The organism is Flavobacterium zhoui (assembly GCF_042787235.1).
GTDB classification, from domain to species: Bacteria; Bacteroidota; Bacteroidia; order Flavobacteriales; family Flavobacteriaceae; genus Flavobacterium; species Flavobacterium zhoui.
The window spans coordinates 57,672-173,014 of record NZ_JBHZPY010000002.1 but is presented as its reverse complement, the minus strand read 5'-3'; the positions used below and the strand labels follow the sequence as shown (position 1 = coordinate 173,014).

General features: G+C 34.5%; 95 protein-coding genes, 3 tRNA genes and 1 pseudogene (2 of these 99 cut by a window edge). 42 read left to right on the top strand and 57 right to left on the bottom strand.

What is annotated here, in order from left to right:
• Positions 1-3,094, top strand: the 3' portion of a protein-coding gene (locus ACFX5F_RS03760; protein WP_379850040.1) for a T9SS type B sorting domain-containing protein. The gene continues 2,003 nt to the left of window position 1, outside the view; the window shows 3,094 of its 5,097 coding nt (coding positions 2,004-5,097); its start codon lies off the left edge, out of view; its stop codon occupies positions 3,092-3,094.
• Positions 3,095-3,176: 82 nt separating this feature from the next.
• Positions 3,177-5,963 carry a T9SS type B sorting domain-containing protein gene (locus tag ACFX5F_RS03755; protein WP_379850038.1) on the top strand — a complete coding sequence of 929 codons (2,787 nt, stop codon included), beginning with the start codon at positions 3,177-3,179 and terminating at the stop codon, positions 5,961-5,963.
• Positions 5,964-6,110: 147 nt separating this feature from the next.
• Here ACFX5F_RS03755 and typA read toward each other — a convergent pair whose 3' ends face one another.
• Positions 6,111-7,907 (bottom strand): translational GTPase TypA, encoded by a 1,797-nt coding sequence (typA, locus tag ACFX5F_RS03750; RefSeq protein ID WP_103999815.1) that lies wholly within the window; start codon positions 7,905-7,907, stop codon positions 6,111-6,113.
• A 168-nt stretch (positions 7,908-8,075) separates the two neighbouring features.
• Between typA and ACFX5F_RS03745 the strand changes: the two genes are divergently transcribed.
• Positions 8,076-9,791: a PAS domain-containing sensor histidine kinase gene (locus ACFX5F_RS03745; RefSeq protein WP_379850036.1), complete on the top strand. Its 1,716-nt coding sequence runs from the start codon at positions 8,076-8,078 to the stop codon at positions 9,789-9,791.
• Positions 9,791-10,198, top strand: coding sequence for a response regulator (locus tag ACFX5F_RS03740; protein ID WP_379850034.1), 408 nt, complete (start codon positions 9,791-9,793; stop codon positions 10,196-10,198). The genes ACFX5F_RS03745 and ACFX5F_RS03740 overlap by 1 nt, the downstream gene beginning before the upstream one ends.
• A 136-nt stretch (positions 10,199-10,334) precedes the next feature.
• On the opposite strand, the gene rpsT is transcribed toward ACFX5F_RS03740, so the two are convergent.
• The 5 genes from rpsT to proS form a co-directional block, all read right to left on the bottom strand.
• Positions 10,335-10,586 (bottom strand): 30S ribosomal protein S20, encoded by a 252-nt coding sequence (rpsT, locus tag ACFX5F_RS03735; protein WP_073207384.1) that lies wholly within the window; start codon positions 10,584-10,586, stop codon positions 10,335-10,337.
• A 33-nt stretch (positions 10,587-10,619) separates the two neighbouring features.
• Positions 10,620-10,691, bottom strand: a tRNA-Glu gene (locus ACFX5F_RS03730).
• A 41-nt stretch (positions 10,692-10,732) separates the two neighbouring features.
• Positions 10,733-10,804: transfer RNA gene (locus tag ACFX5F_RS03725), tRNA-Glu, on the bottom strand.
• A gap of 47 nt (positions 10,805-10,851) precedes the next feature.
• Positions 10,852-10,923: transfer RNA gene (locus ACFX5F_RS03720), tRNA-Glu, on the bottom strand.
• Positions 10,924-11,001: 78 nt separating this feature from the next.
• Positions 11,002-12,480, bottom strand: coding sequence for a proline--tRNA ligase (gene proS / locus ACFX5F_RS03715; protein ID WP_379850032.1), 1,479 nt, complete (start codon positions 12,478-12,480; stop codon positions 11,002-11,004).
• Positions 12,481-12,581: 101 nt separating this feature from the next.
• Between proS and ACFX5F_RS03710 the strand changes: the two genes are divergently transcribed.
• The 5 genes from ACFX5F_RS03710 to ACFX5F_RS03690 all read left to right on the top strand — a co-directional run bounded on the left by ACFX5F_RS03710 (position 12,582) and on the right by ACFX5F_RS03690 (position 18,104).
• Positions 12,582-13,562, top strand: coding sequence for a hypothetical protein (locus ACFX5F_RS03710; protein ID WP_379850030.1), 981 nt, complete (start codon positions 12,582-12,584; stop codon positions 13,560-13,562).
• A 48-nt stretch (positions 13,563-13,610) separates the two neighbouring features.
• Positions 13,611-15,116, top strand: coding sequence for an OmpP1/FadL family transporter (locus tag ACFX5F_RS03705; protein WP_379850028.1), 1,506 nt, complete (start codon positions 13,611-13,613; stop codon positions 15,114-15,116).
• A gap of 218 nt (positions 15,117-15,334) precedes the next feature.
• Entirely contained in the window at positions 15,335-16,648 is a 1,314-nt protein-coding gene (rimO, locus tag ACFX5F_RS03700; protein WP_379850026.1) for a 30S ribosomal protein S12 methylthiotransferase RimO, read from the top strand.
• Positions 16,649-16,690: 42 nt separating this feature from the next.
• Complete coding sequence (locus ACFX5F_RS03695; protein ID WP_379850024.1) at positions 16,691-17,158, top strand: hypothetical protein; 468 nt, start codon at positions 16,691-16,693, stop codon at positions 17,156-17,158.
• Positions 17,159-17,201: 43 nt separating this feature from the next.
• Complete coding sequence (locus ACFX5F_RS03690; RefSeq protein ID WP_379850022.1) at positions 17,202-18,104, top strand: N-acetylmuramoyl-L-alanine amidase; 903 nt, start codon at positions 17,202-17,204, stop codon at positions 18,102-18,104.
• 233 nt (positions 18,105-18,337) lie between these two features.
• Here the strand turns inward: ACFX5F_RS03690 and ACFX5F_RS03685 are convergent, their stop codons facing one another.
• Positions 18,338-19,387: an outer membrane beta-barrel protein gene (locus tag ACFX5F_RS03685; protein WP_379850020.1), complete on the bottom strand. Its 1,050-nt coding sequence runs from the start codon at positions 19,385-19,387 to the stop codon at positions 18,338-18,340.
• A gap of 553 nt (positions 19,388-19,940) precedes the next feature.
• Between ACFX5F_RS03685 and ACFX5F_RS03680 the strand changes: the two genes are divergently transcribed.
• Both ACFX5F_RS03680 and ACFX5F_RS03675 read left to right on the top strand, forming a co-directional pair.
• Positions 19,941-20,300, top strand: a complete 360-nt coding sequence (locus ACFX5F_RS03680) for a hypothetical protein (protein ID WP_379850018.1) — start codon at positions 19,941-19,943, stop codon at positions 20,298-20,300.
• 35 nt (positions 20,301-20,335) lie between these two features.
• Positions 20,336-20,815: a hypothetical protein gene (locus ACFX5F_RS03675; RefSeq protein ID WP_379850016.1), complete on the top strand. Its 480-nt coding sequence runs from the start codon at positions 20,336-20,338 to the stop codon at positions 20,813-20,815.
• 90 nt (positions 20,816-20,905) lie between these two features.
• Here ACFX5F_RS03675 and ACFX5F_RS03670 read toward each other — a convergent pair whose 3' ends face one another.
• From ACFX5F_RS03670 to ACFX5F_RS03625, 10 genes are all read right to left on the bottom strand, one after another.
• Positions 20,906-21,742 carry a hypothetical protein gene (locus tag ACFX5F_RS03670; RefSeq protein ID WP_379850014.1) on the bottom strand — a complete coding sequence of 279 codons (837 nt, stop codon included), beginning with the start codon at positions 21,740-21,742 and terminating at the stop codon, positions 20,906-20,908.
• A 39-nt stretch (positions 21,743-21,781) separates the two neighbouring features.
• The gene (locus tag ACFX5F_RS03665) at positions 21,782-23,134 is read right to left on the bottom strand and encodes an NAD-dependent succinate-semialdehyde dehydrogenase (RefSeq protein WP_379850012.1); all 1,353 of its coding nucleotides are present in this window, start codon (positions 23,132-23,134) and stop codon (positions 21,782-21,784) included.
• Positions 23,135-23,201: 67 nt separating this feature from the next.
• Positions 23,202-23,852 carry a GNAT family N-acetyltransferase gene (locus ACFX5F_RS03660; protein ID WP_379850010.1) on the bottom strand — a complete coding sequence of 217 codons (651 nt, stop codon included), beginning with the start codon at positions 23,850-23,852 and terminating at the stop codon, positions 23,202-23,204.
• Positions 23,853-23,928: 76 nt separating this feature from the next.
• Positions 23,929-25,350 (bottom strand): aldehyde dehydrogenase family protein, encoded by a 1,422-nt coding sequence (locus ACFX5F_RS03655; RefSeq protein WP_379850008.1) that lies wholly within the window; start codon positions 25,348-25,350, stop codon positions 23,929-23,931.
• The gene (locus ACFX5F_RS03650) at positions 25,347-26,648 is read right to left on the bottom strand and encodes an aspartate aminotransferase family protein (protein ID WP_379850006.1); all 1,302 of its coding nucleotides are present in this window, start codon (positions 26,646-26,648) and stop codon (positions 25,347-25,349) included. Before ACFX5F_RS03650 ends, ACFX5F_RS03655 begins: the two co-directional genes overlap by 4 nt.
• Entirely contained in the window at positions 26,641-27,126 is a 486-nt protein-coding gene (locus ACFX5F_RS03645) for an Lrp/AsnC family transcriptional regulator (protein ID WP_379850004.1), read from the bottom strand. The genes ACFX5F_RS03650 and ACFX5F_RS03645 overlap by 8 nt, the downstream gene beginning before the upstream one ends.
• A gap of 57 nt (positions 27,127-27,183) precedes the next feature.
• Complete coding sequence (locus ACFX5F_RS03640; protein WP_379850002.1) at positions 27,184-28,779, bottom strand: amidohydrolase; 1,596 nt, start codon at positions 28,777-28,779, stop codon at positions 27,184-27,186.
• A 57-nt stretch (positions 28,780-28,836) separates the two neighbouring features.
• Complete coding sequence (locus ACFX5F_RS03635; RefSeq protein ID WP_379850000.1) at positions 28,837-30,183, bottom strand: aspartate aminotransferase family protein; 1,347 nt, start codon at positions 30,181-30,183, stop codon at positions 28,837-28,839.
• Positions 30,184-30,204: 21 nt separating this feature from the next.
• The gene (locus ACFX5F_RS03630; RefSeq protein WP_379849998.1) at positions 30,205-30,876 is read right to left on the bottom strand and encodes a GNAT family N-acetyltransferase; all 672 of its coding nucleotides are present in this window, start codon (positions 30,874-30,876) and stop codon (positions 30,205-30,207) included.
• Between the two features lie 10 nt (positions 30,877-30,886).
• The gene (locus ACFX5F_RS03625) at positions 30,887-32,413 is read right to left on the bottom strand and encodes a Na+/H+ antiporter NhaC family protein (protein ID WP_379849996.1); all 1,527 of its coding nucleotides are present in this window, start codon (positions 32,411-32,413) and stop codon (positions 30,887-30,889) included.
• 209 nt (positions 32,414-32,622) lie between these two features.
• On the opposite strand from ACFX5F_RS03625, the gene ACFX5F_RS03620 reads away from it, so the two are divergent.
• The gene (locus tag ACFX5F_RS03620; RefSeq protein ID WP_379849994.1) at positions 32,623-34,080 is read left to right on the top strand and encodes a CoA-acylating methylmalonate-semialdehyde dehydrogenase; all 1,458 of its coding nucleotides are present in this window, start codon (positions 32,623-32,625) and stop codon (positions 34,078-34,080) included.
• Positions 34,081-34,152: 72 nt separating this feature from the next.
• A complete protein-coding gene (locus tag ACFX5F_RS03615; protein ID WP_379849992.1) occupies positions 34,153-35,484 on the top strand; it encodes an aminotransferase family protein in 1,332 nt (443 codons plus the stop codon).
• A gap of 127 nt (positions 35,485-35,611) precedes the next feature.
• Here ACFX5F_RS03615 and ACFX5F_RS03610 read toward each other — a convergent pair whose 3' ends face one another.
• From ACFX5F_RS03610 to ACFX5F_RS03585, 6 genes are all read right to left on the bottom strand, one after another.
• Positions 35,612-36,583 (bottom strand): glycoside hydrolase family 5 protein, encoded by a 972-nt coding sequence (locus ACFX5F_RS03610; protein WP_379849990.1) that lies wholly within the window; start codon positions 36,581-36,583, stop codon positions 35,612-35,614.
• A gap of 2 nt (positions 36,584-36,585) precedes the next feature.
• The gene (locus ACFX5F_RS03605; protein ID WP_379849988.1) at positions 36,586-37,827 is read right to left on the bottom strand and encodes a glycoside hydrolase family 27 protein; all 1,242 of its coding nucleotides are present in this window, start codon (positions 37,825-37,827) and stop codon (positions 36,586-36,588) included.
• A 101-nt stretch (positions 37,828-37,928) separates the two neighbouring features.
• A complete protein-coding gene (locus ACFX5F_RS03600; protein WP_379849986.1) occupies positions 37,929-38,978 on the bottom strand; it encodes an IPT/TIG domain-containing protein in 1,050 nt (349 codons plus the stop codon).
• A 19-nt stretch (positions 38,979-38,997) separates the two neighbouring features.
• Positions 38,998-40,584, bottom strand: coding sequence for a RagB/SusD family nutrient uptake outer membrane protein (locus ACFX5F_RS03595; RefSeq protein ID WP_379849984.1), 1,587 nt, complete (start codon positions 40,582-40,584; stop codon positions 38,998-39,000).
• A 12-nt stretch (positions 40,585-40,596) separates the two neighbouring features.
• Complete coding sequence (locus ACFX5F_RS03590; RefSeq protein ID WP_379849983.1) at positions 40,597-43,791, bottom strand: SusC/RagA family TonB-linked outer membrane protein; 3,195 nt, start codon at positions 43,789-43,791, stop codon at positions 40,597-40,599.
• A gap of 326 nt (positions 43,792-44,117) precedes the next feature.
• The gene (locus ACFX5F_RS03585) at positions 44,118-44,996 is read right to left on the bottom strand and encodes an AraC family transcriptional regulator (protein WP_379849982.1); all 879 of its coding nucleotides are present in this window, start codon (positions 44,994-44,996) and stop codon (positions 44,118-44,120) included.
• 277 nt (positions 44,997-45,273) lie between these two features.
• On the opposite strand from ACFX5F_RS03585, the gene ACFX5F_RS03580 reads away from it, so the two are divergent.
• From ACFX5F_RS03580 to ACFX5F_RS03555, 6 genes are all read left to right on the top strand, one after another.
• Complete coding sequence (locus tag ACFX5F_RS03580) at positions 45,274-46,419, top strand: glycoside hydrolase family 26 protein (RefSeq protein WP_379849980.1); 1,146 nt, start codon at positions 45,274-45,276, stop codon at positions 46,417-46,419.
• A gap of 32 nt (positions 46,420-46,451) precedes the next feature.
• Positions 46,452-47,843, top strand: a complete 1,392-nt coding sequence (locus ACFX5F_RS03575) for an MFS transporter (RefSeq protein ID WP_379849978.1) — start codon at positions 46,452-46,454, stop codon at positions 47,841-47,843.
• 24 nt (positions 47,844-47,867) lie between these two features.
• Positions 47,868-49,061 carry a glycoside hydrolase family 130 protein gene (locus ACFX5F_RS03570; RefSeq protein ID WP_379849976.1) on the top strand — a complete coding sequence of 398 codons (1,194 nt, stop codon included), beginning with the start codon at positions 47,868-47,870 and terminating at the stop codon, positions 49,059-49,061.
• A gap of 83 nt (positions 49,062-49,144) precedes the next feature.
• Positions 49,145-50,266, top strand: a complete 1,122-nt coding sequence (locus tag ACFX5F_RS03565; RefSeq protein WP_379849975.1) for an AGE family epimerase/isomerase — start codon at positions 49,145-49,147, stop codon at positions 50,264-50,266.
• Positions 50,259-51,500: a glycoside hydrolase family 26 protein gene (locus tag ACFX5F_RS03560; protein ID WP_379849973.1), complete on the top strand. Its 1,242-nt coding sequence runs from the start codon at positions 50,259-50,261 to the stop codon at positions 51,498-51,500. Before ACFX5F_RS03565 ends, ACFX5F_RS03560 begins: the two co-directional genes overlap by 8 nt.
• Positions 51,501-51,636: 136 nt before the next feature.
• Positions 51,637-52,926: a glycoside hydrolase 5 family protein gene (locus ACFX5F_RS03555; RefSeq protein WP_379849971.1), complete on the top strand. Its 1,290-nt coding sequence runs from the start codon at positions 51,637-51,639 to the stop codon at positions 52,924-52,926.
• Positions 52,927-52,981: 55 nt separating this feature from the next.
• Here ACFX5F_RS03555 and ACFX5F_RS03550 read toward each other — a convergent pair whose 3' ends face one another.
• The 12 genes from ACFX5F_RS03550 to ACFX5F_RS03495 all read right to left on the bottom strand — a co-directional run bounded on the left by ACFX5F_RS03550 (position 52,982) and on the right by ACFX5F_RS03495 (position 69,095).
• Positions 52,982-53,938 carry an aldo/keto reductase gene (locus ACFX5F_RS03550; RefSeq protein ID WP_379849969.1) on the bottom strand — a complete coding sequence of 319 codons (957 nt, stop codon included), beginning with the start codon at positions 53,936-53,938 and terminating at the stop codon, positions 52,982-52,984.
• A gap of 160 nt (positions 53,939-54,098) precedes the next feature.
• A complete protein-coding gene (gene bglX, locus ACFX5F_RS03545; protein WP_379849967.1) occupies positions 54,099-56,393 on the bottom strand; it encodes a beta-glucosidase BglX in 2,295 nt (764 codons plus the stop codon).
• Between the two features lie 251 nt (positions 56,394-56,644).
• A complete protein-coding gene (locus ACFX5F_RS03540; protein ID WP_379849965.1) occupies positions 56,645-58,024 on the bottom strand; it encodes a sialate O-acetylesterase in 1,380 nt (459 codons plus the stop codon).
• Positions 58,014-58,622 carry an SGNH/GDSL hydrolase family protein gene (locus ACFX5F_RS03535; protein WP_379850401.1) on the bottom strand — a complete coding sequence of 203 codons (609 nt, stop codon included), beginning with the start codon at positions 58,620-58,622 and terminating at the stop codon, positions 58,014-58,016. The genes ACFX5F_RS03540 and ACFX5F_RS03535 overlap by 11 nt, the downstream gene beginning before the upstream one ends.
• A 50-nt stretch (positions 58,623-58,672) precedes the next feature.
• Positions 58,673-59,104 carry a hypothetical protein gene (locus ACFX5F_RS03530; RefSeq protein WP_379849963.1) on the bottom strand — a complete coding sequence of 144 codons (432 nt, stop codon included), beginning with the start codon at positions 59,102-59,104 and terminating at the stop codon, positions 58,673-58,675.
• Positions 59,105-59,319: 215 nt separating this feature from the next.
• On the bottom strand, positions 59,320-61,440 hold the full coding sequence (locus ACFX5F_RS03525) for an ATP-binding protein (RefSeq protein ID WP_379849961.1): 2,121 nt from the start codon (positions 61,438-61,440) through the stop codon (positions 59,320-59,322).
• A gap of 293 nt (positions 61,441-61,733) precedes the next feature.
• Entirely contained in the window at positions 61,734-63,275 is a 1,542-nt protein-coding gene (locus ACFX5F_RS03520; protein WP_379849959.1) for an acyl-CoA carboxylase subunit beta, read from the bottom strand.
• A 328-nt stretch (positions 63,276-63,603) separates the two neighbouring features.
• The gene (gene accC / locus ACFX5F_RS03515; protein ID WP_379849957.1) at positions 63,604-65,043 is read right to left on the bottom strand and encodes an acetyl-CoA carboxylase biotin carboxylase subunit; all 1,440 of its coding nucleotides are present in this window, start codon (positions 65,041-65,043) and stop codon (positions 63,604-63,606) included.
• Between the two features lie 4 nt (positions 65,044-65,047).
• Positions 65,048-65,533, bottom strand: a complete 486-nt coding sequence (locus ACFX5F_RS03510) for an acyl-CoA carboxylase biotin carboxyl carrier protein subunit (RefSeq protein WP_379849955.1) — start codon at positions 65,531-65,533, stop codon at positions 65,048-65,050.
• Between the two features lie 102 nt (positions 65,534-65,635).
• On the bottom strand, positions 65,636-67,837 hold the full coding sequence (locus ACFX5F_RS03505) for a B12-binding domain-containing radical SAM protein (RefSeq protein ID WP_379849953.1): 2,202 nt from the start codon (positions 67,835-67,837) through the stop codon (positions 65,636-65,638).
• A gap of 105 nt (positions 67,838-67,942) precedes the next feature.
• Positions 67,943-68,500: an MFS transporter gene (locus ACFX5F_RS03500; protein WP_379849951.1), complete on the bottom strand. Its 558-nt coding sequence runs from the start codon at positions 68,498-68,500 to the stop codon at positions 67,943-67,945.
• A gap of 7 nt (positions 68,501-68,507) precedes the next feature.
• Entirely contained in the window at positions 68,508-69,095 is a 588-nt protein-coding gene (locus ACFX5F_RS03495) for an MFS transporter (protein ID WP_379849949.1), read from the bottom strand.
• Between the two features lie 236 nt (positions 69,096-69,331).
• Here ACFX5F_RS03495 and bshC point away from each other — a divergent pair, with 236 nt between their 5' ends.
• The 3 genes from bshC to ACFX5F_RS03480 all read left to right on the top strand — a co-directional run bounded on the left by bshC (position 69,332) and on the right by ACFX5F_RS03480 (position 72,764).
• Complete coding sequence (gene bshC, locus ACFX5F_RS03490; RefSeq protein ID WP_379849947.1) at positions 69,332-70,924, top strand: bacillithiol biosynthesis cysteine-adding enzyme BshC; 1,593 nt, start codon at positions 69,332-69,334, stop codon at positions 70,922-70,924.
• Between the two features lie 36 nt (positions 70,925-70,960).
• Positions 70,961-72,232, top strand: a complete 1,272-nt coding sequence (locus ACFX5F_RS03485) for an acyltransferase family protein (RefSeq protein WP_379849945.1) — start codon at positions 70,961-70,963, stop codon at positions 72,230-72,232.
• A gap of 112 nt (positions 72,233-72,344) precedes the next feature.
• Positions 72,345-72,764, top strand: a complete 420-nt coding sequence (locus ACFX5F_RS03480) for a nucleoside-diphosphate kinase (protein ID WP_196850927.1) — start codon at positions 72,345-72,347, stop codon at positions 72,762-72,764.
• A 108-nt stretch (positions 72,765-72,872) separates the two neighbouring features.
• Here the strand turns inward: ACFX5F_RS03480 and ACFX5F_RS03475 are convergent, their stop codons facing one another.
• The 11 genes from ACFX5F_RS03475 to ACFX5F_RS03425 form a co-directional block, all read right to left on the bottom strand.
• Positions 72,873-73,169, bottom strand: coding sequence for a DciA family protein (locus ACFX5F_RS03475; RefSeq protein WP_379849943.1), 297 nt, complete (start codon positions 73,167-73,169; stop codon positions 72,873-72,875).
• On the bottom strand, positions 73,150-73,593 hold the full coding sequence (locus ACFX5F_RS03470; protein WP_379849941.1) for a hypothetical protein: 444 nt from the start codon (positions 73,591-73,593) through the stop codon (positions 73,150-73,152). The genes ACFX5F_RS03475 and ACFX5F_RS03470 overlap by 20 nt, the downstream gene beginning before the upstream one ends.
• Positions 73,594-73,943: 350 nt before the next feature.
• Entirely contained in the window at positions 73,944-74,924 is a 981-nt protein-coding gene (ftsY, locus tag ACFX5F_RS03465; protein ID WP_379849939.1) for a signal recognition particle-docking protein FtsY, read from the bottom strand.
• A 127-nt stretch (positions 74,925-75,051) separates the two neighbouring features.
• Positions 75,052-75,204 carry a DUF4295 domain-containing protein gene (locus tag ACFX5F_RS03460; protein ID WP_073207479.1) on the bottom strand — a complete coding sequence of 51 codons (153 nt, stop codon included), beginning with the start codon at positions 75,202-75,204 and terminating at the stop codon, positions 75,052-75,054.
• Positions 75,205-75,278: 74 nt separating this feature from the next.
• Complete coding sequence (rpmG, locus tag ACFX5F_RS03455) at positions 75,279-75,461, bottom strand: 50S ribosomal protein L33 (protein WP_017495179.1); 183 nt, start codon at positions 75,459-75,461, stop codon at positions 75,279-75,281.
• A gap of 27 nt (positions 75,462-75,488) precedes the next feature.
• On the bottom strand, positions 75,489-75,725 hold the full coding sequence (gene rpmB, locus ACFX5F_RS03450; RefSeq protein ID WP_024980263.1) for a 50S ribosomal protein L28: 237 nt from the start codon (positions 75,723-75,725) through the stop codon (positions 75,489-75,491).
• A 71-nt stretch (positions 75,726-75,796) separates the two neighbouring features.
• Positions 75,797-77,050, bottom strand: coding sequence for a CinA family nicotinamide mononucleotide deamidase-related protein (locus ACFX5F_RS03445; RefSeq protein ID WP_379849936.1), 1,254 nt, complete (start codon positions 77,048-77,050; stop codon positions 75,797-75,799).
• A gap of 46 nt (positions 77,051-77,096) precedes the next feature.
• Positions 77,097-77,795, bottom strand: a complete 699-nt coding sequence (locus tag ACFX5F_RS03440) for a hypothetical protein (protein ID WP_379849934.1) — start codon at positions 77,793-77,795, stop codon at positions 77,097-77,099.
• A 179-nt stretch (positions 77,796-77,974) separates the two neighbouring features.
• A complete protein-coding gene (locus ACFX5F_RS03435) occupies positions 77,975-78,319 on the bottom strand; it encodes an Hpt domain-containing protein (RefSeq protein ID WP_379849932.1) in 345 nt (114 codons plus the stop codon).
• Positions 78,319-78,930 (bottom strand): fumarylacetoacetate hydrolase family protein, encoded by a 612-nt coding sequence (locus ACFX5F_RS03430; protein WP_379849930.1) that lies wholly within the window; start codon positions 78,928-78,930, stop codon positions 78,319-78,321. The genes ACFX5F_RS03435 and ACFX5F_RS03430 overlap by 1 nt, the downstream gene beginning before the upstream one ends.
• A gap of 37 nt (positions 78,931-78,967) precedes the next feature.
• Positions 78,968-79,744 carry an exonuclease domain-containing protein gene (locus ACFX5F_RS03425; protein ID WP_379849928.1) on the bottom strand — a complete coding sequence of 259 codons (777 nt, stop codon included), beginning with the start codon at positions 79,742-79,744 and terminating at the stop codon, positions 78,968-78,970.
• Between the two features lie 316 nt (positions 79,745-80,060).
• Between ACFX5F_RS03425 and ACFX5F_RS03420 the strand changes: the two genes are divergently transcribed.
• The gene (locus tag ACFX5F_RS03420) at positions 80,061-81,299 is read left to right on the top strand and encodes a porin (RefSeq protein ID WP_379849926.1); all 1,239 of its coding nucleotides are present in this window, start codon (positions 80,061-80,063) and stop codon (positions 81,297-81,299) included.
• Between the two features lie 83 nt (positions 81,300-81,382).
• On the opposite strand, the gene ACFX5F_RS03415 is transcribed toward ACFX5F_RS03420, so the two are convergent.
• Both ACFX5F_RS03415 and ACFX5F_RS03410 read right to left on the bottom strand, forming a co-directional pair.
• Positions 81,383-82,687 (bottom strand): dihydrolipoamide acetyltransferase family protein, encoded by a 1,305-nt coding sequence (locus ACFX5F_RS03415; protein ID WP_379849924.1) that lies wholly within the window; start codon positions 82,685-82,687, stop codon positions 81,383-81,385.
• A gap of 84 nt (positions 82,688-82,771) precedes the next feature.
• Entirely contained in the window at positions 82,772-83,935 is a 1,164-nt protein-coding gene (locus ACFX5F_RS03410) for a glycosyltransferase family 2 protein (protein WP_379849922.1), read from the bottom strand.
• Positions 83,936-84,247: 312 nt separating this feature from the next.
• Between ACFX5F_RS03410 and ACFX5F_RS03405 the strand changes: the two genes are divergently transcribed.
• The 4 genes from ACFX5F_RS03405 (at position 84,248) to ACFX5F_RS03390 (ending at position 87,400) form a co-directional block, all read left to right on the top strand.
• Positions 84,248-86,110 (top strand): ABC-F family ATP-binding cassette domain-containing protein, encoded by a 1,863-nt coding sequence (locus ACFX5F_RS03405; RefSeq protein WP_379849920.1) that lies wholly within the window; start codon positions 84,248-84,250, stop codon positions 86,108-86,110.
• Positions 86,111-86,435: 325 nt separating this feature from the next.
• Positions 86,436-86,621, top strand: a complete 186-nt coding sequence (locus tag ACFX5F_RS03400; RefSeq protein WP_379849918.1) for a hypothetical protein — start codon at positions 86,436-86,438, stop codon at positions 86,619-86,621.
• 145 nt (positions 86,622-86,766) lie between these two features.
• Complete coding sequence (locus ACFX5F_RS03395; protein ID WP_379849916.1) at positions 86,767-87,069, top strand: nucleotidyltransferase family protein; 303 nt, start codon at positions 86,767-86,769, stop codon at positions 87,067-87,069.
• Complete coding sequence (locus ACFX5F_RS03390; protein ID WP_379849914.1) at positions 87,059-87,400, top strand: HepT-like ribonuclease domain-containing protein; 342 nt, start codon at positions 87,059-87,061, stop codon at positions 87,398-87,400. Before ACFX5F_RS03395 ends, ACFX5F_RS03390 begins: the two co-directional genes overlap by 11 nt.
• 83 nt (positions 87,401-87,483) lie before the next feature.
• Here ACFX5F_RS03390 and ACFX5F_RS03385 read toward each other — a convergent pair whose 3' ends face one another.
• Positions 87,484-87,789, bottom strand: a complete 306-nt coding sequence (locus tag ACFX5F_RS03385; RefSeq protein ID WP_379849912.1) for a hypothetical protein — start codon at positions 87,787-87,789, stop codon at positions 87,484-87,486.
• 286 nt (positions 87,790-88,075) lie between these two features.
• Here ACFX5F_RS03385 and ACFX5F_RS03380 point away from each other — a divergent pair, with 286 nt between their 5' ends.
• Complete coding sequence (locus ACFX5F_RS03380) at positions 88,076-88,879, top strand: O-methyltransferase (protein ID WP_379849910.1); 804 nt, start codon at positions 88,076-88,078, stop codon at positions 88,877-88,879.
• 52 nt (positions 88,880-88,931) lie between these two features.
• Here ACFX5F_RS03380 and ACFX5F_RS03375 read toward each other — a convergent pair whose 3' ends face one another.
• Complete coding sequence (locus ACFX5F_RS03375; RefSeq protein WP_379849908.1) at positions 88,932-89,615, bottom strand: DUF6565 domain-containing protein; 684 nt, start codon at positions 89,613-89,615, stop codon at positions 88,932-88,934.
• Between the two features lie 352 nt (positions 89,616-89,967).
• On the opposite strand from ACFX5F_RS03375, the gene ACFX5F_RS03370 reads away from it, so the two are divergent.
• From ACFX5F_RS03370 to ACFX5F_RS03340, 7 genes are all read left to right on the top strand, one after another.
• Entirely contained in the window at positions 89,968-90,654 is a 687-nt protein-coding gene (locus ACFX5F_RS03370) for an ABC transporter ATP-binding protein (protein ID WP_073207524.1), read from the top strand.
• Positions 90,655-90,807: 153 nt separating this feature from the next.
• On the top strand, positions 90,808-91,665 hold the full coding sequence (locus ACFX5F_RS03365; RefSeq protein WP_379849906.1) for an ATP-grasp domain-containing protein: 858 nt from the start codon (positions 90,808-90,810) through the stop codon (positions 91,663-91,665).
• A 53-nt stretch (positions 91,666-91,718) separates the two neighbouring features.
• Positions 91,719-92,288 (top strand): cob(I)yrinic acid a,c-diamide adenosyltransferase, encoded by a 570-nt coding sequence (locus tag ACFX5F_RS03360; protein WP_379849904.1) that lies wholly within the window; start codon positions 91,719-91,721, stop codon positions 92,286-92,288.
• Between the two features lie 162 nt (positions 92,289-92,450).
• Positions 92,451-92,672, top strand: a complete 222-nt coding sequence (locus ACFX5F_RS03355; protein WP_007138072.1) for a DUF2795 domain-containing protein — start codon at positions 92,451-92,453, stop codon at positions 92,670-92,672.
• An 84-nt stretch (positions 92,673-92,756) separates the two neighbouring features.
• Complete coding sequence (gene secA, locus ACFX5F_RS03350) at positions 92,757-96,131, top strand: preprotein translocase subunit SecA (RefSeq protein WP_379849902.1); 3,375 nt, start codon at positions 92,757-92,759, stop codon at positions 96,129-96,131.
• 488 nt (positions 96,132-96,619) lie between these two features.
• Positions 96,620-98,338 carry a serine hydrolase gene (locus ACFX5F_RS03345; protein WP_379849900.1) on the top strand — a complete coding sequence of 573 codons (1,719 nt, stop codon included), beginning with the start codon at positions 96,620-96,622 and terminating at the stop codon, positions 98,336-98,338.
• A 295-nt stretch (positions 98,339-98,633) separates the two neighbouring features.
• Positions 98,634-98,969: a hypothetical protein gene (locus ACFX5F_RS03340; RefSeq protein ID WP_379849898.1), complete on the top strand. Its 336-nt coding sequence runs from the start codon at positions 98,634-98,636 to the stop codon at positions 98,967-98,969.
• 493 nt (positions 98,970-99,462) lie between these two features.
• Here the strand turns inward: ACFX5F_RS03340 and ACFX5F_RS03335 are convergent, their stop codons facing one another.
• Positions 99,463-100,278 (bottom strand): haloacid dehalogenase type II, encoded by an 816-nt coding sequence (locus ACFX5F_RS03335; RefSeq protein ID WP_379849896.1) that lies wholly within the window; start codon positions 100,276-100,278, stop codon positions 99,463-99,465.
• Positions 100,279-100,403: 125 nt separating this feature from the next.
• The gene (locus ACFX5F_RS03330) at positions 100,404-101,066 is read right to left on the bottom strand and encodes a TrmH family RNA methyltransferase (protein WP_379850399.1); all 663 of its coding nucleotides are present in this window, start codon (positions 101,064-101,066) and stop codon (positions 100,404-100,406) included.
• Between the two features lie 217 nt (positions 101,067-101,283).
• On the opposite strand from ACFX5F_RS03330, the pseudogene ACFX5F_RS03325 reads away from it, so the two are divergent.
• From ACFX5F_RS03325 to ACFX5F_RS03310, 4 genes and pseudogenes are all read left to right on the top strand, one after another.
• A pseudogene (locus ACFX5F_RS03325) lies at positions 101,284-101,977 on the top strand (SIR2 family NAD-dependent protein deacylase).
• A gap of 67 nt (positions 101,978-102,044) precedes the next feature.
• Complete coding sequence (purB, locus tag ACFX5F_RS03320; RefSeq protein WP_379849894.1) at positions 102,045-103,391, top strand: adenylosuccinate lyase; 1,347 nt, start codon at positions 102,045-102,047, stop codon at positions 103,389-103,391.
• A gap of 30 nt (positions 103,392-103,421) precedes the next feature.
• Positions 103,422-104,195 carry a polysaccharide deacetylase family protein gene (locus ACFX5F_RS03315; protein WP_379849892.1) on the top strand — a complete coding sequence of 258 codons (774 nt, stop codon included), beginning with the start codon at positions 103,422-103,424 and terminating at the stop codon, positions 104,193-104,195.
• 230 nt (positions 104,196-104,425) lie between these two features.
• Positions 104,426-106,666 carry a cation:proton antiporter domain-containing protein gene (locus tag ACFX5F_RS03310; RefSeq protein WP_379849890.1) on the top strand — a complete coding sequence of 747 codons (2,241 nt, stop codon included), beginning with the start codon at positions 104,426-104,428 and terminating at the stop codon, positions 106,664-106,666.
• A gap of 61 nt (positions 106,667-106,727) precedes the next feature.
• Here ACFX5F_RS03310 and guaB read toward each other — a convergent pair whose 3' ends face one another.
• Entirely contained in the window at positions 106,728-108,200 is a 1,473-nt protein-coding gene (guaB, locus tag ACFX5F_RS03305) for an IMP dehydrogenase (protein ID WP_379849888.1), read from the bottom strand.
• Between the two features lie 157 nt (positions 108,201-108,357).
• On the opposite strand from guaB, the gene ACFX5F_RS03300 reads away from it, so the two are divergent.
• Entirely contained in the window at positions 108,358-110,874 is a 2,517-nt protein-coding gene (locus ACFX5F_RS03300) for a cation-translocating P-type ATPase (RefSeq protein ID WP_379849886.1), read from the top strand.
• A gap of 6 nt (positions 110,875-110,880) precedes the next feature.
• Here the strand turns inward: ACFX5F_RS03300 and ACFX5F_RS03295 are convergent, their stop codons facing one another.
• The 3 genes from ACFX5F_RS03295 to ACFX5F_RS03285 all read right to left on the bottom strand — a co-directional run bounded on the left by ACFX5F_RS03295 (position 110,881) and on the right by ACFX5F_RS03285 (position 113,809).
• On the bottom strand, positions 110,881-112,287 hold the full coding sequence (locus ACFX5F_RS03295) for a DUF5723 family protein (protein ID WP_379849884.1): 1,407 nt from the start codon (positions 112,285-112,287) through the stop codon (positions 110,881-110,883).
• The gene (locus ACFX5F_RS03290) at positions 112,284-112,835 is read right to left on the bottom strand and encodes a hypothetical protein (protein WP_379849882.1); all 552 of its coding nucleotides are present in this window, start codon (positions 112,833-112,835) and stop codon (positions 112,284-112,286) included. Before ACFX5F_RS03290 ends, ACFX5F_RS03295 begins: the two co-directional genes overlap by 4 nt.
• A 110-nt stretch (positions 112,836-112,945) precedes the next feature.
• Complete coding sequence (locus ACFX5F_RS03285; protein WP_379850397.1) at positions 112,946-113,809, bottom strand: hydroxymethylglutaryl-CoA lyase; 864 nt, start codon at positions 113,807-113,809, stop codon at positions 112,946-112,948.
• Positions 113,810-113,997: 188 nt separating this feature from the next.
• Between ACFX5F_RS03285 and ACFX5F_RS03280 the strand changes: the two genes are divergently transcribed.
• Both ACFX5F_RS03280 and ACFX5F_RS03275 read left to right on the top strand, forming a co-directional pair.
• Positions 113,998-114,609, top strand: coding sequence for a hypothetical protein (locus ACFX5F_RS03280; RefSeq protein ID WP_379849880.1), 612 nt, complete (start codon positions 113,998-114,000; stop codon positions 114,607-114,609).
• Positions 114,606-115,295, top strand: a complete 690-nt coding sequence (locus ACFX5F_RS03275) for a DUF3307 domain-containing protein (RefSeq protein WP_379849878.1) — start codon at positions 114,606-114,608, stop codon at positions 115,293-115,295. Before ACFX5F_RS03280 ends, ACFX5F_RS03275 begins: the two co-directional genes overlap by 4 nt.
• On the opposite strand, the gene ACFX5F_RS03270 is transcribed toward ACFX5F_RS03275, so the two are convergent.
• Positions 115,284-115,343 carry the end of a quinone-dependent dihydroorotate dehydrogenase gene (locus ACFX5F_RS03270; protein WP_379849876.1) on the bottom strand. Its footprint extends 975 nt past the window's final position, so the window shows 60 of its 1,035 coding nt (coding positions 976-1,035); its start codon lies beyond the right edge, outside the window — the gene reads right to left on this strand; its stop codon occupies positions 115,284-115,286. The two genes, ACFX5F_RS03275 and ACFX5F_RS03270, sit on opposite strands and share 12 nt — an antisense overlap.

Sequence of the window (115,343 nt, the reverse complement as noted above, 5' to 3'; positions counted from 1 at the left end):
TGATGGAATTTATGAAAGTGGTGTAAAGGAATTTTCATCTTTCGAAATCCGTTTCAGACTCAATAGCACAACTCCATTGGTTCCAGGCACTGGTTCATTCAAATTTCAAACTTTTTTAACAAATTCACTTACTTTTTCTCATAGCAATCTATCTGACGCAAATAACAACAAAGCAACATTTGCGATTGAACATATCCAAACATTTGATTCAGATTCTGATGGCATTCCAGATTTATTAGACATTGACAGCGATAATGATGGAATTCCTGACACTATTGAAGCACAAGGAAAAAGCTTCAAAGTTTTTTCAGGAATAGATTCCAATAAAAATGGACTAGACAATGTTTTTGAACCAGGTATAACAAAAATTAATACAGATAATGATATTTATAATACTTATTCTGTACATGATGTACTCGACCTAGACAGTGATAATGATGGTATTTATGACTTGGTCGAATCAGGAAGTAATGCAATTGATGCCAATAAAGATGGAGTTATAGATGGGTTAGCCGCTTCTTTTGGTACCAATGGCTTGTTTGACGCACTTGAAACGAGTCCAGATAGCGGTAAATTAAATTACATCGTTACTGATACTGACTCCGATGGAAATTTTAACTACATAGATTTGGACAGCGACAATGATCTTTGCAATGACGTCACAGAAGCTGGATTTACAGACCCTAATTTTGATGGATTATTGGGAAACAATCCAATTACAATCAATACAAATGGTATCGTAAAAAGCGGAACAGGTTATACAATTCCAAATGTAAATTATATAACTGCTGCACCAATAAGCATTACAACTCAACCAAATGTTGCTCCTACTTGTGAATTACAAAATGCCACAATTACACTAACGGATAATAACGGGAACTCTTATCAATGGCAAATTTTTAAAGGCGGAAGTTGGACTGATATTGTTGATGACGCAACTTATGCTGGAGCAACAACGAATACCTTGTCGATAACAAGTGTAGAAAGTGGCATGAATAGAACTAAATATAGGGTTCAATTAAACAAGACGGGAAACACTTGCGGCTTACTTTCGTCCGAAACTATTTTAACTGTATATGTCTTACCAATAGTTAACAATGTCACAATAATACAATGTGATGATGATTTAAATGCCAAAACATATTTCAATCTAACGGTGAAAAACGAGTTGATTTCAAGCAATTTTGCCAATGAAAATTTTACTTATTATACTTCTTTGGCGGGAGCCAATGCTACAAATCTTGTAAATAATGTAGAATTAATAACAACACCACTTGCTTTTGAAAACATAAATCCTCAGTTACCAGCTCCCCAAGGATTAATGTCTATTTGGGCAAGAGTTACCAATAAAATTACAGGTTGCTATAGCGTTGCCAAATTAACATTAAAAGTTGTTGCTACTAACATACCTGTTAGTTATAATATAGCGCTACCACCTGTTTGCGATGATTTCTTGGATATTGATGGGAATAACAATGCCAACAACAATAAAAGAGACGGAATTGCTACTTTTGATTTAAGCACAACTAAAGCAACAATAGAAGCAAAATTACCTCCATTACCCTCTACTGATTTTTATACCATCAAGTATTATAGAAACCAAGCTGATGCTTTGGCTGAAACCAAAGTCATTACTGATATAGCAAACTATAGAAATATTGGTTATCCAAATATTCAAAATATTTGGGTTCGTGTAGATAGCAATATCGATAATGCTTGTTATGGTTTAGGTCCGTTTGTAACATTGACAGTTGAAGCATTGCCATTTGCAAATCCTGTGATTATCCCGCGACAATGTGACGACAATCAGGATGGCAAATTCCTTTTTGACACATCAACTTTAGAAACTAAATTACTCCAAGGTCAGACAGCAACAGCTGTGTCAGTGAAATATTTTGACTCTTCAGATAACCCCTTAAAAGATTCAAATGGAGTTTTGATTACAGGTTCTTTTCCAGCAAGTTTCACAACCTCTTCCCAAACTATAAAAGCCGTTGTAACCAATAACACAGCGCAGAAATGTTTTGATGAAACACTTATTACATTCATTGTTGATTATAAACCGGAAGCATTTGCAATTCCGGCAATCGATTTAACAGAATGTGATGATGAAAAAGATCCGACAGATCAGAATGGTTTGATTGATTTTAATACCTCAACACTAGAATCAGCTATTTTGAGAGGACAAATAGGAATGGTGGTGACTTATACTTTACAAAACGGAACTGTACTTTCAACTTTAGCACCAACTTTTACAACAGGTACTCAAAATGTCTTGGTAACTGTAACGAATCCATTAAATCCATCTTGTCCTGCAACGACTATTTTAAAATTTGTTGTCAATTCGTTACCTAATATTAATAGTAATGCAAATGGTGATGATGATGAATTAGTTTGCTCCAACCTACCCACTTTCTATGTACAACTCCATGCGGGAGTACGAAACGGAACTCCTCCTAGCAATTATACGTATCAGTGGAAAAAAGATGGAATTAATATCGCTGGACAAACACAGCAAATTTTAAATGTTAATACTGAAGGTAATTATACTGTAGAGGTAAGCACCGTTTCGGGATGTAGCAGAGACCGCAACATAAAAGTTACCGCTTCGGATATTGCTCATTTAGACACCATAAAAATCATAGATTTAGTTGATATAAATTCAATTACTGTAAATGTTACCGGACAAGGACAATACGAATATAGTTTAGACGAACCAGACGGGCCTTTCCAATTATCTAATTTATTTAATAATGTTCCTGCTGGAATTCATGAGGTTTTCATTAATGACAAAAATGGTTGTGGAATAGTCAGTCAAACTATTGCTGTACTTGGACTTCCCAAGTATTTTACTCCCAATGGTGATGGCTATAATGACTATTGGAGTGTAAAAGGTGTGAACTCCAATTTCAATACCAATTCAATTATATTTATATATGACCGTTATGGCAAATTAATAACTAAAATAAACACCAATAGTGAAGGCTGGGACGGAAATTTTAATGGAAGTCCTTTACCTTCAGATGATTATTGGTATACTGTAAAATTAGAGGAAGGAAGAGAAGCTAAAGGCCATTTTAGCTTGAAGAGATAACAAGATTAAAAAGTAATCATCGTTTCTGTAAAAATTTTTTTTTCAGATACATATTAATTACCTTTATTTGTTTAATGTTAATATGAAAAATTGTACATTATTTATCTTTATTCTTTTATTATCTACAGCACCTACTTTTTCCCAAAAGGAAGCTGCAAATTGGTATTTTGGAGTAAGGGCCGGTTTATATTTTAATTCCGGAAGTCCCATTACTTTAACGGACGGTCAACTAAATACTGCCGAAGGATGTACAACAATTTCTGATAAAAATGGCAATCTACTTTTTTATACGGACGGTTCTATTGTGTATGACAAATCACATCAAATTATGCCGAATGGGTATGGCTTATTAGGGCATAACTCAAGTACGCAATCAGCGATTATTGTCCCAAAACCGAATAATCCCAATTTGTATTATATTTTTACTGTAGATCAACCACTTCCCGCAAATGTAGATGATGACCCCTTAAATAATGAAGACCCGCCTAATAATGGATTAAACTATTCCCTAGTTGATTTAAGACTAAATAATGGTTTAGGAGACGTTTCTACAAGGGAAAAAAACATACCTCTTATAACCTACGATGCAAATAATGCTGAAGATGTAAAATTCAAATGTTCAGAAAAAATTACGGCAGTACAGCATGGCGACGGCGTTTCTTTTTGGGTAATCACCCATTTTAAAAGCACCTTTTTTTCCTTCAAAATAAGTAATCAGGGTGTTGATAAAAAACCTATCCAATCAAATACACCACTAAATGTACCTACAGGCGGTTACCTTTCAAACGCAATTGGATATTTAAAAACATCGCCTAATGGAAAAAAAATTGCTATCGCAAATAGCGCTTTAAAGCCCAATGATGATTTAGGCCCAAAAAATAATGTAATTAGAAATACAGGCAATTTATGGCTATTCGATTTTGATGCTTTAACTGGAAAAGTAAGTAATGGGTTTTCAATTCTTAATGGGTCAAATCCTTATGGATTAGAATTTTCAGCAAGATCTAAAAAGTTATACGTGACTACAAATCTATTTAGCAATGATGATGTCTCTCTAGGAAGTTTGTTAATTCAGTATGATCTAAAAAGCTCTAATATTATTGGATCAAAAACCACAATAAACTCTTCGACAAATGTTGCTGGTGCCTTACAATTAGCTCTCGATGAAAAGATATATCGCTCCGGATATCCTTTTGGAGCTGATAGCAGCAATAAATTATCCGTAATAAACAATCCTGAATTAGATGGATCCAGTTGTAATTTTCTACAGAACCATGTAGATTTAGGTACAGGAAAAACTAAATTAGGCTTGCCTCCCTTTATCACCTCTTTGTTTTTATATGCGTTTAATTATGAATTCAATTGTTTAGGACAGGCTACACATTTTCACATCAATTCTGTCGAAAAAATAGATGCTGTTCTTTGGGATTTTGGCGACGGTTCATCTTCCAAAGACCGAGATGCATATCACACATATGCAAAAACTGGCGATTATAAAGTAAGTTTAATAAAAACTGTAAATGGGGAGGATAGAGAACCCCTGGAAAAAATAATTACCATATATGATGTTCCCAAAATACTTGCAACGACTTATAAATTAATTCAATGCGATACACAAGATAGCTTATCTACAGATGGCCTAGCAATGTTTAATTTAGCTCTCGCCAATGAACCTATTAGCTTAGGCCAAAAAGAGTACGAGGTCTATTATTACCATAGTAAAAGTGATGCAGGTAATGACATTACAAATTCCTCATCAATACCCCTAAAGTACCGAAACAGTATTCCCAACGAGATTTTATTTGCAAAAGTAACTCAACCCAACTCATCTTGCTACAGTATTGGATCAGTAGTGTTAAATGCCAATAAAAGTGTTCTTTTATTACCTGAAGCAATGCATGAATGTGATCTTGGTAATGGAAAAGGTTTGTTTAATTTAAAACAAAAAAAAAATCTAATAAAAACCGACTTGAATTTACCTCCCGATGTACGTTTGTTTTTTTATGCCAAAGAAGCCGATGCATCATTGGGCATTAATGAACTCGCAGAACAATATTCTTCAATTTCAAAAACAATATACATTAGAGCTGAAAATGATGAAGGCTGTTATGGAATGGGACATTTTGAAATTATTGCAGAACCAACACCAAAAGTAAATAATTTAGAAAATAGAATTCTATGTGAGGGAGCTACAAATCCTTTTTTACAATTAGATGCCGGACTTCTAGCACCATCAACCGAAAGTGACTTTACTTATCTGTGGTCAACTGGCCAAACTAGCCCCACGATATTGGTCAATAAAGAAGGAGAATATAGCGTAGTATTAAAAAACAAATCCGGTTGCATCACAACGCGAAAATGCATAGTAACACTATCATATTTAGCAAAAATAAATAATATTATAATCAAAGACCTACAGCCTGTCAACCAAGTGATAATTGAAGTAGCTAATTCAGAAGATTACAGATATAAGATACATTTTCAAAACGGAACCGAAACTTCTTTTCAAAGTTCACCAATTTTTGAAAACGTACCAGGTGGTTTTCATGAATTAGTTGTAGAAAACAAAAATGGATGTGGTCAAAGATCGAAAAGTTTTTCAGTATTGGATGCCCCTAAATTTTTCACGCCAAACGGTGACGGTTACAACGATTATTGGAACTTAAAAGGAATAAGTTCAATTATTTATAAGAATGCGGTTATATCTATTTTTGACCGATACGGAAAATTACTGAGACAATTATCCCCTTCAAGTCAAGGTTGGGACGGAATCTATAATAAAGCAACTATGCCTTCCGATGATTATTGGTTCACCATAAAATTAGAAGACGGCCGAGAAGCGAAAGGACATTTTAGTTTAAAAAGATAATCAGATTCAAAGTAAAAAACACCTATACCTTCTATACTTTCACTCTTTTTTTAGCATAAAAATAAAAATTTACAAAAACAAAATAGTAAAAAATAAAGCCATAAAAAAAGCCATTCTTTCGAATGGCTTTTCTTTTATAAAATAAAATTAGATTTTAAATCTTTTTCTATCAGTTTCAGTCAAATAGATTTTTCTCAAACGAATAGATTTTGGTGTAACCTCTACATATTCATCTTTTTGAATGTACTCTAAAGCTTCTTCTAATGAGAAAATAATCGGCGGGATAATTCTCGCTTTTTCATCATTTCCAGAAGAACGAACGTTAGATTGTTTTTTCTCTTTAGTTACGTTTACACACATATCATCTGCACGAGAGTTTTCTCCAATTACCTGACCTTCGTAAATTTCGGCATTTGGTTCAACAAAAAATTTACCACGATCTTGCAATTTATCGATAGAATAAGGAATAGCTTTTCCTTTCTCCATAGAAATCAATGAACCTTTGTTACGTCCCGCAATTTCTCCTTTGTAAGGCTCATATCCAATAAAACGGTGTGCCATAATAGCCTCACCAGCTGTTGCAGTAAGTAATTGATTACGCAATCCAATAATTCCACGAGATGGAATATTAAATTTTACAATCATACGTTCCCCTTTAGTTTCCATAGAAAGCATTTCTCCTTTACGCATTGTAACGAATTCAACTGCTCTACCTGAAAGATTTTCTGGCAAATCGATTGTCAATTCCTCAATTGGCTCACATTTTTTACCATCAATTTCTTTAATAATAACTTGTGGTTGACCAATTTGTAACTCATACCCTTCTCTTCTCATTGTTTCAATAAGAACAGATAAGTGAAGTACTCCACGTCCAAAAACCATGAACTTATCAGCTGAATCAGTTTCACCCAATTTCATTGCTAAGTTTTTCTCTAATTCTTTTGTCAAACGATCTCTAATATGACGAGAAGTTACAAATTTACCCTCTTTACCAAAGAAAGGAGAGTCATTAATTGTAAACAACATACTCATAGTAGGCTCATCAATGTCAATTGTTTTCAATGCCTCTGGGTTTTCAAAATCAGCGATAGTATCTCCAATTTCAAATCCTTCAACACCAATAATTGCACAAATATCTCCAGCAATTACTTCTTGTACTTTTTTACGACCAAGTCCTTCAAAAGTGTGCAATTCCTTGATACGTGACTTAAAAATAGTACCGTCTCTTTTTACTAATGAGATTGGCATACCTTCTTTCAATACACCTCTTTCAAGACGACCAATAGCAATACGGCCTGTAAAAGCTGAAAAGTCTAATGAGGTAATCAACATTTGTGGTGTTCCTTCAGAAACTTTTGGAGCTGGTACATTAGCAATAACCATATCTAACAATGCTTCAACATTATCAGTTACGTTTTCCCAGTGGTCAGACATCCAGTTATTTTTAGCTGAACCGTAAACAGTTGGAAAATCTAATTGCCATTCTTCTGCTCCTAATTCGAACATTAAGTCAAAAACTTTCTCATGAACTTCTTCAGGAGTACAGTTTTCTTTATCTACTTTATTAATAACGACGCAAGGTTTCAAACCTAAGTCTAATGCTTTTTGTAATACAAAACGAGTTTGAGGCATTGGGCCTTCAAATGCATCCACAAGTAAACAAACTCCATCAGCCATATTCAATACACGCTCTACTTCACCACCAAAATCGGCGTGACCAGGAGTATCGATAATGTTAATTTTTGTTCCTTTGTATACTACAGAAACATTTTTTGAAGTAATAGTTATACCTCTTTCACGCTCTAAGTCGTTGTTATCAAGGATTAAGTCACCTGTGTTTTCGTTGTCACGAAATAACTGACAGTGATACATAATTTTATCAACCAAAGTTGTTTTACCGTGATCGACGTGGGCAATAATTGCAATGTTTCTAATAGATTCCATCTGTGATTTTTAATGGGTGCAAAGGTACACTTTATTTTGATATAAAAAATATTTATGCAATAGTTTACATATTGTTAACGTATTACATTAAAAACAAAGGGGCAAAAAGAGACAAAATAAGTTGAAATGTTGTTTAGTATTTTAACATTATTTATTTATATTTGAGTAATGAAAAACAAAACCAATCAAATAACCATAACCTATATCCTGATCTCTTTATTTGTGGCCATCATTTGCCATAAATTCTTCCAAAATTCAACCTACAACACTAACTATCAAAACTATAATTTCGTAAAAGATTTACTATTCATAACTTTTACAGGAATAGCCTACAAATTAATTTTATCAAAAAACGACAATCGGAACTCCGAAATTTTTGAAAAACTTAAAAATACAAACGATGAAATTAAAGAGTCAAATGAAAAATATGACATTGTAGCAAAAGCAACAAGTGACACTATATGGGACTGGAAAATACAAGAAGACAGTTTGACTTGGAACAAAGGAATTGAAGTGATTTTTGGATATTCCCAAGAGGAAGTTGGCACCAGCTCCACATGGTGGTTTGAAAAAATCCATCCAGAAGATAGCATTAAAATGTCTATTAAACTATATTCATTTATAGAACAAAAAACGGAGAATTGGCAAGATCAATATCGTTTTAAATGCGCTGATGGTACTTATAAATACGTTTTAGACAGGGGTTTCCTTTTAAAAGATGAAGAAGGAAAAGCAATAAGAATGATTGGTGCAATCCAAGATATCACAAAACAAAAAGAAGAAGAACAAAGACTTAAACTATTAGAAACCGTCATTACACAGTCCAAAGACTCCATAATTATTACGGAACCAGATTTTAAAAACGCTGAAATTCCCAAAATAATATATGTTAATCCGGCCTTTTCCATCATGTCTGGATATCATACGGATGAAATTATTGGAAAAACACCAAATATTTTCAAAGGTCCAAATTCTGACAAACAAGAATATAAAAAATTAATTGATGCCCTAAAAAAGAAACAAGAATGCCTAATTGAAACAATCAGTTATAAAAAAGATAAAGAAGAATATTGGGTACGCTTCTCTATGATTCCAATCTACAATACAGAAAACGAACTTTCACATTGGATATCAATACAGCGAGATGTTTCGGAGGAAAAGAAACAGGAAAAAGAAAAAGAACAGCTTATCAGAGAATTAACTCAAAATAATAAAGACTTAAAACAGTTTTCTTATATTACATCACACAATCTCAGAGCACCGTTATCTAATCTAACTGGGCTTTTAAACTTAATCGAGGACATACCAATAGAAAATCAAGAATTAAAGGAAATTATAAATGGTTTTAGTAAATCAACTCATTTATTAAACGACACCGTTAACGACTTAGTAAAAGTAATTATCATCAAAGACAGTCCTTCTATTCAAAAAGAAGATGTACTGCTAAAAGAAATTTTTGAAAATGTTTTCAACCAATTAAGTTTTCAAATAGAATTATACAAACCGATAATCAAACTTAATTTCGAAAAAGTTTCTGTTTTAAACATAAACAAAGCGTATATAGAAAGCATTATGCTGAACCTATTGACAAATGCCATAAAATACAAATCCGAAAACAGAAGGTTAAAAATAACAATTAATGCTAGTGAAGTTGATGATATCGTTTACCTAACATTCCAAGATAATGGAATTGGAATTGATTTAGAAAGAAATCGAGACAAAGTTTTTGGACTCTATCAAAGATTTCACAATTATCCTGACAGTAAAGGATTAGGATTATATTTAGTTAAATCTCAAGTTGAAACCATGGGAGGAACTATTAGCATTGAGAGCGAAGTAAACAAAGGAACTACATTCACATTAACATTTAAAAATAAACAATAATGTTAGACCAAATTTTATGCGTTGATGACGACCCTATAACACTTATGTTATGCAAAAAAGTAATCATTAAAGCTTCTTTTTCAAATGAAATTATCACTGCACAAAATGGAGAAGAAGCCCTCCATTACTTTAATACTTTAAAATATACTAATACAGAAGATCAATTAAAAAAACATCCACAATTAATTTTTTTGGATTTAAATATGCCAGTTATGGGAGGCTGGGAATTTCTGGATCATTTTAGTAAAGAAGCATTTTCTGAATTCAAGAATATAAAGATTATCGTCCTTTCCTCAACAATAGACCCTGAGGACTTAGAGAAGTCAAAAACCTACCCTATGGTTATTGATTTCTTGTCAAAACCTATTACCTTAACCATGCTTGAATACTTAAAAAATAAAATCTAAAGCGTACACTTATTGATTCTTTTTATCCTAAAATACCAGCTACACATAGCTAATTAAAGAATTAGAAAAAATGCCATATAAAAAAAGCTCCAAATAAAATTGGGAGCTTTTTTTATATGTAGATAAATTATATTAATTACAATTTAGCAACGTGTTTCGTTAATTTAGATTTTAAATTAGAAGCTTTGTTATCATGAATGATATTTTTCTTAGCTAATTTATCAATCATAGATATTACATTTGACAATTTAGAAGTAGCATCTACTTTATCAGTAGCTATTCTTAATGCTTTAATCGCATTACGAGTAGTTTTGTGTTGGTATCTGTTTAATACTCTTCTCTTTTCGTTACTTCTAATTCTTTTTAGAGCTGATTTATGATTTGCCATTTTATTGCTTTTTTATCTTTTACTATTTTTTTGTAGTCCGTAAGGGAATCGAACCCCTGTTACCAAGACGAAATCTTGGCGTCCTAACCCCTAGACGAACGGACCTTATCCTCCTAAGTTATTTTCAATCTACTACAATTGAATTGTAGCCCGTAGCGGAATCGAACCGCTCTTACATGGATGAAAACCATGCGTCCTAACCGATAGACGAACGGGCCATTTTTCCTTCTAAGTTCAGGAAAACTTTAACATGCAAAAAAAATAGTAGCCCGTAGCGGAATCGAACCGCTCTTACATGGATGAAAACCATGCGTCCTAACCGATAGACGAACGGGCCCTGCTTCTCTAATGCGGATGCAAAAATACAACTATTTTTGAAACGTACAATAGTAGATGCAAAAAAAATTATTTTTTTTTAATATGCCTTCGCAAACAAGACTCTACCTATAGACTCACCCCCAGTAAAAACGCAGCTTCCCGCCTCTTCTACTCTGTCTAAAGGAATACATCTGATGGTCGCTTTAGTCAAGTCTTTAATCTTGTCTTCAGTAGCTGCGGTTCCATCCCAATGAGCTGATACAAAGCCTCCTTTAGTGTCTAAAACTTGCTTAAATTCATCAAAACTATTTACTTCAGTAATGTGCGTATTTCGATAATTTAATGCTTTTTCAAACAAGTCTTTTTGAATTTGCTCTAATAAATCGCTGATATAAGTCACAATTCCATCTTTAGAAATAACTTCTTTTGACAACGTATCTCTCCTTGCAACTTCAAAAGTTCCATTTTCCAAATCTTTAGGACCAACAGCGATCCTAACTGGAACTCCCTTTAATTCCCATTCAGCAAACTTAAATCCTGGTTTTTGAGTTGTTCTATTGTCGTATTTAACAGAAATATTCAATTTCTTAAATGCTTTCACCAAAACATCTACTTCGGCCGTTATGGCTTCTAGTTGTTCGTCTGTTTTATATATAGGAACCACTACCACTTGAATCGGCGCCAAATTAGGAGGTAAAACCAACCCTTGATCATCAGAATGCGTCATTACCAGAGCGCCCATCAAACGAGTTGAAACGCCCCAAGAAGTTCCCCAAACATGTTCTTGCTTTCCTTCGGCATTAGCAAATTTAACATCAAATGCTTTTGCAAAGTTCTGGCCTAAAAAATGAGATGTTCCAGCTTGCAATGCTTTTCCGTCCTGCATTAAGGCTTCGATACAATAGGTCTCTTCAGCTCCTGCAAAACGTTCTGTTTCCGTTTTTATTCCTTTTATAACTGGAATTGCCATGAAATTCTCGGCAAAATCAGCATAAACATTCATCATTTTTTCAGATTCTTCAACAGCCTCTGCTTTTGTAGCATGAGCTGTGTGCCCTTCTTGCCACAAAAATTCAGCGGTACGTAAAAATAATCTGGTTCTCATTTCCCATCGAACAACATTTGCCCATTGGTTAATTAACAACGGTAAATCTCTATAAGACTGAACCCATCCTTTGTATGTTGACCAAATAATAGCTTCACTCGTTGGACGAACGATTAATTCTTCTTCCAGCTTCGCATTAGGATCAACCATAAGCTTACCAGGCCTATCAGGGTCGTTCTTTAATCTATAGTGAGTAACAATCGCACATTCTTTTGCAAATCCTTCAGCATTTTTCTCTTCTGCTTCAAACATGCTTTTTGGAACAAATAAAGGAAAATAGGCGTTTTGATGACCTGTTTCTTTAAACATTCGATCCAACTCCGCTTGCATTTTCTCCCAAATTGCATAACCGTAAGGCTTGATTACCATGCAACCTCTTACACCTGAATTTTCGGCTAGATCAGCCTTCACAACCAGCTCGTTATACCATTTTGAATAATCTTCTGATCTTGTAGTTAAGTTCTTACTCATATTGAATAGTTTGGCACAAATTTTGTTTTAATTATTTTAACTAAATAGTTCCGCAAAACTAACTATTTTTGTAGTGTCCAACAATAAAAAACCCCATAGATATGAAAACTAGTACTTTTTTCTTCAGAAATGCATCAATTTATTATATTATTGGGTTTTTGATCATTTTCTTATCCTCTTGTGGCTCCTATCAAAACAGTTCTTATTACAATAGAGACGGTATATATGGAACTACTGAGACTGAAAATATTCAAAGAGAGCCTCAAGTTGGCGCAAACAATCGGTACAAGGATTATTTTAGTTCTTTGCAAAACGACAATCAGTCTACTCAAATTTTCACTGATATTGATAGTTACAATGATTCAAATCAAAGCAATCAACAAACTGGTTCCGGCTACAGCGATTGGGGAAGTAATTATCAAAAAGCTGATATAAATATCTATCCAAATCAATGGGGTGTTTCGTTAGGATATGGATATGGCTCGCCTTATGGATATGGATATTCAAATTTCGGTTATGGCTATCCTTATGGATATGGCTATTCAAATTTCGGTTATGGTTATCCTTATGGATATGGTTATTCTAGTTTCGGCTGGGGATTTCCTTATTATGGGTTTGGATTTGGATACTCAAATTATGGATATCCTTATTATGGCGGAGGATATTCATCTGGATATTACAACAATAACAATTATTCTTACAACCCGAGTAGAAGAGGCTCTAATTATTCGAACAATATAAATAGCACTCGAAACTATAACAACCGAAGTTCTACAGATTATTCTCAAAACCAAGTAAATGGCACTAGAGGAGGAAACTATAAAAATTCTACTTACAACGACACTAGAACAAGTCCTACGTTTTCTAGAAACCAATTTCAAAATCAAAACAATTCTAGCTATACGCCCAGCAGAAGATCAAGTACAACAAACTCTCGCAGTGATAGCAACTCCAATACCAGAACCTACACACCAAGCCCTAGAAACGACTCTAATTCATCCTCAAGATCATATAGCCCTTCAAACTCTGGCAGCAGCAATGATGGTGGAAGATCATCTGGAGGCGGAGGAAGAAGAAGATAATTTTTACTTTAGATTGAACAAAACAAAACAAATTTAAGCTGATATAAAATGAAAAAAATTTTATTCCTATTACTAACTGGCTTCACTTTTACTGTAGCTCAAGCACAAGAAATAACAGATGCCATGCGATATGCACAAGATAACTTGAATGGTACCGCCCGCTTTAGAGCTTTGGGAGGCGCTTTCGGAGCTCTAGGCGGTGATTTATCCTCTTTGAATATAAATCCTGCCGGTTCTGCCGTTTTTTCAAATAATCAGATTGCGGTAACTTTAAGTAGTTATAACACAAAAAATAATTCAAATTATTTTGGCACAACAACTACTGAGAAGGATAACTCCTTTGATTTAAATCAAGCGGGCGGTGTTTTTGTTTTTAGAAATGGAAACTCAAACAGCGATTGGAAAAAGTTTTCATTGGCTGTGAATTATGACAATGTGAAAAATTACACTAATTCATTATTTTCAGCCGGAACCAATCCAACCAACTCAATTGATGGCTATTTTTTGAGTTATGCCGATGGAATACCTTTAAGCAAACTAAGAGACTCTAGTTATAGAAGTTTAGATAACGGAGCGCAGCAAGGGTTTTTAGGATATCAAGGGTATATCATAAATCCAGTTGATCCTAATAATAACAACAATACCCAATACACAACAAATGTTCCTGCTGGAGGAAATTACTATCATGAAAATACAGTAACAACAAACGGTTACAATGGAAAACTATCTTTTAATGCCGCTACATCGTACAAAGACAAACTATATATAGGACTGAACCTAAACTCTCATTTTACAGATTACAGACAATCTACTAGTTTTTATGAAGACAATAGTGCTCCATTGACTGCTGATTACACAATAACGAAATTACGTTTTGATAATGAATTGTACACTTACGGAACTGGATTTTCATTTCAAGTGGGCGCTATTGCAAAAGTTACTACCGAAGTTCGCTTGGGACTGGCTTATGAATCATCAACTTGGTATCATTTGAGTGATGAATTTTCTCAAAAACTTGTTGCCGTAAGCAGTGCAGCAAATCAAGCAGATACCAATGATCTTGTAGATCCTCAAGTCACAAATGTTTATGCACCATACAAACTACAAACACCAAGCAAATTGACTGGAAGTTTTGCTTATGTTTTTGGAAAATCTGGATTAATTAGTATTGATTATGCCATGAAAAATTACAGCAACACGAAATTTCAACCTGAAAATGATTCGTATTTTAATAGTGTCAACAATTATATGAGTTCTGTTTTGGATAAAACCAACGAGGTGAGATTGGGTGCTGAATACAAAATTGAGAAGTTGAGTTTAAGAGCGGGTTATAGATACGAACAAAGTCCTTATAAAAACAAAACAACTGTAGGTGATTTGACTGGTTATTCAGGTGGTTTAGGGTATAATTTTGGTTCAACCAAAGTCGATTTGGCTTATTCAACTGCAAAAAGAAGTTCACATCAAGGCTTTTTCAATCAGGGTTTCACAGATGGTGCAAATATTAAAACTATCAATAACAATGTCTCTTTGACTTTATTATTTGAATTGTAATATATAAAAAGAGCTATAGAAAATCTGTTTCGTTATCAGGAAACGGATTTTTTTTAGCCCTGATAAAAGTGGAAATCCTCCCGATTTTTTTTTTCGGGAGATTGCAACGAATAGCAGGAATAGCTCCATAAAACACTTGAAAAGAAACGGAAACAAGTTCAGTTTGAATAAAAAATCGTAATTTTGCAAACTTCCTAAATTATCGGGAATATAATACTATGAGAACGAAGTCCTTAAAAAAGAATAAAATCAATGTGATCACTCTCGGGTGTTCAAAAAATGTATATGATAGTGAAGTGCTTATGGGTCAACTGCGTGCCAGCGGCAAAGATGTTGAACATGAAGCGCCAGCCGAAAGTGAAGGAAACATTATTGTAATAAATACTTGTGGATTTATCGATAATGCTAAGGCAGAATCAGTAAATATGATTCTCGAATATGCAGACAAAAAAGAAAGAGGTTTAGTAGATAAGGTTTTCGTTACTGGATGTCTTTCAGAACGCTACAGACCTGATTTAGAAAAAGAAATTCCAAATGTGGATCAGTTTTTTGGTACGACAGAGTTACCGCAATTATTGAAAGCATTAGGAGCCGATTATAAACATGAATTATTAGGAGAGCGCTTAACAACAACGCCAAAAAATTACGCCTATTTAAAAATTTCTGAAGGTTGTGACAGACCATGCAGTTTTTGTGCAATCCCATTAATGCGAGGAAAAAATGTTTCTCAAACTATTGAAAAATTAGTAAAAGAAGCAGAAGGTTTAGCTAAAAACGGAGTTAAAGAACTAATTTTGATTGCTCAGGATTTGACTTACTACGGTCTTGATTTATACAAAAAACGTAATCTTGGAGAATTACTGGAAGCATTAGTAAAAGTAGAAGGAATCGAATGGATTCGTTTGCACTACGCCTTCCCTACTGGTTTTCCTATGGACGTTTTGGAAATCATGAAACGCGAACCTAAAATTTGTAACTACATTGACATTCCTTTGCAACATATTTCAGATTCTATCTTGAAGTCAATGAGAAGAGGAACAACTCAGGCAAAAACAACAAAATTATTGAAAGATTTCCGTGAAGCAGTTCCCGGGATGGCAATTCGTACAACTTTGATTGTGGGATATCCTGGAGAAACGCAAGAAGATTTTAATATTTTAAAAGATTTCGTTCAAGAAATGAAATTTGACAGAATGGGTTGTTTTGCCTATTCTCACGAAGAAAACACACATGCATACCTACTGGAAGATGATGTCCCTGATACTGTAAAACAAGAGCGTGCCAACGAAATAATGGAATTGCAATCTCAAATTTCCTGGGATTTAAACCAAGAAAAAGTAGGTCAAGTTTTCAAATGTATTATTGACAGAAAAGAAGGCGGACATTTTGTAGGCCGAACCGAATTTGACAGTCCTGATGTTGATAACGAAGTACTTATTGACGCATCCAAGCATTATGTAAAAACTGGAGAGTTTGTTATGATAAAAATTATCGAAGCTACTGAATTTGATTTGTACGGAGAACCTGTTTAGATTTTTAATTCACATCCCCCCAACCTTTATAAAATATTCAATATGAAAATAGTTAAACCGTCAGTAATAAGTATTGTTGTGTTATTATCAATACAAACGGTTTCTGCGCAATACGGAAACAATGGATATGGAGGCGGAGGTTACGGAGGTAATGGTTATGGTAATAGTGGCCGAATGAATAGCGGAATGAGTCAGGACAGAAGTCATGATAAACCAAGAGAAATTCCTGCTGAAGAAACGATAGGCAAAATAATGCTTAAACTAAAACCGGCGGTAAGTCTAGATGAGCTTCAGGAAATTGCCATCTCAAATATCTTGTTAGAAAGCATCAAACGACAAGGTGTTATTTTGAAACAAGAAACGAATCAAAGCGATCAGATGAAAGACCTTCAAATACTTTCAGAAAATATGGAAAGAAAAGTTATTGAATTATTAAATGAAGATCAAAAAGAAAAGTATAAAATATTTTCAGAGGAAAGTAAAAATCCAAAAAAATCCAAGAAAAAATAATTAACCCCTTTTTTGGAACAAAGAAATGTAATTATAAAAAAACATGAAGAATTCTTTTTACTTTCTGATTTTAATTATCGTTATCACGTCTTGTGCAACAAATCCTTACAAGGCCAGTGAGAAAATATACAATACAAAACTTAATGCATTAAAAGAAACGATTTCAAGCAAGCAATCTATTTCTTTACCATTGGTTAATAATTATAAAATCACAATCGATACTTTATTTACCAATCAACTGCATAATGTCAAAGATTCGATTTCAAGAACTAGGCTTACTATTTTGAAAAATGGTGTAAATACAGAGTGGATTAGCACCGTGAATTTTAACTTAAGAAAACCTAACTTTATTATCATTCATCATACAGCACAAGATTCTTTACAACAAACTATAAAAACATTCACTTTAGCAAGTACGCAAGTCAGTGCCCATTATGTAATTGGTGATGATGGCAGAGTGATACAAATGTTGAACGACTATTTAAGAGCATGGCACGGAGGAACTGGATCCTGGGGTAAAAATACCGATATCAATTCTGCATCAATCGGAATTGAGCTAGACAACAATGGAACCGAAGTTTTTTCTGACGCACAAATTAATAGTTTGATAGCCCTTTTGACTAAATTAAAAAAAGATTACAACATTCCAACTCAAAATATTATTGGACATTCTGACATTGCACCTACCAGAAAAAAAGATCCTAGCGCATATTTTCCATGGAAAATTTTAGCCGAAAAAGGATTTGGTATCTGGACTGATGAAATAGTAGAAATGGCACCTTTAGACTTTAATATTGAACAAGGATTGCGAATTATTGGTTACGATACAAAAAACCTTTCTGCGGCTGTTACAGCTTTTAAGTTGCATTATATTCAGTCTGATGTAAATGATGCAGTCGATGAAAATACTAAGAATATTATTTACTCGATATACAAGAAACAATAATTTATTAGTTTAAAAGAATATTTAAAACCTTCCAAATCTAAGTAATACGATTACAAAACAACAAAATCCTAACTAATGGAAACTTCTAGTTTGGGAAAAGGCTCCATGTGACCTTATACGTAACATCAGCACTTAAAAAAAATCTTGATTAAGTCCTCCCAATAAAAAAAAGCTGCCAAAATACTGAAGAAGCATCTTGACAGCAAAAAAAATATTGCCTTTGTATAATTTAATTAAAAACGGTACGTTGTTCCTAACAAAACATAAGCGTTAGAACTTGATGGACTTGAATTGCGATCTATAAATACATCTTCCGATGACAAATCAACTCGAACCTCAGGAATGATTGTTAAATTTCCAACTTTGTAGTTCAATGAAAGTGTGTTTCCTATAATTCTAGACCCACCTAAAGCAGATAGTGTTACAGCAGCATTCGTTGCATCAAAATATTCCAATCTGTACGCTAAACTAAGATTATTTTTTGGAGCGTAGGCTGCATATCCAATTACAGCAAACCATTTTTCATCATTTGCACTTCTCATATCATCATTTATTAAAGCATAAGTCCCATTAAATCCTAAAGAGAATTTATCAGAAATCTTTTTTGACGCTACTACATCAAATTGTGTTTTGTTTACGGTAGTTGCAGGATTTGAGCTGCCAGAAGTTGCATTAAAATAGATACTTCCTGTATCCCCAATATATGCTATTTGTCCGATTAAAGTTTTTTGAGTTGACCCCGCTTCAATCGCTGTTTTAAAATCTGTTGGATTTGTTACCCCGGCCATAAAACTAACTTTTCCTGAAGTATATTGCGCTTTTACACCAGTATTAAAAAATGGTCCGTTTGTAAAGGCATAAGACATACTGTAGTTTTTATTATCCACAGCATCCAATAGTTCATATCCTATGTGAGTGCCAAAGCTACCTGCTGTAATTTTAAATTTATCTGAAATTTCATAAGTGAAATTTAATTGTTTAATCATAAATGAACTGCTAGTATCATTATATGCAAATTCTTTAGCTCTATTTCCAAATCCCAGATCCACAAATACAGAAGCTTTCCCCATTTTATGAGATGCAGCAATAGAAACCATTCCAAGCTCAAATGAGTTATGTGAATTAGTAAAACTTGTTTTTCCGTTTCCTACTAAGTTCGCAAAATCATATTTATAATACATATCAGCCGATCCTCTAAAAGTAGTCGCTGGTACTGGTGTGTCTTGTGCAAAAGCAAATCCAGATGCACATAAAACCGCTAAAATGGTTGTTAATTTCTTCATGAATAATTTAGTTTTTAGTTAATAATATGGTTGGTTTTTAGTTTTCATTTTGAATAAAACAAATAAGTTAAATTGCTGTTTTAAACAAATTTCATCAATTTTAAATAGATTAATTCTTACTAAAAATAGACCGATTCGCTATTGTTCTGAAGCGAAATTATTAACTTTTTTTTCTCATCAATTCTTTTTTTTAAAATTTGGATAAGAATTACCAATATCAAAAAATAGCTTCCTAATAATAATTATTTCTTATTTTAAATGAATAATTTAAAATAATCAATAATAATACTTTTTTAAAAATACCCCTTAAAAAATATAGTATAAAAAATAAAAATAACTAAAAAATACTTTTTATTAAAGTAAATAACATTTAAAATAAAATACACCATATATAAAATAGGGTGCAAACAAAAATATAAATTTTATAAAAAATAAATTTCACTTAAAAATGCAACAAAAACATCCTATATACATTAACCGAAACTATAAAAACGATTAATCCACACCTTCCCTAGATTTGCTAATTAGATTTACTTTTTTTAAATTTGACAATATGAGTTATAGAATAATTAAATTCAGTTTTATACAATTGTTGACGATCTTTTCATTTATCTTGATCAGTCAGAAACTGGCATTTCTTATCGAAAATGAGAAACAGACTTTTTCTGAATTAAACAAAAACATTGACGATGAAACTAACCTAGAAGATGATTATACATACCTATCCGCTACCGAAACTTTCAACGAATCAAATTTTATAGCATTCCCTCATCTTTTCAAACAAAAAAATAATTTTACTTATCTATTAAAATTCGAAGATTACCAATCTAACATTCCAACTCCACCTCCTGAATTATCACCATTTCCGTTTGCAATGCTACACAAAGACCCTTTTCTAAGAGACAACTCCTAAAAGGCATTATTTCAGAAACAAAAAATCATCCAAAAATGAAAATATCACTTTCCCTGGTACTGCTGTTCTTTGCAGCGTATTTACAGGCACAAACACATCAAATCATAAAGCATAACGACGAGAAAGTAAATGTAAATTTTATTAAAATTGAAAATAATTTGATTTATTATACCTTTCCTGAAAGTTCTGAAGAAAAAAAAATAAGCAAATATGCTGTTGCACAATTAAATGACAAATCAAACAAATCACATTTTATCGCATCCCAAAAAATTGATATAACAAAAAGAGGCGACTACAAAAAAGTAATTATTTTGAGAGAAACAGAAACTATTGGTCTAAAAAAATTAGAGACCATCCGTGTCTTTACACCTAAAATCAAAGGAGAATCTAATCTATCTACACAAGAACGAGGCGAACGACGATTAAAAGAAAAAGCAGCTTTTAAAGGAAATCCCTTTTTTGTAATTGTATCAAGTAAAAACGAGTATTTAACAGCGATAAGCTACACCTATTAGATCTTTTAACAAAGAGGATAAATAAACCAAAAAAAAGAGGCTATCTTTATAACAAGACAACCTCTTTTTTTATGTAAATATTTTTCTTTATTAATATGAAAAAGTAACTCCTGCCACCAAAAACTGCTTCCCAAATGGTTCTAAATTAGCCTTATTTGAAGCGGCATTATAGGTATAATTCAACCAAATGGGCATAGTAATACTTTTGTTTAATTTAATTTCTTTTGATACTTTACATCCTAGATTTACAAAAGATGGCTTATCATAATCCGCATAAGAATAATACCCCGCCTTATTATTAAGAACCGCACCCACAACTGGAGAAACACTTAATCCCAAAGGAGCTTCTATCTTATATCCCAACTCTACATAAGTCGTGAAATTTTGCTTCCCTTTCACATCATTGTCATCTTTATATCTAAAATCATTCCCGGCAACCAAAGTACTTAGAGTAAACCAAATAGGCACTCCTTTTTCAGAAAAATCAAATAAAAACTGTAAATCAATAGATTGTGACCCATCGTTTCCAAAATTAAAAAAATCATTAGAAACCCCTTCTTGTTTGTCTGTGGAAGGCCAATAATAATCTTGCACCGAAACTGTCAAAAAATCAGACACAGCATAATTTAAAATCAAATCCAATTCTTGGTATCCTTTTGATGCTCCATTGGCATCATAATATGCTTTTTTAAAATTATGTGTGGTCCAAAATCCAACGGAAAACTTATCATTTACATTATAATTACCATACAATTGTGCTACTGGATAATTACCTCCCCAAGATTGTCCTCTCCAAATGTATCGGCTGGCGATATCGAGATTTATATCCCACTTTTTCTCCACTTTTAAAGTGTCTGAAACAATTTCCTGAGCAAATGTAACTGTACTGGTTAGCATAAAAGCTAAAATGATTACTACTTTTTTCATATTTGGTTGGTTTTTTGGTTGGTTAATTCAATTTTAAAATTATTCGATAATCACTGATTTCATATTCATAAATTCTTTAATTCCAATTTCAGACAACTCTCTTCCGTACCCTGATTTTTTTGTTCCTCCAAAAGGAATTCTGGAATCAGAACGTACCAATGAGTTTATAAAAACATTTCCAGCCTCAATTTTTCGTGCCAATCTATATGCATTTTCACGATCTTCCGACCAAATTGCAGATGCCAAACCATATCTGTGGTTATTGGCAATAGCAATCGCATCGTTTTCATCTTTGGCTCTAATTATTGTTGCTAATGGTCCAAAAGTTTCCTCTTGAAAAGCAATATTGTTAGCATCTACAAAATCAATTAATGTTGGTTGAAAATTGCAATTTTCACGTTCTCCTCCTACTACTAATTTCGCTCCTTGTTGCAATGCTTTTTCTAATTGATGGCTTAGTTTTTCGGCCAAATCCAATCGGGCTAATGGTCCCATATTAATTCCATCTTGTAAAGGATTTCCTTGACTTAAAACACGTACTTTTTGGGCAAAAAGAGCCGCAAATTCATCCGCTACTTTTTCGGTAACGATAAAACGTTTGGCACAAATACAAGCCTGACCTGCATTTAGCATTCTGGATTGGGTAGCAACAGTCGCCGCTTTTTCAATATCGGCATCATTCAAAACTATAAATGCATCTGAACCTCCCAACTCCATAACTGATTTTTTTATGTGCTTTCCAGCCAAAGAAGCCACAGAAGAACCTGCCATTTCACTACCTGTCAACGAAATCCCATGCACAATATCCGAAGCGATTACACTTTCGACTTGAATAATATCAATGGTTATTTGTTGGAAAACACCTTGTGGAAAACCGGCTTCCAGAAATGCATTTTCAATAGCTTTGGCGCAGCCAATAACGTTTGGAGCATGTTTTAAAAGTGTCACATTACCAGCCATAATTGCCGGCGCCGCATAACGCAATACTTGCCAAAAAGGATAATTCCAAGGCATAATGGCAAAAATAGCACCCATCGGGTCATAGACAGACATACTTGTAAAAGGCGTGTCGTACTTTTCATCTTTTAGCATTTTCTCTGCATTCTCGGCATAGAAGTCACAATTTCCTGCTGATTTTTCGACTTCACTAATTCCTTCGGATACAATTTTACCCATTTCATTAGTAATCAATAAACCTAATTCTTCCTTTTTTTCTCGAAGAATATTGGCTAGATTTTTCATTTTATCAGCTCTTTCCTGAAAAGACGTATTCCGCCAATTTTTAAAAGCACTTTCTGACAATTCCAATTTTTGATTCAATTGTGCATTTGTCAACACTTCGTGTTCCGCAATAATTTCTGTTGAAAATGGATTTATTGATTTGAATATCATTTTGTTTTTTGTTTAAAGTTTAAGGTTCCTTGGCAGAACTCCATTACGATTGAACACTGATTACTCTTTAATGGCTATCGCTTAATTTCGTATTTGGATCCAAAGGCCAATACATCAAAACCGAACAATTTCCGCTTCGGGGATCATCTAAATAATCAAATAATGGCTCTACCAAAATGAATCCACATTTAGTTTGCGCCGTGACCGTTGGGTCGATAATTTCGGCTTTAATTAATTTATCACAATATTCAGCAATAGTCATTTGATCTTTCACATTATCAAACCCAATAGGCATTCCTGCGGTCATTTGTCCTTTGGTTCCCAATGCTCTAGCTACCTCCTGACGTGCATTGTAAATTTCTCTACCAATACCTTTGCCTTGATAATCCGGATGAACTGAAACGTCTAATCCGTAAAGCCATTCCGCTTTTGGATCGTGTGTTCCCAACCATAAATTATCCGAAATTTCCAAGAAAGTATGATTTCCTTTGTGGTAATTTTGCAGCAAAGTTGTTGTTGCTGCAATAACTCTATCGCCATCTAAAACAACCATTTGTCCTTCAGGAAAAATCTCCATGTGACGTATGTATTGCGCTTCAGTCATCAACTCTTCTTCAGACAAAGTTGGAAAAACAATTTTTTGAAGTTCAGCTTCTTGTTTGGCATATTCAGGAGTAGCTGTTCGCAAAATGTATTTACCTAAAATTTCTTTTTTCATGTATTTATAATTGAAAGATTTAAAATTTGAAAGACTAATAATATTTTTGACTTTATGGCTTTCGACTTTAAAACATCTATGACATATTACCGTAACTAATTAGTTTCAGTTCCATGTATTCTTTTAACCCTTCGGAACCGGACTCGTGTCCCACTCCGCTACTTTTTATTCCAACAAAGGGCAATTCAGTCCCGTGAGCAGCCCATTCATTGACTCCTACCATTCCAAATTCTAGATTTTCAGCATAGAAATTAGCTGTTTTAATATCATTTGTAAATACATAAGAAGCCAAACCATATTCGGTGTCATTCGCCCATTCCAGAACTTCTTCTTTCGTTTCGAAAGCGATGACGATCATCAAGGGTCCAAAAGCTTCTGTCTTAATAAAAGCCTGATTTTGTCTGGCTTCAATCAATGCCGGATGAACAAAAAATCCTTTCTCAGCAGCTTCTCCTCCAATGTGAACAATTGCTCCTTCGCTTTTTGCTTTTTCAAGCATTTTCAAAGAATGTTCCTGTTGTTTTTTATTAATTAATGGTCCAATAAAATCAATATCACCTCCATTAATTCCTGTTTTTAATTGCGAAATATCTTCTTTTACAATCGAAAGAAATTGGTTAAAAATAGAGGAATGCACATAAAAACGTTGCGGAGCAACACAAACCTGACCGCAATTTCGCAATTTAGCAACCAAAGCCTGATGCGCAATTGCTTCAACATCTACGTCTTTTTCTATAATCACCGGAGCATTTCCACCTAATTCAAGTGATAATTTAGTTGCTGTTTTTGAAGCACCGTCCATCAGAATTTTTCCAACTCTTGTGCTTCCCGTAAAACTTATTTTTTTCAATAAAGCATTTTCAATCATTTCAGTTCCGGTAGTAACTGGCTCAGTATTAATCAAATTGAAAACACCTTTTGGTATTCCGGCTTCGTGCAATGCTTTTGCCATATTGAAACTAGATAAAGGCGTAAATTCAGAACCTCTCATGACCACGCTACATCCAGCAGCCAAAGCAGCCGCAACGGCACGAGCCGGATTATAAGCTGGAAAATTCCAAGCTGTAATTACACCAACAACTCCTAATGGCTGATAAATAACCATCGAACGTTTATCGATTCTGCTAGACGGAATAACTCGTCCGTAACTGCGTTTTCCTTCCTCGGCAAACCATTCGAAAAGATTAGCAGATACTTGCCACTCACCACGAGATTCCAGCATTGGTTTACCCGTTTCCAGCGAAGTTTCCTTGGCGAAAGCCTCCACATTTATCCGCATATAATTGGCTGCCTTTTTTAGAAATTCAGCTCTAAAATAAGGTGTTGTATTTTTCCATTCTTTGAAAGAAGCTTCAGCGGCTGCAATCGCCAAAGCACAATCAGCAGTGTTCCCAAAAGGAACTTTATCAATTATTTCTTCGGTAGCCGGACTTTGCAAATCCCAAGTTGCGCCATTAATTGCGTCGCACCATTCTCCATTAATATATTGCTTTCTCATGATAGTATTTCTTGTATTGTTTCTTCTAAAATTGACAAGCCTTTTTCTAAAATTTTATCTTCTATAAATAATGGACTTAAAATTCGGATGCAATTTCCGTATGTTCCAGAAGTGATTACTATTAGTCCTTTCTCTAAACATTTATTGACAATGGCTTTTGTGGCATCACCATCAGGCATTTTAGTTTCTGGATTAAAAAATTCGATTGCCAACATAGCTCCCAATCCACGAACATCAGTGATGTTTTTCGAATATTTTGCCTGCAATTGATTGAATCTGTCTCGAACTATCTTGCCTACTTTATCTCCAGCCGCATTGATGTTATGTTTTTGCATGTAATTGATACTTGCCAATGAAGCCACACAACTCAACGGATTTCCTAAATACGTTCCTCCGATAAGTCCGGGTTTAACGGCATCCATAATTTCTTGTTTACCTATAACAGCACCAATAGGCATTCCGCCACCCATAGATTTAGCCCAAGTTGACAAATCTGGAATTACTCCATAATGCTCATAAGCGGCCCATTTTCCAGTACGACCAAAACCGGATTGCACCTCATCAAAAATCAAGACAATGTTATTTTCTGTACAGAATTTTCGTAGATACTGCACATATTTTTTAGAAGCAACCGTAAAGCCACCTTCACCTTGTACTAATTCCAAAATGATTGCAGCGGTTTGACTCATTGAAACGGTTGATGAAAAAGTTTTATGCAACTTCATAATCATCAAATCATCGAATTCATCTGCGGTCATACGGGCATTCATACTCGGTTTGTAATATGGATATTCCAAACGGTATACTTCAGGCGCATAGGGTCCGGCACCTTCTTTGTATTTCACATTAGATGTCAAAGTCATTGCCATCATTGTACGTCCGTGAAAGGAACCGTCATAACAGATAATTCCTGCTTTTCCGGTTACAGCACGAGCAATTTTTATGGCATTTTCAACGGATTCAGCACCAGATAACGTCAGCATTGCTTTAGTAGATTCACCATGCGGCAAAATCTCACACAATTTTTCCGTTAAGTCTAAATATTGTTCGTAAACGGAAACATTGAAGGAGGCATGAATGAATTTATCTGCTTGACTTTTAATCGCTTCAATAATTTCTGGCACACCGTGTCCTGCATTATTTACCCCAATTCCTCCCGCAAAATCAATCAATTCTCTGCCATCAGCATCAATAATGATAGCTCCTTTGGCAGATTGAATGCTGGACGGATTGAAAATTCCTAAAGCGTTTGGAACACTTTTCTTTCTTCTTTCGTATAATTTGTCTGTATTATTCATGTTGCTTGCTTGATAATTTTGCCAATTCTAAATCGGGTTGCGCGAATTTGTAAATTTTCATATACATATTTGTTTTCGTATCAAAAACACCTTCCATCGCATGAATTTTATCGCCTAATAATTCATTTAAATGTTCCATATCCCGACACATAATATTAGCTTCAATATCATAATCCCCTGAAACAGAAGCCAAAAAACTAATTTCGGGTAACTTTGCTAATTCCTCAAAAATGGTTTTCATGTATGATTTTGGTTTAACCGAAATCAAAACACTTGCATAAGCATTAAAACCAATTTTATTAGGATCGACCCTTCCAATTATTTGTAAAGTGCCATCTTCAATTAAATTAATATAACGATGTCTTATGGTACTCACTGCCACATTAATTTCTTTAGAAATTTCAGTAAACGACATTCTGCCATCCTTCTGAAGCAGCTTCAATATTTGGTAATCTAGTTCATCATCTAATGCGCTCATCTTTTTACTATTTTAATAACCCTATCATATTTTAAAACTCTGATAAAGTAAAATTCTCTACTCTTTTCGATATTTTAATTCTCCATCTACCCAAGTTTCATTGACTTCTACAGCAGAAACATCGTCTAATTTAAATGGATTTTTATTCAAGACAATAAAATCGGCATATTTCCCTGTAGAAAGATTTCCTTTTATATTTTCTAAATTATCCGCAATCGCACTTCCTACTGTATAGGCTTGTAAAGCTTGCTCGAAAGTTATTTTCTGGCTTTCGCCAATGACAAACCCATCCATTGCTTTTCGGGTAACCGCCGTTTCCATATTAACCCAGGGATTTATTTCTTTCACCACAGGTCCATCGGTAGATAAGGCTAAATTTATTCCGTAATCCAAAACCGTTTTACACGGGTAAACCACATCTAATAAGTCGTCTGGCAACGTGTTTTTGAAATTATTTGCCAATTCATAAATGAATATCGGTTGCATCGCCGCAGTCATATTCATGTGTTTAAAATCTTTTATATTTGCATTCGATAAAAACCCAACGTGTTCAATTCTGTGTTTTAATGTATTATCAATTTTGAACAAATCACGATACACTTTCAAAGTCAAATCGACTGCCTGATGACCAATGGCATGTGTGGCAACCGAAAATCCTTTTTCAACGGCTTCTTTTGCTGTTTGATAAAACTTATCGTAATCCAATCTCAAAACGCCTTTGTAACCGTCCGTATTTTTATACGGAACATTCAAAGCTGCTGTAGCCGAACTCAAACCACCATCAGAAAAAAACTTCACGGTTTTTATTTGCAAAAATTCCGATTCATATAATTTCGGTAAAACCTGAATTTCATCACTACCATCTGGAATTCGAAGCGGAAAAACATTCATTCGCACTTTCAACAATCCTTCTTGGTCCAATTTAATGTAAGCCGCCAATAATTCCTCATTCGCAGCCGGATCAGTAGCGCTTGTAATTCCCAAAGTCAACAAATACTTATGCGCTTCCAGAATCATGTTTTTATATTCTTCGAAAGTAAATGGAGGAATGTTATTCATGATTAATCCTAAAGCTCTTTCGGTAAAAATACCTTGCAGGCTTCCATCTTGATTTTTGCGAATTTCTCCTCCAAAAGGAACTTCAGTAGCTTCATCAACTTCTGAAATTGCTATGGCTTTTGAATTGGCAATTCCAATGTGCGCACAAGTTCTTATTACAAAAACAGGTCTGTCAGAAATAATTTCGTCTAAATCTTCTTTGGTTGGCAACCGTTTTTCTTCCAATACCATTTCATTAATTCCACGAGCCATAATCCATTCGGAATTCGGATTTTTATCGGCAAACTCTTTTAATAATCTTTTGAATTCCACAATCGATTTCACACCCCGAACATCCAACATATAGGTACGAAGATGTCCAATTTTCCAAACATGAATATGCGCATCATTTAACCCCGGAACAACAGTTTGTCCATTAAAATCAAATTCATTGGAAAAAGAACCAAATTGATTTCGCAATTCAGTTTCCGTTCCTATGGCTTCAATTTTTCCCAAATGGTTAATTACCATGGAATCCGCTTTTGCAAAAGCAGGATTCATAGTAATAATATTGGCATTATATATCAGTTTAAAAGTCATAAAGTCTAATATCATAAAGTCTAAATATCGAACTAGTCGTTATGACTTTCGACTTTTAGACTTTCGTCTAAATTATTTTCTTTCGTTCAATACTTCTTGGATTGCATTTTCAATTACATCCAATCCTTCATGCAATTGTTCGTCAGTAATAACAATTGGAGGTAAAAAACGAATACAATTGGTGTACAATCCTGCTCTGATTAAAATCAATCCATTTGCGACTGATTTTTTGATTACTGCCATCGCAAAATCCATATCAGGCTCTTTGGTTTTTTTATCTTTTACAAATTCAACTACCAGCATCGCTCCTATTCCACGAACATCACCAATACAAGAAAACTTATCTGCCATTGTATTTAATCGTGTTCTGATAGCATCTCCCACATGAACCGATTTGGCTAAAAATTCCGGTGTATTAATTTGTTTAATGGTTTCAAGTGCTGCCACCACTGCAATTGGACTTCCAGAATACGTTCCTCCAACACCTCCTAAATGGGGTGCGTCCATCATTTCTGCTTTACCTGTTACGGCGCTAATTGGCAATCCTGAACCTATCGATTTTGCCATCGTTACCATATCCGGAATCACTCCACTATGCTCGATAGAAAGGAATTTTCCTGTTCTTCCTGCTCCTGCCTGAACCTCATCGGCAATGAAAACGATACCATGTTCATCACAAACTTTTCTGATTTTTTCCAAGAAACGTTTTGGCACAGGAATAAAGCCACCTTCCCCTTGAACAGGTTCGATAATAATTGCTGCAACCGAAGAAGGATCGACGTGTGAAATTAAATTCTGGTCAAAACGCTCGATACAAAAATCTATATATTCCTCTTCCGTAAAATTATCGGGTTTGCGATATACATTTGGAGAATGAAAACGATAAATATCCTGGGCATAGCTGCCAAAGCCTCTTTTAAATAAAGCGTATTTACTAGTTAAACTCAAAGTAAGTAATGTTCTACCGTGATAAGCTCCTTCAAAACAAATTACTGCAGGTCGCTTTGTATAATATCGTGCAATTTGCACTGCATTTTCTACCGCTTCAGATCCGGAACAAGCCAACAATGTTTTCTTAGGAAAATCACCTGGTGTAATTTTGTTAAGCAGTTCTGCAAATTCTAAATACGGTTCAAAAGTAGTCACCAATGCTCCCGTATGCAGGTATTTATCCATTTGGTCTTTTATGGCATCAACTACTGCTTTTGGTCTGTGACCCAAATTTACCATCCCGATTCCTCCCGCAAAATCAATTAATTGATTTCCATCTACATCCCATACTAAAGCCCCTTCAGCCTTTTCGACAACCACTTCGGTAGATTTTCCTAAACCGGCAGGTAAAGCGGCGGCCCTTCTTGCTAACATTTCTTTGCTCTTTGGTCCAGGAATTTCTGATACTTTTTTAATTTGAGTTCCCATTTTTTTTATTTTAATTTTATTCTATTTTTTATTTTGCAACTGTTTTTTCAAACTATAATCTTCATCGACCGGTAAATACATTAGGATACTGGCAAACCCAGATTCAGGATCATTTATATAATTATACAAAGGTTTGATCCATCTAAATCCTGATTTTCGCTGTGGCGTAATCGTAGGATCTGTATATTTATTCATTTCTAATCCGTAACAATATTCTTCAATTGTCATTTTGTCTTTTACTTTTCCATAACCAATTGTCATTCCGGCTATAATCTGACCTATCAAACCCAAATTTCGACAAACTTCTAGGCGAGCTTTATACATTTCTTTCGAAAGACCTAAACCACGATATTCCGGCAATACTCCCATATCGATGCCATACATCCAATTTCCATCTGGTATATGCACATTGGATAACCATAAATTATCTGTCTCTTCCAGAAAAGTACTGTCATGTTCTGGAAAATGACATCTAAAAGTACTTGCCGACGCAATAATCTTTCCATCCTCCTCAATCACTAACTGCCCTGCAGGAAATATTTTTATGTGATTAGCAAAATGATTTCTATTCAATATTTCTGATTCGTGCAAAGTTGGATAACATCGTGATTGTACATACTCCATCTGAATGACATCATCTAATGTAGCATTACGAATTATAAATTGATTTTCAAAAATACTCTTGCTCATCATATCTTTACTTTTAAATTACATATCCAGCTATTAAATATAAGATTGATGAAACTCCAAATATTACTAACTGATAGGGAAATTGTGAAATACCATGTTTCATCATATCTATTTTACAAGACTGCGCTGTAAGCACTCTGTTATCAGAGAAGAAACATGCTGCAGCTCCCCAAACAGTTCCTGAAGCCAAAGCTCCTTGCGTTAGCCAAAAATCTGCTCCAAGGGAACGAGACAATATGGCTGTTGTTGGTACTAAAATTGCATATATTCCCCAGTTTGAACCTGTAGCCCAACAAATCCATGCCACTAATGCAAAAACAACAAAAGGCAGCGTTGCACTATTCAACCAGCTAATTCCTTGTAATTTCTCGGCTACAAATTCATTAAATCCCAATCCGTTTTGAACATCTTTTAATAAATAGGTCATTCCTAGAACTACTAACACGAAAGTGATTGATTCCATCCCTTTAACGAAGTTGTTTGATATTTTATTAAATTTTATTACTCCTAATACTAAATAAAACAAATACGTAAATACACAAGCTGTTGCTATTCCGCGAAGGGCATCAATACTACTGAAAATTGATTCTGAAGAAAAAGTTAAACTATCCCAATATTCCGCATCATACGGATAAGGAAAAATGGTACACCAAATTAGAATAACTAAAGGCAGAATAAAATAGACCAACTTCCCTTCTCTTGCTGGTTTTTTCTTCACTTTTACAACTTCAGGATCTATTAGTTTCACGCTTGCTTCCGCCTCCTTGATTGCTTTTGAATCCGGAATTAACTGAAACACTACTAATGCTCCCAGAATTAATGAAATCCACGCTGAAAAATTATAAGGAATTGTCCCTAAAAATGCTTCAATAGGACTTGTTATAACTTTTCCTGCACTATTTAAAACGCCTCCTTGAATAGCCGCAATTTGAGTTCCATAAAAAATAGTCCAAGTCGAAATAGGAAATATTATTGTCAGTGGTACACAAACAAAACTCAAAACCAATGCTAATTTCTCTCTTGAAACCCCAAATTTATCTGTAATAGGTCTCATCGTATTACCAATAGACAGTGCACTTAAATAGTCATCCAGAAAAAAGAAGAAACTTAAAAAATAAGTCATAATTAATGACTGCTTTTTATTTTTAACGTGATTCTCAGAGTATCTTCCGACAGCATTTATTCCTCCAGAAGCAACTAATAATTGTACAAATGCACCATATAATATACATACTAAAATCACCCATATTAGACCTTGATCATGAGCGTCTCTGGAAATCGATGAAAACATTCCGTCAAACATATTAAGAGGAAAAATCATTCCTTGTCCTTCTGGAAAAAATTCTTTCGATCCACCTTGCATAGCCAATAATACAAAACCAACGGCGCATCCTATTATTAAGGGTTCCAATGCTTTTCTTGTCATTATTGCAATTCCTAATACCGTAAATGCGGGAACTAAAGCGTGCCAATTGATAAAATAACAAAGTCCAGCCAAAAATAGTAAGGCGACTCCAATAATAGTTGAGATTGATTTCATTGATTTTTAGTTTTTGGTTTTTGGTTAATAGAATAATTTAAACTGGTCAGTTTTAAATTTTACTTAAAAATTAATAATATTAATTTTGTAAATAAATTAATAATTATGTGATTATTTTGTAAATCTAACAATAATTTCAACACTCACAAAAAATATTATTATTTTTTTAATAAAAAGTGTATATTTGAAAAACTAAAAAAAGTATAGTTATGGTATTTGATGAAGTAAGAAACTTTATAAATGGGGAGTTTAAATCAGGTAGCTCCAGCAAAATTCATACAGTTATATCGCCATTAGACGGTAAGGAATTAACTACTTTCAATGAATCTACGATGGAAGATTTGAATGAAATAATTGATTTTGCACAGAAAGCACAAAAAGCCTGGCAAAAAGTTACCTTAAAAGAAAGAGTTCAGGTATTTTATAAATACAAACAGTTACTGGAACAAAATAGTGCTGAACTAACCGAAATTATTTACCGTGAAAACGGAAAAATTCACGCGGAAGCTAAAGCCGAAATTGACAAAGCAATTGAACTTACTGAATTTGCCTGCTCGCTCCCTCAATTTGTAAATGGAGAGAATATGGAAGTCAGTAAGGGAGTTCACTGTTCTTCCACTAAATCACCCTTAGGAATTGTCGCTTCGATTGTTCCATTTAATTTTCCAACTATGGTTCCGCATTGGACCATTGTAAATGCAATTGCTTTAGGAAATGCTTTTATTTTGAAACCATCCGAAGCGGTGCCAATCAGTAGTCAATATACAGCAAAACTATTGAAAGAAGCCGGTTTACCTGATGGCTTATTCAATATTATAAATGGTACACAATCTACTGTTGAGAATCTTTGCGACCATCCGGATATTAAAGCCATAACCTTTGTAGGATCTACGAAAGTGGCAAAAATAGTGTATCAAAGAGCAAGTCAAAATTTGAAACAAGTTTTAGCACTTGGCGGAGCAAAAAATCATATCATTCTTCTTCCGGATGCGCATCCTGACATGGCATCATCAAATATTGTAGCTTCCATGAGTGGTTGTGCGGGACAACGATGCATGGCAGCGGCTACTTTAATAGCGGTAGGAAATTGCGATGCGATACTGGACAAATTAATCGATGATGCGAATAAAATTCAATGCGGTACAACATTGGGTGCAGTAATTTCGAAAACAGCCAAAGAAAGAATTGAGTCTTATATCACCGAAGCCGAACAACAGGGCGCCAAAATCATATTAGATGGTAGAAATACTACTGTTCCCGGAAAAGAAAATGGTTTTTATGTGGGGCCAACAATTATAGATTATGCGACTGCTGATATGAAAATTGCCAAAGAAGAAATATTTGGACCTGTCTTGACTATTGTTCGTGTTAATACAATTGATGAAGCTTTAGCAATTGAAAATGCCAATCCTTATGGAAATGCCTGTTCCGTTTTTACACAAAGCGGCGGTTTAGCCAATTATGTAACCGAAAATGCTTCTGCAGGAATGTGCGGAGTAAATATTGGTGTTCCTGTTCCGAGAGAACCTTTTGGTTTTGGCGGTTGGAATGAATCGAGATTTGGTTCTGGAGATATTACTGGAAAAAGCGCTATTGTGTTTTTTACTAAAGAAAAGAAAACGACCACCAAATGGAATCCTGAAGCAGGAACCAACTGGATGAGTTAAAAGATTTTCAAATGATGAGTAACAATTTTTGATTTCAGATTTTTGAGAATTGAAAAAATTAAAAAAATTAAAATGACTAAAGAACAAATAATAAGTGACAGTAAACAATACAGCTTGTTTACTTGGGTGGCCCAGAAAAATGTAAATCCAATTCCAATCGAAAGAGCCGAAGGCGTATATTTATATGAAGTTGGCGGTAAAAAAATCATCGATTTTTCCAGCGGATTAATGTCCGTAAATATTGGTCATGGAGATCAGCGTGTTACTGATGCAGTAGTTGAACAAATGCAAAAAGTGAGTTATGTTACGCCTTCTTGTACGACCGAAATTAGGGCTCAGTTAGCTAAAAAACTAGCGGCCATTTGTCCAGGAGACTTAAACAAAGCTTTTTTTACTCTGTGTGGTGCTTCATCCATAGAAAATGCCATAAAACTAGCCCGTTTGTATACTGGAAAACATAAAATATTTGGAAGATACAGAGGCTTTCACGGAAATTCATCCGCGAGTATGACTGTGGGTGGCGATCCTCGAAAACAATATACGGATGCACAACAATCAACTAATATTTTTCATTTGGACGATCCTTATGATTTTTATGGTTTAAGTGATCAAGATGAAGAAACAAGATTAAAATGGAGTTTGGATTCCGTAGAAAGAATCATTCGTTACGAAGGCGGTCATACGATTGCAGCCTTTATTTTCGAAGGAGAAAGTGGCTCATCCGGTTGTCTTCATTATCCAGAAGGCTATTTAAAAGGGATCAAAGCGTTATGCGAAAAATATGAAATTCTATTTATTGCTGACGAAGTAATGAGTGGTTTCGGTCGAACCGGAAAATGGTTTGGTTTTGAACACAATGATATCATTCCAGATATGATTTGTATGGCTAAAGGTTTGACTTCTTCTTACCTACCTCTAGGTTGCTTAATGGTTTCAGATAAAATTGCTGCAAAATATGAGGATTCCCCTTTATGGTTGGGATTGACTTACAATTCGCATCCTGTTTCTTTAGCGGCTTCATTGGCTGTTATTAACATTTACGAAACTGACAATTTGATAGAAAACACCAATAAAATGGGTGCTTATATGGAGAAACGTATCAACGAAATGCGCGTAAAACATCCTTCAATTGGTGATTTCAGAAACAAAGGATTACTGGGTTGTTTAGATGTTGTGAAAAGCAAAGAACCCTATCAATTGATGGCTCCTTTCAATGCTAATGCTGCCGAAATGGAAGTTATGAATAAAGTGGGTGCCAAGTTAAGAGAGCTAGGATTATATACCTTTGTTCGCTGGGGTTATATTTTTATAGCACCACCATTAATGATTAACGAAGCTCAAATTGATGAAGGATTAGCAATTATTTCTGAAGCTTTAAGTATTGCTGATGAATATGTTGTATAACTTATAGGTAAATCAAAAAAAGCAGTTGCGAGTATAAACTTGCAACCGCTTTTTTTTTAGATTATGAATAATTCAATTGATGTTTCCATGTAGATATGAGCTTTAATATTGGGATTACTCTACTGCCTTATAGTTGGTTTTCAGTGTTGTACTTGCGCAAAAGTTCCCGGACCTTTATTCCTGATTCTTTCAGGTCTCCCTCTTTCCAGTTACCTTCTGAATTGGCTGATTTTTTTAGAATAGAACAACTTTCCTCTTTATCGGAGACAGACCAAGTAATCCAACTCAATTTCCTGGCTTCCATCCAATCAATATATTCTTGCCAAGACACGTAATTCAAAGGCCCGTCGCCAGTAGCTTCCATTCCCGCAGATTCTGAAATAAAGACCGGTAATCCGCTTTTTATAGCTTTATCAGTTCTGTCCCGCAACCATTTTCCATGCGTGCCTGCATAAAAATGCATCGTGTACATTAGATTATCATAGCCCTTTATAGGATTTGCAGCAGGAAGATGAATATCCTGATCCCAATGAGGACAACCCACAAGAATAATATTATCTGGGTCATTCTCCCTAATTACTTTAATCACTTCTTCAGAATAGCTTTTTACTTCCTCCCAAGTTTCATAATCCGGTTCATTGTAGACTTCATAAATCACATTTGGATATTTACCGTATTTCTTTGACATTTCTGCAAAGAACTCCTTCGATTCCTTTAGATTAATATTATGACTATGCCAATCTATAATCACATAAATTCCAGATTTGATAGCGGCATTTACAACAGCTTCTATTTTTTCTTTCGAAAAAACCGGTTTTTTTATATAAGGCCTATCTCCTATTTCAATGCCCATTGCAGCTCGGACTATATTGCATTTGAAATCTTTTTTCAACCAATTTACAGCTCCTTCATTATAGAATCTTGGCCAGAAACTATGCCAGCCACAACTCAGACCGCGAAGCACAACAGCCTCTCCTTTTTTGTCTACCAATTGTGTTCCGACAACTTGCAGCTGCCCATGATGCTTTACAAATTGAGCATTAGAAAAATAGCAACAAAACAAAAACAATAGAATTATAATTTTAGATTTTACAGTCATCTTTATATTTTAATTAATTTCAAAGTAATTACATCGTGTGACGCTAAATTACCAACAAAAGCTTTTTTAGTATTTCCCGCTTCTTTGTTTTCCCAAAGGTTTTTAATTTTATAAGAAGTGGTATTAAAATTTGCTTCTAAATTAAAATAGGTATCTTTTATAAGTTGTTTTTTCCAATCGAAATTTACTTTTTTAGTAACATTGCTTCTGTTTACAAAAGTGATTGCCCAATTATCATCGGATAGCGGTTTTACCCAAACTTCCAGTCCATCTTCTGATGAATATTTGAACCCCTGAATCCCTAATTTATCTTGGTTCACTGCAATTAATTCCTTGTTGGTTAAAATAGCCAATGTTTCTTTTGACATTTTTCTGAAATCATTTCCGGCAATAAGCGGTGAAGCGATCATCGACCACATCGTAAAATGAGTTTTGTCCTCGGTATTTGTCATTCCATCACCCACTTCCAGCATATCGAAATCATTCCAATGATCCGGTCCGGAAAACTTACGAATATCTTTGCGCATTTCGAGAATTTTCATAAATCCCCATGACGACCAGTTACCTTCTTCGTGGTGGTACTCGCAATCAAAACAAGGATAAATATCTCCTGAAATTCGCCAGAGATTCCCAATTGGCTTCGCCCAATCCCATGGCTTGTTATCTCCCCATTCGCAAAGACTAAAAACAATAGGTTTACCAGCAGTTTTAAGCGCGTTACTCATAGTGGCATAAGCTTCCGGAGCATTTATTCCTGCTGTATTACACCAATCGTATTTTAAATAATCGATATTCAAATTTGCGTAAAACCTAGCATCTTGGTATTCATAACCTCGTGTTCCTGGATACCCCGCACAAGTACTGGTTCCTGCACAATTGTACAATCCAAATTTCAATCCTTTGGAATGAACATAATCAATCAAATTTTCCATTCCGCTTGGGAATTTGATAGGATCCGGCACTAGATTTCCATTTGCATCTCGTTCTTTGGCCATCCAGCCGTCGTCAAGAACAATATAATTATATCCGGAAGCCGCCATCCCCGAAGCCACCATAATATCTGCAGTTTCCTTAACCAGTTTTTCGTCAATATTAGTTTCGAAAGTGTTCCAGGAATTCCATCCCATAGGGGGAGTCATTGCAAGACCATCGTATTTGTTCGTTTTTTGTATTATGCTATTTCCTTGGCCAAATGTGGAAAAAGAAAGTGCCATCAGTAAAACTGAACCTATTATTTTTTTCATGTTTATATGTTGTATTTACAATTAAATAAAAAAAAGAATTCCCTAATTGCTCAATTAGGGAATATCTTAAAACAAACTCACTCAAACAAAATATTATATTTTTATAACTGAAAACCTAAATTATCAATATAGAACGTTGTATTAGTTCCATCACTTCCAAAGACCAATTGACCTACAGAAGCAGGAGCAGTAGCAAGACCTAAATCAGACCATTTAACAACATAATTGTCATAATCTGCTTTGACATCAAACCATACTTGATGTCCCCAATCTCCTCCTACAATAATTCTAACTCTTGCGTCAGCTTTAAGTTTCATTTTGAATTTAATTCCTGTTGCGCCAGAAGGAACAGGATGGCCACCATTTGCCCACATATCAATTTGAAAACCAGACCAAGAAGTAATATCTACTTTAATTGCTTTTGTCCCTTGGGCAACTTCCGCTGGAGCAGTATTATCAATAAGAAGATTAGAAATTCCCCATCCTCCAGTACCATCTATACCGTAAAATACATCGTCATAAATAGCAGTTCCAATTGCGTCAGTAGATGTTACTGCCCCTGATATAGTACTAACTTTAATATACTTTTTGTCAGAACCTGCTGGAAGTTTCACTTTAATTTCAGTTAAAGTAGATGAAATAACAGCAACAGGAGTTGTTCCAATTGTTACAACTGGATTTAAAAAGAAAGAGCCATAAATGGTAACGACATCTCCAGTAACGGCATTTATCGGATTATAACTTTTAAATTGTGGCGCCGGTGGTGCAACGGTAAATGGATAAACTACTGTTCCATTTTTAGTGACAATTTTCAACTCATTGGATGCATTCGCATAAGGAGTATTTAAATCAATCGTTACAAAGATGGCTTTGTCCGTAACCATCGTTGGATTAAAATAGGTATCGGTATTATTGAAGAAAATTTTCTCCACAGTAGTAAAACCAATTCCTTGGATGATATACATGTTATTAGCAAAACCCACTGTTGTAGGTGTCAAATCTCCGCCTACTGCTTTACTGACACTTTCTACCGCAAGTACACCTGAAGATCCGCTACCGCTGCCGTCATTAGAGCATGATGACAGTATATTAACAAAGATTGAAGCCATCATAAGAAAGCTCAATAGATACTTTATTTTAAAATTTTTCATAAATAGTATATTTTAATAATTATTTAAAAGTATAAGGAACTGGTGCTTCCAATAATTTTGGATTTTTGGCTACATCATTATCAGGATAATCCATCAAGAAATCATTTGCAGCATGATCTGTAGAATACACCGGAGTATAGTAGCGCGCTCCATTTCTATCGCCTCTGTTTTGAGCAGACATAATTGCAATTGCTTTAGATTTATCAATTCTTCCTAAATCAAACCAGTAATCGCCTTCAAAACACAATTCCAATCTTCTTTCCTTAAAAATATCATCAAAAGTGATTGCTGTTTTACTTGCTAATCCAGCTCTGTTTCTTACTGCATTGAAAGAACGTAGTGCCCCTGCATCAGCTGTACTTGCGCCACCTGCTAAAACGGCTTCGGCATGTATTAATAATAATTCGGCATAACGCATAACGTAACTATTATTGTCCATCATTGCCCAAGCATCTGTTGGTCCTGTATTATCTGATTTTACTCCGATACAGTATTTTTTAATTCCGCCACCTGAATTTTGTGCATTATCCTCCGCAGGAACAGTAAATCCATTTCCTTTAGTTGTTTTCATTTCAGGATAGGCAACTCCTGGAATCATTACCGTTTCACGTCTTCTTAAATCTCCAGAAGAATAAAGCGTCATCACCTCTTGAGAAGGTCCAAAAACGCCTCCATAAGAAGCATTTGATGTAGACACTGTAGATGAACTTATTCCAAATTGAGTATTACAATTATTTCCGGAACCATAATTCCCATCCCCTTTCCATTGTAATGCAAAAATAGATTCTTCATTGTTATTATTCTTGTAAGTAAATAAATCACCAAAAGATTTAGTGGGTAATTGATCGCCACCTAATAGTTTAAATTCCCCACTGTTAATAACTGTTTCGGCCATTGCTTTCGCTTTTGGATAATCTTTTTGGTACAAATAAACCTTCGCTAAGAATGCTTGTGCTGAACCTTTGCTAACATGACCGTTATTACCATAATTTGCACCTCTATTTTTCTCTGCCAGCTTATCTATTGCCGTTAAATAGTCCTTAATAATTAATTTATAAATATCGGCCTCAGGATTCGTATTGATATTAGGATTAGCAGAATAATCTAAATTATTTTCGATAATAGGCACTGGACCCCATATTCTTACTAAATCAAAGTAAGCAGTAGCTCTCATAAAGTAAGCTTCCCCTATCGTGTTTTGCACCACAGTTTTATCAACACCAGCACCAACTCTTGATTCTAAGAAATTGATTATCGCATTTGATTGAGCCACATTTGCCCACAATGATGACCAGCCATTCTCTAATTCAGGATCACTCCCATTTAATGAAAATGTTCTCAAACCGCTAACATCTGGAGAACCGGAATACATATTTCCTGACCCTACTTCCAGCGCCCAGAAAAACTTATTATACATTTGAAACCATGTTCTACTGTACATTCCATTTGTAGCCGATACCACTTGTTCATTAGAACTGTAATAAGCATCCAGACTTATTGCGTCTTCTGGAGGTCTGTTAGTAAAATCTTCTGAGCATGACCCAAAAACTAAAACAATTGCTACACTTAGCAATTTATATGCATTAAAAAAGGTTTTATATTTCATCTTTTATTTTTTTTAAAATTCTACGTTAACACCAACTGTAAATGTTCTTGGCGATGGATATCTTCCATTATCGATTCCTGACAAAAGTGGATTTTGGTTGAAAGAACCAATTTCAGGATCATAACCAGAATAATTTGTATGTGTGTAAAGATTTTGGGCTGAACCATAAATTCTTAGTCTTGACATCTTAAGTTTAGCTATTACATCTTGTGGTATAGAATATCCAAATGTCAAGTTTTGAATTCTGATATAAGAACCATCTTCAAGATAACGGCTGGATATTAACAAATTTGAATTTGCTGAATTTCCAATAGGTCGTGGAATATCTGTGTTTGTATTTGTTGGAGTCCAATAATTAGCTGCTTCCACAAGTTGATTTTCATATAAAGAAGAATTCGTTGTACCTGCTCTTCTTGTTAAATTCAAAATGTCATTACCGTAAGAACCTTGTAAAAAAACTGATATATCAAAGTTTTTGTATTTAAAGTTATTGGTGAAACCAAAAGTAAAATCTGGATGTGGAGTTCCTATTAATGTCTTATCTTTTGGATCAATAACTCCGTCTCCATTGACATCTTTATATTTAATGTCTCCTAAATATGTTTGGCCATCACCAGTTCCTACAGTTTGACCAAATTGAGCCGGTGCAGCATTTAATACTGCCAAATCATTAAAAATACCTTCAGACACATAACCGTAGAACATCCCTATTGGTTGACCTAAAACGGTATTTGTAGCCACAACCGGCTGGTATCCATTAGTATTTACTTGTTGTGTTAATACAATTCCATTTTGAATTTCCACTAACTTATTTGCATAATGAGAAAAATTAAAAGAAGAATTCCAGTTGAAATCACCGTTCCCTTTTGTATTGTACCCCAAAGTAATGTCATAACCTTTGTTGCTCATTGTTCCCAAATTAGAGTACGGCGCAGAAATTCCACCATATTGTCCTCCACCACCAGTTAAGTAAATAGGCAAAGGCACTTGAAACAAAAAGCCTTTAGATACTTTGTCATATAAATCTATACTGGCAGAAAATCTTGAATCAAATAATGTAAAATCTATTCCTGCATTTTTTTGATTTAACGATTCCCAAGTTAAATCAGGATTTGGAGAATTCGACACCAAGAAACCACTTCCTAAACCAGAATTTTGTTGGCCTAATAATGCTGTATATCTATTATTTTCAATTTGTTGATTCCCGGTTTCGCCGTAACCTAATCTAAATTTGATGTTGTCGATATATTGACGGGTACCTTCCATGAAAGACTCATTAGATAATTTCCATGAACCAGAAATCGCTCTAAAAACTCCCCATTGCTTTTTTGGATCTGTTGGATCAAACTTTGAAGATTTATCAGCTCTTATCGAAGCGGTCAAACTAAATCTATTATCAAAATCATAAATTACACGACCAAAAAGAGAATATAAAGCAGCACTTCCTTTGTAGTCTGTAACTGTTCTGTTTGCTACAGTTGAGAGATTTAAGGTATGATTTTCATTCGTTTGAAAGCCTTCCCCTGATGCTACTAAACCTTCCCAGTGACTGTCATTCGCCTCTTGTCCCGCTAAAACCGTAAATTTATGTTTGCTAATAGTTTTATCATAAGTCAATAAGTTCTTAACGTTGGTTGAGTACCAATTTTGTCTTCTCACATTTAAATCTGCTGTAAGATTTACCTGCGAACCCCATTTATAAGATGGTCTGAAATCATTATTTTCTGAAAACTCTGTGTTAGCAGCAATTTCAGCACGGTATTTTAAGCCTTTAAAAAGATTAAGTTCAGCGTAAACATTACCTAAAAAGTTTTTCCTTGCTAAAGTATTTTCTCTTGTCAATGCCTCAGCTACCGGGTTGTAATACGTCACACTCTGATCTGAACTTGGAGGACCTGCAAATGTTCCATCAGTATTTCTCACTGGTATATCAGGTGCCTGTAATAGGGTATTGCTTATAAGTCCTTGAAAACTCTGATTTACTGTTATTTTTTCATTTGTAATACCAGATGTTAAATTAGAGCCTACTTTCAGCCAATCTTTAACTTTAGAATCAACATTTAATCGAATAGTATATCTTTTATAACCCGAACCTATTATAGTTCCTTCCTGATCTAAATATCCGCCAGACAAATAATAATTTGTACCCTCTTTGGCTCCTGAAAATGATAATTGATGACTTTTAGCAAGTGCTGTTCTATATACCTCATCTTGCCAATTTGTCCCTAATCCTAATAATTCAGGATGAGAAAATTCAGGACGTGCAACGTTACCGTATAGATTTGCTAATTCTGTTTTGTTTTTAGCAAACTCTTGTAAGTTCATAACATCAAGTGTTTTAGAGTTGGCTACAAAAGAAGAATATACATCATAAGTGATTTTTCCTGTGCCCTTTTTACCAGATTTTGTTGTAATTATGATTACACCATTTGCACCTCTTGAACCATAAATAGCAGTTGCAGATGCGTCTTTCAAAATATCAATTGACTCAATATCATTTGGATTGATCATCGACAATGGGCTAACCGCACTATTACCACCACCACCAGTAGAAGAAAAACCATCTTTACCTGCTAATGCTTGACCACTTGTAGATTTACCAGTTGCATCACCGGAAATAGGAATACCATCAATTATATATAAAGGTTCATTAGTACCTGAAATAGAAGTTGTTCCACGAATCCTCACAGATGCGGCTCCACCTGGTGAACCAGAATTATTAGTTACTGAAACACCTGCTGCTTTTCCTTGTAACATCTGATCGACGTTGACTTGTTTTAAGTTTTCTAAATCCTTTGCTTTAACTGAAGATATTGAACTATTTACATCGCCACGTTTTTGAGTTCCGTAACCAATTACGACCACTTCATTCAAATTTTCAGAGTTGTTTTTTAAAGTAACATTAATTTTAGTTTTCCCATTTACCGCAACTTTTTGAGTAACAAAGCCGATAAAAGAAAATGATAACGAACCATTTGAAGCAACTTCAATTTGATATTTCCCATCAAAATCAGTTGAAACAGTCTTTCCAGAACCTACAATAGAAACATTTGTTCCCGGAATGGTTAGTCCGTCTGCATCTGTCACTACTCCCGACACTTTAGTTTGAGCAGTAATAAAACCACTAGTTAATAATAAAAATAACATCAAAGGAACAGCTCTGCGACTGGCTTTCCAATGAATTAAATTAGACAATAGTTTTTTCATAATAAATGTTTGGTTAGTTAAGATTACTAAACACCGAAGGGAATAATTCAGCGATTAGAATGCATGTTAATTTTAATTATTTATAATTAACAAATCTATAACAGATGCAAACATCAAATTAATAGTATTATATCATTTCATGATAATATTTTTACTTTATAACCAAAAAGGATGTGGATATGTAAAAAATAGCGACTTTAATTTATAAGATACATAATTTAATTCGCAAATAAATACGATAAAAACAATCTTTAAGTAATCAATAGCAGGGACTTCATAAGCTATTGAAGTAAACCACAACAAGATAAATTATGACCTGGAGAAGATTATAAAATTCTTTTTAAACCAGAAAAATCTTCTCTATATTGACTTGGCGTACATTTCTTAATAGTCTTGAAACTCCTGTTAAAGTTGGCTATATTATTGAAACCTGATTTAAATGCAATTTCCGAAATACTCAAATCTTTTTCTACTAACCATCTTGCGGCATAGCCAATTCTAATATCATTTATATAATTGACAAAAGTTTTTCCAGTTCTCTTTTTGATAAACCTATTGAAAGAAATACTAGTCATACTCGCTACGCTAGAAACATTATCCAGCGTTATTTTCTGCGCAAAGTTTTTTTGCACATATTCATAAACTAATTTCATTTTATCATAATCTTCAAAAGTGTCATGATCAACGGTAAAAGTTGATAAAAGCCTCTGATTCCTTGAGTTGGCAAGATCATACAAGATCGAAACTATCTCTAAGAAATAATCCATACCGTCTAATTTTGAAATTTTGACTAGTCGCGAGGAAAGTTCTTCTGCAGTTTTCTTTGAGAATAAAATACCATGTATAGATCTATTAAACATATCCTTAATAGGACTCATTATCCTTCTGGATAACAAAGACTCGTCAAATAAATCATTGTGAAACTGGATCGTTATTTCATGAATTTGCTTATTAGTGCATTTATTTAATTCCCATCCATGATACAAATTTGGGCCAATCAAAACGAGCTCAACATTGTCTATTTCTTCAATATTATCCCCTACCACACGTTTTACCCCTTTACCATTAACAATGAAATTAATCTCAAATTCAGGATGATAGTGTACAGGAAAATCAAAACTATCTTTTACTCTGTCAAAAACTAAAAAACTGTCCCCAGACGAAAGCGGCGGTATTTCCCTATAAAAATTTTTAAGATTGCTCATATGCGTAATTTTATTTGCAATAATATGATATATAATTGATAAAATAATATTAATTAAAAGCAAGTGATCCAATTATCTTTGAAAAATACATTTATCAATATTTTAAAAACTATATCGATATTAAATATAAATCATTTTAATTACTAACTATTTTTATAGTTTTAATAAAAAGACTCCTAAAACATTTTCTTATTTAAGATTACAAAACAAACTATTTCTTAAAACCAAATATCAATTCATAGTACCTTTATAAGTACTCAAAATAACCATTTAAAATATGAAAAAGAGAATTGTCGCGCTTATAACCCTTTTTTACATCGGAACCTCTTGTTCCTCAAAAATTTCTCCAATTGATACTATATCATCTCTATCTGATAAAAATTCTACACCGGAAACAATAAATTTATACGCAAAATTGACAAAATCGGTCACAAGAGGAATACTTTTTGGTCATCAGGATGATTTAGCGTACGGAGTAAACTGGAAATATGAACCTGGGAGAAGTGACATAAAAGACGTTACCGGAGATTATCCTGCGGTATATGGATGGGACCTTGGCGGACTGGAAAAAAAGTCAGGCAACAATATTGACGGTATTCCTTTTGATAAAATGAGACAATTTATTAAAGATGCTCATACGCGAGGCGGTATTGTAACCCTCAGCTGGCATTTTGACAATCCTTTGACTGGCAAAAACGCTTGGGACACTACTCCAAAATCATTGGCCTCAGCATTACCTGGAGGGGAAAGTCATGAAAAATTTAAATCTTGGCTAGATGAAGCTGCAAAATATATTTTAACTTTAAAAGATAAAAACGGAAAGCTCATTCCTATGTTGTACCGTCCTTATCATGAGCTTACAGGGAATTGGTTCTGGTGGTGCAAAAATAACGGAAGTCCTAAAGAATTTAAGCTTTTATGGAAATTCACCATTGATTATCTGCAAAAAAAAGGAGTTCATAATTTGATCTATGTGTACAATACGGCCGACTTTAAAACGACAGAAGAATTCCTGGAATACTATCCAGGTTCTGATTATTCAGATATTTTGAGTTTTGACCAATACCAATATACAGATCCTACAAAAGACAATTCATTTGTTGAAAATTGCCAAAGACAATTCAAGATAATGGATGAAGTTGCTAAAGATCAAAATAAAATTATGGCTTTTGCCGAGACCGGCTATGAAGCGATTCCTTATGACAAATGGTGGACCAATACATTGATGAAAGCGATTGGGGATTATAAAATTTCCTATGTATTAGTTTGGAGAAACCACGGATGGCAGGAAAAAGAAAAGAAAATGCATTATTATGCGCCTTACAAAGGACAGGTTAGCGAAAAAGACTTCGTAGATTTCTATAACATGGACAAAATTTTATTCGAAAAAGATGCTGCAAAAGAAAATTTATATCAAAAATAAATAATTAACCTCTATACTCTAAACCAAAAAAAATGCAAGATAAAATAAGTATAAAAGAAAAAGTCGGTTACGGCCTGGGAGATGCTGCCTCTTCTATGTTCTGGAAGATATTTAGCATGTACCTGATGTTTTTCTACACTGATGTTTTTGGTTTGGCACCAGCCGTTGTGGGGACCATGTTCCTAATCACTAGAATCTGGGACTCTTGTTTTGATCCACTAGTAGGTATTATTGCTGACCGTACAAAAACACGTTGGGGAAAATTCAGACCATATCTTCTATGGACAGCAATTCCTTTTGCAGTAATTGGAGTCTTGACTTTTTACACCCCTGATTTTGATGAAAAAGGAAAAATAATCTACGCCTATGTAACCTATTCGCTAATGATGATGGTGTATTCTATAATCAATGTTCCTTACGCATCTCTTTTAGGTGTAATATCTTCGGATAGAAAAGAGCGTACTACACTTTCTTCGTATCGAATGGTTTTCGCTTTTGCAGGAAGCTTATTAGCTCTTTGGTTAATTGAGCCATTGGTAAATCATTTTGGAGGAAGCATGAATTCAAAAACAGGCTGGTTGTACACTATAATCGTTTTTGGAATTATAACTACTCTCTTTTTCTGGGGCTGTTTTTTTCTAACGAAAGAAAGAGTCCAACCTATTTCTGATGAAAAAACTGATTTAGAAGAAGACCTAAAAGATCTTTGGCAAAATAAACCTTGGTGGATTCTTCTTGGAGCAGGAATTGGAGCATTGGTCTTCAATTCAATCCGTGATGGTGCAGCTGTGTATTACTTTAAATACTATGTGAGTAATACGGTAAGTTATAGCTTTAATCTCTTTGGCGAAACCTTTGCCATGACACCTACTTCTTTATACTTAGTTTTAGGTCAGGCGGCAAACATCATTGGTGTGATTGCTGCAACTCCAATCGCAAATCGCATTGGTAAAAAGAATACTTTTTTTGGGGCGATGTCTCTAGCTGCTATTTTGAGCGTGATTTTCTATTTTTTCGGAAAAGAAGACGTAATGCTTATTATGGGTTTCCAAGTATTGATAAGTATTTGTGCCGGCTGTATTTTCCCATTAATATGGTCCATGTATGCTGATAGCGCCGATTACTCCGAATGGAAACAAGGAAGACGCGCTACTGGACTTGTATTTTCAGCTTCATCGATGTCTCAAAAATTTGGATGGACTATTGGTGGCGCCGCTACGGGATGGCTACTAGCTTACTATGGTTTCCAGGCTAACATTGAACAAACAGCAGTAACACAAAACGGAATTCAACTGATGCTAAGCATTCTTCCAGCTATAGCTGCTGTCATTTCAGTACTTTTTATCTTGTTCTACCCGCTTACTGAAGAAAAGTTACAGACTATTGAACAAGACCTTAACAACAAAAGAAATTTAACTAATTAATACTTGATTTTAGAACTTTCAATCATGAATACAAAAACAATAAATACCGATTTCCAAAAAAGAAAAATTGAAATTAGAAATGAATTTCAACAACTAATTGAGCAAAAAAATGAGCCTCAATCTTCAGTTGGCAACGGTATATTCGAACGCTATAAAAACCCTATATTAACCGCCAAACATGCACCAATTGAATGGAGATATGATTTAAATGAGACTACTAATCCTTTGCTAATGGAACGAATTGGTGTTAACGCCACTTTAAATTCTGGTGCGATGAAATGGAAGAATAAATACATCCTGGCTGTTCGTGTGGAAGGTTATGACAGAAAGTCTTTTATAGCTATTGCCGAAAGTCCAAATGGTATTGATAATTTTAAATTTTGGGATAAACCTTGTGTTTTACCACAAACTGAAGAACCGGACACGAATGTGTATGATATGCGTTTAGTAAACCATGAAGATGGTTGGATTTATGGTGTTTTTTGCACCGAAAGAAAAGACCCTAATGCTGCAAAAGGAGATACTAGCTCCGCAATTGCAAATGCAGGAATTGTTCGTACCAAAGATTTAGTGAACTGGGAACGCTTGCCAGATTTGATTTCGAATACAGGACAACAAAGAAACGTAGTATTTCATCCTGAATTTGTAAATGGAAAATATGCCGTTTATACACGTCCACAAGATGGATTTATTGACATCGGAAATGGTGGTGGTATAGGACTCGGTTATATTGATGACATGACAAATCCAATTGTACAAAACGAAACCATCATCTACGGAAAACAATACCATACTGTTTACGAACTTAAAAATGGTCTAGGACCAGCTCCTATAAAAACTTCAAAAGGTTGGTTACACTTAGCTCACGGTGTTAGAAATACTGCTGCCGGGTTGCGTTACACCTTATATATGTTCATGACGGACTTAAATGATATTTCAAAAGTAATCTATAAACCTGCCGGACATTTTATGGCTCCAGAAGGAATAGAAAGAGGAGGTGATGTTTCGAATGTATTGTTTTCTAATGGTTGGATTGAGGATGAAGACGGAATTGTCTTTATCTATTATGCATCGTCTGATACTAGAATGCACGTAGCAGTTTCGACCGTTGAAAAATTGATTGATTATGTAATGAACACCCCTGAAGACACTTTTACATCAGCAGGTTCTGTGAATACAATCATTGAACAAGTAAATAAAAACAAAGCAATTTTATAATCGTGTCTATACCTTTAAAACAACTACAATCTGAACTTAAAACTGAACTCGACTCTATTCTTGGATATTGGTCGAAGTTTACTATGGATAACAAAAAGGGCGGATTTATAGGTCAAATTGAATCTAATGAAGTTATTAATGTCGCAGCAGAGAAAGGTTCTGTTTTAAATGCACGAATATTATGGACTTTTTCGTCAGCGTACAAACTGACCAAAATAGAAGATCATAAAAAAATTGCAAAAAGAGCCTTTAATTATATTCTAAAGTATTTTTATGATACCGAATTCGGAGGGATTTTTTGGAGTCTCCATCCAGACGGCACTCCAAAGGATACCAAAAACCAAATCTATGCAATTGCATTTGTGATTTATGGCTTGACTGAATATTATGCTGTTTCCAAAGATGAAAAAGCACTGAAAGTTGCCATTGATTTGTACAAAAAGATTCAAGAGCACAGTTATGATCCAATAAACAAAGGATATCTGGAAGCTTTTACACGGGATTGGAGAAACATTGATGATTTACGGTTGAGCGATAAAGATGCCAACGAAAAGAAAACAATGAACACCCATTTGCATATCGTAGAAGCATATGCTAATTTATACAAAGTATGGAAAGATGAAACCTTACAAAAAGATATCATCGAAATATTACAGGTTATCGATACTCATTTTATAAACGAAGAAACGGGGCATTTAAAACTTTTTTTTGACGAAAACTGGATAGAAAATCCAGATGTTATTTCCTACGGACACGACATTGAAGCGGCCTGGCTCCTATTGCAATGCGCAGAAATTTCAGAAGAGCATTCCTTAATTACGAAATACAAAAAACACGCGATTCAACTAACGGATGCCACCAAGGAAGGAATAGATGAAGATGGTGGTTTATGGTATGAATTAGAACCTAAAAAGAATGAATTAATTAGCGAAAAACACTGGTGGCCACAAGCGGAATTGATGATTGGTTTTTTTAATACCTATGAACTAACTAGAGATAAAAGCTATTTAAATGTTGTGCTGAAAAATTGGAATTTTATAAAAAAACACATTCTTGACTCTGAAAATGGAGAATGGCACTGGGGAATAAATGCTGATTATTCATTAATCGAAAAAGACAAAGCGGGTTTCTGGAAATGCCCGTATCATAACGCTCGTGCCTGTATTGAAATCATCAATCGAATTGAAAAAATTAAAAATGAATAAAACATATCTTTTAATACCAATCCTTTGCTTTTCACTTTTTATTTCTGGTTGTTCTTCTAGTTCTGATACGCCAGATCCTATTGTAACTCCACCAACAACTATACCTGTTACTGAAACGGATCCTTTAACTACAGTAAATGTAAAAACATATATGGTGGACGCTACTGCAACGACAGAAACAGTTGCTTTATTTTATAATTTAAAGAAATTGGCTAAAACTAAATTTGCTATTGGTCAACAAGATGCCTTTAATGCCTTTTACAATAATGGCTCGTCATCAATGTCAGACATAAAAAAAACTACCGGAAATGACCCTGCCATTCTCGGTGCTGATTTTATGTTTATTACGGATAAAAACAATAATGGCCAAGCCGAAAATTGGTTTTACCAACAAGAAAAAAAGATCACAGATGATGCTAAAGCCGCTTACGCAAAAGGCATGATTACTATCTTCTGCTGGCATTTGAGAGAGCCGAACAAAGAAGATAGCTTTTATGCTAATGACATGACTGCTGCCGAGAAAGCTACTGCTTTTAAAAGCATTTTACCCGGAGGTTCGAAAAATGATTGGTACAAACTAAAACTAGATAAAATAGCATCAGTAATTTCTAATCTAAAAGGAAGTAATGGTGAATTAATTCCCATCATATTTCGACCGTTCCATGAGTTTGACGGAAACTGGTTCTGGTGGGGTGCTGATTATTGTTTCCCTGAGGACTACAAAACTGCTTACCAATTTACTGTTGACTATTTAAAAAACACGAAAGGCGTTCACAACATTTTATACGCGTTTTCCCCTGACAACTCTTACTCTACCTCGGCTAATTATTTGAGTCGGTATCCTGGAGACGCCTATGTTGATGTTTTAGGAATGGACAACTATGGAGATTTTAATAATCAGGGACAAGCTGGTTCAGACAGAGCCAATGCAAAAATTAAGATGGTTTCTGATTTGGCTAAAACCAAAGTGAAAATTGCAGCAATGACTGAGACGGGTTATCAAGTAACTGCTACAAATACACCTATTACTGGCTGGTTTTCTAATTACTTATACACTGCATTGACCGCAAATAGTGTCGAGATTAGTTTCGTAATGTTTTGGAACAATACGAAAGACGCCTATTATGTCCCAACACCTTCTGCTACAAATACAGCTGATTTCACGAGTTTTGTCAGTAAACCAAAGTCAGTTTTAGTAAATAGCTTACCTAAAATGTATGTATTACCAAATTAAGCATACAAAGGAACCTATAAATATTTGACGACAACATTTTCCCTAGCCCAGATAGCAGTGGAAATCCTTTTATTTTTTTCTTTAAAAAATAAAAGATTGCAACGTATAGCTGGAAATAGCTCCTAAATAAAAAAATATGAAGAATTTAGTTTCAAAAATAATGCTGCTCACTATTTGTGTTTCGGCAACTGTTAGTTCAGCACAAAAACAAGCGCCAATAACCGTAAAAGGGACGCAATTTTATAAAGGTGATAAACCGTATTCGTATGTGGGTGCTAATTATTGGTATGGCAGTTTACTGGGTTCAAAAAAAGTGGGTGATCGTAAACGATTGCTTCGCGAACTGGATTTAATGAAGAAAAGCGGTATTGATAATCTTCGAATTTTAGTAGGAGCTGATGGCGGAACGTATGATTATACCGTTAGTCCAGCTTTACAATACGAACGGGGAAAATACAATGCCGATTTATTGGATGGTTTGGATTTCTTGATTACAGAAATGGGAAAACGCAACATGTATGCCGTTTTATACCTCAACAACAACTGGGAATGGTCTGGTGGTATGTCACAATATTTAGAATGGAATGGTTACGGTAAAATCCCAAATCCGAATATAAAACCCAACACTTGGCCTCAATTTATGGATTATATAAAGCAATACCACAGTTGTGAACCGTGTATGGTGGCTTTTGAGAATCATATCAAGTATATTTTGGGTAGAACAAATGCCTATAATAAGCAAAAATATTCCGAAGATCCAGCAATTATGGCTTGGCAAGTAGGGAATGAACCTCGTGTACAAAGTATTGAAAATGAAGGGAAATTTACACTTTGGCTAAACAAAACTGTTGATTTGATTGATAGTTTAGATCCTAATCATTTGATTTCGACAGGTTCTGAAGGAAAAGCAGGTTCGAATGATGATTTGGCAACTTTTGAGCGTACTCATAACAATCCAAAAATTGACTATTTGACGATGCATATTTGGCCGAAAAACTGGGGTTGGTTCAAGGCTGATGATGCGAAAACTACTTTACCGATTGCGATTGAAAAAGCTACACAATACATTAACGACCATATTGCAGTGGCAAAAAAATTAGGAAAACCTATTGTAATTGAAGAATTTGGATTACCAAGAGCCAATGAAAGTCTATTACCTAAATCCTCCGTAGTGGATAGAAATACATTTTACAAAGCTTTCTTTGAAAGATTAGTAAAAAGCCATAACAATAATGAGGCGTTACAAGGGATTAATTTTTGGGGTTTTGGTGGTGAAGGAAAAGCCGTCAACAGTACAGGAAAATGGAATATCGGAGACACTTTTACTGCAGATCCTCCACAAGAACCACAGGGTTTGAACTCTGTATTTTCTTCGGATAAATTGACATTGGAGTTGGTGAAAATGTATAATTTGAAATTGAAATAATTATAATGTAGAGTCGCACTGCAGGGCGTCTCTACTGTGCGTCTCTACATTATAATTATCCCAAAATACTTTCAATTTCGGCTAATTCTGCTGCGGAGAAATCCAAATTTTGCAAACTGTCAATATTATTATTCAATTGACCCACAGAACTGGCGCCAATCAGAACCGAAGTGATTCGGTTATCCTTTAATAACCAAGCCAATGCCATTTGTGCTAATGATTGATTTCGTTCTTTCGCTATTTCATTCAACGCTATTATCTTTTGAACTTTAGCTTCAGATACTTCTTCTAATTGCAAATGTCCATTTGGATTGGAAGCTCTTGAATTTTCAGGAATCCCTTTTAGGTATTTGTCCGTTAAAAGTCCTTGTGCCAAAGGTGAAAAAGCGATACAGCCTACTCCTTTTTCTTTCAGAACGTCTAATAAACCTGCTTCAGGTTTCCTAACAAACATCGAATATTTCACTTGATGAATCAAACAAGGCGTTCCTAATCGTTTTAGGATTTCGGTAGCTTCTCTGGTTTGTTCCGCATTATAATTAGAAATTCCTGCATACAATGCTTTTCCGCTTCGTACAGCATAATCAAGTGCCGTCATGGTTTCTTCCAAAGGTGTTTCCGGATCAAAACGATGCGAATAAAAAATATCCACATACTCCAAATTCATACGTTTCAAGCTCTGGTCTAAACTCGATAATAAATATTTTCGGGAACCCCAGTCTCCATAAGGACCAATCCCCATCGTGTAACCGGCTTTGGTAGTAATCACGATTTCATCACGTAGGTTTCCCTGAAAATTATTCTTCAGGATTTTACCAAAATTAGTTTCTGCCGAACCCGGAACCGGCCCATAATTATTGGCCAAATCAAAATGAGTAATTCCTTTATCAAAAGCGGCTTTGACAATGTTTTCTCCATTTTCGAAATTATCTACTGATCCGAAGTTATGCCATAAGCCAAGAGAAATTTGTGGCAGTAATAAACCACTTTTCCCACATCTATTGTATTTCATAAGTTTAATTTAAAAAATTGGTTCAAAAATTCAAACACGAATTTCACGGATTTTCACGAATCTAAACTGAATAATAGAATTTATTTTTAGTGCAAATTTTAACTTTAAATGATATAAATTAAAAATTTATGCTAATTAGTGAAATCGTGTTTATTTTATTTTATTTAATCTCAAACCCACTTTCCAATCCTTTGTCAGAGCTTCCTCCTACCATAATTTTGAAAGTTCCTGGTTCAACCAAATAATTTCCGTCATTATCAAAGAAACCTAATTCTTTATCGGTTAATGTCAACGTAACTGTTTTAGTTTCTCCTTTTTTCAAGGTGATCAATTCAAATCCTTTTAGTTCTTTTACCGGTCTGGCCAAACTTGCTGCATCATCATGAATGTACAATTGCACCACTTCTTTTCCATCGTAATTTCCAGAATTGGTAACTTCTACTGAAACCACAACCGACTCCCCTTTGGCGAAAGCCGCCTTATTTATTCTTAAGTTTTTATAATCGAAAGTCGTGTAGCTTAATCCGAAACCAAAAGGAAATTGAGGTGTTTTTTCTACATCAGTATAGTGAGACCAAAAAACATTTCCCTCTCCATTAGTAGGTCTTCCTGTACTGTAATTGTTGTAATAAATGGGACATTGACCTACATTTCTTGGGAACGACATAGGCAATTTCCCGCTTGGATTGTAATCTCCGTACAATACTTGTGCCACAGCATTTCCAGTTTGTGTTCCCAGATGCCATGCTTCAACGATAGCAGGGATATGTGCTGCTGCCCAAGGCAAAGCCAATGGTCTTCCGTTGTTTAAAACCAAAACAATATTTGGGTTTACTTTATAAATTTCTTCCAATAATTCTTGTTGTACACCCGGTAAATCAAGATTTGTTCTGCTACGTCCTTCTCCTGATTGAAAACCATGTTCTCCCAACACCATTACTACTACATCAGCGCTTGCAGCTACTTTTCTTGCAGCCTCAAATCCGCTTTTATCCGTAGTATTGAAAACCAATTCTTCTACGAAAGCTGTTTTTCCAACCGTCAAATCGGCTCCTTTTTCAAAAGTTAATTCATTCCCTTTGTATTGCTGCATTCCTTCCAAAACGGAAACGGCAGTATTATCGTCTGAAGCAATTCTCCAACTTCCCAAAGGGCTGTTTTTATCATTTGCCAAAGCACCAATCAAGGCAATCTTTTGTCCTATTTTTTGTAGCGGAAGCAAGTTTTTTTCGTTTTTCAACAACACGATTGATTTTTTGGCCATGTCAAGGACTCCGTCATTATTAGCTTTGCTCCCAATAGTCGCTTTTTCACGCTTTTCGTCACAATATTTATAAGGATCGTCAAACAGTCCCAATTCAAATTTCACTCTTAGAATTCGGCGTACCGCATCATCAACTAAGGATTCTTTTACTTTACCGGATTTAACCAAATTGGCTAATTCAGCCACATACAAATACGATTCCATATCCATATCAGAACCTGCGGTTACAGCTTTTTGAGTTGCTTCGGCGCCATCTTTGGCGAAACCATGAGCAATCATTTCACGCACCGAAGCCCAGTCTGAAACTACAAATCCATCAAAATTCCATTTCCCTTTCAAAATATCTCTTTGCAAGAAACTGTTTCCCGTTGCAGGAATACCGTTCAGGATATTAAAGGAGTTCATAAACGTACGCACTCCCGCTTCTGCAGCTGCATGAAACGGAGGTAAAACTTCATTGTACAATCTTGAATTACTGATATCTACCGTATTGTACTCCCTTCCTGCTTCAGCAAAACCATAGGCTGCAAAATGTTTGGCGCAAGCCGCAATCGTATTTACTTTAGCCAAATCTGCCTTAGTATCACCTTGAAAACCGGTAACTCTGGCAATCGCCACTTTACTTCCCAAATAGGCATCTTCTCCCGCGCCTTCCATCACACGACCCCAACGCGCTTCATGAGAAACATCCACATTTGGACCAAAAGTCCAGTTAATCCCAACCGCTGAAGCTTCGGCAGCAGCCACTTGAGCTGATTTTTTTATAGCATCCATATCCCAACTTGCCGCTTCTGCCAGCGGAATTGGACTCAAGGTTTTATACCCGTGAATCACATCAAATCCTATGATTAATGGAATCCCCAAACGCGTTTCTTCCACCGCAATTTTTTGTACTGCTTTTACTTCTTTAACCCCACGAACTGACAGCATCGACCCTACCAAACCGTCACGTAAATGTTTGTATTTCAATTCGGCATTCCCTTCTTTTGGCGCCGGGCCGGTCACTTCCCAAAAGCCGTTATACTGATTCATCTGCCCCACTTTTTCCTCTATCGTCATTTGTTTCATTAACAAATCAATGCGTTCTTCTATGGGTTTCGTCTTATCTAAATGTGGTTTTTTCTGTGCATTCATAATTGAAATGGTAATCAGGGTAAAAATACCTGCAGCTATTAATTTTTTAGTGTTCATAGTTTATTTTAGTTTGGTTTTTTAAATTTTTAGGCGTGACCCTTTCCCTGAAAAAAATCAGAAAAAGCGTCAGGCGATTCGGCTTTATTTCTCCGCTACGCTATGAGGATACCGCCTTCTATCCCTCACGCGGCATAAACATTATTAAGCTAATTTTATTGTCATTTAGACAACGGAGAAAACTCATTAGTTATTCTCAAGATATGATTTCTCCTTCCTCTAAATGACAAAATCGTATATGATCACTTTTATCATTCACTCATAAATGACGAAGCAGGTAAATTCGCTTTATTAAACAACTCTGATTGAGCTATGTTTGTCCATGCAAAACGAACTTTGACAGGATGTGATACTTTATCCGATTTTACAATCACTGTGTTTTTTTTAATCACGGCTTCTGCCACATAAAACAAATTATCAATTCCGGAAATTTCAAATTGATTCGCATTTTTGGTTGTAAAATGCAATCCGTTAGCATTACCAAAAGTAACAACAACTTTATTTTTATCAATTTTTATGGCTGTGTAAAGTGGTCCATAAACTAAATCCGAATTGGTTTTATAGGTATTCACCAAAGCCAAATTTGCCAATCTTGTCCCTAATGATTTCTTGTCTTTTGGGTGTATATCATCTATTGGAGAAATATCGCTGGTAATCGCCATTCCTACATTGGGAACTTCTTGCAATACTTTGCGTTGTGCATTTCTAATTTCAACACCACCAAAATGATTTTCTCCATATTTATAGGGCGCAATCTGAACGTAATAAAACGGAAAGTCGTATTTCCATAATTTTCTCCAAGAAGTAATTAAAGCCGAAAAGGTTTTATCATAAACTGTTGAACCCACATTAGATTCGCCTTGATACCAAATCACACCTGCAATTTTAAATCCCGCCAAGGGAAAAATCATCGCATTAAAAGCGCGCCCCGGTTGGTTTGGCCCATAGGATTCTTCTTTTCGGGTTTTGGCACTTTCCAGTAGAACCACATCTTTTTGAATGACTTCTTCTGGCATCCAAATCTCTGCTGGTGTTCCGCCCCAATTCGAGCCAATCAAACCGATAGGCACTTTTTTTAACTGTTCCTGTAAACGTTTGGCAAAGAAATAACCTGTTGCACTAAAATATTTCATCGTCGCTGGCGTACATTCCGTCCAGTTTCCCGATACATTATTTTGTGGTGAGGTTGCCGTTAATTTTGGAATCATAAAAAACCGGATATTCTCATTCGTGGCATTTTTTACTGCTTCATCCCCGTTTTCAATCCCCCAACTCGCTGACATTTCCATATTAGATTGGCCCGAGCAAATCCACACTTCGCCAATCAAAATATTCTTCAATACAATTTCATTGTATCCTTTTATAGAAATCGTAAATGGTCCGCCTTCTTTTGGAGTTGGAATATTTATTTCCCATTTAGCCTGATTACTGGCTTTGATTTTATATTCATGATGATTCCAACTTGGAGTTATAACGACCTCTTCCTGTGGATTCGCCCAACCCCAAACTGTAACTTCGGAATTGCGTTGTAAAACCATATTGTCCGAAAGCACATTGGGAAGCGTAACATTTGCGAAAGCGGAATGAGACAGTATCAAAAAGAAAACAAAAACAATTATGTTATTTTTCATCTAGTAATTTTTTAAAAAAAGGAGTCAATTGGGCGGCCATTATTTTGTCATCAGCGATATCCGGATGCGAACCACAACCGTTTGGTTTCATCGATTGGAATTCGAATAAAGCAATAGTTTTGTGTTGGATATCATTTTCAAAAGCATGAATCACTTTTTTCAAACAACGCACTAAAGTGACATTTCTGTCTCCCGAAACCATTGGGCTGTTCAATAATGCTATTCTGGTATTTGGCGCATGTTTATAAACCGTTTTGATAAAATTGATGTAGTTTGAAACATATTTTTCTTCGTTAAAAGGTAATCGTTCTTTTTTTCCGTCACCATCCGAAAGGTCATTCGTTCCCAAACAAATACTAATCAAATCTGGCTGAAAAGCAAAATCATACGGTTTAGAATTGTCTTTATTCAAATACAAATTTTCGTAAACATCAGGGATAATTGCTTCATCTTTATGCTCGTCATTCCAGTTACGGTACATACCAAATCCAGAAACGGAACTCAACACATAATCCACATTTAGACTACGAGAAACGATAGGTCCATACGCCCAATACGCATTATGTTGCTCGTACCATTCTCCTGTTCCACAAGGAATTGCTGTCGTATCATTACCAAAACCAGACGTAATAGAATCACCTATAAGTTCTATTTTTTTTTGTTTTCAAGAGTAATTTGGGTTAGTTTAGCTATAGTTCCGTTAAATAAAACCCCGCCATTCGCAGCTTCGGTAGCTTTATAAATGGTGAGACGGTGTGTTCTTTTCTTTTTAGAAATTACAATGGGAAAAGACTGCAATGCTCCTTTTTCAATCCGAACTCTTCCAATATAAGTACCATCTAATTCTAATGTAACATAATTTTGGTGTTCCTCAAGAGTTTGTAATGAAATAGAACACAAATTCCCTTTAAAATTAAACGAAACAGACGATGCCGAGCCTATCAAAATTACTTTATAATCGGCTAGATTCTCTACCCTTCCTGAATAGAGAAAGGAATTGTTTTGCTCCGCTACTTTTTGAGCAAAGGAAACAAAGGAAAGGAATAGTAAAACCAGTAAAAGGGATTTTTTTTTAAACATTATAGTGCTTTGGTTAAAATAAAACATAGAAAGCAAACCTATGCTTTTAAATGCTATCAGAAAGATACTAAAATGTCAAATGGTAATAAAAAAACACCAACCAGTTTTTTACTTTAAATATAAAACTGATTTAAAAATAAAAAACGCCTAAATCATCAGGTTGTTTTTCTAATTTTATGGATAATCCTTATAAAGCACTATTGGCGTGTTTTCACTTAGCAGTTATATTCTCCTTTTTTAACGAAAGACTCATCTAATAACTCAAATATTTTTTCTCGTTTCAAAGGTTTCGTAATATAATTTTTAAAACCTAGATTCAGTATCATTTCTTTATCCTCTGCTGAAGAGTACGCCGTTTGGGCTATTACAATTAAATCCGGATTCGTTTTTTTTATAATTGCAAAAGCATCTAATCCATTCATAACCGGCATTTTGACATCCATAAAAACCAAATCAATATCTTTATTTACTGCGCAAATATCGACCGCTTCTTGCCCATTAGTTGCTCTAATAATTGTATAATTTCTTAGTTCTAAAATTTTCTTTAATAATAAGAAGTTTATATTATCATCCTCAGCAACCAATATCGTTTCATTTCCTGAATTACGTTCAAAACAAGCATTAGTTTTAGTTTTTCTTTTTCTTTCTGATTCATCCAAAACTAATGGTATTTTAAATGTAAAAGCTGAACCAATACCAAATGATGACTTTACAGAAATTGAACCTCCTAACATTTCGATATATGCCTTAGAAATAGCAAGGCCCAATCCTAAGCCATTTGATTCAGCATGAAAATGATCCTCAACTCTTAAAAATCGATCAAATATTGCCTTTAAATTTTTTTCGTCAATTCCCCTTCCGGTATCTTTTACGGTAAAAACCACGGTTCCATCACTTTCGTTTATTTCATAACCAAAAGAGATAGAACCGCTATCTGTGAATTTAATTGCATTTGCTATTAAATTCACAAGAATCTGTTTTAACTTAACGACATCTGTAATTAAATATTTCTCAATTGGATGTGGACATTCAATAACAAAAAAATTAATTTGTTTTTCTTTTGGAATGGTGACTTTTATGGTTTCATACAATTCGTGAATGCATTTATTAAGGTTAATACCTTTATATTTGGGTTTAATTTGAAGTGCATCAATCTTCGACATTTCAATAAGATCCTCAATAATTGAGACCAAATTAGTGCCGCTTCTATTAATTATTCTTAAATACTCTGCTTTATCCTTTTCCTCTAAATCAGGATTATTCAACAAATCACTAAAACCAACAATAGCATTCATTGGAGTTCTGATTTCATGTGACAAATTAGCCAAAAAAGAAGATTTTAGTTTATCACTTTCCTCCGCCTTGTGTTTTGAAATCTCTAATTGTGTTCTTTGATTACTATTTTCTTCAAAAAGATTACCAATGTATCCAAATTCTCCTTTTATTCTTTTTAAACTACCAATGGCAAATAAACTTCCTGTTTCTAAAATACTGGTGATTAATTTCAAAGGATTATATACCCAACGTTTGGTGAAATAAAGACAAATTATAATATTAAATAGCGAGGCCAGTATAACGACAAAAAGAATCTCTTTTGTGTTTTTAAAATTTAGATTAAAAACTCTTTTAAAAGTTAATTGCGATACTACATTGTTTTTGTAATCTTTAAGGTCTAAATCTACGCTTACAACATCTTCCCCTGATGTGTTTGTATGATTTTCATTCTTCAAACTTGTTTTAGAGCTGCTAATCAGATTTAGATTTTCCAAAAATTGTTTGTCTAAAAGTCGAACCATAAAAAAGTAGCCCGAAGGGTTCGATTTAGTCTTCTTAGGGTCGTCTGAAGGATGGATTGTTGCGCCAAAAACCTCGACTATTCCCTCCGGAATCCTCAAATAAAACCGAGTGATTTTAGACTTATAAAGTTGCGACATTACCTCTTTTTGAATAAAATCATTTGTCTTAATCTTAGAAGAAACTGTTTTGCTAATCAAATTATTGTTTAAATCATAAACGCCAATATAATCCATGTTGTAAGTTTCGAATTGGCTTGCAACAGATTTACTATACCAATTTTTATCTCTCGTCTTGGTATATTTTACCAACGCATCCCAAAATGTAACATCGATTATTGTGGCAGTAGCTGTTTCAGAATTGAGTTTGAAAAGCGAATTGACTTCATTTTTATACTGATTATAGATACTTTTATAAAATTGTTTCTCTTCTTGAATGGTATACAGATAAAGTGAAACATAAAGCAATAAAAAGAACAAACTTGTTGCACTAATCAACAATAAAAGTTTGTAGTAGGTATTAATATTACCGTATTTTTTCATAGAACAAAGTGGTATTTTTTGAAAAATAAATTTATTTGATTTTTCTTATAAAAACTTCTATTTTTTTTAGAAGAATTATCTTATTTCTTTTTCGCAAGTTAAACTTTTTTTTCATAAAATAACAAACTACATAATTGAATATGAACCTTTCAATATTGTAAAAAAAATAATTTGAATAAAGAGTCGAGCACTTAAAAAAGTAAACATATACTAGAGAAACCTAAGTTACAATTTAGTGTTTTAACCAAAAAAACCCACCTTTATCAGGTGGGTTTTTCAATTCTTATAAAATTTTACAAAGGAATATTCCCGTGTTTCCGCTTAGGAGATACGCTTACTTTATTTTCAAGCATACTAAAGGCTTTTATCAGTTTGCGCCTTGTATCTTGTGGCAGGATTACTTCATCAACAAAACCACGTTGTGCTGCTGTGTATGGATTCGCAAACAAATCAGCATATTCAGCTTCTTTTTCTAAGAGTTTTGCTTCATGATCGTTGGCTTCACTGATTTCTTTTTTAAAGATAATTTCAGAGGCACCTTTGGCTCCCATCACCGCAATCTCGGCAGTTGGCCAAGCAAAATTCATGTCGGCACCAATGTGTTTCGAGTTCATCACATCATAAGCGCCACCATAGGCTTTTCGAGTAATCACAGTCACTCTTGGTACGGTCGCTTCGCTTAAAGCGTATAGCAATTTCGCCCCATGAACTATAATTCCATTCCATTCTTGATCAGTTCCTGGTAAAAACCCGGGCACATCTACCAAAACTAATAAAGGAATATTAAAACAATCGCAAAAACGGGTAAATCGAGCCGCTTTTTTAGAACTGTTCACATCGAGACAGCCGGCTAAAATCATCGGTTGGTTCGCTATAATTCCAATGCTTTTTCCTGCCAGTCGGGCAAAACCCACAAGGATATTTTCGGCATAGTTTTTATGAATTTCAAAAAACGAATCTTCATCAATAATGCCACCAATCACCTCATGCATATCATACGGTTTGTTTGGATTATCCGGAATAATTGTCGCTAATTTAGTACGAACCTCATCATGGAGTTCGTATGGTAAATTGTGTGCTTTCTCTTTATTGCTTTGTGGCAAATAACTCAACAAACGTTTCAGATCTTCTAAGCATTCCACATCATTTGCTGATGTGCAATGTGCCACTCCCGATTTAGTAGAATGAGTACTCGCCCCACCCAATTCCTCTGAAGTTACCGTTTCATTGGTTACGGTTTTCACAACGTTGGGCCCTGTTACAAACATATAACTGGTATCTTCAACCATCATGGTAAAATCAGTCATAGCAGGAGAATAAACGGCTCCACCGGCGCAGGGTCCCATAATCGCTGAAATTTGCGGAATCACTCCAGAAGCTTGAACGTTTTTAAAGAAAATATCAGCATAACCGCCCAAAGAACGAACACCTTCTTGAATACGTGCTCCACCAGAGTCATTCAGTCCAATCATTGGTGCGCCCATTTTGACGGCCATATCCATGACTTTACATATCTTCTCCGCATGTGTCTCTGACAACGAACCACCAAAAACCGTAAAATCCTGAGCAAAAATATAAACCAATCTTCCGTTGATAGTTCCATATCCTGTGATTACACCATCACCATAAAACATTTCCTTATCCATCCCAAAATCAGTAGTACGGTGCGTGACCAACATCCCAATCTCTTCAAAAGAACCTTCATCCATCAAATACTCGACACGTTCTCTCGCCGTTAGTTTTTTATTGGAATGCTGTTTTTCGATACGTTTTTTACCGCCACCCAAATGAGCTTCGGTAATTTTATTATTTAATACTTTTATTTTGTCTTGCATACTATTCTTTTTTAACCGCTAATTTTTATTAACCTTCTTGCGCCTATTGAGCTGTTTCTAATTTATCCAATTATTTATCCAAAGCTTTGAATTGCCTCCAGCTTTAGCTGGAGGATATGAAATTATGAATAGTATTCAATGGCTTTAGCTAAAATTGTTTGCCTTTTGGCTAAAGCCAATTTGACATTCATTTATTTTCTTCCAGCTAAAGCTGGAGGCAATTTAAACTATCAATAATCTGAACAATGCCATTTTATTTAAAACCATTAAGGAATTAAGTTTTGCTTTTTCTAAATGAAGCTTAATCTCTTAATGGTGAATAAATATTTTAATGAGGTAATCGTACGATTTTTTGATCTTCAAAATATTGTTTCATAGCCACAAGAGCGGCAATTTCGGCTTCCTTAGCCATTTGGTTTTTCAATACATCAGCATTGTAATATTTCTTTACAAAATGGGTATCAAAATTTCCGGAACGAAATGCTTCATGTTCAAAAACGAATTTTCCGAAAGGCAATGTCGTTTGTACACCTTCCACATGGTAACCATCAATAGCTTTAAGCATCAATTGAATCGCTTCTTCACGAGTTTCTCCATACGTGATTAGTTTGGCCAACATGGGATCATAATAAATAGGAATGTCCATGCCCTGCTCAAAACCATTATCGACACGAATATTTTCGCCCACAGGCAATTGATATCTATTTAAATGACCTACACTTGGTAAAAAATCATTCATCGGGTCTTCGGCATACACACGCAATTCTAAAGCATGTCCTTTTATATGCAAATCTTCTTGTTTGATGGTTAATTCCTCACCTCTAGCCACTCTGATTTGCAGTTCCACTAAATCAGTTCCGGTAATCCATTCTGTAACGGGATGTTCCACCTGCAAACGAGTATTCATCTCCAGGAAATAGAAATTATTATTTTCATCCAATAAAAATTCGACAGTTCCCGCTCCTAAATAATCACATGATTTAGCTACCAAAACGGCTGCTTCACCCATTTTTTTTCTCAATTCAGGTGTTAAAACCGAAGATGGAGCTTCTTCAATCACTTTTTGATGACGGCGTTGTATGCTACATTCTCTTTCAAATAAATACAAAATATTGCCATGACTGTCCGCCATAACTTGAATTTCTATATGTCGCGGCGAAGCAACATATTTTTCAATAAAAACGGAACCATCACCAAAAGCAGAAATCGCTTCGCTAATGGCGCGATTCATTTGAGATTCAAAATCGCTTTCGCTTTCTACCACACGCATTCCTTTTCCACCTCCACCTGCCGAAGCTTTAATCAAAATTGGAAAACCAATTGCTGTTGCAGCTAACTTTGCTTTTTCGATATCGGTAATTGCCTCATCTAAACCGGGAACCATTGGAATATTGTACTGCTTAACCGCATGTTTGGCAGCCAGTTTACTTCCCATGATTTTAATGGCTCTAGATTTTGGACCAATAAATATGATGTTGTTTTTTTCGGCTTCTTCGGCAAAATCAGCATTTTCACTCAAAAATCCATAACCTGGATGAATTGCATCCACGTTTAAAGCTTTGGCAACTTCTATAATTTTGCTTCCTAACAAATACGACTGACTCGAAGGTGCTTCTCCAATCCAAACGGCTTCATCGGCAAATTTTACGTGAGGTGCATTTCTATCAGCAGTTGAATAAACCGCTACCGTTTTAATGCCCATTTTTTGCGCGGTTTTCATCACCCTGATAGCAATTTCCCCTCTATTGGCAACTAATATTTTTTTCATAATCTTATTCGAATTCAATTAACAACTGTCCTTTATCTACTGCATCTCCCATAGCAACCGAAATCGACTTGATAATACCATTGCGGGGAGAAAGGAAACTATTTTCCATTTTCATCGCGCCCAGAATAATTAAATTGTCGTTTTCTTTTACCTCTTGTCCCACCACAACACTAATTTCCAGAATTAATCCAGGCATAGGCGCTTTAATAAAATTGACTTGTTTGGTAAGGCCAACTTCAAATCCCATTTCTTTGATAAGAATATCCAATGGATTTGAAATAGCTACAGTGTAGGTGTTGTTGTTTACCTTAACAGTATAGCTTTTTTGATTGAAATCAGACGTTACAATTTCAGCTTTATAAGGTGTGTTTTCATGCAATACATGGAATTTATTTGTTTCCACACTCACTGCATCTAGTTGTGAAACATGCTTCTTTTCAACATCAAAATGAAAAGTGTCATTTACATTTACTTTATAACCAATACTCATAAGTACATTTTTTATTGGTCGTAAAAATAAGTAAAGAAAACGTTTGCGTAATCTAAAAATTAAAGTTTTATGCTAATTTAATATAGTTTTGCTAAAATAAATTTACAACACTAATAATCCGAAATCTCTCAAGGTTTTTATTGGTTTTGAATACCAAAATAATTCAAAGTCTTCCAATTGCATTTCGAAATCAGTTTTTATTTCTTGAAACGTATAAATTTTAGCATTAGAAACTGAAATTTTCAGAAGCATTTCCACCAGCCATTCCCCTTCGTTCTTATTAGTTTGAATAGTGAAACTTTCTTTTTTATCGTGGAAAGTCAAAGTCATCATTTCCCAGAAATTTCCTTTTTTAGATTTGGTAAAATGTTCAATAATAGGCTTCCCTCCTAGCCAAACAATTTTAGCAGTGGGCTTACTATTGAAATCCTGATCTTCTTGTAAAGCATCAAATATAAAATCAGGGGAGATTTTGGTCTTCGGAATTTTAAACTCAAACCAATCCTGCAATTCGTAATCAAAGCAGATTCCGTGCATGAAATTGAACAAGGATTTCTTAAGTCCAAAACTGAATTTATCATGATCAATTCCTGTTGAATCTATATAATTAATATCGTTATTGGCAAAAGTTCCAATAACTTCGGTTTCTTTTACCACGCCAAATTTCTCTGGAAACATCCCAACAGGACTGTGCGCGGTCATCGCAAACTGATGCCAAAATCCGGATTGTAAAACGCCCACTTCAAATAACTGACGCACCATTTCTAGACTGTCTATGGTTTCCTGAATGGTTTGAGTAGGATAACCATACATCAAATACGCATGAACCATTACGCCTGCTTCAGTAAAATTACGGGTTACTTTCGCCACTTGTTCCACCGTTACACCTTTATCTATCAGTTTTAATAATCGATCCGAAGCAACTTCGAGACCACCAGAAACCGCGATACAACCGGATGCTTTTAAAAGTAGACACAAATCTTTGGTAAAGCTTTTTTCGAATCGAATGTTAGTCCACCATGTCACAGCTAATTTTCTTCGCAAAATTTCTAAAGCTAAAGCGCGCATTAATGCCGGCGGAGCAGCCTCATCAACAAAATGAAAACCGTTCTCGCCTGTTTGGGCAATCATTTCTTCCATTCGATCGCACAACAAATTGGCAGCGACCGGTTCGTATATTTTTATATAATCCAACGAAATATCACAAAACGTACATTTTCCCCAGTAGCAACCGTGCGCCATGGTGAGTTTATTCCAGCGGCCATCACTCCACATTCGGTGCATGGGATTCACAATTTCGATAACCGAAATATATTTATCCAAAAGTAAATCCGAATAATCCGGCGTTCCAACTTGCGATTGTTTATAATCGTGTTTTAGGGAATTGTTTCTGTAAACGACTTTTCCATCTTCCAACAGAAAGGTTCTTTTATATTGCTTCTCGATTGCGCTCGAAGTGACAGCATTTATAAGTTCTTCAATTGGCGCTTCGCCATCATCCAAAGTAATGTAATCAATGAACTCAAAAACACGTGCATCTGAAAGCGAACGTAGTTCTGTATTTGGAAAACCGCCACCCATCGAAATTTTAATGTTCGGATAATTCTTCTTCACCCATTGTGCGGAACGAAAAGCTGAATACAAATTCCCTGGAAACGGAACTGAAATCAGGAACAATGGAGGTTGAATATTTTCAATTCTCTCTTTCAGAATTGAAAGAAGTACGTTATCAATATACGTTGGTTCTTCTTGTAAAGCTTGATACAATTCGTCAAAAGAATTGGCTGAACGTCCTAAACGTTCCGCATAGCGACTGAAACCAAAATTAGCATCGACACATTCGACAATAAAATCTGAAATATCTTCGAGATACAAAGTCGCTAAATGCTTGGCTTTGTCCTGTGTTCCCATTGTCCCAAAAGCCCAGTCGAGTTCTTCTAATTGTGCAAATCGGGACGCTTCCGGCAAGAAATCCTCTTGACAAATTTGAAGCGCCAATGTTGGATTTTTTCCTTGTAAAAAAGCAATTACAGAATCAATAGTTTTTTGGTATTCGTCTTGTAAAGCGTAAATTCGTTTGGAATTATCCGAAACCTCTTCAGCTTTAAACATTGAACTCGCAACTTTAAACAAATTTTCTAAACCTTCTTTCGAAAACAATTTCAAAATCACTTCTATACCCAAATCAGCCTGAACAGAATCAATATTTTTGGTATTCAGGAACCCTTTGATATAAGCGGTTGCCGGATACGGCGTATTCAATTGAGTAAAAGGAGGCGTAATGAGAAATAGTTTCGTTTTCAAAAGAAATTGTTTTGTGCAAAAATAAGGGATAATTCTAGTAATTTTCGCAAAACTTCAACTGGAAGTTAAAATCCTAATTTATAAAATAATAAATTTATAGAAAATTCAAAACTTTTGGTCTTCTTTGCTAATCAGCATCAACGAAAATAAAGAGATAATGGCTGCACTACTCAAATAAAAACCAATATAGGTCAGACTATACTGCGTAGCTAACCAAATTGCTATCATAGGAGCAAAAGCCGCTCCGATGATTCCTGCCATATTAAATGCCAACGAAGTACCCGAATAACGAACATTCGTGCGAAATAATTCCGACAAGAAAGTCCCCAAAGGGCCATATGTAAATCCCATTAAAGCCATTCCAACACATAAAAACAAGGTCACCAATACGTGGCTACCTGAGTTTAAGAAAAAAGAAAATGCAAATCCAAAAATGCCAATAGCTATTGTGGTGTAAATCAGCATTTTTCTTCGCCCGATACTATCTGCAATTAAAGCCGATACAGGAATAAAAAGGGCAAAAAACAATACCGAAAACAATTGCATCAATAGAAAATCTCTTTTGGAATAACCCAAATCCGAAGTTGCCCAACTTAGCGTAAATACCGTCATGAGATAAAACACTAAAAAAGTAGTTATGGCCGCAAATGTCCCAAAAATCAACTGATTTTTATAAAATTTTAATAAAGTAAAAAAAAGGGATTTTCAGTTCTTCCTGTTCTTTTTTAGAATTTTCGAAAGCAGGAGTTTCGGTAATTTTTAATCGAATAAAAAAACCTACTACAACCAATAACGAACTTGCTATAAACGGAATCCTCCAACCATAATCAAGAAAAGCATCCGCACTCATTGTATCTGTCAAAACCAAAAAAGTCCCTCCTGAAAGCAACAAACCTATTGGATCTCTCAATTGGGGGAACATACCATACCAAGCACGTTTATTAGGCCGAGCATTTTCGATTGCCAGTAATACCGCTCCACCCCATTCGCCACCTAAACCAACTCCTTGACCAAAACGGCAAAACATTAATAATAAGGGAGCAGCTCGTCCTATACTGGCATAACTCGGCAAGAAACCAATACTCACCGTTGAAACACCCATGGTCAATAAAGCAATTACTAAGGTAGTCTTGCGACCGATTTTATCTCCATAATGTCCAAAAACTGCCGAACCGAGAGGTCGAGAAAGAAACGCTATCGAAAACGTCGCAAGAGACAGCAAAACCGCACTGGTACTATCTTTTGAAGGAAAAAACAATTACGGAAAAACCAAAACTGCCGCATTTGCATAAATATAAAAATCAAAAAATTCTATAGTTGTACCAATTAAACTGCCAAAAAGAACGTGTTTTAATTAATTTTCTGAAATAGATTTTAAATTATCTTTCATAGTAATGTCAAAATATTTCGATAAAATTGATACTATTTTTCGAAAGTAACAAATATTATAGTTCCAATTATTATTGGTAAATTAGCGACATATAAAACTTTATTATGCCAACCGACTGTATCAGCTATCAAAATTCCGGATATTTCTCTTCTTTGATGAACGATTATTTAGATCAAAAAAACAATTTATATTCTTTATACAATAGATTTCCAAAGCTTGAAAACTTTGAAGATCAAATCCTTGAAAAGCAAAGCAATTTCGACAATAATAACAGACCCGTTTTAGTCTCGGTTTTACAAAAACAATATTTGAATGTTGAAACTTCTGCTTTAACCAAACAAAATATTGAAGATTTAGCACTTCCAAATACATTTACGGTAACCACTGGTCATCAATTAAATTTATTAAGTGGACCTTTGTATTTTTTATACAAGATTATTTCAACAATTAATTTAACCACTGAATTAAAAGCAAAATATCCTTCCTATAGCTTTGTTCCCATTTACTGGATGGCGACCGAAGATCATGATTTTGAAGAGATTAATTATTTCAATTTCAAAGGAAAAAAATTCCGATGGAATACTGAAAGTACAGGTCCTGTTGGGAGATTATCTACTAAAGGTTTAAAAGATTTCTTTGAGGTATTTGCCTTGGAATTAGGTTCCAGTACCAATGCCGAGGCCGTAAAAAAAATGTTTCAGGAATCGTATCTCAATCACGATAATTTAGCTGATGCTACAAGACATTTAGCTAATGTATTATTTGGCGCATACGGTTTGGTTATTTTGGATGCTGATAATTCCGACTTAAAACGAGCTTTTATTCCTTATGCTAAAGAAGAATTGCTGCATCAATCTTCCCATAATTTGGTACTTGAAACTGCCGAAAAGCTAAAAAACTATACGATTCAGGTAAATCCCCGTGAAATCAATTTATTTTACATTGAAGATACGTTGCGCGAACGCATTATTCTTGAAAATGGAAAATACAAAGTAAACCATACTAAAATCGAATTCTCTGAAGGCGAAATTCTAGCGTTATTAGAAAATCATCCTGAAAAATTCAGTCCTAACGTGATTATGCGTCCGTTATATCAGGAAGCGATTTTACCGAATCTTTGCTACATTGGCGGAGGCGGAGAAATTGCATATTGGTTAGAATTAAAATCATTTTTCGCTGCTGCAAAAGTGACTTTCCCAATGCTTTTACTACGAAATTCAGTATTGCTTGCAACCAAAAAACAAGCCAAGAAAGCAGACAAAATAAATTTAAGTTGGAAAGATTTATTTTCAAAACAAGCCGAATTATTAAATTTCAAAACCAAACAACTATCTGAATTTCCAATCGATTTGTCACCGATGAAAGAACAGTTGCAGAAACAATTTGAAGCACTTTATGAAATCGCAAATCATACCGATGAATCGTTTATCGGAGCGGTAAAAGCACAAGAAGTGAAACAAACCAAAGGATTGGAAAATCTGGAGAAACGATTACTAAAAGCACAAAAAAGAAAGCTAAGTGAAGTATTACAACGCATCACGGACTTACAAAACGAGCTGTTCCCAAATGAAAGTTTGCAAGAACGACAGGCCAATTTCTCTGAATTTTATTTAGAAAACGGAGCAGATTTAATTCCAGCGATTGTCAATAAATTAAAACCTTTGGAACAAAATTTCGATATAATTACGTTACCGTAAGTCCAAGTTCTATTAACCAAAACCAACCAAAAACCAATGACCAAAGAACGCTTAATTTCGCTGGATGTATTTAGAGGGTTCACAATTTTGTTGATGACAATTGTAAATAATCCTGGAAGTTGGGATCACATTTATCCGCCGTTAGAACATGCAGAATGGAACGGATGCACCCCAACCGATTTGGTGTTTCCTTTCTTTATTTTTATCATGGCCGTTGCCATATCTTTTGCAATGCCAACTAAACAGTTTGACAGCGCAACTTTCAATAAAACAACAATACGCGCTTTACGGATTTTTTGTTTGGGATTATTTCTTAATTTTTTTGGTAAAATAGAACTTTTTGGACTAGAAGGAATTCCATTATTATTGGGCCGATTAGTTATAACTATTGGAGTAAGTTATCCGCTTTTGGGAAACTTCAGTCTAAAAATCAAAACTTATTTGACACTTTTTGTTTTTGTTATTTTACTGTTTTTAGCATATAGCGGTATCGAAGCGTATCAAGAGGTTAGAATTCCAGGCGTACTTCAACGCATCGGGATTGTCTATTTTTTCGTTTCGCTGTTCTATTTAAAAACTAGTCAAAAAACACAACTTTTAACCGCTATAGCGCTATTACTCCTTTATTGGGGATTAATGGCTTTAGTACCCGTTCCGGGAATTGGAGCGGCAAACTTTCAAAAAGGAACCAACTTGGGCGCTTGGTTCGATAGCGTAGTATTAAAAGGATACATGTGGATTTTTTCAAAAACTTGGGATCCCGAGGGAATATTAAGCACTATTCCAGCAATTGCTTCAGGAATAATCGGGTTACTAATCGGCCAATTGATTAATCGTCCTTTACCAAAGTTAAAAATTGTCAAAAAAATGACAATAATAGGTTTAATACTTACTGTATTGGGACTACTTTGGAACATCATATTCCCTATCAACAAATCACTTTGGACCAGCTCTTATGTTTTATACACTTCCGGATTAGCCATTTTGTGCTTGACTATTTTATTTTACGTTATAGAAGTAATAGAGTATAAAAAATGGACAAAACTATTTCTAATTTGGGGAGTAAACCCAATGGTAGTATTCTTTTTCTCTGGCATAATTCCACAAGGATTGCGAATGATTCAATTTCAAAACCCTCAAATACCAACAGAGCAAATCGATCTGCAAAAATATATTTATACTTTTTGGATTGAACCATTTTTTACTAATCCTTTATTGGCATCGTTGGTTGGAGCTTTAATTTATGTTGGAATTTGGTCTTTTATTTTGTGGTTATTTTACAAAAACAAATTAATTTTTAAAGTATAAAATAATAAAGACAGCATTTTTAAATACATAAAAGAGGCCAAACTGCTGATTTAACAATTTTAATTCAAAAAAAAGTCTATTTTTGCACAAAATTTAAAAAACACAAAATAAAATGGCAACTAATAGAACTTTTACAATGATTAAGCCTGATGGGGTTGAAAACGGACACATCGGAAATATATTAGCAATGATTACAACTGCTGGTTTCAAAATTGTTTCTTTGAAATTAACGCAATTGACTGTTGCTGATGCACAAGCATTTTATGCTGTACACGCTGCAAGACCTTTCTACGGTGAATTAGTTGAATTCATGACTCGTGGTCCTATTGTTGCTGCTATTTTAGAAAAAGATAATGCTGTTGAAGATTTCAGAACTTTAATTGGTGCTACAAACCCAGCTGAAGCTGCTGAAGGAACTATCCGTAAAGCATACGCAACTTCTATTGGAGAAAATGCAGTTCACGGTTCTGACAGCGATGAAAATGCAGCTATCGAAGGTGCTTTCCATTTTGCTGGAAGAGAGCAGTTCTAGTATTCTGTTACAGATAATTAAAAAAATCCCGTTTCAAAATTGAAACGGGATTTTTTTATTTTACAATCACAACTGAATACTGAGCCCTGAATACTGAACACTTCTTCATTATCTCAAAACAACATCCTTAACAACGTCACGACGTAATTCTTCATTAATCATCGCGACTATTTTAGACTTTCCATGACTTAATTCTTCTCTCAAAACCGATGAAGTCAATTCAACATATAAAGTAGATCCTTTCAAAACCACATTTCTGGTATAACTGTTAACTCCGTTCCCCATCAAATTTTTCCATGCATCTTTGACATCAATCTGGTCCATACCGGGTTGAAGTTTGTTTACTTGGATAATTTGTTTCAAAACATCTCCTATCGTACTTTGATTATTTAGTCTTTTTGCCATCGCCCAGTAAGTTTATTGGTCCCGTTTTCTTATAATGATATTCTTTTTTCTCTGGGTTTTTAAGCACCATCTTATCCTCAGAAAGGGAAATTAATTCCTCACTCCATTTTGTAAACGGAGTCGAATAATCTAAAAATGCTTTATCACCTGCAAATCGTATGGTTACATTTTCATAACTATTGTTAACCAAAAAAGTACCATCTAGCTGTGGCATAACTTTCTTTCTGGTTCCGTTGTTATTTTTGCCTATTTGAAAATAATCATAACTTTCATTCATCCCATAATCCTTATCTTTTCCTTGATCAAAGACTACTTTTTCAATTTCCCAATACCCATTAATTTTAGGAACATCGGCAGGAGTTATCTTTTGCTGACAAGCAACAAAAAACAGTGAAATACATAAAATTCTAAATGCGTTTTTCATATTTAATTTGTTTTTTATCCATTTGCCATTGCGAGGAACGAAGCAATCAGGAGCTGTTTTCTATAGTCCACTATATCTTTCCTTCAGCTGATAATGACAACCTAGCTTTATCCGATTTTGATGAAACTTTATGGGAGAAAATTAGCGCTTTATATCAATAAAAATTTATTTATTTTTCATTCTTTTTACCATTCCCAGAACAAAGAAAACTAAACCAACCAGCAATAAAAAATAGTAAAAATTAATACTTTTGCTTCTGACAAGATTGGCCAAAACAAAAGAAGAAATACTGATAAAATAAAAATAAATTGGGTTTGTATTTTTAAAAGAAGAAAAATTCATTGCACTTATTATTTAAAGAAACTATCTACAAATTCGTATTTATTAAAGACTTGTAAATCTTCAATTTTTTCCCCTACACCAATGTATTTCACAGGAATCTGAAATTGATCAGAAATGCCAATTACTACACCACCTTTAGCAGTCCCGTCCAATTTTGTAACAGCTAAACAAGTAACCTCTGTAGCGGCAGTAAATTGCTTCGCCTGTTCGAAAGCATTTTGACCAGTGGAACCGTCAAGAACTAACAAAACATCGTGAGGCGCATCTCCAACTACTTTTTGCATCACTCGCTTTACTTTTGTCAATTCGTTCATCAAATTAATTTTGTTATGCAAACGTCCTGCCGTATCAATAATGACAATATCCGCATTTTGAGCAACCGCTGATTGCAAAGTATCAAAAGCTACCGATGCAGGATCACTTCCCATATCCTGACGAACAATAGGAACACCTACTCTATCTGCCCAAATTTGCAATTGATCTATAGCTGCGGCACGAAAAGTATCTGCAGCACCCAAAACCACTTTGTAGCCTTGTTTTTTAAATTGATATGCCAGCTTTCCGATAGTAGTAGTTTTTCCAACTCCGTTGACACCAACAACCATTAAAACATAAGGCTTGGTTTGAGTTGGAATGACAAATTCCGTTGCCTCACCTGAGTTTGTTTCAGATAATAAACTCGCTATTTCCTCTCTAAGGATTTGATTGAGTTCTTCTATCCCAAGATATTTATCTGAAGCTACACGATTTTCTATTCGAGTAATAATTTTCAATGTGGTATTAACTCCCACATCCGAAGCCACAAGAATTTCTTCCAGATTGTCTAAAACGTCATCATCAACTTTAGTCTTTCCGGCAACCGCTTTGCTCAGTTTTGAAAAGAAAGTTGTTTTTGATTTTTCCAGACCTTTGTCTAATGTTTGCTTCGCCTGTTCGCTAAAGCTCGGGTCTTTTTTCTCTTGGGAAAATATTCTTTTGAAAAAACTCATTGTGTAATAGTATTAAAAATGAAGTATTTAGACTTAAAGAGTCAATACGATTTTCTAACGGTAAATATAGAAAATAAAAAAGCTACTTCCGAATGAAAGTAGCTTTTCTATATAATGTGATTGTTAACTATTTCTTTTTCAAGAATTCATCAACTGCTTCTGGAGCCATAATAGATTCTACGAATGTATATGCTCCTGTTACTGGAGATTTCACCATTTTGATGGCTTTTGATAATCTCTTAGAAGATGTCTGTAACGTTGCTACTGTTTTCTTTGCCATGATTTAAATGTATATGTATTTTAACAAAATCTCCAAATGTCACCATTTGATATTTTTATCAAAATCTCTAATTATTACTTAATTTCTTTGTGAACTGTTACACGTTTCAAGATTGGATTAAATTTCTTAATCTCTAATCTGTCTGGAGTATTTTTTTTGTTCTTTGTTGTGATGTATCTTGAAGTCCCTGCAACACCTGAAGTCTTGTGCTCAGTACATTCTAAAATTACCTGGATTCTATTACCTTTCTTTGCCATCTTGCTATTTTTTTATTTTGGAATGGATTATTTAATAAATCCTTCTGACTGTGCTTTTTTCAAAACCGCAGCAATTCCATTTTTGTTAATTGTTTTTATCGTAGATGCTGCTACTCTAAGAGTAATCCATCTATCTTCTTCTGGAAGATAAAAACGCTTTTTAACTAAGTTTACAGAAAATTTTCTCTTAGTTTTATTCATAGCGTGAGAAACGTTATTTCCTACCATCGCTCTTTTACCTGTAAGGTCACAAACTCTTGACATTATCTTATCTTTTATCGTTATTCAAATCGAGGGTGCAAAGAAAAGAAAAATAAACCTATTATGCAAAATAATTAAAGTACATTTTTCAAAATTTCTTTCTGTAATATTTCTAAACTCTTGATTACTGTTCTATCTATCACTTTTTCACGTGGTTGTCCAAAATTAAATTCTTCAACAATTATATCATTTGGCGTAGCCAATGCTATAAAAACAGTTCCAATTTCAGCTTTTGAGTCCCCTTTTGACGGTCCAGCGTTTCCGGTTGTAGCAATTGCGTAATCCGTTTTCATCATTTTTTTAACACTCAAAGCCATAGCCGAAACTACTTCTCTACTCACCACAGAATACTCTTCAATGAGGCTTTCCGGTATACCAAGCACATTGATTTTAGTTTCCGTAGCATAGGAAACTACACTGCCTTTAAAATAATGGGAAGATCCAGGAACAGAAGTTAAAACCTCAGCTATCTTACCTCCGGTGCAACTTTCAGCGGTTGAAAGTGTTTTGTTTTGTTCTGCAAGCATTTTTCCAACTACGACTTCCAAGGTTTCATCATCATCAAAACCAACGATAATATCGTGAATTATTGCATCAAGCGATTTTACATTTTCGGCAATGGAAGCCTCTAATTTTTCCTTATCAGTACCTCGGGCAGAAAGCCTCAAACGAACCCTTCCCGGAGCAGGCAAATAAGCTAATTTTAGAAATTCTGGAAGACTATTTTCCCAGTCTTCAATGCGTTCAGCAACTAGGCTTTCGCCCTGACCGTAAGTAAGAATTGTTTTATGAATAATATAAGGTCTTTTGTATTCCCGAACTACTTTTGGAATGATTCCATTCTCCACTAAATATTTCATTTCATAGGGCACACCGGGAAGCGAAATGAAAACAGTATTTTCTTTTTTCATCCACATTCCAGGTGCTGTTCCCACCTGATTATGAAGCACCGTACATTTAGAAGGAACAAGAGCCTGATCTTTATTGATTTGCGAAGCTTTTCTATTCATCACACGCTCAATTAACTCGACAACATGTTTTTCGACTTCTTCATCAACAATCAATTCATCATCAAAATAGTCACAGAATGTTTTCTTGGTAATATCATCTTTTGTAGGCCCTAAACCACCAGTTATAATAACTAAATCCACCGTATTTTGAAGCTTTGCAAAAGTATCCAAAATATGCTTTTTATCATCACTTATAGAAATCATTTCGTTGATTTCAACACCAATTCTATCTAATGATTTGGCGATAAAAGCAGAATTCGTATCAACAATTTGTCCTATTAAAATTTCATCACCAATGGTAACTATAGTTGCTTTCATTTATTTAATTTGGCGTTTAAAATTTGGTGTTTCCTATTAAAATCTATTATTTATATTTACTGATTTTAGGATTTGTATAATCACATTCTATTGGGACTTCTAAATATTTTTTGGTTTTTACAAATTGCGATAGTTTATATATAAACTCGTAATGCTTTTCATCATGGCTTAATGAGAAAATTTCTTTTGCAATCCCATTTGGTCTGTTTTTACTTGTTACACTAACATCGAATATACTTGAAAACATCATTAAAGGCAGATGGAATTCTGTACTATTTTCTACAACATAATGTGAAATTCCACGATTATATCTTTTCGATTCTGAATTTTTATGATACTTCATCACATAATTTTTATAAGAAACACCATCAATTAGCGTATCCTCTTTATTCATAAAGTCAAATCTACCCATATCATACTTATGTTTTTCTTTTTGATAGTGAATACTTTCACATGCTAATGATATGGTTTCTGCTTTAAAAAACTGACTTTTATCAATTATTGAAATACTACGAATACCTTTTTCATCTTTAAAATCCATTTTGAAATTTAAATTATCTTCTTCATAGACATACACACTGTAACTATCATCTTCAGAATTGGTTAAAAGATATCGTTTCTCTATTTTTGAAGTTTCATTTTTCTGGAAATTATATTCAATAATATAATCAAAAGAATATTTTTTTTGAGAGTAGCTATTTATAGAAGATATCAAAAAAAGAAGTAGTATTAATTTGTATTTCATATTTGTCTTTTGATTCAAAAAACGCTTGCAAATATAGTAATGTAAATATCCTTAATAGCTAAAAAGATACTATTTATTTGTAGTTTGCGTGAGGGATAAAAGTAAAAATCCTCTCTCGTTTTTTAACGAGAGAGATTGTAACGGATAGCCCGACCCGCTTTTCGGGTCACGCCCAAATTTCACAAATCAAAGTCTTTTTTGATTTCTTTGATAGCGTCATTAACCTGATTCTTTACGCTTTTAAAAGTCTCTTTTATTTCTTTCTTTTTTCCTTCCGCTTTTGTCCAAGCTTCAATTTGAAGAATTTCCTCAAAAGCGACATTCAGTCCCAATAAATCGAGGGTTGGTTTAATTTTGTGAGCATAAGCATAAGCATGTTTATGATCTTTCTTTTTTATTCCTTCTTTGATTTGCTTTAAATCTTCAGGAACTTCGGTAACGAACAAATTCAGAATTTCATTTACAAATTCTGGGTCGTTATCTGAAAGTGCGTACACTTTGGAAAGGTTGTATTTTAAAGCCATTATTTTACTTGTATTCTAAAGAGTTGTTGTCCTTCTAAAAATCCTTCTAAAACATCGTCTGGTTTTACAGCAGCAACTCCTTCTGGGGTTCCAGTGAAAATAATATCGCCAATTTTAAGCGTAAAAAACTGAGAAACATAAGAAATTAGCTCATCAATTTTCCACAACATATGACTCGAATTACTTTTTTGCACCGTTTCATTATTGTTCTTCAATTCAAATGTAAGTTTTTCTAACGAATTAAATTGTTTTTTTGGTATAAATTCTCCTATAACTGCTGAACCATCAAATGCTTTTGCTTTTTCCCACGGCAACCCTTTTGATTTTAATTTATCTTGTAAATCCCGAGCTGTAAAATCTATTCCTACACTAATTTCATCATAATATTTATGAGCAAACTTAGGTTCAATATACTTGCCAACTTTATTAATTTTTACAATAATTTCAATCTCGTGGTGAACATCTTCCGAAAATTCAGGAATTACAAACGGATGTTGCTTCAACAAAATAGCAGAATCCGGCTTCATAAAAACAACCGGTTCTGTTGGTCTTTCGTTTTGTAATTCTTCTATATGATTGGTATAATTTCTACCGATGCAGATTATTTTCATTTCTTATTAATTATTCAATGATTGAAAGATTCAAAAATTAATTTAATTTATTATTGAGTTTTCGAAGTTTGATTGCCGTTAAAACTTTTTTGGTATACAAAGGAAAATCGGCATTTTGAATCCAACTAAAATAACCTGGTTCTGTTTCTAAAACCTTATCCACTTTTACTCCTTTGTGTTTTCCAAATGAAAAAATCTCTTCATTATCTTTATCAAAAGCAATCATTCCTGCAAAATCAGCAATCTTTTTTCTAGTTGAAAATTCCGAAAGCAATTTCATGTCATTTTCTAATTCCGGATAACGATCTAACTGTGCTTTAAGGATTTCATAAGTAGCCATCGTATCCGCTTCTGCAGAATGTGCATTTTCCAGTCCCTTACCACAATAGAATTTCAAAGCTGCAGATAAGGTACGTTCTTCCATTTTGTGAAAAATCGTTTGAACATCTACTGAAACTTTTCCTTTCATATCAAAATCTACTCCGGCACGCAATAATTCTTCCGCCAATAACGGAATATCAAAACGATCTGAATTAAATCCAGCCAAATCACTGTCTTTAATCATTGCGTAGACCTGTGAAGCCAACTCATTAAATGTTGGCTCATTTGCCACTTTTTCATCAGTAATCCCGTGAACGGCGGTAGTTTGTGCAGGGATTGGAATAGTGGGATTCACTAACCAAGTTTTACTTTCCTTATTTCCGTTAGGAAAAACTTTGAATATTGATATTTCTACAATCCTGTCTTTTCCGATATCAATTCCTGTGGTTTCCAGATCGAAAAAGCAAATTGGCTTACTTAACTTTAATTCCATGTCTTTATTTTGTATTAGTACAAATATAAGAGTTTGGAATGAATATCAAATTGGCAGAAGCTATTTCGTTATTAGAATCTTTCTTGTATTCCTAAAAAAAAAATAAATAAATTTTCAACTATAATGCCAACAGCAACTTACAATTATTTTATGACACTCTTTCAAATAAAAAACAAACTTAGATTTTATGTGAATTAACAAAATGCTCAAAATATAACACTATCCAAAAAATTACAATTAAGCAATGATAACATTCCCTTAATATACACTGAAAATAATAACGATACTTTTGCAAAAAAATAACTTTTACTTAAAAATGAAGAAATCAATAACTGCCATTATTGCTTGTATAATTACAACTTATTCCGCAAAATCTCAAAATTTGGATTCAAAAATCGACAGTATTTCTAAAAAAGAAGAGAAAAAAGAAATTCTCGGTATTCAAAAAAAATGGTTCGAAAATATTAGTTTAAGAGGTTACATGCAAGTGCGATATAATGGATTATTAGAAACGAATCCAGATTTAGGTTGTGAGCAATGTGACAGATCATGGGGAGGAGACAACAATGGATTCTCCTTACGACGCGGCCGTATTGTTATTTCTGGCGATATAAACGAACACATCTATATTTACATACAACCGGATTTTGCATCATCAGCTTCTACAACAAATAATATTCTACAAATTAGAGATGCTTATTTTGATGTGTCTCTCGATTCAAAAAAAGAATACCGAATCAGAATAGGACAAAGTAAAGTACCTTATGGCTTTGAAAATTTACAATCAAGTCAAAATCGACTGACTTTGGATCGTAACGACGCTTTAAACAGTGCTGTATCTAACGAGCGAGATTTGGGAGTAACATTTTATTGGGCTCCAGCCGAAAAAAGAGCTTTATTCTCAAAATTAGTAAAAGATGGACTAAAAGGTTCCGGAGATTATGGTGTTTTTGGATTAGGAATCTATAATGGACAAACTGCTAATAGACCTGAAGCCAATAAAAACAAACATATAGTCGCCAGAGTATCTTATCCATTTGAACTGAACCGAAACCAAGTTCTTGAATTAGGCTTACAAGGATATACTGGAAAATATGTAGTCAATTCCATATCAAGCAAAGTAATCACAAAAACTGATGCAGAATATTTAGATCAGCGTGTAGCAGCTAGTGTTGTACTGTATCCAAAACCATTTGGTTTTCAGGCAGAATATAATATTGGTAACGGTCCAGAATTTAATACAAGCAATAACACCATCGAACAAAAGAAATTATATGGAGGTTATGCACAGGTTTTTTACAAAATTGACATGAAAAAACAGACTCTTTTACCTTTTGTAAAATACCAAATGTATCGCGGTGGTAAAAAACATGAATTAGATGCCAGAAGCTATTCTGTAAATGATTTAGAGATCGGTTTTGAATGGCAATTCTTTAAAAACCTGGAACTCGTAGCCGATTATACGGTCGCCAACAGAAGATATGAGGATGCCATAAAACTGGACAATCACCAAAAAGGCAACTTACTTAGATTACAACTACAAATGAGCTTCTAAAAAAGCTTTACACCTGCTTATTCTAAATAAAAAAGTCCGACTGAATAAATTCAGTCGGACTTTTTTTCATTCTATATTTTCGTTTAAAAATCTCTATTTACATCAAAAGCTTCTAAGTATTCAGCGACTCTTTTTACAAAACTTCCTCCTAATGCACCATCTACAACTCTATGGTCGTAACTGTGCGACAAGAACATTTTTTGACGAATACCGATGAAATCACCTTCTGGAGTTTCGATTACGGCAGGCATTTTTCGGATTGCGCCAAGAGCTAAAATCCCTACTTGCGGCTGATTCAAAATTGGTGTGCCAAAAACACTTCCAAAAGTTCCCACATTAGTAACAGTATACGTTCCGCCTTGCGTATCATCTGGTTTTAGTTTTCCCGCTTTAGCACGACCTCCTAAGTCATTTACTGCTTTTGCCATTCCAACTAAGTTCAATTGATCCGCATTTTTAATAACTGGAACAATCAAGTTTCCGTTTGGTAACGAAGCTGCCATTCCAAGGTTAATATTTTTCTTTTTGATGATAAAATCTCCATCAACAGAAATATTCATTCCCGGATAATCTTTTATAGCTTTTGCAACTGCTTCCATAAAAATTGGCGTGTACGTCAACTTTTCTCCTTCTCTTTTTTCGAAAGCAACTTTATTTTTCTCTCTCCATTTCACAATATTCGTCACATCAACTTCAATGAAAGATTGTACGTGAGCCGAAGTTTGAACTGAAGCGACCATGTAACCCGCAATCAGCTTACGCATTCTGTCCATTTCAACAATTTCATCACCACCGCTTACAGAAACGGGAGCCGCTTTTTGAGCGACAGGAGCTGAAACTGTTTTTTGAACTTCAGCCACAGGAGCTGTAACAGCTACCGGTTGGCTTGTTCTATTTTTAACATGCTCTAAAATATCATTTTTAGTAACTCTTCCTTCTTTTCCAGTTCCTGAAATCGTGTCTAATTCGGCAACAGAAACGCCTTCTTCTTTGGCAATATTTTTTACCAATGGCGATAAGAATTTTTCAGATTCAGAGAAATTTACTGGAGCTGCAACACTTTCTTTGGCTGCATCAACCGTTTTGGTTACTTCAGCAACAGCCTCTGGGGTAGCCGCTTCTTTAACAACAGGTACAAGTTCTCCACCTTCAGTTTCAATAATAGCAATTGTTTGCCCTACCTGAACTAAATCATCTTTACCAAATAGTTGTTCTACCAAAATACCCGAAACTTCGCTAGGCACCTCACTATCAACTTTATCAGTTGCTATTTCGAGTACCGCTTCATCTGCTTCAATTTTGTCTCCAACTTCTTTCAACCAATTTGTAATGGTTGCTTCTGCGACACTTTCTCCCATTTTAGGAAGTTTTAATTCAAATCTTGCCATATTGTTAACCTAAAAGGTGTTTTTTGTTTTCAGTTTGCGAAATTACTAAATATTTTAAATATAAATTACATTTAATGTAATTTTTCACTCAATTTTCACTACCTCTCCTCTTTCCCTCGAATTATCACTTCCAATTAAAAAATTGGCATTTTTGGGTAAAATTCTAAAGGTAAAACCTTTATTTTTTGATGATTCCATAAAACGTATGCATTCTTTGAAAGAAATAAATTCGTTATCCAACATGATTTCCGTTTCTGTTTCCCTTTTAACAGAAGACGAAATTACCATTTTTTCTGTTTTTAAATCGTGAAAAGAGACTTTATTTTGAAAAATCAGAGCCAGTTTATTTGCTATTTCCTTGTTCGAAGAATAAAAAATAAAAGATTTTGGTCTTGTTCTTATTTTAGGCTGACCTTGAAACATTTTCACAAAAGAGAAAAACACAATTCCTGCTTTCATAAATAAAGAAAAGACTACCGAAGCCTTAAAGTGTTTTTTATAAAAGAAATTCATCGCTTCCTGAAACCGTTTCATATAAATTCCGTCCTTAATTGTACTTTCGCCTTTATAATGTATGATCGCTGTTTCATGAAAATAATAATTCAACTTTCCTGTTTTCAGTACCCGATAAGACAAATCAATATCGTCTGAGTACATGAAACAATCTTCATCAAAACCACCAACTTGCTGATACAAATCTCGTTTTATAAACATAAATGCCCCCACAAGAATTTCAACTTTTCCGTTTTCGTTTTCGTCTAAATGTTGCGCGTAATACTGCCCGAAGATTCTTGATTTAGGAAATATTTTATACAGGCCTGCCACCTTTGTAAATGCCACAAAAGGTGTTGGAACACCTCGTTTACTTTCCGGCAGGAAGTTCCCGGTGCCATCAATGAGTTTCACTCCTACAATTCCTAAGTCTGTTTGCTTATAGGCGAAGTTTAACACTTTAATGAATGTATCTTCGGCGACAACCGTATCGGGATTCAGTATGCAAACATATTCTCCTTGCGCATGGGCTACGCCGATATTATTCCCTTTTGGGAAACCTAAATTTTCTTTATTTCGAATGAGTCTTACGTTCGGGAAACGCTGTCTCATCATGTCACAACTGTCGTCTTGCGAATTATTATCGATTACAATTATTTCGCCGTCAATGGATTCTAATGCGTTTTGAACGCTTAAAACACATTGTTCCAAAAAATACCGAACGTTGTAATTGAGAATAATGACGGATAGCTGCATTTTTCAAAGATATATTTTAAGATGCAAAGACCCAAAGATTCAAAGTGTAAAAAATCAAAAAACATGTTTCTCCTTAGCCCCGACAGAGCCGATATCCTTTGAGAGGAACGAACAAAGATAAAGGTGAAGGCGGGAACGATGCTTCCAAATAAAACCCAATCATTCGCTCCTATAAATTAGCCTAACCTTTTTAGTTTTAACATTACTTGAACCACAAAAACTTGAAACTTGGTTTAAATGAATTACTTTTGCAAAAAAGTTATGTTTCGTTACGAATTCATACCTTATAATTTATAACTCATACCTTACAAAGTGAATTACCTATCTGTTGAAAATATCTCGAAATCTTTTGGTGAGAGAACGCTTTTTGAAAATATTTCTTTTGGAATTAATAAAGACCAAAAAATAGCTTTTATAGCCAAAAATGGCTCTGGAAAAACCACTATTATGAGTATCATTAATGGTTTAGAAGAGTCAGATACCGGTCAAGTTGTTTTGAGAAAAGGCATCAAAATGGCATTCTTGTCGCAAAATAATAATTTGCAGGAAGAATTGACGATTGAAGAAAGCATCTTCGCTTCGGATAATGAGACTTTGAAAGTGATTGAAGCGTATGAAAAAGCATTAGAAAATCCGGAGGATGAAGAGGCGTACCAAAAAGCTTTTGACGGAATGGATCAGCATAATGCATGGGATTTTGAGACACAGTACAAACAAATTTTATTCAAACTGAAGTTGGAAGATTTCAAATTGAAAGTAAAAAATCTTAGCGGTGGACAGAAAAAACGTTTGTCATTGGCTATCATTTTGATTAATCGTCCTGATTTATTAATTCTGGATGAACCTACAAATCACTTGGATTTAGAGATGATTGAATGGCTAGAAAGTTACTTCACCAAAGAAAATATTACGTTGTTTATGGTGACGCACGACCGTTTCTTCCTGGAACGTGTTTGTAATGAGATCATCGAATTAGACAACGGAAAATTATACCAATACAAAGGAAATTACTCTTACTATTTAGAGAAAAAAGAAGAACGCATCGCATCTGAAAATTCGAGTGTGGATAAAGCGCAAAATCTTTTTGTGAAAGAACTGGAGTGGATGCGCCGTCAACCAAAAGCGAGAACGACAAAATCGAAATCGCGTCAGGATGATTTTTATGACATTAAGGAGAAAGCACAAAGCCGTCGTCGTGAAAATAAAGTGGAGCTTGAAATTAATATGGAACGCATGGGAAGCAAGATTATCGAGCTTCACAAAATCTCCAAAAAATTCAAGGATCATGTGATCATGGATAATTTCAGTTTTGATTTTCAACGTGGCGAACGTATTGGAATTATTGGAAAAAATGGAACCGGAAAATCGACTTTCTTGAATTTATTGACCGGAACTTTGCCACTTGATGCGGGAAAAGTGGTAATCGGTGAAACGATAAAAGTGGGTTATTATACCCAAAGCGGAATCAACCCAAAACCGGGTCAGCGCGTTATTGATGTAATTAAAGAATACGGAGAATTCATTCCGTTGATGAAAGGAAAATTGATTTCGGCTTCGCAATTGTTAGAGCGTTTCTTGTTTGATGCTAAAAAACAATATGATTTTGTGGATCGATTGAGTGGTGGTGAATTGAAACGTTTGTACTTGTGTACGGTTTTGATTCAGAATCCAAACTTCTTGATTCTGGATGAACCTACCAATGATTTAGATATCGTAACACTGAATGTATTGGAAAGCTTCCTTTTGGACTATCCTGGTTGTTTGGTCGTGGTTTCGCACGACAGATATTTCATGGATAAAATTGTGGATCACTTATTCATTTTTAGAGGTGATGGTGTGGTCGAAGATTTCCCAGGAAACTATTCTGATTTTAGAGCCTACGAAGACAGTGTTGATGTAGCTCAAAAAGAGGATAACAAAGCCGATAAGAAAGACTGGAAACAAAACAATCCAACTGGAAACCTGACGTTCAATGAGCAAAAAGAATTCCAGAAAATCGAGCGAGAAATCAAAGATTTAGAGATTCAGAAAGTAGCCATCGAGAAATTATTTTCAGATGGAAAAGTGGAAGAAAACAATGTATTGACCAAAGCCAAGGAATTAGAAAACATCAACAATAAAATTGAAGATAAAGAGGAAAGATGGTTTGAGCTGAGTGCTAAGATAGAAGGATAAAAGCCCCCTAACCCCCGAAGGGGGAATAGAAATAGATATTTTACGTTATTTACAACCCCAACACTTTTAGCGGTAACGCTGAAAATATTGGGGTTTGTTTTTAGACAAAAGAAAAGACGATTCTTAATCATCAGAAAATTTACAATAGATAAAAAGTTGTTTTAATGATTTGTAATTGTTTATTCCTATTTTAGCTATATTAAAAAGATGGCACATGTCAGACCAAACTACCCAATTATATGTGGATTGTTATTTTGATAAATCTCTATGTAAATTGGGTTAAATTATATAGCCAAATAAAGGAAATTATTACTAATTCAACTAAATGAAACAAATTATTCAAAACCAAACTATTAGTTTTGATACTCATCAAGCTGGTGACGGACGAAAAATTGATATTGAAGAACTTCATATGCATAAACGTATGAATGATAAGAAATTTAAAGGAGTTGATATTAAAATTCCATTAGATCCAAATAAATCGATAATTTACCCGCTCTTCGAAGTATAAAATAGTTCTTGATAAAGCTGCGCAAACGTCTCTGACTTTGTGCCCACAAAAGTGAATCATACAATTGATCAGATTAGTATTCGCTTAGTCAAAAATTCTGGTAAATGAATTATTTTGCGTATTTTTGAATTATACTATTTAAACCATGAATCCAATAGAAAGCCATACCGCGGATATAACAAAATTATGTAAAACGCATAATGTTAAATCATTGTATGCATTTGGCTCCGTTTTAACTGAAAAATTCAATACGGAAAGTGACATTGACTTAATCGTTGAATTTCAACCGTTAGATGTTTTAGATTATGCCGATAACTATTATGATTTAAAATTTTCATTAGAGACCATATTAAAAAGAGAAATTGATTTGCTTGAAGAAAAAGCAATCAAAAATCCTTATTTTAGAAAAGCTATAAATCAAAATAAAAAACTGATTTATGGACAATAACATTAAAACTTGGCTTTATGATATTTTAAGTTCCATTAATGAAATAGAAAGTTATTTTATTGATAGATCAAAAGAATTCAAAGTCTATGAAAATGATCTAAGGACTAAAAGAGCTGTCGAAAGGAATATTGAAATCATTGGCGAAGCCATGAATCGGATTCTAAAAGAAGATAGCGAAATCATCATCTCTAACTCCAGAAAAATAGTAGATGTTAGAAATAGAATAATTCACGGTTATGATTCGGTTTCAGACGACGTGATTTGGGGAATTGTAATAAGACATTTACCCATTCTACAGAAAGAGGTCGAAAAAATGCTGGGGGAACAGTAACTATTTCTGTCTTTAAAACAAAAACCACAACAAAATCTAATTCTGTTGTGGTCTTGCTTTATAACTTATCCTTTGCAAATAACTTATGCCATAAACAAGGTATGTTTGTGGTAGTTGTATAAAATCGAATCGTAAAGGGTTAATTTAGGCGCTACTTTTTCTGAAGCAGCATCAAAATTGATACCGTTGTGTTTACGAAACAAGTACACTTCTTTCAAACAGTTTGACAACCTCTTATGAATTAACGTCTTAAAAGTTGGCAATTGCTTGTCTCCTACCAAAAAATCAATTTGGTAATTAGAACTCGTTTTCGATAGATTATTCCCGATGATCCTTATAGTAAATTTTGTCGGAATTCCGTTTTGTTCCCCTTGATACTCTATTACCATAGTATTTAAAATTAAAATGTGATTAAATTAAAATTTATGCTCAACTTTTATAGTTACTGAATTCAAAATTAAAGATAACAAAAAAAAGAAAACTGCAGAATTATAGCCTTTAAATTATTAATTATTGGCAAATTAATTAATAAAATGACCCCAAAGCTCCCATTTCTTTTTCGTTTAACCAAAAAGGATGCAAAATATAGTTTTAAATATAGAATTATAATTCCTCTTTTGTAAAATCGCTTTGTATCTTCGTGCCCACTTTGTGAAACACTGTCTCCTAAACGCTATGCTATTCCAGATCAAAACGTACATACAATTTCTTTGGTATTCTAAAAACGAACATGCAGTACACTCCCCTTTTGTATTCAGCTTGATTACAAAATGTTTTTATAATACTAAAACAAAACCGGAATATGCAATTTTAAAAAAGTACAGGAATTCACTTTTAGAAAATAACAATACAATTGAAGTAACTGATTTTGGTTCGGGTTCGAAAGTTTTCAAATCCAATACAAGAGAAATCTCCAAGATTGCAAAAACCGCTGGAATAAGCCCAAAACGCGCTGAATTGCTGTTTAGAATTGTCAGTTATTTTCAGCCTCAGAGTATTTTAGAAATCGGAACTTCTTTAGGATTAGCGACTGTTGCCCTATCGCTGGGATCCCGAATCCCGACGCTTCGGGACGGGACAAAGGCAAAAATAACCACACTCGAAGGTTGCCCTGAAACGGCAAAAATTGCTAAAGAACAATTCATGCAATTTGGTTTAACCAATATAAATTCCATTGTAACAGAATTTAACAGCTATTTGAGTGACTTTCGACTTTCGACTTTCGACTTTCAACTCATTTACTTCGACGGCAACCATCAAAAACAAGCTACATTAGACTATTTTGAACTTTTATTGCCCACAATTACGAAAGAAACCGTTTGGATTTTCGATGACATTCATTGGTCGTCAGAAATGGAAGAAGCATGGGAAATCATAAAAAACCATCCTGCAGTTACCGTTACAATAGACACTTTTCAATGGGGTTTGGTATTTTTCAGAAGAGAACAACCAAAAGAACATTTTACAATTCGGGTATAAAAAAAATGACCGCCATTACTGACGATCATTTCTCACTTAAACCAACAATTATTTATTGTTTTGCATCTCTCATTTCTTCAGATTTTGCTCCCATTCTATTTACTTTTAACATTGGAGCAAATTTAAATTTCAAACCCGCAATTTTTCTATTGTCGTCAGAAGAAAGTCCTTCTTTTTCAACGGTATTTTTTCTACTGTCTAATGCTTCATACATTACTTTTATCTCGTCCCAATCCTCACGAGAATAACTGTCCTTATTGTCTTCAGCAGTATGAATAAACTGTTGGTAAACACTATGAATATTGTCTTTATTTACCCAGCTAAAATTCATATCATCCCCAATTTTTCCTTGTCCAAACAAAGCATTTCTCAACTTTTGTTTTGAGTTAACTGGAGAAGGAGTTGCAGCTGCTTCCACTTTAACTTCCATATCAGCTTGCATTTTAGCTCTTAACGCAGCATACTTAGCTTTACTTGCATCTATTCTTTCCTGCGCTTTTTCTTTATCTTTTAAATTTTCTAAAGCAGCTTCTGCATCATTAATTCTCATTTGGTATGAAGCATCAATTGCTTCCCAATTTGTTTTAGCATCTGCTTCAGCAACATTTCCAATTGAATCTACATATACAACATAGGTATCAACTTTTTTCTCTGCTTCCGTTGCTTTCTCGTTCTTACATGATGTAAATCCTAATGCGATTACTGCTGTTCCTAATAATAAATTTCTACTTTTCATAATTTAGTGATTTAATTAAAAATATTTCTTGTACAAATGTATAGCAATTTACAAAAAACTCAATAATTAACCAAAAATTATGAAAATAATAAAATAAATTATGAAATAAAAAGAGTTATACAAATAATTAAATAACTTATTGGTGAAATTATATAAAACACAAAACTGTCTTTTTAGGTATTAAAATTGAAGAAAAAAGCTAAAACGGGAATTTAAAAGAATTTCAGACCATTTTTGAATTCCAATTATGGAACAATACTGTAACAAATTTAAAAAACAACTACTTATTTATAATCCAAAAGTCTTTTGTACTTTTAAAACCTGAATACCATCTCTAAAATCTAAAACCTAAATGGCCAATCCATTAATTAAAATATCCAATATAAAGCGGGATTTTGTTCTCGGAAACGAAATCGTTTATGTCCTAAAAGGCATTGATTTAGAAATAAACAAAGGGGAATATGTTGCATTAATGGGACCTTCCGGTTCCGGAAAATCAACTTTGATGAACCTTTTGGGTTGTTTGGACACGCCTACCTCAGGAACTTATATTTTGAACGGTAAAGATGTGAGTAAGATGAAAGATGATGAATTAGCCGAAATACGTAACAAAGAAATAGGCTTCGTTTTCCAGACTTTTAACCTTTTGCCCAGAACAACTGCACTGGATAATGTGGCTCTACCCATGATTTATGCGGGATTTTCTAAATCAGAAAGAAATAAACGTGCTTCCGAAGTATTAGAGCAAGTAAATCTTGCTGATAGAATGGATCACCAGCCTAACCAACTTTCGGGCGGACAAAGACAGCGTGTCGCAATTGCACGTGCTCTAGTCAACAAACCGTCAATCATCCTTGCCGATGAGCCTACGGGGAATCTGGATAGCAAAACATCGCTTGAAATCATGAAACTTTTTGGGGACATTCACGCTAACGGTAACACGGTGATTCTGGTAACTCACGAAGAAGAGATTGCCGCTTACGCACACCGAATCATTCGTTTAAGAGACGGACTGATAGAAAGTGATACTGTTAAATAGTTTTTCCACGAGCTATTTCCGGCTATACGTTACAATCTTTTTCTTGTAATTCTTCCTTCGTAAGAATTACAAGAAAAAGGATTTCCACTTCTATCCGGGCTAGGCAATCGAACTGACAACAACATTTATAATTCCAATAATACTTCATCTAAAATGAAAATCGCTTTACTAACCTGCGAAAAACTTCCAGAATTAACTGTTGCAGACCAACTTTTAATTCCAGAATTAGCCAAACATAATATTGTGGCAAAACCTGTAATCTGGAGCAACAAAACCATCAATTGGAACGATTATGATTACTTGATTTTTCGCAACACTTGGGATTATTTTGAAAAAGAAACCGAGTTCAATCTTTGGCTTGACCAAATAGAAAAATTAGGAATTAAAACGCTTAATGCAATTGGAACCATCAAGCAAAACAAACATAAATTTTATTTGTGTGAAATGGAAAAACAGGGAATCCCAATCCTTCCCACCGTTTTCATAAACAAAACAAATTCGCTTAATCTTGCGGAACTCATTCCTTCACATTGGAAAAAAGCGGTCATAAAACCAGCATTTTCCGCCGGATCCTACCTCACGGAAGTCTTTGAAGTAGCAGACATTCAAAAAATAAACTCCGATTATAAAAGTATAGCGCAAGAAAAAGAATTGCTTTTACAGAAATTCATGCCCGAAATTCAAATAGCAGGTGAAACCTCTTTTATATTTTTCAATAAAAAATTCTCTCATGCGGTAAACAAGAAACCCGTTGAAGGAGATTTCAGGGTGCAATCACAATTTGGCGGAGAATACACTTTGGTTCAACCCATCCAGGATTTAATTGAAAAAGCACAAAAAATCGTGAATACATTCCCTGAAAAATTATTATATGCCAGAGTCGATGGAATTATAATCGATAACGAATTATACTTAATGGAAATTGAATGTATTGAACCCGATTTATATTTTGACATCAGTGAAGGCGCTCTTGAACGATTTGTCGCATCAATAGTCGAATTAATAGCCTAAATTTGTTGTTTACATTTTATAAATTGATCGAAAGAATAAACTGATAGCATATAATGAAAGTATATACAAAAACGGGAGATAAAGGCACTACGTCACTTTTTGGAGGAACTAGAGTTCCAAAAGACCACGCTCGAATAGAAAGTTACGGAACTGTCGACGAATTGAATTCACATATTGGATTAATCCGGGATCAGGAAATGAATGTTCACTACAAAGAAATTTTAATCGAAATTCAAGATCGGTTATTCACTGTGGGAGCGATTCTTGCCACACCACCAGAAAAAGAGGTAATGAAAAACGGAGAACTTCGTTTAAAAAAATTGGGTATTGTAGAAACTGATATTGAATTACTGGAAAATGAAATAGACGCTATGGAGAATGAGCTACCGCAAATGACTCATTTTGTATTACCTGGCGGGCACGCTACCGTGTCATATTGTCATATAGCGCGTTGCGTTTGTCGCCGTGCTGAACGTTTAGCAGTGCATTTAAGCCATAATGAACCCGTTGCTGAGATTGCAATTAAGTACCTAAACCGACTTTCTGACTACCTTTTTGTGTTGGCACGGAAGTTGTCTCATGATTTGGACGCCGTGGAAGTTCAATGGATTCCGAGGAAATAATATACCGTTTTCAGTCGCAGTTTTCCTTTCAGAAACTTGAAACTTTAAACCTGAAACATTAAACTTAAAAAGACGTTCTTAACTTTTACTAAAAATAAATCATTTTTTACTTGTCTTTTTCAGTAAAAAATTTATTTTTGCACAAAACTAAATCGACAACAGATGTATTGGACATTAGAATTAGCCTCATATTTAAGTGATGCACCGTGGCCTGCTAACAAAGACGAACTTATTGACTACGCTATTAGAGCAGGAGCTCCATTAGAAGTAGTAGAAAACCTTCAATCTATAGAGGATGAAGGCGAGATATATGAATCAATGGAAGAAATTTGGCCAGATTATCCTACAGACGAAGATTATCTTTGGAATGAGGATGAATATTAAAAAGTAAACCAAGAAAAAGTCTCAAAAGAGGCTTTTTTTTTGGTTAAATTTACACAATTATACAAATAGAAATAAAATCATATCATGAGTTTCATAAATAGCATCATAAAAGTCTTTGTTGGAGATAAATCTCAAAAAGATGTCAAAGCTTTACAACCGTATCTTAACAAAATTAAAACTTTTGAAACGAGTTTAATGTCATTGTCTAATGATGACTTAAGAGCTCGTACCACTTTTTTTAAAGACAGAATAAAAGAAGCTCGTGCAGACAAAGACGCGAAAATCGACACATTAAAACAAGAAGTAGAAAGCATTGAAGATATTGACAAAAGAGAAGATATCTATGTTGCTATTGACGCTCTTGAAAAAGAAGCATACGACATTTCGGAAAAAACCTTGATGGAAATTCTTCCTGAAGCTTTTGCTGTTGTAAAAGAAACAGCAAGACGATTTAAAGACAACTCTCAAATAGAAGTAACTGCAACTTCTCAAGACCGTGAACTTTCTGCTACAAAAAGCTATATAACCCTTGATGGTGATAAAGCGATTTGGGCTAATTCATGGAGTGCTGCGGGTAAAGAAATTACTTGGGACATGATTCACTATGATGTTCAATTAATTGGTGGAATGGTTTTGCATGAAGGAAAAGTAGCCGAAATGCAGACGGGTGAGGGAAAAACGTTGGTGGCAACTTTACCTCTTTATTTAAATGCCTTGACTGGAAACGGTGTGCACTTAGTTACTGTCAATGATTATTTGGCTAAACGTGATAGCACATGGAAAGCGCCTTTATTCGAATTTCATGGATTGACAGTGGAATGTATTGACAATTACCAACCAAGTTCTGAAGGACGAAAAAAAGCATATAATGCTGACATTACTTACGGAACAAATAACGAGTTTGGTTTTGACTACTTAAGAGATAATATGGCGCATACGCCAGATGAATTAGTTCAAAGAAAACATAATTATGCCATTGTTGATGAGGTCGATTCTGTTTTGATTGACGATGCGCGTACACCATTGATTATTTCAGGACCCGTTCCACAAGGAGATCGTCATGAATTTATGGAAATGAAACCAAAAATTGAAAACTTGGTTAGTTTACAAAGACAATTGGCTAACGGTTTCTTATCTGAAGCTAAAAAATTAATCAAGGAAGGAAACACTAAAGAAGGTGGATTCAACTTATTAAGAGCGTACAGAGCATTGCCTAAAAACAAAGCACTTATCAAATTTTTAAGTGAAGAAGGAATTAAACAATTACTTCAAAAAACCGAAAATCAATACATGCAAGATAACAATCGTGAAATGCACAAGATTGATGAAGCGATGTATTTTGTAATTGAAGAAAAAAATAACCAAGTTGAACTGACTGACAACGGAATTAAATACTTGTCTTCGGATTCTGATGATAATAACTTTTTCGTTCTTCCAGATATTGGAACTGAAATTGCAGCTATCGAAAAGAAAAAACTAGACAAAGATATCGAGGCAGAAGAAAAAGAAAGATTATTTCAGGATTTTGGTGTAAAAAGTGAGCGTATTCATACTTTGACGCAGCTTTTGAAAGCTTATGCTTTATTCGAAAAAGATGTAGAATATGTAATCATGGATAACAAAATCATGATTGTCGATGAACAAACGGGTCGTATCATGGACGGACGTCGTTATTCTGACGGATTACATCAAGCTATCGAAGCCAAAGAAAACGTAAAAATCGAAGCTGCTACACAAACATTTGCTACTGTAACTTTACAGAATTACTTCAGAATGTACAACAAACTGGGTGGTATGACTGGAACAGCTTCAACTGAGGCTGGCGAGTTATGGCAAATCTACAAACTGGATGTGGTAGAAATTCCTACTAACAGAGGAATGGCTAGATTAGACAAAGAAGATTTTATATATAAAACTACTCGTGAAAAATTCAATGCAGTAATCGAGGATGTAACTCAATTATCAAATGCAGGAAGACCGGTACTTATTGGAACAACTTCTGTGGAGATTTCAGAATTATTAAGCCGAATGCTTAAAATGAGAGGTGTTACGCATAATGTATTGAATGCAAAAATGCACAAACAAGAAGCTCAGATTGTTGAAGAAGCGGGGAAACCAGGTGTTGTAACAATTGCTACGAACATGGCTGGTCGTGGTACTGATATTAAATTATCTGCCGAAGTAAAAGCGGCAGGTGGATTAGCCATTGTAGGTACGGAACGTCATGATTCACGTCGTGTTGACCGTCAGTTACGTGGTCGTGCCGGTCGTCAAGGTGATCCGGGAAGTTCTCAGTTTTATGTTTCTCTTGAAGACAACCTAATGCGTTTGTTTGGTTCTGAAAGAGTGGCTAAAGTAATGGATAGAATGGGATTACAAGAAGGTGAAGTAATCCAACATTCGATGATGACAAAATCTATCGAACGTGCACAGAAAAAAGTAGAAGAAAATAACTTTGGTGTTCGTAAACGTTTATTAGAATATGATGATGTTATGAATGCACAACGTGAAGTAGTTTACAAACGTCGTCGTCATGCTTTATTTGGAGAGCGTTTGAAATTGGATATCGCCAACATGCTTTATGATACTTGCGAATTAATCATAGATGAAAATAAAGCGACAAACGATTTCAAAAATTTCGAATTCGAATTGATTCGTTATTTCTCTATTACCTCTCCGGTTACTCAAGCAGAGTTTAGTAAATTGACAGAAATAGAATTGACTGGTAAAATTTACAAAGCGACGCTGGAATTTTATACAGAAAAAACAGAAAGAAGCGCCAGAGAAGCATTTCCTATAATAAAAGATGTTTACGAAGATAAAAACAATCAGTTTGAGCGTATTGTAGTTCCATTTACGGATGGCATCAAAACCTTGAATGTGGTTACTGATTTGAAGAAAGCATACGATACAAAAGGAAATCAATTAGTTGCTGATTTCGAAAAAAACATCACTTTGTCTATTGTTGATGAAGCCTGGAAAAAACATTTACGTAAAATGGACGAGTTGAAACAATCGGTTCAACTTGCCGTTCACGAACAAAAAGATCCATTGCTTATTTACAAACTGGAAGCATTCAATTTGTTTAGATCGATGTTAGACAATGTAAACAAAGACGTAATTTCATTTTTGTTTAAAGGTGATTTACCGGCTCAACAAAATCAGCAAATTCAGGAAGCAAAAGAAGTTCGTCAGAAAGAAGACTATAAATTGAGTAAAGACGAAATTGCTTCGCCAGTTCGGTCTTCGACCTCGGGTCCAAATAGCGAAAATGAAAATCGTGAAGCGGGACAAACACAACAACGACAAGTAACGGAAACTATCGTGAGAGATATGCCTAAAATTAACCGTAATGATAATGTAACGATTCAAAACGTGGCAAACGGACAAATTCAAGAAATGAAATACAAAAAAGCCGAAAGCTTAATCGCCTCAGGACAATGGGTTATCGTTAACTAATAACCGTTTCAATACCTTAAATTAAATTCCCCAATTACGAAAAGTAGTTGGGGAATTTTTTTGTTCTTAATGTTCAGAAGCAATTCCCGCCTTACGCTGCAAGCTATTTGGTTTCAAACCCTTTTTCAAGTCGCTGGCAGGAGCTTCCTTCGGTCGCTCTGCCACCAGCAGAAAAAAGCGGTTTTCAACCGGCATAGGCTTTCCACTACTGTCGGGGCTAGGGATTATGTGATAAATAAGTCCGTTGACGGGTTCCCGTGATAATCCTGCATGGAAAGAATATATGTTTGAAAATAAATGAATTACTGTTTTTTTATAAGTATTTTCAGCGATTTATTTATATATTTGAAAATAAATAAAGTCTGACCTTTATCAAGCCTATCTTCCCAATTTTGGGGTGATAAGTCTGATATCGTCAGTAGTATATAATAGTTCTGCGTCATTTTAGCTAAACCGATAAAAAATTACAATCCACATTAAAAATCATTATGAAAAAACAATCAAATCCTTCTATTTTAAAAACATTTTTTTTAAGTATTATTATTCTTTTGACTACTTTAACAAATGCTGTAGCGCAAAATAAAACTGCTGAACTAGATAAATTAATGAATCAAGCTCACGCAAGTGGTGTATTTAATGGAAGTGTTTTAGTTGCTGAAAAAGGAAAAGTTATTTATCGCAAAGCTTTTGGTTATGCAAATAAAGAAACAAAACAGTTACTAAAACCAGAATTTTGTTTTGATTTGGCATCCGTTTCAAAGCAATTTACTGCTATGGGAATTATGATATTAAAACAAAGAAATGAGCTTTCTTACGATGATAAAATCACGAAGTATTTCCCTGAATTCCCTGCTTATGGGAAGGATATTACGGTACGAAATTTACTCAATAATACCTCAGGAATGCCTTTATATCAGTCATTCGCTACTAAAGATAACTTGACGAATGCTGAAATTTTAAAAATAATTGAGGAAAGAGAAGCGTTAGACGCCAATATCGGTGAGCGATATTTCTACAATAATGCTGGTTACGTGATGTTGGGTTTAATTATAGAAAAAGTTTCGAATATGTCCTTAGCGGAATTTTTGAAAGAAAATATTTTTAAACCATTAAAAATGAAAAATAGTTTGGTTGGTGATGCCCCAAAAATCGATTTAAAAAATAGGGCTCTGGGTTATTCTGTGATTGGTGAGCTTGATGATTATACAGTTTCACATACTGGTTCTACTAGTATGTTTTCAAACGTTGATGATTTGTTTTTGTGGGATCAAGCTTTATATACTGAAAAGTTAGTTTCAAAGAAAACAATTGAGGAAGCATTTACCCCTGTAGTTTTAAATAATGGTTCTTTGTCTAATTACGGATTTGGATGGTTTCTTACTCCAGAAAAAAAATCAGTTAACCATTCAGGAAGTGATTTTGGTTACCGTACATTTATCATGAGAGATTTAGACAAAAAAAACACTTATATATGGCTTACGAATGCTGGAAATGCTATTCCTAAAGATGTGATGAATGTTGCAATTGAGAACATATTAGCTTCTAAGCCTTATGAAATACCTAAGATTACTGTTTTTTCAGAATTTCAAAAAGCGTTAGAAGTAAGCTCTGTGGATGATGCTATTACCAAAACGGCCAAATCTATACAATCTAATCCAAATCTGTATATGATGGACGATGCCGCTATTAATGAATTGGGTTACAAATACCTTAACGACAAAAAATTAGCAGATGCTTTCTCCATTTTCAAATTTAATGTTGCACTAAATCCAAATTCTTCAAATGTTTATGACAGTCTAGGCGAAATTTATCTATTGCAAAAAGATACGGTCAATGCTATCGAAAATTATAAAAAATCAGTAGCTTTAAATCCAGATAATGCAAATGCAATAAAGGTTTTAAAAAAATTAGGTATTGAGACAACTGACATGATTACTGAAGTAAAAGTTGCGCCAGAAGTTCTTAAAACCTATTTGGGAAAATATCAGTTAAATGAAAATTATTCTTTTACGGTAACCGAAGACAAAGGGCAGTTGTATATACAAGGAACGGGAGAAAAAATTACAACTGTATATCCAATGGCGCAAAATAGATTTTACAGTAAGATAATTACAGCTCAGTTTACTTTTAATAGCGATGAAAATGGGCATATTGATAGTTTGACATTGAATATGGGAAAAGACATGAATGCTAAAAAGTTGGACTAAAATTAAGAGTTTATAAAAAACGAACGCACAACAGCTAAGTTTTCGTTGCGTGCGCAGCACGAACAATGAAAGCTGTGTTGAACGGAAACCCGATTGCGCGGATTTGCAATCCGTGCCCACAACTGTAAGCACTTATTCAAAAAAAAATATTAGATGTGATTGCTTCGTTCCTCGCAATGACCCGATTGCGCGGATTTGTAATCCGTGCCAACAACGATAAGCTCCTAATCAAAAGAAAACTCTAGATGTTGATTGCTTCGTTCCTCGCAATGATTCAGCTAACGGTAAAAAAAAGTTGAGTAAACTATACTTTGTCAAAAAACTTACTACGATTCCTCCTTCGTTGGAAAGACAAAGCGATGGGAATATCTGTGACTATTTTTTCGTAACTTTGAATTTAAGAATAAATGATATGGATATTCAATCTTCTAAAATAGAATTGGTAAAAATCATTCTCAACATTGAGAATGATAAATTTATCGAAAAAATTACGGAATTTATTCAAAAAGAAAAACTAGATTTTTGGGATGAATTGAGTGTTTCTGAGCAAGAGGAAATTGAGAAAGGAATAAAAGAATTGAATAAAGGAAAAAGAGTTGAGTTCAATGACTTTTTGAAAAAAATCTCTTAATGAAAGTATTTTTATCAGAATTAGCTGAAAATAAGCTTTTAAAGTTGAATGATTTTCTTTTAGAGAATTGGAATTTGAAAGTTCGAAATGATTTTATTAAAAAGTTACTTCTAAAATTGAACAAATTTCTAATCAACCTGAAAGTTGCCCGCAATCTTGCGTATTTTAAGGCTTTTTAAATGTGTTGCAACAAAACAAACCACTTTCCACTATAGAGAAACTTTGACAAAAAAGAGATTGAGATTATCACCGTTTTTGATACAAGACAAAATCCAGACCAATTAGAAAAGCACATAAAATAAATTTGACTGTTTTTTTTATAACAATGCCAATCTATCTTGGGTTTTCCTCAAAATACCGTCCTTCAATTCGTTTAATGTCTTTTATGGAATTTTTGCCAAAGCCAAACATTTTTTTAAGATTTCATTTTTGGATAAATGCCAATCAATGTTTAAATTACACAATCGGTTCGCTAATTTTTCAATGATTATAATTACTGAAACCGTATTGAAATTAGTTTATGGGCAACTGATAAAATATTCTCTTCATTAATTTCAGGTAAATTTGCAAGAGGAAACAATTGCTGTCCCGGACGACTAACAAATGCCGTTTGCCAACCTGCCCAATTTGCACCGGCAACATCCCAACCATGCGCCGCTATCAACATACAATCATTCGATTTTAATCCCATTTTTCTAGCAGCCCAATTATAAGTATCTACATGTGGCTTGAATTTACCTACGTCTTCTATACTTAAAACATCGTCAAATAGATCATGAATTCCCGCATATTTAAGTTGCGTTTCTACTGCTTTATTGGATGAGTTAGTGAAAGCAACCAATTTAAAACCTTCTTTTTTCAAAAGTAAGAGTGCTTCTTTTACTTCTGGATGTGCAGGCAATGATAAAATTGCGGCAACAGCATCTTTGGCTTGTTTATCCGTTATAGTAATTCCATTTTTGTGGGCAACCATTATGAGTGCAGCGGCTCCAATTATTCCGAAATCTTGATATTGGTTTGCTACTGTTGTAACCAATGAATATTGAAGCATTGTAGTGAACCACAAGGACATCAATTCAGGACGATCGCCAAGCGCTGCGCCAATACTTCTTTTCATCACATTAAGATCCAGCAACGTTTCATTTACATCAAAAAATAAAACCTTGGGTCTCTGGAAATATACAGTATTATATTTATCATTATTGGCTGGATCCGCCTTTGTAATCAAATTAGGCGCAATTACTCCTTCTCCTCCAACTGGCAATGTAGTATTTATTAAATCTTGGTTGCTATTTTTAAATTCTTCCATTGTTTTTCTTTTTAAATCATGCGTTAAATAAAATATACGACAAAGTATCTTGTTTCGTGAAAACAGTACAAGTTACATGATATTTTTTAAAATAAAAAACATTACCGTACCATTATATGAAACAACTATTTCACGTTTTCAGAAAAATAGCGTTCTTCAATTCGCTTGATGTCTTTTATTGAATTTTTGGCCCAAGACAAACGTTTTTCTAAAATTTCATTTTCAGATAAATGCCAATTAATTTCGGAGTTGCGCAATCGATTCGTCAAGTTTTGAATTATAATTGATGCTGAAACCGAGATGTTCAAACTCTCCGTAAAACCTACCATAGGAATTTTAAGAAAACCATCGGCGCGTTGCAAAATTTCTTCAGACAATCCGTCTCTTTCGGTTCCAAAAAACAGAGCGCTAGGTTTTGTGATATCAAAATCATCCATCAAACAATCATTCTCGTGAGGCGTAGTAGCAATGATTTGGTAGCCTTTACTTTTTAAAGTATCCACACAATTCGTAATACTGTCAAAAGTGTTGATGTCAACCCATTTTTGAGCGCCCATCGCAATTTCCTTATCGATACTTTTTCCGTATCGCTGCTCAATCACATTCAATTCCTGAATCCCAAAAACCTCGCAACTGCGCATAACTGCACTCGTATTATGCATTTGAAAAATATCTTCGACAGCAATCGTAAAATGCTTGGTTCTGTTTTCCAATACTTTCAGAAATTTTTCTTTTCGGTTATCGGTCAGAATATTTTCAAGGAAATTAAGGTAATCAATGTCGATCATTAGAATATTTATTTTTGCAAAAATAGTAAAAAAGACTAGCTTTATACCTTCAAAAGTAGATTCTGATTGCCGCTTTTGGGATTGTTTCATGAAAGTGGAATTGTAAATGTTTGCGGAATTCGCGTGAGGGATAGAGGCGGTATCCTTTTTTGGCTTTTTAGCCAAAAAGATAAAGCCGAAAGCCCGACCCTTGTGGTCACGCCCAAATTGATATAAAATGAAAAAGAAATTAGTGGTTTTGACAGGAGCAGGAATTAGTGCCGAAAGTGGCATCAAAACCTTTCGCGACAGTGACGGATTATGGGAAGGCCATAACGTCAATGATGTCGCAACGCCAGAAGGTTGGCATAAAAATCAGGCATTAGTTCTTGATTTTTACAATCAAAGACGAAAACAATTCAAAGAAGTACAACCAAATTTAGGTCATCAAATTCTGGCTGAATTAGAGAATGAATTTGAGGTGTATATCATTACTCAAAATGTAGATGATTTACACGAACGCGCCGGAAGTTCGAATGTGTTGCATTTGCATGGCGAATTATTGAAAGTCCGAAGTACGAAAAACCCAAATTATATTCTGGATTGGCGGGAGGATTTGAATTTTGGCGATTTCGATGAAAATAAAAACCAATTGCGTCCGCATATTGTTTGGTTTGGTGAGGATGTTCCTGCTCTTGATGAAGCAATAACAATTACTCAAAGTGCGGATTATTTTGCTGTTATCGGGACTTCGCTGCAAGTCTATCCTGCGGCAGGATTAATAGACTTTACAGCTCCTGAAACTCCTGTTTTTTTATATTGATCCAAAACCCATAAAAATCCCAAATCTCCGAAATCCATTGGATGTGATTGCGGAAGTCTCTTCTGAAGGAATGAAAACGCTAAAAAAGAAGCTAATCGGGCTTATTTAAAAACCATTCGTTTTCTATTTTGCCACGAAAGGTTTATATTTGTGCCTTTCGAACAAACAACACAACAATGACTACTTTAAACGAATTGAATGCTATATCGCCAATCGACGGAAGATATAGAAACAAGACTATTTCGCTAGCTCCTTTTTTCTCTGAAGAAGCTTTAATCAAATACCGCGTATTGGTTGAAATTGAATATTTTATTGCTTTGTGCGAAGTTCCTTTGCCACAACTTACAACTGTAAACCCAGATTTATTTGAAAGTTTACGTAACATTTATAAAAATTTCTCTACTGAAGATGCGCTTTGGATCAAAGAAACGGAGAAAGTAACCAACCACGATGTAAAAGCAGTAGAATACTTTATCAAAGACGCTTTTGAAAAATTAGGATTATCCCAATATAAAGAGTTCATTCACTTTGGCTTGACTTCTCAAGACATAAATAACACAGCGATTCCGCTTTCTACAAAAGAAGCTTTCGAGAAAGTGTACATGCCTTCATTAATTACTTTAACTTCAAAATTGAAAGATTTAAGTGTAGAATGGAAGGATATCCCAATGCTTGCCCGTACACACGGACAACCGGCTTCGCCAACTCGTTTGGGTAAAGAAATTGGTGTTTTTGTAGAACGCCTAGAGGAACAAATGCGTTTGTTGTTTAACATTCCTTTTGCAGCTAAATTTGGAGGGGCAACAGGAAATTATAATGCGCATCACGTGGCATATCCACAAATTGACTGGAGAACATTTGGAGGGAAATTTGTGGAGGAAAACCTTGGTTTACACCACTCCTTCCCTACTACACAAATTGAACATTACGATCATTTCGCAGCATTTTTTGATGCTTTGAAAAGAATAAATACAATTATTATTGATTTAGACAGAGATATTTGGACATATGTCTCCATGGAATATTTCAAACAAAAAATCAAAGCGGGAGAAATAGGTTCCTCTGCTATGCCACATAAAGTAAACCCAATTGACTTTGAAAATTCAGAAGGGAATTTAGGAATTGCCAATGCTATTTTCGAACATTTATCAGCTAAATTACCGTTGTCAAGATTACAACGTGATTTAACAGACAGTACTGTTTTGAGAAATATTGGTGTACCAATGGGACATACTTTAATTGCTTTTGAAGCTACTTTGAAAGGATTAAACAAATTATTACTTAACGAACCAAAATTTCACGAAGATTTAGAGAAAAACTGGGCTGTTGTTGCCGAAGCAATTCAAACCATTTTACGTCGTGAAGGATATCCTAACCCTTATGAAGCCCTTAAAGGATTGACCAGAACCAATGAAGCTATTGATAAAAAAGCAATTCACGGTTTTATTGCTACCTTAGACGTTTCTGAAGCGATTAAAGCCGAATTAATGCAAATCACTCCTAGTAATTTTCTGGGCATATAAAAACAAAACACTGACAAAGTACAAAGCAACATGAACAAAAATATTTTTAAATTCATATTACTTTGTACTTTTTTTTTATTTTCCTGTGAGAATAAAAAAACTTCTAAAAAAAGCAACCTTACACATGCTAACGCAGGAGTTGTTATTTCTTTTGATGACACCAATATTAATGAATGGTATCATGCAAATAAAATCTTGCGTGAATATTCCTGGAAAGCTACTTTTTGTGTTTCAAAAATTAATACGTTAAGCCATTCTGAAATAAAGAAACTCAAGCAATTGCAAAAAGAGGGACACGAAATTGCAGGACATGGTTTCCACCATTTTGACGCACCTAAATTTGTTGCTAAAAACGGGATTGACGCCTACATTCAGCAGGAAATAAATCCGATGCTTGCTTTAATGCTTTTTTATAATTTTAAAGTAACTTCATTTGCTTATCCTTTCGGTTTTAGAAATGCTGACATTGATCAAGCACTTTTGAAAAAGTTTAAAATTATTAGGGGAACAACCTATGGAGCGCAAGATCCATTTTTCCAAAATTGCTATTACAATAACTCCAGAGTAGTTTATGGAATAGGTATTGATACGGATCATCCCAATTTCAGCATTCCGTATCTTGTGAGATTATTGGATTATGCTAAACAAAAGCATAAAATTCTGGTATTGTTTGGTCACAAACCGGTTCTGAAAGTAACAGCCAATTATCAAACTAAAATGGAAACATTAAAACTGATTTGCAATTATGTCAAACAACATAATATGACGTTTTATAGTTTGTCTGAATTAAACAATTTAAAATAACATTTCATTGCAAGAGTGAAATCTATTAATTTTATAAAAACACAAATGCTTCTGGCAATTTAGCCAAGACAAAAGTGAAAAGCCTTGAGGGAAAAAATCATTTTTTCTTGCACTTGGAGAGCGACCAAAGGAAGCTCCTGCAAAGGGAATAGAAAAACGATTTATGACTGAGTCCCGAAGCGTCGCGATGAAATGGATGGCTGGAATAGCTCCCAAATAAAAATAAAACTATGGATACTGAAGCAATAGTAGCGGAAACGACACATCACCTACAGCCATTGATAAGCGATTTGGGATTAATCCTGATGACAGCAGGAGTTGCCGTTTTGTTGTTTAAAAAAATCAAACAACCGCTGGTTTTGGGGTATTTGATAGCGGGATTTTTGGCAGGAAATCATTTTGATTTTTTCCCTTCGGTGACTGATATTAAAAGCGTGGAAGTTTGGGCAGAGATTGGAGTGATCTTTTTATTGTTCAGTCTTGGACTGGAATTCAGTTTTAAGAAATTGATGAAAGTGGGCGGAACCGCTTCAATAACCGCGATTACACAAATTGTTACAATGGTCATAGTTGGTTATTTTGTTGGCCAATGGATGGATTGGTCTAAAATGGACAGTGTCTTTTTAGGGGTTATTCTTTCGATTTCATCTACTACTATTATTCTCAAAACCTTTGAAGAATTAGGCGTTAAGGCTCAGAATTTTGCCGGAATAGTAATTGGCTCCCTTATTGTTCAGGATATTATTGCCATATTAATGATGGTATTATTATCGACTGTTGCCGTTAGCAATCAATTTTCAGGAGGCGAATTATTGCAATCAGTCTTGAAACTGGTGTTTTTCTTAACGATTTGGTTTGTTGGCGGTATATTTTTTATTCCAACCTTACTTAAAAGAGCGAAGCATTTACTATCCGACGAAATGTTGCTTATTATTTCGCTTGCTTTATGTTTGATGATGGTTATTCTGGCTGCCGATGTTGGTTTTTCACCTGCCCTTGGCGCCTTTATTATGGGTTCTATAATTGCCGAGACTACGCAAGCAGAACACATAGAGCATTTAGTAAAACCGGTTAAAGATTTATTTGGAGCAGTTTTCTTTGTGTCTGTTGGAATGTTAATCAATCCTCAAACTTTGTATGAGCACGCAATTCCAGTGCTTATTCTTTCTCTTATAACCATTTTCGGACAATCAATAAGCTCGACCGCTGGTGCATTACTTTCTGGACAACCCTTAAAACAATCCGTTCAAACGGGAATGAGTTTGTCGCAGATTGGAGAATTCTCCTTTATCATTGCGACATTAGGAATGACCCTAAATGTAACGAGTTCATTTTTGTATCCGATAGTGGTAGCAGTTTCGGCGGTGACGACATTTACTACTCCGTTTATGATCAAATTGTCCACGCCATTTTCAGAATATTTATCTAAAAAATTGCCTAGAAAATGGACCAAAAGAATTGAACGTTACAGTGCGAATGCCCAAGCCATTAAATCTGTTAGCAATTGGCAGATTGTAATTAATGCTTATCTCGTTCAAGTCATTGTTCACTCGGTAATAATATTTGCTGCCATTTTACTCTCCTCTAAATATCTTTTGCCATTGGTTACTGATTTTCAATTTGGTAATGCTATAGGTGCCTTAATTACTTTGGTGGTTCTTTCTCCTTTTTTATGGGCACTTTCTTTACGTCGTGTTGCAGTAAATGAAGTCGCTGTTTTGCTGGAAGAAAGAAAATATCGAGGGCCAATTCTGATGATGCTGCTCTTAAGAGTACTTCTTACCATATTTTTTATCGGGTTTTTATTAAATATTTTCTTCTCTCCAATTGTTGCTTTTATAACACTAATTGTAGCGTTGATCGTTTATTTTGTTTTCCAAAAAAGACTAAATGCACAATATCATCGAATTGAAAATCATTTCTTAAAAAACCTAAATGCCAGAGAAATAACAAAAGCCAAAAGAAGCCGAAGCGATTTATCTCCTTGGGATGGACACATGACTTTTTTCGACATTGCCACAGAATCCAATATTGTAGGAAAGACATTGGAGGAATTAAAAATTAGGGAACAAATAGGAATAAATATTGCTTTTATTAAGCGAGGTGATATTATGATCAATATTCCCAATAAAAACGAACGATTATTTCCAGGTGATGAAATATGTGTTATAGGTACTGATGCGCAGGTAAAAGAATTCAAATCATATTTAGACCAACATGAAATTGATGTTCCCGATACGCTTACCGAAGCCGAAATTGTATTACGACAAATAGAATTAAAAAATGAATCTTATATTGGCAAAAGTATTCGGGACTCCAAATTGCGGGAGAAAACTAACGGTTTGGTTGTAGGCATCGAAAAAAAGGGAAAAAGAATCTTAAATCCCGAATCAAATATAGTATTAGAGAAAGATGATATTCTTTGGATTGTTGGAAATAAAAAGTTACTAGCTGATTTGGTTCATAATTAGACATAAAAAAAGTGCGAGAAATGAATCTTGCACTTTTTTATTTTGTCTTTTTCAGACTATTTTATCTCGAGTAATTCGGAGCTTCTTTAGTAATTGTTACATTATGAGGATGACTTTCGTTGATACCGCTTGCAGTGATGCGAACAAAACGACCTGTTTCCTGTAAAGTCGGAATATCTTTCGATCCACAATATCCCATTCCAGCACGAAGACCACCAACGAATTGTTGCATGCTTTCATTCAATTCTCCTTTGTAAGGTACACGACCTACAATTCCTTCTGGAACCAATTTCTTAACGTCATCTTCAACATCTTGGAAATAACGATCTTTTGATCCTTCTTGCATCGCTTCAACAGAACCCATACCACGGTATGATTTGAATTTTCTTCCTTCGAAAATAATAGTTTCTCCAGGAGATTCCATAGTTCCGGCTAGCAAAGAACCTAACATCACACAATCAGCACCTGCAGCGATAGCTTTAGGGATATCACCTGTATAACGAATTCCACCATCAGCAATTACAGGAACTCCCGAACCTTTTATCGCAGCAGCAACTTCAAGAACAGCTGAAAACTGAGGAAAACCAACACCTGCAACGATACGAGTTGTACAAATAGAACCTGGTCCAATTCCTACTTTCACACCATCTGCACCATTTTCCACAAGATATTTAGCCGCTTCAGCGGTGGCAATATTACCAACAATAACGTCTAAGTCAGGAAATTTTGCTTTCACTAATTTTAGCACATCCACAACTCCTTTTGTATGTCCGTGAGCAGTATCGATTATAACCGCATCCACTCCAGCATTAACCAAAGCAGTCGCTCTTTCTACAGCATCTGCAGTAACTCCTAATGCCGCAGCAACACGCAAACGTCCGTATTTGTCTTTATTTGCATTTGGTTTTTGGGTCAATTTAGTAATATCTCTAAACGTAATTAAGCCCACTAACTTATTAGCAGCATCTACGACCGGAAGTTTTTCTATTTTATAACCTTGCAAAACAACTTCAGCTTGTTCGAGTGAAGTTCCTTCGGCAACTGTTACCAAGTTTTCACTTGTCATTACCTCAACGATAGGTCTTGCATTGTTTTTTTCGAAACGTAAATCACGATTAGTGACAATTCCTTTTAGTATTTTGTTTTCATCCACGATCGGAATGCCTCCAATACCATATTCTTTCATTGCATTTTTGGCATCAGCAACAGTAGAGGTCAAAGGCAAAGTAACCGGATCGATTATCATACCGGATTCGGCTCTTTTTACTTTTCTCACCTTAGCAGCTTGTTGCTCGATCGTCATATTTTTGTGCAAGACACCAATACCACCTTCTTGAGCCATGGCAATTGCCATAGCACTTTCGGTAACAGTATCCATAGCTGCGGACACTATTGGAACATTAAGTGTTATGTTTCTTGAAAATTTTGATTTGATACTCACTTCGCGAGGAAGAACCTCTGAGTAATTAGGAACTAATAGTACATCATCGTAAGTTAATCCTTCACCGATAATCTTAGAATTGTGTGCGATCATTGCAATTGTAGTTAAATTGCGTGCAAATATAGATAATCTTAAGCAAAAAAACGACTACTTTTTACAATAAATGATTAAATTGCAGTATCAAGGGTAATCACTGCCACTAGACACTTTCATTGTTGCTACCTAAAAAAAATTAATTAATTTCTTTGCAATGACAGAATCCAAACAACAAATAAAGGGGCTTTTAGAGGACCAAGTAAAAGAATCAAGAGCTAAAAACGGATCTAATTCTTTAGATCATCAGGACAAAAATAACTTTCTGACTTCCTTAATAGAAATGGTTAAAGAACCGATGTTTTTGTTATTGATGACGGCGACAGGAATTTATTTTATTACTGGAGATTATGGAAACGGAATTTTTATGACAGTAGCTATTCTACTAGTTTCTACCATTTCACTTTATCAGGAATCCAAAAGCAGAAATGCCATTGAATCCCTAAAAAAATTATCCCAGCCTAAAAGTAAAGTCATTCGCAATAACGAAATTCTAGAAATTCCCAGTGAAGAAATTGTGTTGGGTGATTTCATTCAAATTGAAGAAGGCACATTTATACCGGCTGATGCCACAATTATTCAATCCAACGATTTTTCAGCCAATGAATCGATACTTACAGGCGAATCGCTTGCTGTTTTTAAAAATGAACAGTCTGAAAATAATCAGGTATTTCGTGGAACTATTGCAGCCAGCGGACTGGCCATTTGTGAAGTTAATGCTATTGGTGGAGAGACAAAAATTGGTAAAATCGGCAAAAGCATTGAAACAATTACTGAAGAAAAAACACCTTTACAATTACAAATTGGCAATTTTGTAAAGAAAATGTCTCTTGTAGGTTTGGTCATTTTTGGGATCGTCTGGGGCATTAATTATTACAATTCGAAAAATATTTTAGACAGTCTCTTAAAAGCATTAACACTGGCAATGAGCATTATTCCAGAGGAAATTCCGGTTGCCTTTACCACTTTTATGGCTTTAGGTGCCTGGCGTTTAATGAAAATGGGGATTATTGTAAAACAAACTAAAACGGTAGAAACTCTTGGGAGTGCCACCGTAATCTGTACAGATAAAACTGGAACTATTACTCAAAATAAAATGAGTCTGGCGCAATGGTATACTTTTTCATTAAATGAAATAAAAGAAATTATAAACGAGAATGAAAGTCCTAATTTAAGTAAAGAAGAACAAGAATTACTGAGCATTTCAATGTGGGCCAGTGAACCTATCCCTTTTGACGGAATGGAAATTGCTTTGCACGAAGCCTACACTAAATTAAAAATTACTGATGAGAGAAGCAATTTCAGATTAATCCACGAATATCCTTTGGACGGAAAACCTCCTATGATGACCCATGTTTTTGAGAACCAAGAAGGAACAAGAATTATTGCTGCTAAAGGCGCTCCGGAAGCACTAATTGCATGTTCGAATCTATCACAAGAGGAAACCGAACAAGTTTGTAAAGCTGTTGAATCTATGGCAAATAAAGGTTTTCGAGTTTTAGGTGTTGGCCTCACGGAATTTTCAGGGGATAATTTTCCAAAAAAACAGCAAGACTTTGCTTTTCATTTCAAGGGTTTAGTTGCTTTTTACGATCCCCCAAAAGAGAATATTAAAGCCGTTTTCGAAACGTTTTATAACGCAGGAATTGTAGTGAAAATAGTAACTGGCGATAATGCTGTCACAACATCTACTATAGCAAAGCAAGTTGACTTCAGAAATGCCGAAAAAGTATTAAATGGAGATCAATTAATGGAAATGGATGAAGCTACTTTAAAAGAAAAAGTAATGGAAACCACCATCTTTACGAGAATGTTTCCCGAGGCCAAACTTAAAATCATTAAAGCATTAAAAGATAATAATCAAATTGTGGCCATGACTGGTGATGGCGTTAATGATGGTCCAGCATTAAAATCAGCTCATATAGGTATTGCTATGGGCAAAAAAGGAACGGAAATTGCCAAAGAAGCGGCAAATTTAATTCTGATTGACGATGATTTTTCTAAAATGACGGATGCCATCGCTATGGGAAGAAAAATCTATATCAATCTAAAAAAAGCGATTCAATATATCATTTCTATACATATTCCTATAATACTAATTGTCTTTATTCCTCTGGCATTGGGTTGGGTTTATCCAAATATTTTCTCTCCGGTTCACGTTATTTTCCTGGAGATAATAATGGGTCCCACCTGTTCCATCATTTATGAAAATGAACCTATGGAACGAAATCTGATGCTGTTAAAACCAAGGCCTTTTACGACTACTTTTTTTAATCTGAAAGAAATTACCATTAGCATCATTCAGGGACTTATGATCACTATAGGACTCTTATTTGTTTATCAATTTTGTGTGGCAACTAATTGTATCGAAAGCGTAACAAGAACAACTGTTTTTCTAACATTAATATCGTCAAACATCTTTCTGACACTTGTTAATCGTTCTTTTTATTATTCCATATTTACCACTTTAGGTTATAAAAATAATTTAGTTCTAATGATTATTTCCTTAACCATCCTAATCACCGCTTTACTACTATTTGTCCCTGCATTTTCACATTTTTTCCAATTTGAAACAGTCTCGGGAAGCCAAATTGGTTTGAGTATTTTAGTTGGATTTGTTTCGGTTCTTTGGATAGAAATATACAAATGGTTCAAACGTAGAAAATCTCAATAAATCAAGCTAATTAGATGCTAATTTATCCTTAAAAATAATATTTAAACCCAATTGAAAAGATAAACTGTTGGCTTTTGAAACATCTCTATATTCTAAAAGGTTGTCCGCAAGAATGTAAAAATTTACAGGTCCAAAATTACTTGACAATCCCAATCCTATGTTTTTATTGGAATACGAATCTATTGTATAGGTAGCTTTCACTTGCAGTGCATTGAAAATTTTTCGGCTGTAATAGGTCGTAAAAGCGATCAAAGGAGTCCTCGGTGTTGTCATGACAAACAACTGCGCACCAACGGCACTTTTATAGATAGTTTCTGGATTATAGTCCGTACAATCACAATCTGTAGGGCGTTCTTCTTCAAAAGAATATTGAATAGAGGAGTTGAACTTTGCAGGTCGCCATGTGGTATATTTATTGTGCAAAGTATCTAAAGGTATAGCATCTTTAAATTGCTGATATACATCCCCCCCAGTATTTCCTCCATTGAATTTAGGATTTATTCCATCATACTTATAATATCCTTTGTAAGTTAAACTCTCTACCTCTTTAGTATGCTTTATAAAACCAACATCAACAATGCTTGCTGTGAACTGGATATTTTTTTTTGGATAGTACGTAAGTCCCGCATCAAAACCTAAGCCTAAATTACCACCAAATAAAGCTTTACTTTTAATGTCTTTTGCCACTTCACCATCATAATTCTTATCGTTATACTTAGCAATACCTGACGTATTGAGTTGCAAATTAGAGTAGATAACTTGTTCGTACCTATTAACATTGGAAGGAATTGTGTAAATATATCCTGAATTTTTTGTTGAAGAGGCATCGAAAATACTAGAATAAATTTTCCCTCTAAATCCTACTGTCAGCCTCTCATTTATATTTTTGTGATAACCGATATGTAGCGCCGTCAGCATTTCTGCTTTTACATTCAAATCCCCCAAATCAAATACTTTTCCCAGATATCTTTCATTTCCGTCTAAAGCCAGGATAGCGAGATCTTTAGGCATGTAGCTTAGGAAATCAAATTCCTGACACATTCCAAAAGAAACATAAGAATCATATTGATCTTGCCCTCCTTTAATCCTGAATCCTCCGCTGAATAACTCTATTTGTTCGTTTATTGCTGCTCTATCTTTTCTTGTGGTAGAAAACACTACATCGCGCAATTTTACATTAAAATCGACTCCATTGTCTGCAAATAAATCATACGCAGAGAAACCGCTGGAACCTACATTTGTCGAAACCCCTGATAATAATGGAATCCCAAAATAGAATTTATAAGTAACATCAGCACCTGGATTAGTCATCAAAGACTGTGGTACTGACGTAAAATTATATAAAAGTTGTTTGTTTTGTGAAATACTTTTAACCGACATAAATAGAATAAAAAGCAGGATTATTTTTCTCATTGAACTATTAGATAAGCAGTGACATCTGAGCGTAATTTAAAACTACCGATACTATTTGCGCTTAATGGCGGACCAGCAAGCATTTTTAGAACAAAAGTCATTTTAGTGGTGCTTTTCAATAAATCCAGTTTTGCATTTTCAAATGTCACTATTTTTGTAATTGGATTCGCTACACCAGTATACGCCGGAATATTGAAGTTTATCGTATAAAGTGGCTGATTGTTTCTGTCCTGCAATATGATATCTAACGTATAACCTCTATTAATTGTATTGTCTATTTCAAAAGATAAATCAGCTTTTGTAAGATGCATTTTAAAAAACGCGTCATTAAACACATCCACTGTTGCAGAAGCAACCGTTAAATTCTGCTCTATTCCATTTGCCACAAATTCATGTGCAGGAATTTCAAAGTAGGCTAAATTTGCAACAAAAATCGGTTCTAATTTCAAATCATTAGCTTGGTTGAAATCTAAATCACTTGAACATGAAAAAGAGAATAAGGATATAATAAATAACAATAAAATTCTATTGGAAAACACTAGTTTCATAATTTAAATTTATTAAAATCAATCTCAATAATATCAATACCAACGCATCAATTGATTACTTATTATTTTACTCACCAAATGGTAATATTTAACGCAATTAAGCGTATTCACTAATGAAACTCCCCAAACAACTTAGAAGCTTCATTATAAGCACTTTCAAAACTCATTGGACTTAGATTAGTGTTTTCTTTTTTTGAAGTAAAATACGATAGTAATTTCTCTGTTGGCATATTACCTGTCAAATCATCTGTTGCCATAGGACACCCGCCAAAACCCTGAATTGCACCATCATAACGACGGCAACCCGCTTTGTAAGCCGCATCAATTTTCTCAAACCATTTATCTGGTGTGGTATGAAGATGGGCTCCAAACTCTATTTCAGGATATTTTGGAATTAAATTCGAAAACAAATACCCAATCACATCAGGAGTTGAACTTCCTACGGTGTCCGAAAGTGAAAGGATTTTCACTCCCATATCAGATAATTTTTGAGTCCATTCGCCTACAATTTCCGTGTTCCATGGGTCACCGTATGGATTCCCGAATCCCATAGAAAGATAAGCTACTACTTCTTTTTTGCTTTTATCCGCAATTTCTAAAATCTCTTGTAAAGTGATTAATGATTCCGCTATGGTTTTATGAGTATTCCGCATTTGGAAATTCTCTGAAATCGAAAAAGGAAAACCTAAATATTGTATTTCAGGATGAACAGCAGCTAATGTCGCCCCTTGAGTATTCGCAATAATTGCCAATAATTTACTTCGGGTTTGAGATAAATCAAGTTGTGCAAGCACTTCGGCAGTATCCTGCATTTGCGGAATCGCTTTTGGCGAAACAAAACTACCAAAATCTATGGAATCAAATCCTACACGCAATAAAGCTTGGATGTAGGCCACTTTTCTTTCAGTAGGTATAAATGGCTTTATGCCTTGCATGGCATCGCGTGGACATTCTATAATTTTTATTGGCTCCATAGAAAGCCAAAGATAGAAAAACAATTATGAATTTTAAATTATGAATTTCAAATTTATGAAAATTGACTATATTACGTATATCGGTAATAAAATAATATATTACATTATTTGGTAATAATAAATATTATTACGTTATTTGGTAATATTTATAATTTAATCGGAACTTAACTTTTTAATTACATTTGAATATGACAAGCATAATCACAGGAGACATCGTTAATTCAAGAAAGCTACCTTCTAACATTTGGATTGACGGCTTAAAAAAACTATTCAATACTAAAGGAGAAAATCCAATAGAATGGGAAATTTATCGCGGCGATGAATTTCAACTGGAAATTGAAAATGTAGAGGAAGTGCTGCGAGCAGCTTTAGAAATTAAAGCTTATCTGAAAAGTATCAAACTTGATGCAAGGATGAGTATTGGAATTGGCGATAAAACCTATCAAGCAGATAAAATTTCTGAAAGTAATGGAACTGCATTTGTTCGTTCTGGTGAACTTTTTGACACTTTAAAAAAACAAAAAACTACCTTAGCAATCAATTCCGATAATCCTAACATTGATTCTGACATCAATCTAATGCTTCGCTTAGGATTGACTTTTATGGATAATTGGTTGGTTCAATCAGCAGAATTTGTTTTGACAGCCATACAAAATAAAGGATTATCGCAAGAAGAAATAGGTGTAAAACTAGGCATAAATCAAGCTGCCGTAAGCCGAAGACGAAAACGAGCACAATTTGACCTGATGATGGAATTAGATAATTATTTCAGAAAAAAAATTAAAACCATTACCATATGATTATTTTCATAAAACTGCTTCTGGCGCATTTACTTGGTGATTTTTTACTGCAGCCTACTACATGGGTTCTAAACAAGGAAGATAAAAAACACAAAAGCATTTTCCTTTATCTTCATACACTATTGCATGGTGTGTTAGCTTGGATCATAATTGCAGAAATAGATTTTATATGGTTTGCAGTTCTATTGGCACTAACACACGGAGGAATTGATTACTTGAAACTAAGATTTCAGAAAAAGAAAACAAAACGTACTTGGTTCCTCGTGGATCAAGCCATGCATATTCTCGTAATCATATTTATTACAATGGTTTATCAAAATGAAACTATTGATTTCACAGGATTCGACAATCAATTTTGGATATTTGGCACAGGCCTGCTACTACTGACAAAACCAACTTCAATTCTTATAAAGAACATTATCTCCATTTGGACACCCGAAAGTAAAAAAAGTGACGACTCATTATCCAATGCTGGCAATTACATTGGAATATTAGAGCGCTTATTTGTATTTTGTTTCATAATTACCAATCACTTTGAAGCGATTGGCTTTTTATTGGCCGCAAAATCAATTTTTCGTTTTGGAGATTTGAAAGAAGCAAAAGACCGAAAACTTACTGAATATGTCCTTATTGGAACTTTACTGAGTTTTGGAATCGCCATGCTAACAGGCCTTTTAGTAGCGTGAGGGCTGTAAGCGTTTTAAAATTTCTTTGTTTATGGCTTTTACTAAAGC

What these genes read in the sequence shown, in the direction of transcription:
- ACFX5F_RS03755 (WP_379850038.1), top strand. Translation starts at nt 3,177, where the DNA reads ATGAAAAATTGTACATTATTTATCTTTATTCTTTTATTATCTACAGCA.
- typA (WP_103999815.1), bottom strand. Translation starts at nt 7,907, where the DNA reads ATGGAATCTATTAGAAACATTGCAATTATTGCCCACGTCGATCACGGT.
- ACFX5F_RS03745 (WP_379850036.1), top strand. Translation starts at nt 8,076, where the DNA reads ATGAAAAACAAAACCAATCAAATAACCATAACCTATATCCTGATCTCT.
- ACFX5F_RS03740 (WP_379850034.1), top strand. Translation starts at nt 9,791, where the DNA reads ATGTTAGACCAAATTTTATGCGTTGATGACGACCCTATAACACTTATG.
- rpsT (WP_073207384.1), bottom strand. Translation starts at nt 10,586, where the DNA reads ATGGCAAATCATAAATCAGCTCTAAAAAGAATTAGAAGTAACGAAAAG.
- proS (WP_379850032.1), bottom strand. Translation starts at nt 12,480, where the DNA reads ATGAGTAAGAACTTAACTACAAGATCAGAAGATTATTCAAAATGGTAT.
- ACFX5F_RS03710 (WP_379850030.1), top strand. Translation starts at nt 12,582, where the DNA reads ATGAAAACTAGTACTTTTTTCTTCAGAAATGCATCAATTTATTATATT.
- ACFX5F_RS03705 (WP_379850028.1), top strand. Translation starts at nt 13,611, where the DNA reads ATGAAAAAAATTTTATTCCTATTACTAACTGGCTTCACTTTTACTGTA.
- rimO (WP_379850026.1), top strand. Translation starts at nt 15,335, where the DNA reads ATGAGAACGAAGTCCTTAAAAAAGAATAAAATCAATGTGATCACTCTC.
- ACFX5F_RS03695 (WP_379850024.1), top strand. Translation starts at nt 16,691, where the DNA reads ATGAAAATAGTTAAACCGTCAGTAATAAGTATTGTTGTGTTATTATCA.
- ACFX5F_RS03690 (WP_379850022.1), top strand. Translation starts at nt 17,202, where the DNA reads ATGAAGAATTCTTTTTACTTTCTGATTTTAATTATCGTTATCACGTCT.
- ACFX5F_RS03685 (WP_379850020.1), bottom strand. Translation starts at nt 19,387, where the DNA reads ATGAAGAAATTAACAACCATTTTAGCGGTTTTATGTGCATCTGGATTT.
- ACFX5F_RS03680 (WP_379850018.1), top strand. Translation starts at nt 19,941, where the DNA reads ATGAGTTATAGAATAATTAAATTCAGTTTTATACAATTGTTGACGATC.
- ACFX5F_RS03675 (WP_379850016.1), top strand. Translation starts at nt 20,336, where the DNA reads ATGAAAATATCACTTTCCCTGGTACTGCTGTTCTTTGCAGCGTATTTA.
- ACFX5F_RS03670 (WP_379850014.1), bottom strand. Translation starts at nt 21,742, where the DNA reads ATGAAAAAAGTAGTAATCATTTTAGCTTTTATGCTAACCAGTACAGTT.
- ACFX5F_RS03665 (WP_379850012.1), bottom strand. Translation starts at nt 23,134, where the DNA reads ATGATATTCAAATCAATAAATCCATTTTCAACAGAAATTATTGCGGAA.
- ACFX5F_RS03660 (WP_379850010.1), bottom strand. Translation starts at nt 23,852, where the DNA reads ATGAAAAAAGAAATTTTAGGTAAATACATTTTGCGAACAGCTACTCCT.
- ACFX5F_RS03655 (WP_379850008.1), bottom strand. Translation starts at nt 25,350, where the DNA reads ATGAGAAAGCAATATATTAATGGAGAATGGTGCGACGCAATTAATGGC.
- ACFX5F_RS03650 (WP_379850006.1), bottom strand. Translation starts at nt 26,648, where the DNA reads ATGAATAATACAGACAAATTATACGAAAGAAGAAAGAAAAGTGTTCCA.
- ACFX5F_RS03645 (WP_379850004.1), bottom strand. Translation starts at nt 27,126, where the DNA reads ATGAGCGCATTAGATGATGAACTAGATTACCAAATATTGAAGCTGCTT.
- ACFX5F_RS03640 (WP_379850002.1), bottom strand. Translation starts at nt 28,779, where the DNA reads ATGATATTAGACTTTATGACTTTTAAACTGATATATAATGCCAATATT.
- ACFX5F_RS03635 (WP_379850000.1), bottom strand. Translation starts at nt 30,183, where the DNA reads ATGGGAACTCAAATTAAAAAAGTATCAGAAATTCCTGGACCAAAGAGC.
- ACFX5F_RS03630 (WP_379849998.1), bottom strand. Translation starts at nt 30,876, where the DNA reads ATGATGAGCAAGAGTATTTTTGAAAATCAATTTATAATTCGTAATGCT.
- ACFX5F_RS03625 (WP_379849996.1), bottom strand. Translation starts at nt 32,413, where the DNA reads ATGAAATCAATCTCAACTATTATTGGAGTCGCCTTACTATTTTTGGCT.
- ACFX5F_RS03620 (WP_379849994.1), top strand. Translation starts at nt 32,623, where the DNA reads ATGGTATTTGATGAAGTAAGAAACTTTATAAATGGGGAGTTTAAATCA.
- ACFX5F_RS03615 (WP_379849992.1), top strand. Translation starts at nt 34,153, where the DNA reads ATGACTAAAGAACAAATAATAAGTGACAGTAAACAATACAGCTTGTTT.
- ACFX5F_RS03610 (WP_379849990.1), bottom strand. Translation starts at nt 36,583, where the DNA reads ATGACTGTAAAATCTAAAATTATAATTCTATTGTTTTTGTTTTGTTGC.
- ACFX5F_RS03605 (WP_379849988.1), bottom strand. Translation starts at nt 37,827, where the DNA reads ATGAAAAAAATAATAGGTTCAGTTTTACTGATGGCACTTTCTTTTTCC.
- ACFX5F_RS03600 (WP_379849986.1), bottom strand. Translation starts at nt 38,978, where the DNA reads ATGAAAAATTTTAAAATAAAGTATCTATTGAGCTTTCTTATGATGGCT.
- ACFX5F_RS03595 (WP_379849984.1), bottom strand. Translation starts at nt 40,584, where the DNA reads ATGAAATATAAAACCTTTTTTAATGCATATAAATTGCTAAGTGTAGCA.
- ACFX5F_RS03590 (WP_379849983.1), bottom strand. Translation starts at nt 43,791, where the DNA reads ATGAAAAAACTATTGTCTAATTTAATTCATTGGAAAGCCAGTCGCAGA.
- ACFX5F_RS03585 (WP_379849982.1), bottom strand. Translation starts at nt 44,996, where the DNA reads ATGAGCAATCTTAAAAATTTTTATAGGGAAATACCGCCGCTTTCGTCT.
- ACFX5F_RS03580 (WP_379849980.1), top strand. Translation starts at nt 45,274, where the DNA reads ATGAAAAAGAGAATTGTCGCGCTTATAACCCTTTTTTACATCGGAACC.
- ACFX5F_RS03575 (WP_379849978.1), top strand. Translation starts at nt 46,452, where the DNA reads ATGCAAGATAAAATAAGTATAAAAGAAAAAGTCGGTTACGGCCTGGGA.
- ACFX5F_RS03570 (WP_379849976.1), top strand. Translation starts at nt 47,868, where the DNA reads ATGAATACAAAAACAATAAATACCGATTTCCAAAAAAGAAAAATTGAA.
- ACFX5F_RS03565 (WP_379849975.1), top strand. Translation starts at nt 49,145, where the DNA reads ATGGATAACAAAAAGGGCGGATTTATAGGTCAAATTGAATCTAATGAA.
- ACFX5F_RS03560 (WP_379849973.1), top strand. Translation starts at nt 50,259, where the DNA reads ATGAATAAAACATATCTTTTAATACCAATCCTTTGCTTTTCACTTTTT.
- ACFX5F_RS03555 (WP_379849971.1), top strand. Translation starts at nt 51,637, where the DNA reads ATGAAGAATTTAGTTTCAAAAATAATGCTGCTCACTATTTGTGTTTCG.
- ACFX5F_RS03550 (WP_379849969.1), bottom strand. Translation starts at nt 53,938, where the DNA reads ATGAAATACAATAGATGTGGGAAAAGTGGTTTATTACTGCCACAAATT.
- bglX (WP_379849967.1), bottom strand. Translation starts at nt 56,393, where the DNA reads ATGAACACTAAAAAATTAATAGCTGCAGGTATTTTTACCCTGATTACC.
- ACFX5F_RS03540 (WP_379849965.1), bottom strand. Translation starts at nt 58,024, where the DNA reads ATGAAAAATAACATAATTGTTTTTGTTTTCTTTTTGATACTGTCTCAT.
- ACFX5F_RS03530 (WP_379849963.1), bottom strand. Translation starts at nt 59,104, where the DNA reads ATGTTTAAAAAAAAATCCCTTTTACTGGTTTTACTATTCCTTTCCTTT.
- ACFX5F_RS03525 (WP_379849961.1), bottom strand. Translation starts at nt 61,440, where the DNA reads ATGAAAAAATACGGTAATATTAATACCTACTACAAACTTTTATTGTTG.
- ACFX5F_RS03520 (WP_379849959.1), bottom strand. Translation starts at nt 63,275, where the DNA reads ATGCAAGACAAAATAAAAGTATTAAATAATAAAATTACCGAAGCTCAT.
- accC (WP_379849957.1), bottom strand. Translation starts at nt 65,043, where the DNA reads ATGAAAAAAATATTAGTTGCCAATAGAGGGGAAATTGCTATCAGGGTG.
- ACFX5F_RS03510 (WP_379849955.1), bottom strand. Translation starts at nt 65,533, where the DNA reads ATGAGTATTGGTTATAAAGTAAATGTAAATGACACTTTTCATTTTGAT.
- bshC (WP_379849947.1), top strand. Translation starts at nt 69,332, where the DNA reads ATGCCAACCGACTGTATCAGCTATCAAAATTCCGGATATTTCTCTTCT.
- ACFX5F_RS03485 (WP_379849945.1), top strand. Translation starts at nt 70,961, where the DNA reads ATGACCAAAGAACGCTTAATTTCGCTGGATGTATTTAGAGGGTTCACA.
- ACFX5F_RS03480 (WP_196850927.1), top strand. Translation starts at nt 72,345, where the DNA reads ATGGCAACTAATAGAACTTTTACAATGATTAAGCCTGATGGGGTTGAA.
- ACFX5F_RS03475 (WP_379849943.1), bottom strand. Translation starts at nt 73,169, where the DNA reads ATGGCAAAAAGACTAAATAATCAAAGTACGATAGGAGATGTTTTGAAA.
- ACFX5F_RS03470 (WP_379849941.1), bottom strand. Translation starts at nt 73,593, where the DNA reads ATGAAAAACGCATTTAGAATTTTATGTATTTCACTGTTTTTTGTTGCT.
- ftsY (WP_379849939.1), bottom strand. Translation starts at nt 74,924, where the DNA reads ATGAGTTTTTTCAAAAGAATATTTTCCCAAGAGAAAAAAGACCCGAGC.
- ACFX5F_RS03460 (WP_073207479.1), bottom strand. Translation starts at nt 75,204, where the DNA reads ATGGCAAAGAAAACAGTAGCAACGTTACAGACATCTTCTAAGAGATTA.
- rpmG (WP_017495179.1), bottom strand. Translation starts at nt 75,461, where the DNA reads ATGGCAAAGAAAGGTAATAGAATCCAGGTAATTTTAGAATGTACTGAG.
- rpmB (WP_024980263.1), bottom strand. Translation starts at nt 75,725, where the DNA reads ATGTCAAGAGTTTGTGACCTTACAGGTAAAAGAGCGATGGTAGGAAAT.
- ACFX5F_RS03445 (WP_379849936.1), bottom strand. Translation starts at nt 77,050, where the DNA reads ATGAAAGCAACTATAGTTACCATTGGTGATGAAATTTTAATAGGACAA.
- ACFX5F_RS03440 (WP_379849934.1), bottom strand. Translation starts at nt 77,795, where the DNA reads ATGAAATACAAATTAATACTACTTCTTTTTTTGATATCTTCTATAAAT.
- ACFX5F_RS03435 (WP_379849932.1), bottom strand. Translation starts at nt 78,319, where the DNA reads ATGGCTTTAAAATACAACCTTTCCAAAGTGTACGCACTTTCAGATAAC.
- ACFX5F_RS03430 (WP_379849930.1), bottom strand. Translation starts at nt 78,930, where the DNA reads ATGAAAATAATCTGCATCGGTAGAAATTATACCAATCATATAGAAGAA.
- ACFX5F_RS03425 (WP_379849928.1), bottom strand. Translation starts at nt 79,744, where the DNA reads ATGGAATTAAAGTTAAGTAAGCCAATTTGCTTTTTCGATCTGGAAACC.
- ACFX5F_RS03420 (WP_379849926.1), top strand. Translation starts at nt 80,061, where the DNA reads ATGAAGAAATCAATAACTGCCATTATTGCTTGTATAATTACAACTTAT.
- ACFX5F_RS03415 (WP_379849924.1), bottom strand. Translation starts at nt 82,687, where the DNA reads ATGGCAAGATTTGAATTAAAACTTCCTAAAATGGGAGAAAGTGTCGCA.
- ACFX5F_RS03410 (WP_379849922.1), bottom strand. Translation starts at nt 83,935, where the DNA reads ATGCAGCTATCCGTCATTATTCTCAATTACAACGTTCGGTATTTTTTG.
- ACFX5F_RS03400 (WP_379849918.1), top strand. Translation starts at nt 86,436, where the DNA reads ATGAAACAAATTATTCAAAACCAAACTATTAGTTTTGATACTCATCAA.
- ACFX5F_RS03395 (WP_379849916.1), top strand. Translation starts at nt 86,767, where the DNA reads ATGAATCCAATAGAAAGCCATACCGCGGATATAACAAAATTATGTAAA.
- ACFX5F_RS03390 (WP_379849914.1), top strand. Translation starts at nt 87,059, where the DNA reads ATGGACAATAACATTAAAACTTGGCTTTATGATATTTTAAGTTCCATT.
- ACFX5F_RS03385 (WP_379849912.1), bottom strand. Translation starts at nt 87,789, where the DNA reads ATGGTAATAGAGTATCAAGGGGAACAAAACGGAATTCCGACAAAATTT.
- ACFX5F_RS03380 (WP_379849910.1), top strand. Translation starts at nt 88,076, where the DNA reads ATGCTATTCCAGATCAAAACGTACATACAATTTCTTTGGTATTCTAAA.
- ACFX5F_RS03375 (WP_379849908.1), bottom strand. Translation starts at nt 89,615, where the DNA reads ATGAAAAGTAGAAATTTATTATTAGGAACAGCAGTAATCGCATTAGGA.
- ACFX5F_RS03370 (WP_073207524.1), top strand. Translation starts at nt 89,968, where the DNA reads ATGGCCAATCCATTAATTAAAATATCCAATATAAAGCGGGATTTTGTT.
- ACFX5F_RS03365 (WP_379849906.1), top strand. Translation starts at nt 90,808, where the DNA reads ATGAAAATCGCTTTACTAACCTGCGAAAAACTTCCAGAATTAACTGTT.
- ACFX5F_RS03360 (WP_379849904.1), top strand. Translation starts at nt 91,719, where the DNA reads ATGAAAGTATATACAAAAACGGGAGATAAAGGCACTACGTCACTTTTT.
- ACFX5F_RS03355 (WP_007138072.1), top strand. Translation starts at nt 92,451, where the DNA reads ATGTATTGGACATTAGAATTAGCCTCATATTTAAGTGATGCACCGTGG.
- secA (WP_379849902.1), top strand. Translation starts at nt 92,757, where the DNA reads ATGAGTTTCATAAATAGCATCATAAAAGTCTTTGTTGGAGATAAATCT.
- ACFX5F_RS03345 (WP_379849900.1), top strand. Translation starts at nt 96,620, where the DNA reads ATGAAAAAACAATCAAATCCTTCTATTTTAAAAACATTTTTTTTAAGT.
- ACFX5F_RS03335 (WP_379849896.1), bottom strand. Translation starts at nt 100,278, where the DNA reads ATGGAAGAATTTAAAAATAGCAACCAAGATTTAATAAATACTACATTG.
- ACFX5F_RS03330 (WP_379850399.1), bottom strand. Translation starts at nt 101,066, where the DNA reads ATGATCGACATTGATTACCTTAATTTCCTTGAAAATATTCTGACCGAT.
- purB (WP_379849894.1), top strand. Translation starts at nt 102,045, where the DNA reads ATGACTACTTTAAACGAATTGAATGCTATATCGCCAATCGACGGAAGA.
- ACFX5F_RS03315 (WP_379849892.1), top strand. Translation starts at nt 103,422, where the DNA reads ATGAACAAAAATATTTTTAAATTCATATTACTTTGTACTTTTTTTTTA.
- ACFX5F_RS03310 (WP_379849890.1), top strand. Translation starts at nt 104,426, where the DNA reads ATGGATACTGAAGCAATAGTAGCGGAAACGACACATCACCTACAGCCA.
- guaB (WP_379849888.1), bottom strand. Translation starts at nt 108,200, where the DNA reads ATGATCGCACACAATTCTAAGATTATCGGTGAAGGATTAACTTACGAT.
- ACFX5F_RS03300 (WP_379849886.1), top strand. Translation starts at nt 108,358, where the DNA reads ATGACAGAATCCAAACAACAAATAAAGGGGCTTTTAGAGGACCAAGTA.
- ACFX5F_RS03295 (WP_379849884.1), bottom strand. Translation starts at nt 112,287, where the DNA reads ATGAGAAAAATAATCCTGCTTTTTATTCTATTTATGTCGGTTAAAAGT.
- ACFX5F_RS03290 (WP_379849882.1), bottom strand. Translation starts at nt 112,835, where the DNA reads ATGAAACTAGTGTTTTCCAATAGAATTTTATTGTTATTTATTATATCC.
- ACFX5F_RS03285 (WP_379850397.1), bottom strand. Translation starts at nt 113,809, where the DNA reads ATGGAGCCAATAAAAATTATAGAATGTCCACGCGATGCCATGCAAGGC.
- ACFX5F_RS03280 (WP_379849880.1), top strand. Translation starts at nt 113,998, where the DNA reads ATGACAAGCATAATCACAGGAGACATCGTTAATTCAAGAAAGCTACCT.
- ACFX5F_RS03275 (WP_379849878.1), top strand. Translation starts at nt 114,606, where the DNA reads ATGATTATTTTCATAAAACTGCTTCTGGCGCATTTACTTGGTGATTTT.